Origin of the sequence: Mycobacterium sp., from assembly GCF_002863225.1 — a bacterium.
GTDB lineage: Bacteria > Actinomycetota > Actinomycetes > Mycobacteriales > Mycobacteriaceae > Mycobacterium.
Genome location: NZ_PKEK01000067.1, coordinates 1 through 97,654 on the forward strand (window position 1 = coordinate 1; position 97,654 = coordinate 97,654).

The 97,654-nt window shown below is 65.7% G+C and carries 100 protein-coding genes, 1 tRNA gene, 5 pseudogenes and 1 riboswitch; of the genes and pseudogenes, 55 read left to right on the forward strand and 51 right to left on the reverse strand.

All coding sequences use genetic code 11. The features are described from left to right. The 5 genes and pseudogenes from CYU59_RS21170 to CYU59_RS21190 form a co-directional block, all read left to right on the forward strand. Positions 1-267: pseudogene (locus CYU59_RS21170) on the forward strand (hypothetical protein); the annotation flags it as partial. Further along, positions 267-1,385 carry an MCE family protein gene (locus CYU59_RS21175; RefSeq protein ID WP_293002374.1) on the forward strand — a complete coding sequence of 373 codons (1,119 nt, stop codon included), beginning with the start codon at positions 267-269 and terminating at the stop codon, positions 1,383-1,385. The pseudogene CYU59_RS21170 and the gene CYU59_RS21175, both read left to right, overlap by 1 nt. Next, positions 1,382-2,821, forward strand: a complete 1,440-nt coding sequence (locus CYU59_RS21180; RefSeq protein ID WP_293002375.1) for an MCE family protein — start codon at positions 1,382-1,384, stop codon at positions 2,819-2,821. Before CYU59_RS21175 ends, CYU59_RS21180 begins: the two co-directional genes overlap by 4 nt. Then, on the forward strand, positions 2,818-4,137 hold the full coding sequence (locus CYU59_RS21185; RefSeq protein WP_293002377.1) for an MCE family protein: 1,320 nt from the start codon (positions 2,818-2,820) through the stop codon (positions 4,135-4,137). Before CYU59_RS21180 ends, CYU59_RS21185 begins: the two co-directional genes overlap by 4 nt. Beyond that, the gene (locus CYU59_RS21190) at positions 4,138-5,847 is read left to right on the forward strand and encodes an MlaD family protein (protein ID WP_293002379.1); all 1,710 of its coding nucleotides are present in this window, start codon (positions 4,138-4,140) and stop codon (positions 5,845-5,847) included. A 24-nt stretch (positions 5,848-5,871) separates the two neighbouring features. Here the strand turns inward: CYU59_RS21190 and CYU59_RS21195 are convergent, their stop codons facing one another. The 3 genes from CYU59_RS21195 to CYU59_RS21205 form a co-directional block, all read right to left on the reverse strand. Further along, positions 5,872-6,399, reverse strand: a complete 528-nt coding sequence (locus CYU59_RS21195) for a hypothetical protein (RefSeq protein ID WP_293002381.1) — start codon at positions 6,397-6,399, stop codon at positions 5,872-5,874. Positions 6,400-6,529: 130 nt separating this feature from the next. Continuing rightward, positions 6,530-7,207 carry a twin-arginine translocation pathway signal gene (locus CYU59_RS21200; RefSeq protein WP_293002383.1) on the reverse strand — a complete coding sequence of 226 codons (678 nt, stop codon included), beginning with the start codon at positions 7,205-7,207 and terminating at the stop codon, positions 6,530-6,532. After that, positions 7,204-7,917 (reverse strand): hypothetical protein, encoded by a 714-nt coding sequence (locus CYU59_RS21205; RefSeq protein WP_293002385.1) that lies wholly within the window; start codon positions 7,915-7,917, stop codon positions 7,204-7,206. The genes CYU59_RS21200 and CYU59_RS21205 overlap by 4 nt, the downstream gene beginning before the upstream one ends. A gap of 240 nt (positions 7,918-8,157) precedes the next feature. On the opposite strand from CYU59_RS21205, the gene CYU59_RS21210 reads away from it, so the two are divergent. Then, positions 8,158-8,508 carry a hypothetical protein gene (locus CYU59_RS21210; protein ID WP_293002558.1) on the forward strand — a complete coding sequence of 117 codons (351 nt, stop codon included), beginning with the start codon at positions 8,158-8,160 and terminating at the stop codon, positions 8,506-8,508. Between the two features lie 28 nt (positions 8,509-8,536). Here CYU59_RS21210 and CYU59_RS21215 read toward each other — a convergent pair whose 3' ends face one another. Next, positions 8,537-9,202, reverse strand: coding sequence for a TetR/AcrR family transcriptional regulator (locus CYU59_RS21215; protein ID WP_293002387.1), 666 nt, complete (start codon positions 9,200-9,202; stop codon positions 8,537-8,539). Between the two features lie 209 nt (positions 9,203-9,411). Between CYU59_RS21215 and CYU59_RS21220 the strand changes: the two genes are divergently transcribed. The 4 genes and pseudogenes from CYU59_RS21220 (at position 9,412) to CYU59_RS21235 (ending at position 13,645) form a co-directional block, all read left to right on the forward strand. Next, a complete protein-coding gene (locus CYU59_RS21220) occupies positions 9,412-10,197 on the forward strand; it encodes a spirocyclase AveC family protein (RefSeq protein WP_293002390.1) in 786 nt (261 codons plus the stop codon). A 16-nt stretch (positions 10,198-10,213) separates the two neighbouring features. Continuing rightward, positions 10,214-11,407 carry a cytochrome P450 gene (locus CYU59_RS21225; RefSeq protein ID WP_293002392.1) on the forward strand — a complete coding sequence of 398 codons (1,194 nt, stop codon included), beginning with the start codon at positions 10,214-10,216 and terminating at the stop codon, positions 11,405-11,407. 48 nt (positions 11,408-11,455) lie between these two features. Then, positions 11,456-12,565, forward strand: a complete 1,110-nt coding sequence (locus CYU59_RS21230; protein ID WP_293002394.1) for a dihydrodipicolinate reductase — start codon at positions 11,456-11,458, stop codon at positions 12,563-12,565. Positions 12,566-12,579: 14 nt separating this feature from the next. Next, positions 12,580-13,645, forward strand: a pseudogene (locus CYU59_RS21235) (dihydrodipicolinate reductase). 5 nt (positions 13,646-13,650) lie between these two features. On the opposite strand, the gene CYU59_RS21240 reads toward CYU59_RS21235, so the two are convergent. Further along, the gene (locus CYU59_RS21240) at positions 13,651-14,946 is read right to left on the reverse strand and encodes a cytochrome P450 (protein WP_293002396.1); all 1,296 of its coding nucleotides are present in this window, start codon (positions 14,944-14,946) and stop codon (positions 13,651-13,653) included. Positions 14,947-15,158: 212 nt separating this feature from the next. Here CYU59_RS21240 and CYU59_RS21245 point away from each other — a divergent pair, with 212 nt between their 5' ends. Beyond that, positions 15,159-15,749, forward strand: a complete 591-nt coding sequence (locus tag CYU59_RS21245) for a helix-turn-helix domain-containing protein (RefSeq protein ID WP_363115119.1) — start codon at positions 15,159-15,161, stop codon at positions 15,747-15,749. Positions 15,750-15,754: 5 nt separating this feature from the next. Here CYU59_RS21245 and CYU59_RS21250 read toward each other — a convergent pair whose 3' ends face one another. Next, on the reverse strand, positions 15,755-16,183 hold the full coding sequence (locus CYU59_RS21250) for a hypothetical protein (RefSeq protein WP_293002560.1): 429 nt from the start codon (positions 16,181-16,183) through the stop codon (positions 15,755-15,757). A gap of 168 nt (positions 16,184-16,351) precedes the next feature. Here CYU59_RS21250 and CYU59_RS21255 point away from each other — a divergent pair, with 168 nt between their 5' ends. From CYU59_RS21255 to CYU59_RS21275, 5 genes are read left to right on the forward strand one after another with little or no spacing between them, the layout of a single operon-like run. Next, positions 16,352-16,912: a DinB family protein gene (locus CYU59_RS21255; RefSeq protein WP_293002398.1), complete on the forward strand. Its 561-nt coding sequence runs from the start codon at positions 16,352-16,354 to the stop codon at positions 16,910-16,912. Between the two features lie 60 nt (positions 16,913-16,972). Further along, positions 16,973-18,163 carry an amidohydrolase family protein gene (locus tag CYU59_RS21260; RefSeq protein ID WP_293002400.1) on the forward strand — a complete coding sequence of 397 codons (1,191 nt, stop codon included), beginning with the start codon at positions 16,973-16,975 and terminating at the stop codon, positions 18,161-18,163. Positions 18,164-18,202: 39 nt separating this feature from the next. Further along, positions 18,203-19,618, forward strand: a complete 1,416-nt coding sequence (locus CYU59_RS21265) for a FadD3 family acyl-CoA ligase (protein ID WP_293002402.1) — start codon at positions 18,203-18,205, stop codon at positions 19,616-19,618. Further along, entirely contained in the window at positions 19,615-20,244 is a 630-nt protein-coding gene (locus CYU59_RS21270; protein ID WP_293002404.1) for a fatty-acid--CoA ligase, read from the forward strand. Before CYU59_RS21265 ends, CYU59_RS21270 begins: the two co-directional genes overlap by 4 nt. A gap of 11 nt (positions 20,245-20,255) precedes the next feature. Next, positions 20,256-20,432 (forward strand): (2Fe-2S)-binding protein, encoded by a 177-nt coding sequence (locus tag CYU59_RS21275; protein ID WP_293002406.1) that lies wholly within the window; start codon positions 20,256-20,258, stop codon positions 20,430-20,432. Positions 20,433-20,452: 20 nt separating this feature from the next. Here CYU59_RS21275 and CYU59_RS21280 read toward each other — a convergent pair whose 3' ends face one another. Further along, entirely contained in the window at positions 20,453-22,114 is a 1,662-nt protein-coding gene (locus tag CYU59_RS21280) for an alpha-keto acid decarboxylase family protein (protein WP_293002408.1), read from the reverse strand. Positions 22,115-22,182: 68 nt separating this feature from the next. Between CYU59_RS21280 and CYU59_RS21285 the strand changes: the two genes are divergently transcribed. From CYU59_RS21285 to CYU59_RS21300, 4 genes are all read left to right on the forward strand, one after another. Next, on the forward strand, positions 22,183-22,626 hold the full coding sequence (locus CYU59_RS21285; RefSeq protein WP_293002410.1) for an SRPBCC family protein: 444 nt from the start codon (positions 22,183-22,185) through the stop codon (positions 22,624-22,626). Positions 22,627-22,631: 5 nt separating this feature from the next. Next, on the forward strand, positions 22,632-23,711 hold the full coding sequence (locus tag CYU59_RS21290) for a CaiB/BaiF CoA-transferase family protein (RefSeq protein WP_293002412.1): 1,080 nt from the start codon (positions 22,632-22,634) through the stop codon (positions 23,709-23,711). A 54-nt stretch (positions 23,712-23,765) separates the two neighbouring features. Further along, positions 23,766-24,221: an SRPBCC family protein gene (locus CYU59_RS21295; RefSeq protein WP_293002414.1), complete on the forward strand. Its 456-nt coding sequence runs from the start codon at positions 23,766-23,768 to the stop codon at positions 24,219-24,221. Positions 24,222-24,281: 60 nt separating this feature from the next. Beyond that, positions 24,282-24,352 (forward strand) — tRNA-Cys (locus CYU59_RS21300). Here the strand turns inward: CYU59_RS21300 and CYU59_RS21305 are convergent. Then, positions 24,353-25,801, reverse strand: a complete 1,449-nt coding sequence (locus CYU59_RS21305; RefSeq protein WP_293002416.1) for a wax ester/triacylglycerol synthase family O-acyltransferase — start codon at positions 25,799-25,801, stop codon at positions 24,353-24,355. A 50-nt stretch (positions 25,802-25,851) separates the two neighbouring features. Here CYU59_RS21305 and CYU59_RS21310 point away from each other — a divergent pair, with 50 nt between their 5' ends. Then, positions 25,852-26,307: an SRPBCC family protein gene (locus CYU59_RS21310; RefSeq protein ID WP_293002418.1), complete on the forward strand. Its 456-nt coding sequence runs from the start codon at positions 25,852-25,854 to the stop codon at positions 26,305-26,307. On the opposite strand, the gene CYU59_RS21315 is transcribed toward CYU59_RS21310, so the two are convergent. After that, a complete protein-coding gene (locus tag CYU59_RS21315; protein ID WP_293002420.1) occupies positions 26,304-27,473 on the reverse strand; it encodes a pyridoxal phosphate-dependent aminotransferase in 1,170 nt (389 codons plus the stop codon). The genes CYU59_RS21310 and CYU59_RS21315 overlap by 4 nt on opposite strands. Before the next feature lie 217 nt (positions 27,474-27,690). Between CYU59_RS21315 and CYU59_RS21320 the strand changes: the two genes are divergently transcribed. Together CYU59_RS21320 and CYU59_RS21325 are read left to right on the forward strand one after the other, a co-directional pair. Next, positions 27,691-28,902 (forward strand): acetyl-CoA C-acetyltransferase, encoded by a 1,212-nt coding sequence (locus CYU59_RS21320; RefSeq protein ID WP_293002422.1) that lies wholly within the window; start codon positions 27,691-27,693, stop codon positions 28,900-28,902. Positions 28,903-28,906: 4 nt separating this feature from the next. Continuing rightward, the gene (locus tag CYU59_RS21325) at positions 28,907-31,051 is read left to right on the forward strand and encodes a 3-hydroxyacyl-CoA dehydrogenase NAD-binding domain-containing protein (protein ID WP_293002424.1); all 2,145 of its coding nucleotides are present in this window, start codon (positions 28,907-28,909) and stop codon (positions 31,049-31,051) included. A 60-nt stretch (positions 31,052-31,111) separates the two neighbouring features. On the opposite strand, the gene CYU59_RS21330 is transcribed toward CYU59_RS21325, so the two are convergent. From CYU59_RS21330 to CYU59_RS21340, 3 genes are all read right to left on the reverse strand, one after another. Further along, positions 31,112-31,714: a class I SAM-dependent methyltransferase gene (locus CYU59_RS21330; RefSeq protein ID WP_293002426.1), complete on the reverse strand. Its 603-nt coding sequence runs from the start codon at positions 31,712-31,714 to the stop codon at positions 31,112-31,114. Between the two features lie 30 nt (positions 31,715-31,744). Further along, complete coding sequence (locus CYU59_RS21335) at positions 31,745-32,044, reverse strand: hypothetical protein (RefSeq protein ID WP_293002428.1); 300 nt, start codon at positions 32,042-32,044, stop codon at positions 31,745-31,747. Positions 32,045-32,141: 97 nt separating this feature from the next. Further along, on the reverse strand, positions 32,142-33,002 hold the full coding sequence (locus CYU59_RS21340) for an LLM class F420-dependent oxidoreductase (protein ID WP_293002430.1): 861 nt from the start codon (positions 33,000-33,002) through the stop codon (positions 32,142-32,144). A gap of 36 nt (positions 33,003-33,038) precedes the next feature. On the opposite strand from CYU59_RS21340, the gene CYU59_RS21345 reads away from it, so the two are divergent. Beyond that, positions 33,039-34,028, forward strand: coding sequence for an LLM class F420-dependent oxidoreductase (locus CYU59_RS21345; protein WP_293002432.1), 990 nt, complete (start codon positions 33,039-33,041; stop codon positions 34,026-34,028). Here CYU59_RS21345 and CYU59_RS21350 read toward each other — a convergent pair. From CYU59_RS21350 to CYU59_RS21365, 4 genes and pseudogenes are all read right to left on the reverse strand, one after another. Then, positions 34,025-34,318 carry an antibiotic biosynthesis monooxygenase gene (locus CYU59_RS21350; protein WP_293002434.1) on the reverse strand — a complete coding sequence of 98 codons (294 nt, stop codon included), beginning with the start codon at positions 34,316-34,318 and terminating at the stop codon, positions 34,025-34,027. The two genes, CYU59_RS21345 and CYU59_RS21350, sit on opposite strands and share 4 nt — an antisense overlap. Positions 34,319-34,320: 2 nt before the next feature. Next, positions 34,321-35,352, reverse strand: coding sequence for an ABC transporter substrate-binding protein (locus tag CYU59_RS21355; RefSeq protein WP_293002562.1), 1,032 nt, complete (start codon positions 35,350-35,352; stop codon positions 34,321-34,323). Continuing rightward, the gene (locus tag CYU59_RS21360) at positions 35,352-36,083 is read right to left on the reverse strand and encodes an ABC transporter ATP-binding protein (RefSeq protein WP_293002436.1); all 732 of its coding nucleotides are present in this window, start codon (positions 36,081-36,083) and stop codon (positions 35,352-35,354) included. The genes CYU59_RS21355 and CYU59_RS21360 overlap by 1 nt, the downstream gene beginning before the upstream one ends. Further along, positions 36,080-36,820: pseudogene (locus CYU59_RS21365) on the reverse strand (ABC transporter permease); the annotation flags it as partial. The gene CYU59_RS21360 and the pseudogene CYU59_RS21365, both read right to left, overlap by 4 nt. Before the next feature lie 232 nt (positions 36,821-37,052). Between CYU59_RS21365 and CYU59_RS21370 the strand changes: the two are divergent. After that, positions 37,053-37,466 (forward strand): OB-fold domain-containing protein, encoded by a 414-nt coding sequence (locus CYU59_RS21370; RefSeq protein ID WP_293002440.1) that lies wholly within the window; start codon positions 37,053-37,055, stop codon positions 37,464-37,466. 15 nt (positions 37,467-37,481) lie between these two features. After that, positions 37,482-38,627, forward strand: a complete 1,146-nt coding sequence (locus CYU59_RS21375; protein WP_293002442.1) for a thiolase family protein — start codon at positions 37,482-37,484, stop codon at positions 38,625-38,627. A gap of 11 nt (positions 38,628-38,638) precedes the next feature. Here CYU59_RS21375 and CYU59_RS21380 read toward each other — a convergent pair whose 3' ends face one another. Beyond that, complete coding sequence (locus CYU59_RS21380) at positions 38,639-40,288, reverse strand: DNA repair helicase XPB (protein WP_293002444.1); 1,650 nt, start codon at positions 40,286-40,288, stop codon at positions 38,639-38,641. A 41-nt stretch (positions 40,289-40,329) separates the two neighbouring features. Beyond that, on the reverse strand, positions 40,330-42,576 hold the full coding sequence (locus tag CYU59_RS21385) for a helicase-associated domain-containing protein (RefSeq protein WP_293002446.1): 2,247 nt from the start codon (positions 42,574-42,576) through the stop codon (positions 40,330-40,332). Between the two features lie 86 nt (positions 42,577-42,662). On the opposite strand from CYU59_RS21385, the gene CYU59_RS21390 reads away from it, so the two are divergent. Beyond that, positions 42,663-42,863, forward strand: a complete 201-nt coding sequence (locus tag CYU59_RS21390; RefSeq protein ID WP_293002448.1) for a hypothetical protein — start codon at positions 42,663-42,665, stop codon at positions 42,861-42,863. Positions 42,864-42,892: 29 nt separating this feature from the next. On the opposite strand, the gene CYU59_RS21395 is transcribed toward CYU59_RS21390, so the two are convergent. Both CYU59_RS21395 and CYU59_RS21400 read right to left on the reverse strand, forming a co-directional pair. After that, positions 42,893-43,768 (reverse strand): transglycosylase family protein, encoded by an 876-nt coding sequence (locus CYU59_RS21395; RefSeq protein ID WP_293002450.1) that lies wholly within the window; start codon positions 43,766-43,768, stop codon positions 42,893-42,895. 10 nt (positions 43,769-43,778) lie between these two features. Continuing rightward, positions 43,779-43,962: riboswitch (cyclic di-AMP (ydaO/yuaA leader) on the reverse strand. A gap of 285 nt (positions 43,963-44,247) precedes the next feature. Continuing rightward, entirely contained in the window at positions 44,248-44,661 is a 414-nt protein-coding gene (locus CYU59_RS21400; RefSeq protein WP_293002452.1) for a YccF domain-containing protein, read from the reverse strand. A gap of 154 nt (positions 44,662-44,815) precedes the next feature. On the opposite strand from CYU59_RS21400, the gene CYU59_RS21405 reads away from it, so the two are divergent. The 3 genes from CYU59_RS21405 to CYU59_RS21415 all read left to right on the forward strand — a co-directional run bounded on the left by CYU59_RS21405 (position 44,816) and on the right by CYU59_RS21415 (position 46,571). Continuing rightward, positions 44,816-45,226: a cold-shock protein gene (locus tag CYU59_RS21405; RefSeq protein WP_293002454.1), complete on the forward strand. Its 411-nt coding sequence runs from the start codon at positions 44,816-44,818 to the stop codon at positions 45,224-45,226. Positions 45,227-45,310: 84 nt separating this feature from the next. Continuing rightward, positions 45,311-46,330: a glutathione S-transferase C-terminal domain-containing protein gene (locus CYU59_RS21410; RefSeq protein WP_293002456.1), complete on the forward strand. Its 1,020-nt coding sequence runs from the start codon at positions 45,311-45,313 to the stop codon at positions 46,328-46,330. Positions 46,331-46,406: 76 nt separating this feature from the next. Further along, on the forward strand, positions 46,407-46,571 hold the full coding sequence (locus CYU59_RS21415; RefSeq protein ID WP_293002458.1) for a hypothetical protein: 165 nt from the start codon (positions 46,407-46,409) through the stop codon (positions 46,569-46,571). A gap of 15 nt (positions 46,572-46,586) precedes the next feature. Here CYU59_RS21415 and CYU59_RS21420 read toward each other — a convergent pair whose 3' ends face one another. After that, positions 46,587-47,078, reverse strand: a complete 492-nt coding sequence (locus CYU59_RS21420; protein WP_293002460.1) for a DUF2771 domain-containing protein — start codon at positions 47,076-47,078, stop codon at positions 46,587-46,589. Further along, the gene (locus CYU59_RS21425; protein WP_293002463.1) at positions 47,075-48,760 is read right to left on the reverse strand and encodes an MFS transporter; all 1,686 of its coding nucleotides are present in this window, start codon (positions 48,758-48,760) and stop codon (positions 47,075-47,077) included. Before CYU59_RS21425 ends, CYU59_RS21420 begins: the two co-directional genes overlap by 4 nt. 88 nt (positions 48,761-48,848) lie before the next feature. On the opposite strand from CYU59_RS21425, the gene CYU59_RS21430 reads away from it, so the two are divergent. Continuing rightward, entirely contained in the window at positions 48,849-49,823 is a 975-nt protein-coding gene (locus CYU59_RS21430; RefSeq protein ID WP_293002465.1) for a DUF3027 domain-containing protein, read from the forward strand. On the opposite strand, the gene CYU59_RS21435 is transcribed toward CYU59_RS21430, so the two are convergent. Together CYU59_RS21435 and CYU59_RS21440 are read right to left on the reverse strand one after the other, a co-directional pair. Next, positions 49,820-50,275 (reverse strand): SRPBCC family protein, encoded by a 456-nt coding sequence (locus CYU59_RS21435; RefSeq protein WP_293002467.1) that lies wholly within the window; start codon positions 50,273-50,275, stop codon positions 49,820-49,822. The two genes, CYU59_RS21430 and CYU59_RS21435, sit on opposite strands and share 4 nt — an antisense overlap. An 11-nt stretch (positions 50,276-50,286) precedes the next feature. Further along, positions 50,287-50,559: a DUF2530 domain-containing protein gene (locus tag CYU59_RS21440; protein ID WP_293002564.1), complete on the reverse strand. Its 273-nt coding sequence runs from the start codon at positions 50,557-50,559 to the stop codon at positions 50,287-50,289. A gap of 218 nt (positions 50,560-50,777) precedes the next feature. Here CYU59_RS21440 and CYU59_RS21445 point away from each other — a divergent pair, with 218 nt between their 5' ends. The 3 genes from CYU59_RS21445 (at position 50,778) to CYU59_RS21455 (ending at position 52,335) form a co-directional block, all read left to right on the forward strand. Next, positions 50,778-51,209: a MarR family transcriptional regulator gene (locus tag CYU59_RS21445; protein ID WP_293002469.1), complete on the forward strand. Its 432-nt coding sequence runs from the start codon at positions 50,778-50,780 to the stop codon at positions 51,207-51,209. Further along, positions 51,206-52,030: an RNA methyltransferase gene (locus CYU59_RS21450; RefSeq protein ID WP_293002471.1), complete on the forward strand. Its 825-nt coding sequence runs from the start codon at positions 51,206-51,208 to the stop codon at positions 52,028-52,030. Before CYU59_RS21445 ends, CYU59_RS21450 begins: the two co-directional genes overlap by 4 nt. 65 nt (positions 52,031-52,095) lie before the next feature. Continuing rightward, entirely contained in the window at positions 52,096-52,335 is a 240-nt protein-coding gene (locus CYU59_RS21455; protein ID WP_293002566.1) for a DUF2537 domain-containing protein, read from the forward strand. Positions 52,336-52,343: 8 nt separating this feature from the next. Here the strand turns inward: CYU59_RS21455 and sepH are convergent, their stop codons facing one another. Next, positions 52,344-53,138 carry a septation protein SepH gene (gene sepH / locus CYU59_RS21460; RefSeq protein WP_293002473.1) on the reverse strand — a complete coding sequence of 265 codons (795 nt, stop codon included), beginning with the start codon at positions 53,136-53,138 and terminating at the stop codon, positions 52,344-52,346. Positions 53,139-53,261: 123 nt separating this feature from the next. Beyond that, positions 53,262-54,380, reverse strand: coding sequence for a phosphoserine transaminase (gene serC / locus CYU59_RS21465; protein WP_293002475.1), 1,119 nt, complete (start codon positions 54,378-54,380; stop codon positions 53,262-53,264). A gap of 198 nt (positions 54,381-54,578) precedes the next feature. Between serC and CYU59_RS21470 the strand changes: the two genes are divergently transcribed. After that, on the forward strand, positions 54,579-55,622 hold the full coding sequence (locus tag CYU59_RS21470) for a diiron oxygenase (RefSeq protein ID WP_293002477.1): 1,044 nt from the start codon (positions 54,579-54,581) through the stop codon (positions 55,620-55,622). A 6-nt stretch (positions 55,623-55,628) separates the two neighbouring features. Next, a complete protein-coding gene (locus CYU59_RS21475; protein ID WP_293002479.1) occupies positions 55,629-57,320 on the forward strand; it encodes an FAD-dependent oxidoreductase in 1,692 nt (563 codons plus the stop codon). Here CYU59_RS21475 and CYU59_RS21480 read toward each other — a convergent pair. From CYU59_RS21480 to CYU59_RS21490, 3 genes are all read right to left on the reverse strand, one after another. Further along, positions 57,317-57,763, reverse strand: coding sequence for a VOC family protein (locus CYU59_RS21480; RefSeq protein WP_293002568.1), 447 nt, complete (start codon positions 57,761-57,763; stop codon positions 57,317-57,319). The genes CYU59_RS21475 and CYU59_RS21480 overlap by 4 nt on opposite strands. Before the next feature lie 97 nt (positions 57,764-57,860). Beyond that, a complete protein-coding gene (locus tag CYU59_RS21485; RefSeq protein ID WP_293002481.1) occupies positions 57,861-58,991 on the reverse strand; it encodes a citrate synthase 2 in 1,131 nt (376 codons plus the stop codon). Between the two features lie 72 nt (positions 58,992-59,063). Next, positions 59,064-60,314 (reverse strand): HNH endonuclease signature motif containing protein, encoded by a 1,251-nt coding sequence (locus CYU59_RS21490; RefSeq protein WP_293002483.1) that lies wholly within the window; start codon positions 60,312-60,314, stop codon positions 59,064-59,066. A 78-nt stretch (positions 60,315-60,392) separates the two neighbouring features. Between CYU59_RS21490 and pdxH the strand changes: the two genes are divergently transcribed. The 3 genes from pdxH (at position 60,393) to CYU59_RS21505 (ending at position 63,774) form a co-directional block, all read left to right on the forward strand. Next, entirely contained in the window at positions 60,393-61,052 is a 660-nt protein-coding gene (gene pdxH, locus CYU59_RS21495; protein ID WP_293002485.1) for a pyridoxamine 5'-phosphate oxidase, read from the forward strand. Between the two features lie 2 nt (positions 61,053-61,054). Continuing rightward, the gene (locus CYU59_RS21500; protein ID WP_293002487.1) at positions 61,055-62,332 is read left to right on the forward strand and encodes an MFS transporter; all 1,278 of its coding nucleotides are present in this window, start codon (positions 61,055-61,057) and stop codon (positions 62,330-62,332) included. 149 nt (positions 62,333-62,481) lie between these two features. Beyond that, positions 62,482-63,774 (forward strand): citrate synthase, encoded by a 1,293-nt coding sequence (locus CYU59_RS21505; protein WP_293002489.1) that lies wholly within the window; start codon positions 62,482-62,484, stop codon positions 63,772-63,774. On the opposite strand, the gene CYU59_RS21510 is transcribed toward CYU59_RS21505, so the two are convergent. Next, positions 63,767-65,287, reverse strand: coding sequence for an NAD(P)/FAD-dependent oxidoreductase (locus CYU59_RS21510; protein WP_293002491.1), 1,521 nt, complete (start codon positions 65,285-65,287; stop codon positions 63,767-63,769). The two genes, CYU59_RS21505 and CYU59_RS21510, sit on opposite strands and share 8 nt — an antisense overlap. Positions 65,288-65,290: 3 nt before the next feature. Further along, complete coding sequence (locus CYU59_RS21515) at positions 65,291-65,539, reverse strand: DUF2630 family protein (protein WP_293002493.1); 249 nt, start codon at positions 65,537-65,539, stop codon at positions 65,291-65,293. 62 nt (positions 65,540-65,601) lie between these two features. On the opposite strand from CYU59_RS21515, the gene CYU59_RS21520 reads away from it, so the two are divergent. Further along, entirely contained in the window at positions 65,602-65,964 is a 363-nt protein-coding gene (locus tag CYU59_RS21520; RefSeq protein WP_293002495.1) for an FKBP-type peptidyl-prolyl cis-trans isomerase, read from the forward strand. Between the two features lie 79 nt (positions 65,965-66,043). Here CYU59_RS21520 and CYU59_RS21525 read toward each other — a convergent pair whose 3' ends face one another. Genes CYU59_RS21525 through CYU59_RS21540 form a run of 4 tightly spaced genes read right to left on the reverse strand, consistent with a single transcriptional unit; the run spans position 66,044 to position 71,232 of the window. Beyond that, positions 66,044-67,387: a HAMP domain-containing sensor histidine kinase gene (locus tag CYU59_RS21525; protein WP_293002497.1), complete on the reverse strand. Its 1,344-nt coding sequence runs from the start codon at positions 67,385-67,387 to the stop codon at positions 66,044-66,046. A gap of 12 nt (positions 67,388-67,399) precedes the next feature. Continuing rightward, the gene (gene prrA, locus CYU59_RS21530; protein WP_293002499.1) at positions 67,400-68,110 is read right to left on the reverse strand and encodes a two-component system response regulator PrrA; all 711 of its coding nucleotides are present in this window, start codon (positions 68,108-68,110) and stop codon (positions 67,400-67,402) included. Between the two features lie 54 nt (positions 68,111-68,164). Beyond that, the gene (locus tag CYU59_RS21535) at positions 68,165-69,637 is read right to left on the reverse strand and encodes a carboxyl transferase domain-containing protein (protein WP_293002501.1); all 1,473 of its coding nucleotides are present in this window, start codon (positions 69,635-69,637) and stop codon (positions 68,165-68,167) included. Between the two features lie 17 nt (positions 69,638-69,654). Further along, the gene (locus CYU59_RS21540; RefSeq protein ID WP_293002503.1) at positions 69,655-71,232 is read right to left on the reverse strand and encodes an arylsulfatase; all 1,578 of its coding nucleotides are present in this window, start codon (positions 71,230-71,232) and stop codon (positions 69,655-69,657) included. 247 nt (positions 71,233-71,479) lie between these two features. On the opposite strand from CYU59_RS21540, the gene CYU59_RS21545 reads away from it, so the two are divergent. The 6 genes from CYU59_RS21545 to CYU59_RS21570 all read left to right on the forward strand — a co-directional run bounded on the left by CYU59_RS21545 (position 71,480) and on the right by CYU59_RS21570 (position 75,252). Beyond that, positions 71,480-72,211 carry an enoyl-CoA hydratase gene (locus CYU59_RS21545; RefSeq protein ID WP_293002505.1) on the forward strand — a complete coding sequence of 244 codons (732 nt, stop codon included), beginning with the start codon at positions 71,480-71,482 and terminating at the stop codon, positions 72,209-72,211. A 4-nt stretch (positions 72,212-72,215) separates the two neighbouring features. Continuing rightward, positions 72,216-73,340 carry an MBL fold metallo-hydrolase gene (locus tag CYU59_RS21550; RefSeq protein WP_293002507.1) on the forward strand — a complete coding sequence of 375 codons (1,125 nt, stop codon included), beginning with the start codon at positions 72,216-72,218 and terminating at the stop codon, positions 73,338-73,340. A 30-nt stretch (positions 73,341-73,370) separates the two neighbouring features. Continuing rightward, entirely contained in the window at positions 73,371-73,544 is a 174-nt protein-coding gene (locus tag CYU59_RS21555; protein ID WP_293002509.1) for an antitoxin, read from the forward strand. A gap of 9 nt (positions 73,545-73,553) precedes the next feature. Beyond that, positions 73,554-73,994, forward strand: coding sequence for an SRPBCC family protein (locus CYU59_RS21560; RefSeq protein ID WP_293002510.1), 441 nt, complete (start codon positions 73,554-73,556; stop codon positions 73,992-73,994). Positions 73,995-74,063: 69 nt separating this feature from the next. After that, positions 74,064-74,837 (forward strand): VOC family protein, encoded by a 774-nt coding sequence (locus CYU59_RS21565; RefSeq protein WP_293002513.1) that lies wholly within the window; start codon positions 74,064-74,066, stop codon positions 74,835-74,837. A 16-nt stretch (positions 74,838-74,853) separates the two neighbouring features. Further along, complete coding sequence (locus CYU59_RS21570; RefSeq protein ID WP_293002515.1) at positions 74,854-75,252, forward strand: hypothetical protein; 399 nt, start codon at positions 74,854-74,856, stop codon at positions 75,250-75,252. Here CYU59_RS21570 and CYU59_RS21575 read toward each other — a convergent pair. From CYU59_RS21575 to CYU59_RS21590, 4 genes are all read right to left on the reverse strand, one after another. After that, positions 75,249-76,154, reverse strand: coding sequence for a winged helix-turn-helix transcriptional regulator (locus tag CYU59_RS21575; RefSeq protein WP_293002517.1), 906 nt, complete (start codon positions 76,152-76,154; stop codon positions 75,249-75,251). The two genes, CYU59_RS21570 and CYU59_RS21575, sit on opposite strands and share 4 nt — an antisense overlap. After that, entirely contained in the window at positions 76,144-77,631 is a 1,488-nt protein-coding gene (locus CYU59_RS21580; RefSeq protein WP_293002519.1) for a carotenoid oxygenase family protein, read from the reverse strand. The genes CYU59_RS21575 and CYU59_RS21580 overlap by 11 nt, the downstream gene beginning before the upstream one ends. Next, on the reverse strand, positions 77,631-78,845 hold the full coding sequence (locus CYU59_RS21585; RefSeq protein ID WP_293002521.1) for an acetyl-CoA acetyltransferase: 1,215 nt from the start codon (positions 78,843-78,845) through the stop codon (positions 77,631-77,633). The genes CYU59_RS21580 and CYU59_RS21585 overlap by 1 nt, the downstream gene beginning before the upstream one ends. A gap of 230 nt (positions 78,846-79,075) precedes the next feature. After that, positions 79,076-79,669, reverse strand: coding sequence for a TetR/AcrR family transcriptional regulator (locus CYU59_RS21590; RefSeq protein WP_293002523.1), 594 nt, complete (start codon positions 79,667-79,669; stop codon positions 79,076-79,078). Between the two features lie 175 nt (positions 79,670-79,844). Between CYU59_RS21590 and CYU59_RS21595 the strand changes: the two genes are divergently transcribed. Both CYU59_RS21595 and CYU59_RS21600 read left to right on the forward strand, forming a co-directional pair. Further along, positions 79,845-80,231 carry an SDR family NAD(P)-dependent oxidoreductase gene (locus CYU59_RS21595; protein WP_293002525.1) on the forward strand — a complete coding sequence of 129 codons (387 nt, stop codon included), beginning with the start codon at positions 79,845-79,847 and terminating at the stop codon, positions 80,229-80,231. A 329-nt stretch (positions 80,232-80,560) separates the two neighbouring features. Next, complete coding sequence (locus tag CYU59_RS21600; RefSeq protein ID WP_293002527.1) at positions 80,561-81,862, forward strand: cytochrome P450; 1,302 nt, start codon at positions 80,561-80,563, stop codon at positions 81,860-81,862. A gap of 135 nt (positions 81,863-81,997) precedes the next feature. On the opposite strand, the pseudogene CYU59_RS21605 reads toward CYU59_RS21600, so the two are convergent. Continuing rightward, positions 81,998-82,807 (reverse strand): annotated as a pseudogene (locus tag CYU59_RS21605) (sulfurtransferase); the annotation flags it as partial. A 2-nt stretch (positions 82,808-82,809) separates the two neighbouring features. Further along, positions 82,810-83,214 carry a hypothetical protein gene (locus tag CYU59_RS21610; protein ID WP_293002529.1) on the reverse strand — a complete coding sequence of 135 codons (405 nt, stop codon included), beginning with the start codon at positions 83,212-83,214 and terminating at the stop codon, positions 82,810-82,812. A gap of 47 nt (positions 83,215-83,261) precedes the next feature. Between CYU59_RS21610 and CYU59_RS21615 the strand changes: the two genes are divergently transcribed. Beyond that, positions 83,262-83,636, forward strand: a complete 375-nt coding sequence (locus CYU59_RS21615) for a hypothetical protein (RefSeq protein ID WP_293002531.1) — start codon at positions 83,262-83,264, stop codon at positions 83,634-83,636. A gap of 322 nt (positions 83,637-83,958) precedes the next feature. Here the strand turns inward: CYU59_RS21615 and CYU59_RS21620 are convergent, their stop codons facing one another. Then, a complete protein-coding gene (locus CYU59_RS21620; RefSeq protein ID WP_293002533.1) occupies positions 83,959-84,231 on the reverse strand; it encodes a hypothetical protein in 273 nt (90 codons plus the stop codon). Between the two features lie 260 nt (positions 84,232-84,491). Here CYU59_RS21620 and CYU59_RS21625 point away from each other — a divergent pair, with 260 nt between their 5' ends. After that, positions 84,492-85,481, forward strand: a complete 990-nt coding sequence (locus CYU59_RS21625) for a three-Cys-motif partner protein TcmP (RefSeq protein ID WP_293002535.1) — start codon at positions 84,492-84,494, stop codon at positions 85,479-85,481. Here the strand turns inward: CYU59_RS21625 and CYU59_RS21630 are convergent. Continuing rightward, positions 85,478-86,224 carry a phage Gp37/Gp68 family protein gene (locus tag CYU59_RS21630; protein WP_293002537.1) on the reverse strand — a complete coding sequence of 249 codons (747 nt, stop codon included), beginning with the start codon at positions 86,222-86,224 and terminating at the stop codon, positions 85,478-85,480. The genes CYU59_RS21625 and CYU59_RS21630 overlap by 4 nt on opposite strands. A 369-nt stretch (positions 86,225-86,593) precedes the next feature. On the opposite strand from CYU59_RS21630, the gene CYU59_RS21635 reads away from it, so the two are divergent. Next, positions 86,594-87,007: a hypothetical protein gene (locus tag CYU59_RS21635; RefSeq protein WP_293002539.1), complete on the forward strand. Its 414-nt coding sequence runs from the start codon at positions 86,594-86,596 to the stop codon at positions 87,005-87,007. Positions 87,008-87,643: 636 nt separating this feature from the next. Next, positions 87,644-89,455, forward strand: a complete 1,812-nt coding sequence (locus CYU59_RS21640) for a hypothetical protein (protein ID WP_293002541.1) — start codon at positions 87,644-87,646, stop codon at positions 89,453-89,455. 341 nt (positions 89,456-89,796) lie between these two features. Here CYU59_RS21640 and CYU59_RS21645 read toward each other — a convergent pair whose 3' ends face one another. The 8 genes and pseudogenes from CYU59_RS21645 to CYU59_RS21680 form a co-directional block, all read right to left on the reverse strand. Continuing rightward, positions 89,797-90,033 (reverse strand): helix-turn-helix transcriptional regulator, encoded by a 237-nt coding sequence (locus tag CYU59_RS21645; RefSeq protein WP_293002543.1) that lies wholly within the window; start codon positions 90,031-90,033, stop codon positions 89,797-89,799. Between the two features lie 171 nt (positions 90,034-90,204). Then, positions 90,205-90,431 (reverse strand): annotated as a pseudogene (locus CYU59_RS21650) (ribbon-helix-helix protein, CopG family). Between the two features lie 85 nt (positions 90,432-90,516). Beyond that, positions 90,517-90,750 (reverse strand): LuxR family transcriptional regulator, encoded by a 234-nt coding sequence (locus CYU59_RS21655; protein ID WP_293002545.1) that lies wholly within the window; start codon positions 90,748-90,750, stop codon positions 90,517-90,519. Positions 90,751-90,805: 55 nt separating this feature from the next. Next, positions 90,806-91,432 carry a hypothetical protein gene (locus CYU59_RS21660; protein ID WP_293002548.1) on the reverse strand — a complete coding sequence of 209 codons (627 nt, stop codon included), beginning with the start codon at positions 91,430-91,432 and terminating at the stop codon, positions 90,806-90,808. Positions 91,433-91,513: 81 nt separating this feature from the next. Then, positions 91,514-93,895 (reverse strand): hypothetical protein, encoded by a 2,382-nt coding sequence (locus tag CYU59_RS21665; RefSeq protein ID WP_293002550.1) that lies wholly within the window; start codon positions 93,893-93,895, stop codon positions 91,514-91,516. A gap of 3 nt (positions 93,896-93,898) precedes the next feature. Then, a complete protein-coding gene (locus tag CYU59_RS21670) occupies positions 93,899-94,384 on the reverse strand; it encodes a hypothetical protein (RefSeq protein WP_293002552.1) in 486 nt (161 codons plus the stop codon). A gap of 101 nt (positions 94,385-94,485) precedes the next feature. Next, complete coding sequence (locus CYU59_RS21675; RefSeq protein WP_293002554.1) at positions 94,486-94,776, reverse strand: hypothetical protein; 291 nt, start codon at positions 94,774-94,776, stop codon at positions 94,486-94,488. Between the two features lie 8 nt (positions 94,777-94,784). Next, positions 94,785-95,471, reverse strand: coding sequence for a hypothetical protein (locus CYU59_RS21680; RefSeq protein WP_293002556.1), 687 nt, complete (start codon positions 95,469-95,471; stop codon positions 94,785-94,787). 516 nt (positions 95,472-95,987) lie between these two features. Between CYU59_RS21680 and CYU59_RS29050 the strand changes: the two genes are divergently transcribed. From CYU59_RS29050 to CYU59_RS21685, 3 genes are all read left to right on the forward strand, one after another. Continuing rightward, on the forward strand, positions 95,988-96,173 hold the full coding sequence (locus tag CYU59_RS29050) for a ribbon-helix-helix protein, CopG family (protein ID WP_363115137.1): 186 nt from the start codon (positions 95,988-95,990) through the stop codon (positions 96,171-96,173). Positions 96,174-96,841: 668 nt separating this feature from the next. Next, positions 96,842-97,522, forward strand: coding sequence for a helix-turn-helix domain-containing protein (locus CYU59_RS29055; protein ID WP_363115139.1), 681 nt, complete (start codon positions 96,842-96,844; stop codon positions 97,520-97,522). 46 nt (positions 97,523-97,568) lie between these two features. Further along, positions 97,569-97,654: hypothetical protein (locus CYU59_RS21685; RefSeq protein ID WP_293002570.1), on the forward strand; the 86-nt coding region annotated here is incomplete at its 3' end.

The following is a 97,654-nucleotide window of genomic DNA, read 5'->3' on the forward strand; positions in this document are numbered from 1 at the left end:
GATACGGTCAGTGGCAGATACTCGAACAGGCACGGGCGTAACTCCTTCTTCGCAGACTTGCAGGTCGTGAAGCGGAACCTACGCCCGTGCTCCCTATTTACACCGGATTCCGGACACGACCGCGTTTTCGGCGCCACCATCCCGTACTTCTTGTGTCTGATCACGATCCGCGGCACCGATCTGTCTGGCAAGACCGTGATCGCGCCCTGGTTCAGGTCTGATGCGCAGCGGTGCGAGGAACCGGAACCGGAACCGGAAGGCCACTGATGCTGAAATATCGCGGGACACGCTTGGTCAGAGCCGGATTCATCGGCGTTGTCCTGATTTCGATGCTCATCCTGGTCGGTCTCTCGCCCGACCGGATTGTCTCGTTGGCGACCAATGTTCGGTACCAGGCACTGTTCTCCGAAGCGGGCGGCCTGGCCAATGGCAACGCGGTAACGGTGTCGGGAATCAAAGTCGGCACGGTCTCGGATGTGGCACTACACAACGGCGATGCTCTGGTCACGTTCACGATGAAGGGCAACGTCGCGCTCGGCAATGACACCAGCGCCCACATTCGCACCGGCACTCTGCTGGGTGAGCGGGTACTGACCCTGGAGTCGTCAGGGGGCGGGACCATGCATCCGCTGGACATCATCCCGATCTCGCGCACCTCCTCGCCGTATTCGTTGACGCAAGCCGTCAGTGACTTCACCGCCTACGCCGACCAGACGAACACCGCCAACCTGAACCAGTCACTCGACACGTTGTCGGCGACGCTCAACCAGATCGCCCCACAATTGGGGCCCACTTTCGATGCGGTCAGCCGGTTTTCGCAGAGCCTCAACAACCGCAACACAAGCCTGGCCGACCTGTTCAAAAGCGCCAGCGCTGTCACCGGGATCCTGTCCGAACGCAGCCAGCAGGTGAACAAGCTCATTCTGAACTCCGACGATCTGCTGCAGGTCCTCGCGGCGCGCCGGCAGGAGATCGTTCAACTGCTGGCAGCGACCTCGCAGGTCTCCAAGCAGCTGACCGGATTGGTGCACGACAACGAAAGCAAGCTGGCGCCGGCGCTGCACAAGATCAATTCGGTGACTTCGGTGCTGGAGAAGAACCGCGACAACCTCGAAAAATCCTTACCCGGCCTGGCGAAATTCCAGATCACGGTGGGCGAGGCCATCTCCAGCATGTACGCCTACTCGGCGTTCGTCCCGAACTTCCTTATCCCGCAACTCTTCCAGCCCTTCCTGGACTACCTGTGGGGATTCCGCACCTTCGACACCACCAAGGGCCCGGGCTTCCCGTCACCGACACCGCGGGCGTTGCTGCAGTTCCCGTTCAACGGCGCTCCGCCGTGCCCCGGCTGCACGCTGGGTGGACGGATCGGGGGATCGCAATGACCTCTCTGGTTCGTCGTATCCCACGAAACAGGCTCACGAAAATAGCCGCAATCGTGCTGGTGGGGCTTGTCGTTGCCGGCGCTGCCTTCGTGGTCCGGCAGATCTTTTTCGGGCCGAGGACCATTTCCGCCTACTTCACCTCGGCCACCGCGATCTATCCCGGCGACGAGGTTCGGGTCTCGGGTGTCAAAGTCGGCACCATCAAATCCATTGAGCCGCAAGGCACAAAGGCCAAGATGACCTTGCACGTCGATCACGACGTGCCCATTCCGGCGGACGCAAAAGCCGTCATCGTCACCCAGAACCTGGTGGCTGCCCGGTACGTCGAGCTCACTCCCTCCTATCGGACCAGCGGTCCGGTGATGGCTGACGGCGCGGTGATACCGGTCGAGCGCACCGCCGTTCCGGTGGAGTGGGACGAGGTCAAGACCCAATTAATGCGGTTGGCAACAGATTTGGGCCCGAACGCCAAAGTGTCGACACCGTCGATATCGCGGTTCATCGACAGCGCCGCCAACGCGCTTCACGATGGAAACGGCGAGAAGTTGCGCCAGACGCTGACTCAACTGTCCGGGGTGGCGCGGACCATCGCCAATGGCAGCGGCAACATCGTCGACATCATCGAGAACCTGCAGACTTTCGTCAGCGCGTTGCGCGACAGCAACGTCCAGATGGTGCAGTTCAACAATCGGTTGGCCACGCTCACCAGCGTGGTCAACGACAGCAAATCCGATCTGGATGCGGCGGTGACGGACCTGTCGAGCGCAGTGGGCGAGGTGCAGCGTTTCATCGCCGGGACCCGCGACGAGACGAGTGAACAGATCGACCGATTGGGGAAAGCGATTCAGCCTCTTGTCGATCAGCACATGGCTTTGGAAAACATTCTGCACGGCGCGCCGACCGCGCTGAGTAACTTCTTCAACGACTACAACGCCGATACCGGAACCATCGTCGGCGGGTTCGGAATCATGGACTTCGCCAACCCCACCCAGTCCGGTTTGCTTCTGCCGCTACCGATTCCGGGGTGTGCACAGGTCCAATCGGTCGAGAACGTCACGGCAACCGAATCGGGCAAGCTGTGCTCGCTGTTCCTGGGTCCGGGTCTGCGGGTGCTGAACTTCAACAGCCTGCCGATCCCCATCGATCCGTTCATTCAGAAGTCAGTCGATCCGGCCAACGTCGAATACAGCGAAGCGCGCCTGGCACCCGGTGGCGCCGGGCCGAAGCCCGGGCCGCCGGAGACGCCGCCGGCAATTTCGGCCTACACCGGTCTGAACGGGGACTCGATCGTGCCCGGGCCGACGCCGTCGGTGCCGCTGCAGCGGATACCGGGCGCGGCGATGCCGCTGCCGCCACCGCCGTCGCGACCGGAGGCTCCGCCACCGGCACCGAGCCTGCCAGGCATGCTGCTCCCAGCCGAAGGTCCGCAACCGTGACCGCCCGGACGGCCCTGTGGAGGCTGCTCGCCATCGGATGTTGCGTGATGCTGACCGGCACCGGTTGCGCCTTCCGCGGTCTCAACTCGCTGCCGCTGCCCGGCGCGGTGGGCCGCGGGCCGGACGCGAACGTCTATCACGTCGAAATGGCGAATGTCATTACGATGGAGTCGAATTCGCCGGTGATGATCGACGACGTCGTAGTCGGCAGCGTGGGGCCGATGACGGTCAAAGACTGGCATGCGAACGTGCAGATCTCGGTCAAGCCCGATGTTGTCATACCCGCCAACGCAGAAGCCAGCATCGGTCAGACCAGCCTGCTGGGATCCATGCACCTGGAACTCAACCCACCCCTTGGACAGCCCGGTGTGGGCCGGCTGCGGCCGGGCGCCACCATTCCGCTGAATCGATCGTCGACCTATCCGTCGACCGAGCAGACCCTGTCGTCGCTGGCGTTGGTCGTCAACGGCGGAGGACTCGGTCAGATCGGCGAGATCATCCACAACTTCAGCGCTGCGCTTGCCGGACGCGGGGGCGCCGTTCGCGATTTGATCAATCGTTTCGACACTTTCGTGGGGACGCTCGACGAACAACGTGACGAAATCGTGGCGACGATCCAGGCGCTGGACCAGCTCGGTGGCAGCTTCGCCGCGCAGCACGAAGTCATCACCCAGGCGCTGAACAAGGTACCGCCCGCACTCGATGTGCTGATCAAGGAGCGGCCACGCCTGACCGAAGCCCTGGACGGCCTGCGGAAGTTCAGTAACACCGCCACCGGGCTGATCAACGACACCCAGGCCGATTTGGTCAGGAATCTGAAGAATCTGGAGCCGACGGTGAAGGGGCTGGCCGACGTCGGACCGGACCTGGACACGGCACTCGCGGCGTTCACGGTGTTCCCCTTCACCCAGAACTTCGTCGACCGCGCCGTCCGGGGTGACTACTTCAACCTGCATGTCCAACTGGATCTTTCGATCCCGCGGCTCAAGCGGGGCCTGTTCCTCGGAACCCATTTCGGACAGCTCGGGGAACAACAGATACCTGGGCCCGGGGATCCGCCCTATTTGCAATACACGCGGGATCCGTTCCACGCCGGCTTCGGACCACCGCCCGGTGCGCCGCCGCTGCCAGGACCACCAGCTGCGCCGGGGCCTGGTCAGCCGAACCTCCAGTTCAGCGCTCCGCTGCCGGGACCGGCCGCCACTCCGCCAGGTTTCGGACCGGCACCCGGGCCCGCGGCTGGACCGCCCCCGGGGCCGGGCGCGCCGAATGCTGCAGTGCCACCAGGGCTTCCGGCGACCGAGGGGAGCAGGTAGATGCTGACACGCTTCGTCCGGCTTCAGCTGCTGATCTTCTCGATCGTCGGAATGATCGGCGTGATCGCGATGGTCCTCTTCTACATCCAGGCGCCGACGTTGCTCGGAATCGGTCGGATTACAGTCAGCCTCGAGCTGCCGGCGACTGGCGGCCTGTACCGGTTCTCCAACGTGACCTACCGCGGGGTGCAGGTCGGCAAGGTCACTTCGGTGTCGTTGACGGCGCACGGCGCCAAAGCGACACTGTCGCTTGGCACTTCGCCCAAGATTCCGGCGAACCTGCAGGCCGAGGTACTGAGCGTCTCGGCGGTGGGTGAGCAGTATGTGGACCTGCGGCCACGTACCGATTCGGGGCCGTACCTTCGTGACGGGTCAGTTATCGCCATGCGCGACACCACGATTCCGCAGGCAGTCGGACCGATGCTCGACCAGGTGAGCTCGCTGGTCAAGAGCCTGCCCAAGAACAAGATCGGCCAACTGCTCGACGAGTCGTTCCAGGCCTTCAACGGGGCCGGCTACGATCTGGGTTCGCTCAGCGATTCGGCGTCGCGAATCTCGGCTGACTCCAACAGAATTGTGGAGCGCACGCGTGCACTCACCAACGACGCGCAGCCGCTGCTGAACTCGCAGGCGCAGACGACCGACTCGATCCGCAAGTGGGCGCGCAGCCTTGCCGGGATTTCGGATGTGTTGGCCAACGACGATTCTCAGTTTCGCACTGTGTTGCAGCAAGGTCCCGGAGCGCTCGACGAGGCTTCCGGGCTCTTCCAGCAGATCAAGCCGACATTGCCGCTGCTGCTGGCCAACCTGACCACGATCGGGCAGATCGGCATCACGTACCACCCGTCGATCGAGCAGTTGCTGGTGCTGTTGCCGGCGGCGGTTGCCTACGAGCAAACGGCGGGCAGCACGAACTGGCCCGACGGTCAGTCCAGGGGCGACTTCGCGCTCACGGTCGACGACCCGCCGATCTGCACGGTCGGCTTCTTGCCGCCCAGCCAGTGGCGATCCCCGGCTGACACGAGCGACATCGACACCCCGGATGGGTTGTACTGCAAACTGCCGCAGGATTCGCCGCTCGCCGTTCGCGGCGCACGCAACTACCCGTGCATGGGACATCCCGGGAAGCGCGCCCCCACCGTCGAAATCTGCAACAGCGACAAGCCTTTCATGCCATTGGCGATGCGACAGCATGTGCTCGGCCCGTCCCCGCTGGATCCCAACCTGCTTGCCCAGGGCATCCCGCCCGACGACAGGGTCACCGCCGACAAGAGAATCTTCGGCCCGATCGAGGGAACACCGTTGCCGCTGGGAGCGGTCCCGCGCGGAACACCTCCGGGACCGCGGGGGGCGCCGCCGCCGCCGGGCACGTTGGGCGCGGCAGCACCGCCGGCGCCCTCGGCGGCCAACATGTCGACTCAGGCCTCGGAATTCCCCGCGATTGCTCCACTCGATGTGCCGGCATCGCCACCCGCCATGCGGCGACCGGCCGCGCCTCCGAGGCCACCGGCCGTGATCGACGGCGGCCGGCCGCAAGTTGCGCCGAGTTCATTCGGCGGCAACGCGTCTGAGCACGAGCCCCGGGTCGCGGTCGCGACATACGATCCGCGCAACGGTCGCTATCTCACCGCGGATGGGAAGTTTCTTGAGCAGTCAGACCTGGCGACCAAGGCAACGCCGAAGACATGGAGAGACATGCTCCCGACCTGAGCGAATGCTCGGCCGACTATCCGATCAGCCGATCTTGTCCAGCCGCATGGGGATGTCGATGGACAGCCACTGGTTCTGCCCGCAGGCGCCGCTGGGGCCTAGCGTCTTGTTGCGGCCGGCCATCACCGGCGATCCGAGTTTCAGGTAGCCGCTGCCGTCGGGATCTGCGGGGTAGAACGAGAAAGTCTGTTTTCCGGTGAATGCGGTGCCGTCTTCGCAGCGCTCCCAGTTCGGCACGTCGTGTCGGACGTACCACGATGTCCCGTCGATCATGTATAGGCGGGCGCTCCAGCCCTCGTCACTTGTCGCCGTACCGTCGCATTTTATGAAGGTCGAGCACGTAGAGCTCAGCGTCCAGGTTTGAATGGTGGTGGGCTCGCCGTTGTACTGGTCGTTGATCTTGGCCCAGTTGCCGATGGACGTAACGCGGTACACCCCGTTGATCGCGACGTCTTCCTTCGTCGTGGCCCACGCCGTCGTCGCCGGACCTGAAAAGCCAACTGCGCTGGCAGCCAACAGCATTGCTGTGGTGAGTGTCCCAAGTGGTCGCATCGTCTACTCCTCGACGCGCTCTATCCGATCAGGTCGGAGCGGTGACTGTACCGGTAGCGGCGTTCTCGCCAGCCGAGAATATCACCGGAATGTTCGCGCTGGTCCGGGTTCGAGCAAAAGGGTTCGGCGCTTATCCGACCGGATCCAATTTGGAGATCAGCCACGAGCCGTGGACCTTCGACAGCGTCACTCGCACGCTGCTCGGAGTTATCAGCGGTTGGGGCTTGTCTTTGCCGGTCGTGGTCTCGTTGAGAAAGACCAGCACCACGGCTGAGTTCGGTCCCAGTTCCGACACCGCCGCTCGGACCACCGAGGCGGTTTGCGCGAGGTGCTTCTGCTGCACCGTCGGAATGACGATTTCCTTGGTGAATTTGTCGTAGTAAGCGAGGAAGTCCCCGGTGAGATGCGATCTCGCCCTGGCGAAGTCACTGTCCATGCTCTCGCTCGAGTAGGACAGCGCCGCGACTGCGCCGTCCGAGGCGGCTTGGATCGCCCGCCGCGACGCGGCGTCGTCGATCTGGCGATCTGGACGGTACTGCAGGACGAACAGGCACACCGCCAGGCTCACCGCGGCAATGACCGTCGCCGTCAACAGGATTGAGCCCCAGTGCGCGAGAAGACTGGAGGCGACCCGATCGACCGCAGTATGTTGTTCGACGCGTGGTTCGCGGGTGGTACGAGCCTTGGCGCTCTCGTCCGGTGACTCCGAATCGCCGACCGTGGTCGTCTCTGCATCGTCGAGCGATGCTTCCGGGTTCTCAGCCGCGCTCGCAGTCTCGTCGAGCGGTGACTCCGATTCGGAACTCATTGGACGAATTCAAGTTTCGACAACTTGAGCCGATCGCCGTCCCGATCGACGTTGACGCTCAGGCGCCAAAAGACCGGTGGCCGCACCGACTTGTCGCGGTTGACGGTGTCGGACTTCGCCACCACCAGGAGAACAGCGGAATTGTCTGTCATCGACTCGACCGCGACATCCTGCACGGTGGCCTTCGTGGCAACCTGCGCTTCCTGGGCGTTCTTGGCCATGTAGCCCGACGTCGCTTCCAGTTGGCTCTTGAGCGCTCCGGTCGAGTCGTCGATGGTGTGCTGGAGATTCTCCACCGCGTGTGCGGGGTCGATCGACATCAGCGCGGCAACCTGCTCCCGGGCCGTCGCAGCGAACTCCGCAGCCCGCTGCCGTTGCTGCACGAGTGTGCGGTGCTGCCACACGAAGTAACCACTCGCGGCCAACGAGGCGAAGATCAGCACGATTGCCGCGCCGATACCCACCGCTCTTCGACTGGGAGGATGCGGCCGATGTGGCCGCCACGCTTTGAATCTCGAGACAACCGGCTTGTCATCGTCAGCGTCTTCGATCGGTGGTTCGCTGGAGTCGGCCTCGGCCTCCCGACGCAATTCGGCGGCGCGTGCCCGTGCGGCCTCGGCGCGCTTCTCGGCACGAATGAGCTCTTCTTCTGCTTCCGCGAGCGAGTCTGGAGCTTCGGAGGTCGTCGGATCGGAGTCGGAGTGCGTCACTGGGCCAACACGATCGCGGGCGCACGCGCACCGCGACGTACGCTTCGTTCCGGGCTACCCACGGAGAATCACGTTATCACCTCAAAATCGCTGGCTGGATGGCGTAAGGAAGCGCGAGAACCGCCGCTGCCGCCTCATCGCGATCTTCTCCGAATAAGAGAATTTTCTTTCCGCCCATGCCAAACTATTTTGGTGCGTTTCATCGTGGCGGTGGTGACGGCGCTGATCGGAGTCGGCGTGATGATGCCGCCGACGGCTGCCGCCGGGCCGACCGTCTGCGACTACCCGGCGTGCACTCCGGGCATCGCTCCGAACATGGTGCTCGGTGCGCCATGTGACAACACGACCTACTACGCATTCGGAGTGTCCGGCGGCTATGTGCCTGCCACTCAGCCTGGACGGCTGATGTTCTGCGGCTCCCCGCGGCGGTATCAGCCACGGTGGTTCCGATCGCCGCCGATGGCCGGTATCAAAGAAGAGAACGCCGACTGCCACCTTTTCAACAACTACGTCGCCCAGGCTCCCGACGGGCTGTTCCTGGTCTGCATTGCGCAACAAGGCAGATCCTTCTGGACCCGCGCAGACACCTGAGTCACTGCGTGGCAACGGCTTTGCGCAGTCAGTCCTGGCGGTGCAGGAATCCGTGGAGTATCGCCTGAACCAGTTCGTCGACAATGGCTTGTCTCGGTGGGGGTTTGGTTCCGAAGTAGGTGGAACGCAATGCGGCCATGCCGGCGATCATGGCGACCGTCGAGTGGGCCGGTAGGTCGGGGTTGCTGGAGCGCAGGCCACGGATGCGCATGCCCTCCGCGCCGATCTGGCTCAGCACGTTGAGCGCTCGTCTGATGTCGGCGATGCCGGTCTCGGCGAGTTCGTCGTCGCTCAGCGTCTGGGCTGCCATCAGTGTCAACAGCAGACCCTGGTGTTCGACGAAGACGTCGTAGAGATGGCCGACGAAGCGATGAGTGAGTTCCTCCTCGTCGGCCTCTTCGTGCACGACCGAATTCCAGGTATTGCCGAAGTCGTCGACGAACTCGGTGAACGGCAGCACCAGGGCTTCGCGGAACAGTCCCGCTTTGGAGCCGAAATTGCGAAACAGCAGGTGCTCGGTAACGCCTGCGGCTTCGGCGATTTCACGTGTTGTGGTGCTCCGGTAGTCCTGGCGGGCGAACAGATCGCGGGCCGCGGCGAGCAGAAGTTTCCGCGGTGCACCGCGCGGCCGGCGTGACCCCGAGACCGGGGTCTCGGCCGCGGCCGGCAGTTTCGCAGAAGAGCGCTGGGGCACGGTTGCAGACTACTCAAACCGCCCCCGGTGGTTGACTCTTTATAGGATAGTCGCCACTATCTAAAGGATCGTTTCCTTGAAGGAGAGGTTCTGGGCGTGGGTGCTGTCATCATGCTGGGCACGTTGTTCGGATTGATTGCTCTGGTATTCGGCTTGGTTCTCCGTTTCGATCCGGAAGCGCGGCGCACTCCGAGCGAGGGGGGCCGTCGATGACCCCGAAGATCACGCCGCTGCTGGCGGGACAGATGTACTTTGCCTACGCCTCGGGCATCGCGTTCATCGTCATCGGCATCTATCTGAGCTATCGCCGCCGTCGCCTGCATCCGCTGCTGCTGCTGAGCATTTCGGCGCTGTCGTTCTCCTGGATCGAATCGCCCTACGACTGGGCGATGTACGCGCAGTTCCCGCCCGGTCTGCCGCGAATGCCATCGTGGTGGCCGCTCAACGTCACGTGGGGCGGCTTGCCCTCGGCGGTACCCATCGGCTACGTCTCCTATTTCGTACTCCCCGCACTGATCGGTGCCGCCCTGGGTAGATGGCTCAGCGCAAAGTTCCACTGGCGCAGGCCAACTACCCTGCTGACGGTCGGCCTGGTGGTGGGCTTCTGTTGGGCTTTCGTGTTCAACGCCATCACCGGTGCTCATTTCGGCAACTTCTACTACGGCTACGTCATCCCCGGGCTGGCGATCTTCGAGGGAACCAAACATCAGTACCCGCTGTATGACTCGCTGGCCATGGGCATCGAAATGATGGTGTTCACCTACCTGCTCGGCCGCACTGACGCGGAGGGTCGCAACGTCATCGAGATATGGGCCGACAGCAAGGCGAAAACCCGCGTGCAGTCGGCGGTCCTGTCGGTCGTCGCCGTCATCGTCCTCGGTCACCTGGTGTACGGCTCGGTGTTTGCGCCGCACCTCATTACGAAACAGGGTGGCTGGGTGACGGCGGGTCCCACCGAACAACTCTTCCCGGGAACACCCAATCAGCCCCGCTAGCAGCAGAAGGCAGACCTTGAGCAATTCGACAACTGAGTTGTACTACGACCCGTTCGACCACGCCATCGACGACGATCCCTATCCGGTGTGGAAGCGGATGCGCGCCGAGGCCCCCCTGTACTACAACGCCAAGCACAACTTCTACGCGCTGAGTCGCTACGACGATGTCTCGCCGGCACTGCACGACTGGCAGACCTACCGTTCCGGGCACGGCACCACCGCAGATGTCTTGTTCAGTGGCATCGACATACCACCGGGCATTCTGCTCTGGGAAGACCCGCCGCTCCACGACTTGCACCGTCGGCTGTTGTCACGGGTCTTCACTCCCCGGCGCATGCTGGCGGTCGAAGGACTCGTGCGTGATTTGTGTTCGCGCGCACTGGATCCACTCCGTGACCTCGACGGGTTCGACTTCGTCGACGACCTCGGTGCGATCATGCCCATGCGGACCATCGGCTACCTCCTCGGCATCCCCGAGGAAGGTCAACAGCAGATTCGTGAGCGCAACGACAAGAGCATCACCGTCGAATCCGGCGGCACACTGCTCACCGCGACGACCCTCGAGGAGTCGATCGCGCAGTTCGCCGACTACATCGAGTGGAGATCGACACATCCGTCCGACGACCTGATGACGGAACTACTCAACGCGCAGGTCGAAGAACCCGACGGCACGATGCGGCCGCTGGACCGCGGTGAAGTGATCGCCTACACCGCGATGATCGCCGGCGCGGGGGGTGAGACCACCGCGCGGCTGATCGGTTTCATGGGTCAGCTACTCGGTGAAAACCCAGAGCAGAGAAGAGAACTCGCCGCAGACCCGTCCCTGATCCCGTCGGCGGTCGAGGAGACGTTGCGTTACGAACCGCCTTCACCGGTGCAGGGGCGGTACGTCGCGCGCGACACCGAACTCTACGGGCAGACGGTGAGCGAAGGCTCCTACATGCTCTTGCTCAACGCCTCGGCCAATCGCGACGAGTCGCACTTCGTCGAGCCGGATCGCTACGACATCCACCGTAAGGCAGGCCATTTGAGTTTCGGCCAGGGCTTGCACTTCTGTCTGGGCTCCTCGCTGGCACGGTTGGAAGCGCGGGTCGCGTTCGAGGAGGTGTTCAAGCGGTGGACCGACTGGGACGTCGACTACGCCAACGCCAGCAGGGCAAGAACGTCCAGTGTCCGGGGTTGGGCCCGGCTGCCGGTCAAAGTCGCGTGATCGAAGATACTGCAAAACAACAGGTTTGACCTCAACGAGGAGGAAGCGATGACCGCAGGCAAGTACCGCGTAGTGGTGTGGGCGACCGGGGGGATCGGGTCGATCGCGATACGCACCATTACCAACCGCCCAGACCTGGAGCTGGTCGGGGTGTGGGTGCATTCCGACGACAAGGTGGGCAAGGACGCCGGCGAGCTCGCCAACGGCGACCCGATCGGCATCACGGCGACCAACGATGCCGATGCGCTGATCGCGTTGAAACCGGACTGCGTGGTCTATGCGGCCAGCGGCCCCGAACGTGACGCGCTGGCGATTCCCGACTATGTGAAACTGCTCGAAGCGGGCCTCAACGTGGTCACCACCAGCACCACCCGGCTGGTGAACCCGCACGCATACGAGCCGGCCGAGTGGCGCGAACAGCTTGCAGCAGCGGCCAAACAGGGCCAGGCGTCGCTCTATGCCTCGGGCATCGAACCCGGTTTCGCGGCCGACTACCTGCCGCTGGTGCTGTCCACGCAGTCGTCGTCGATCGAGAAGATCCACTCCTACGAAATCGGGCTGTACGACGACTACGGCGTTCCCGACATCATGATCAACGGCCTGGGTTTCGGTCAGCCGCTGGACTACCAGCCCTGGATCTCCTATCCCGGTGCCATCGCCGGTGAGTGGGCCGGCCAACTCCGGTTGATCGGCGATGCTTTCGGTGTCGAGGTCGAAGAAGTACGCGAGGACTTCGACCGTGCGGTGACCAACGAAACCCTCGAGGTGGCAATGGGAACCGTCGAAGCGGGGACCTGTGGCGCCATCCGTATGAAGGCCATCGGTGTCGTCGACGGTCGCGAAGCGATCATCGTCGAACACGTCACGCGACTGGCGCACAGCGTCGCTCCGGAGTGGCCGAGGGGAATCGGCGACTTGTCCTATCGCGTGGCGATCACCGGCGATCCCGACATCGACTGCACACTGGCGGCAACCCAGCGTGATCCCGGACGGGTCGGAATCGGTTCGATGACCTCGGGTGCCGGCGCGATGGTGGCCACCGCGATGCGGGTCGTCAACGCCGTCCCCTATGTCGTCAAGGCACCGCCCGGCTTGCTGAGCGCCGTCGACCTGCCGCTGACCATTCCCAAGAATGTCTTTGCCACCCAACAAGTGTGAAGAAGGAGAATGCGGTGGCGCGCATCGTGGTGTGGTCGACGGGTGGTGTCGGATCGGTCGCGATCGACGCCATCCGCCGTCGACCGGACCTGGAACTTGTTGGGGTGTGGGTTCATTCGTCCGAAAAGGTGGGCAAGGATGTCGGCGAACTCTCCGGTGGTGACCAGATGGGGTTGGCCGCTACCAACGACGCGGACGCGCTCATCGCTCTCCAGCCGGATTGCGTGGTGTACGCCGCCAGCGGCCCGCAACGTGACGCGGGCGCCGTCCCGGACTACCTGAGATTCCTCGCGGCGGGCATCAACGTCGTGTCGACGTCGACCACAAGCCTGATTTTATCCGCCGTCCTACTTCGCCACCGAGTGGCGTGATCAGCTCGCTGCCGCCGCGCACGCCGGTGGTGCGTCGTTCTATGCATCGGGCATTTTTCCCGGCTTCGCCTCTGATCAGCTCGCGCTGCTGATGAGCACTCAGTCCAAGACGATTCGCACGCTCACCGTCAGCGAAATCGCGCTCAACGACCACTATCCGGTGGCCGACATCATGATCAACGGCATGGGATTCGCCCGCCCACTGGACTTCGAGCCGATGTTGAAGACGCCGGGGTTCATCGAAATCGCTTGGAAGGCACCGATTCATCTCATTGCCGACGGACTCGGCGTCGAGGTCGACGAGATCCGCGGGAGCTTGGACCGCGAGCTGACCGACCGGGACATCGACGTCGCGTTCGGCACGATTCCGGCCGGAACGTGCGGCGCGGTGCGAACCAGGGCGGTTGGCGTGGTCGGCGGCCGCGAGGCGATCGTGGTGGAACACATCATCCGGATGGCGCGCGACGTCGCCCCGAATTGGCCGACCTCCGAATCCGATGCCACCTACCGGATCGACATCGAGGGCGAACCAGACATCCACTGCGCGTTGACAATGGGCGCCACCCGGGGCCACGGCGCCGGCCACGCCGCGATGGCATCCACCGCGATGCGGGTGGTCAACGCCGTCCCCTTCGTGGTGGATGCGCCACCCGGCCTACTCAGCTCGCTGGATATTCCGATGACGCTGCCACGCAACGTATTCGAGTAAGACCCCTACGACACCGTCGCCAGCGCGGGCCGCGGCGTGAACGTCAGGTGCAGGTCGCTGAGTCCGCGCAGGATGTAGGTCGGCTCGAAGGTGTAGCGCCGCTCGTCGACCGGTCCATGCTGGGTCTCGCTGATGGTGATGTCGGACATCCGGTCCAGGATGCGCTCGATCGAGACGCGTCCCTCGACGCGGGCCAGCGGTGCGCCCGGGCAGGAGTGCACGCCGCGGGCGAACGCCATGTGCTCGCGGACGTTCTTGCGATCGATCTGGAATTCGTGCGGGTTCTCGAAGCGCCGGGGGTCGCGGTTGGCGGCGCCGGGCAGGATCATCACGACGGTGCCGGCCGGGATGTCGACCCCGGCGACGGTGGTCGAGCGGACCGCGAGCCGGGAGTCGCTCTTGACCGGGCTCTCCATCCGCAACGACTCTTCGATGAACCCGGGAATCAGGCTGCGGTCCTCGCGCAGCCGCTGCTGAACACCCGGCCGGTCGCCGAGAGCCTGCAGGGCCGCCGAGAGCAGCTTGGCGGTGGTCTCCTGTCCGGCGGCGAAAAGGAATGTCGCCGAACGGCTTACCTCGATCACCTCGGGCGTGGAGCCGTCGGGGTACTTCGCCGTCGCCAGCGACGTCAGTACGTCGTCGCGAGGGGAGCTGCGCCGGTCCTCGATGTAGGAGCAGAACTTGTCGTCGAGCCACTCCAACGGGTTGATACCGACCGACTCGTGATCCAGCGCACCGACCCGTGCCCCCGGGCGGTCGGCGCCCAGCACGTGGCGGAACTCCTTGTGATCCTCTTCCGGGACGCCGAGCAGGTCGGCAATCACCAGAGTGGCGAACGGCTTGGAGTACTCGCCGATGAACTCGCATTCACCGTTGCCGAGAAACTCTTCGAGCTGGCGGTCGGCCAGCCGCCACATGAATTCCTCGTTCTCCTTCAACCGGCTCGGCGTCAGCAGCCGGCTCAGGATCGAGCGCGCCCGGGTGTGGTCGGGCGGGTCCATGGTGACCATGTGCTCGAACATCGGGAACTGGCTGCGGTGCGCGTCGATCAGCGGACGCAGGTCGTCACCGGCGACCTCGAACGGCAACGGCGGAAACGGGCCACCGAGCGCGACGATGTTGGAGAACGTCTCCGGATCCTTGTAGACCGCGTTGGCTTCTTCCCAACCGGTCACCGCGACGACGTTGTAGTGCGGAAGTCGCAGCACTGGATTTTGACTACGCAGGTAATCGAAGTACGGGTGCGGATCGGGAACCAGTGACTGGTCGGTGAAGAAGTCGATCGAGTCGAAGCTGCTCATGTACGCGGGCCTCCCGAGGCTGTTTTACCCGTGGTGTGTGGGGCGATTAGATGCTGCGACGATCTGCCGCCAGGAATTGACTTCGGCAAATGTGCGGAACTTGCTGAGCACCTGCTTAGCATGACGCTAATGTCGTGGTCAAGGCGAGCGCGCGGACCGCGACTACGATCGGCTTGTTCGGCAAATTTTCGGCGAGAGTGTGGAACCACGGCATGACTTCGGCCCGCAGGATCGGGGCACCGGACGCGAAAAATCGCACGGTGCTGCTCGACGCCGCCGAGCAGTTGATGCTCGAAGACGGATATGCGGCAGTCACCTCGCGCCGGATCGCGGAGCGCGCGGCGCTCAAGCCGCAGCTGGTGCACTACTACTTCCGCACCATGGACGATCTGTTCCTCGCGGCGTTTCGCCGCCGCGCCGAGGAGGGACTCGAAGTGCAGGCGTTGATGCTGCAGGCGCCGCAGCCGTTGTGGGCGCTGTGGCGGTTCAGCACTGACCCGGCGGCCACCGCCATCACGATGGAATTCATCGCGCTGGCCAACCACCGCAAAGCGCTGAAGGCGGAGATCGCCTACTACGCCGAGCGTTTTCGCGAGGAGCAGCGCAAAGCGCTCACGACGATTCTCGAGGGCTACGGGGTCGATCCGGCCAAATTCCCGCCGCTGGTGTGGTCGGTGCTGATGACCAGCGTGTCCCGGGTCCTGGTCATCGAGCAGGCTCTCGACATGTCCGCCGGCCACCGGGAGACCGTCGAGATCGTCGAGGCCTATCTCCGCCATCTCGAGGGCGACCCTCAGATCTAGCCCGTTCACCAGCTACGGAGCGAGCAGAGCGTGCCTTTTGCCCCGTCGTTGGACTTGACGACTTTTCCGTCCACCACCAGCGCGCAGTGGAACATCGGCGTGCCCGGCTCCGTGCCGGTGCTGACGACGACCATCGCGTAGTTGTAAGGGTCGGAGAGCATCACCTGAGGCGAGGTCCACGGGTGTCCCGGTCCGATGTCGGCCTGGACGTTCGGCGTGTACTGGTACGGGTTGTGGCTGTAATCGGAGTATTTGGGCGGTTGCTGGTCCAGGTAGTAGATGTCGGCCCAGATCGGGCTCGCCGCGGTGATGACATAGGTGACTTGGTGCGCCGGTGGCGGTGGTGGATCGTCGGCCGGCGACGGGGCTGCAGTCCCGACGGCTGCCACGGCCGCCAGGACCACGCCCAGCATGGCTTTACCGATGGTTGTCATGCGCACCTCCGGCCGACCGCTCCCAGCGGCGATATTGGCATTCTCCGGAAAGGAGAACAGCGTCACCGTTGCTCTTGTCATGACCCTAGCCGGTGCAGGTCGGGGGCTCGAGCCAATTCGCCAAAAGCCCCCGGGCCGGTGTCTGCGGCCAGTCGTAACGTGGCCGCCATGGATTGGACCACCGAACTGCTCGACCAGCTTCGCTTTCACTGGGACACGGTGCTTCGGCCGAGGCTGGACGGGCTGACCGACGACGAATACCACTGGGAACCGGTCGCGGACTGCTGGGGTGTGCGTCCGCGGGGGCAACAGCGCACCCCCCAGGCGGCCGGCGGCGGCGACACGGTGATCGACTTCGCGTTTCCTCAGCCCGAGCCCGCGCCGGTGACGACGATCGCCTGGCGGCTGGGCCACCTGATCGTCGGGGTGTTCGGGATGCGCACCGCCTCGCACTTCGGCGGGCCGCCGATGGACTACGGGTCGTTCCCGGATGCCGCGACCGCCGCTGCGGCGTTGCAGCAACTCGACGACGGGTATGCGCGCTGGACGGCCGGGGTCGCCGCACTGGACGGTGCGGCGCTGGCGGCGCCCTGCGGGCCTGCCGAGGGGCCCTATGCGGACAAGCCGATGGCCACCTTGGTGCTGCACATTCACCGCGAGGTGATTCACCATGGCGCCGAGGTCGCACTGCTGCGTGACCTCTACGCCCGGCGCCAGGTCGGGGGGTGAGGGCATTGCGGTATCTGCGCTGTGAGAATATCATTCTCACAAAATGTGAAGGAGGATTTCATGGGGCAGCTGTCGCATCGTGAGGACGTCCCGTTTCCAATCTTTGACGCGGACAACCATCTCTACGAGCCGCCGGAGGCGCTGACCAAGTTCCTGCCCAAGGAGTACAAGGACTACGTCCAGTACCCGCAGATCAACGGGCGGACGAAGATCGCCATCCGCGGCCAGATCAGCAATTACATTCCCAACCCGACCTTCGAGGTCGTCGCCAAGCCGGGGGCGTGGGAGGAATATTTCAAGTACGGCAACCCGGACGGCAAGAGCAAGCGCGAACTGTTCGGTGAGCCGATGCGCGCGATCCCGGCTTTCTTCGAGCCCGGCCCACGCCTGGAGAAGATGGACGAGCTGGGCTTGGACCGCACCCTGATGTTCCCGACGCTGGCCAGCCTTCTCGAGGAGCGGCTGTCGGACGACCCGGTCGCCATCCATGTGCTGGTTCACGCGCTGAACGAATGGCTCGACGACGTCTGGGGCTTCAACTACCAGAACCGCATCTTCACCACCCCGGTCATCACCCTGCCGATCGTGGAGAAGGCGATCGAGGAGTTGGAGTGGGCGGTCAAGCGTGGTGCCCGATGCGTCCTGATCCGCCCGGCGCCGGTTCCCGGCTTCCGTGGCCCGCGGTCGTTCGCGCTTCCCGAGTTCGATCCGTTCTGGGAGCGGGTCGTCGATCACGACGTGCTGGTCGGCATGCACTCCAGCGACAGTGGCTACTCGCGCTACACCTCGGAGTGGGATGGGGCCAGCGCAGAGATGCTGCCGTTCCAAACCAACGCGATGGGCATCCTCAACGAGTGGCGGCCGATCCAGGACTCGGTGGGCTCGTGGGTGATCCACGGCGCGCTCTACCGCCACCCGAAGCTGAAGGTCGCGATCGTCGAAGCCGGCTCGAAGTGGATGACCCCGCTTCTGGACGGTCTGGCGGAGGTGTTCCGCAAGGCCCCGGAGGCGTTCCCGAGTGATCCCGTCGAGATGGTCAAGAACCGGATCCACGTCAGCCCGTTCTTCGAGGACGGCATCGACGACCTGGTCAACCTCGTCGGGGTGGATCAGGTGCTCTACGGCTCGGACTGGCCGCATCCCGAAGGCCTGGCGGAGCCGACGTTCTACGTCAACGCGCTGTCGCACCTGTCTGCCGACGACCAGGCGAAGATCATGGGCGGAAACCTGTCTCGTCTCGTCACGGTGTAGCAACCGCTGGACAATCTGACGTGGCAGACCATCCCCGAGATGGTCGCCAGCGCGGCGGACCGCTTCGGCGACACCGAAGCTGTTGTCGACGGTCCGCTGCGCTTGACTTTCACTGAGCTCGTCGATCGAATTCGTTGCGCCGCAGGCGCTTTCGCCGAGCTCGGGATCGCCAAGGGCGATCGGGTCGCGGTCTGGGCCCCCAACTGCGCCGAATGGATCGTTGCCGCGTTCGGTGTGCTCACGGCCGGTGGCGTGCTGGTGCCGGTGAACACCCGGTTCAAGCCCGACGAGGCCGGTGACATCATCACCAGAAGCCGCGCCAAAGCCGTGCTGGTGCAACAGGGATTCCTCGGCCAGGACTTCACCGCCCCGGCGGGCATCCCGGTTATCGACCTGAAGTCCGAGTTCCTCTCCAGCGGCTCGCCGTTCGCGCGTTCGGTGGACGGCGCCGACGTCTCCGACATCATCTTCACCTCGGGAACCACCGGCCGTCCCAAGGGCGCGATGATGAACCACCGCCAGACGCTGCGGATGTACGAGGAATGGGCGACGCTCGCCGACCTGCGCACGGGTGACCGGTATCTGATGATCAACCCGTACTTTCACACGTTCGGTCTGAAAGCGGGATTGGTCGCCTCATTCCTGCGCGGCGCGACGATGCTGCCGATGGCTGTGTTCGACGTCGACACCGTGGTAGATCTCATTGAACGTGAACGAATCTCGATGTTGCCAGGGCCGCCGACCCTGTATCACTCGCTGCTGACGGTCGCGGACAAAACCAAACTGTCGACGCTGCGGGCCGGTGTGACGGGTGCCGCCGACATCCCGGTCGAGTTGGTTCGCCGCATCCACGACGAACTGCCGTTCCAGACGTTGATGACCGGCTACGGGCTCACCGAAGCCGGCAACGTCACCTTGTCGCGACCCGGCGACTCCTTCGAGGACGTGGCCACCACCGCGGGTCTGCCCTGCGAGGACGTCGAAGTGCGCATCGCCGGGGACGGCGAAGTGCTGGTGCGCGGCTACGGCGTCATGCAGGGCTACCTCGACGATCCGGAGGCTACTGCCCTGGCCATCGACGGCGACGGGTGGCTGCACACCGGAGATCTGGGTAATTTCGACAAGTCCGGCCGGTTGAAGATCGACGGGCGTAAAAAGGACATGTTCATCGTCGGCGGGTTCAATGCGTACCCGGCTGAGATCGAGGGGTTCATGCTGGAGCACCCGGCCGTTGCCCAGGTCGCCGTGGTCGGTGTGCCCGACGAGCGGCTCGGCCAGGTGGGAAAGGCCTTTGTGGTGCCAGCGGGAAGTCCGAAAACTGCTGTTTCCGAACAGGATCTGGTGGCGTGGTGTCGTGAGCGGATGGCCGGGTTCAAGGCGCCGCGATACATTCAGTTTCTCGACAGCCTGCCGCTGAACGCCACCGGAAAGGTGATGAAGGACCAGCTTCGGTGAGCGCACTCGACCCGCGTTCGCATTCGTTGGTGATCGCGTCCGACTATCGGGTGCCCGATCCGGAGCAGGTGTGGCCGCTGCTCACCCGAAGTCGGTCAGCCCTCGCCGACATCGGAGCGCACCATGTGCTGCTCTACACCTCGACACACGACCACGGCCGCGTACTGGTGACGATCGGCGTGCGCAGCCGGGAGCCGATCGTGGAGTTGCTGCGCTCACGCGTGTTCTTCGACTGGTTCGACGCGGTCGGCGTCGACGACATTCCGGCGGTCTTCGCCGGCGAAATCGTGGAACGGTTCGGGGCGGGGGCGCGTGCCGCTAATGCCGCGCCCGGCGTGGTGGTCGCCGCGATCTCATCGGTGGACAACGTGCCGGTCCTGACTCACGAAATACGCGGTGCCTTACCGCGATTCGAGCAAGCCGGCATCCGGGAGACCCGGCTCTTCCAGGCCTTCGACGACAGTCATGAAGTGATGATCCTGCAGGAACTCGACGACGAGGACCGTGCCCGCGAATGGATCGCCCATCCCGATACCGCTGCCCCGTGGATCGACGGGGCCGGCGTCGGTGCGTATCCGCCGGTGTTCGTCGGCAAGTTCTCCGACATGATGCGGATCGACGAGTAGCAGGCCGCACGATGTTCGTCTGTTTGTGTAACGGGATCACCAGCCAGGCGGTGGCCGACGCCATCGCCGGCGGCGCATCGACGACCAATCAAATTGCGGCGGCCTGCGGGGCGGGAGCCGAATGTGGCCGCTGCCGGCGAACCCTGCGGATGTTGCTCGGCGCCCCGAAGGACGTCCGCGGCAGCTGAGCCGTCGCCCCGGGCTGCCGTCAGCCGAGGTCGGCGGCCAGATCGGTCAACAGGTCGGGAACGTCGAGGCGCGGGACCACCGCTTCGATCAGCACCATCCGGTCTTGATGTTGCGCCGCCGCGACAAACGCATCGTCGAGTTCGCCGTAGGTCTGCGCCCGGAACGTCAGGTGGTTCGTCACGCCCAGGGCAGTGGGAATGTCAGCCCAGCTCCATCGCACAATGTCGTTGTAGGGCGCGGTCTTTCCGTGAATCATCCGTTCGATGGTGTAACCGTCGTTGTTCACCACCACCACGACCGGCGACAGGCCCTCGCGCGAAAAGTTGCCCAGCTCTTGCACTGTCAGCTGTGCGGCGCCGTCACCGATCAGCAGCACCGGGCGCCGGTCGCGTTCCGCCAGGCCCGCGCCCAGGGTGGCGGGCAGGGTGTATCCAATGGAACCCCAGAGCGGTTGACCGATGAACGTGACACCCTGCGGAAGCCGGTGGGTGGCCATCCCGTAGAACGACGTGCCCTGGTCTGCCAGGACGACATTGCCGGGGGTGAGCGCGTCACAGAACCTGTCCCACAACGCTTTCTGGCTCAACGGCTGGTCACGGTCCGGCTTGTCCACCGGTTCGTGGTCAGACGTCGACACGATCGCGGGTGAGCGGACACCACGCTCGGTCAGGATCGCGGTCAGAGCGTCGAGTGCGGCACCCATCTCCAACGGGGCGAACACTTCGTTGCCGACCGTGCTCTGCTGCACGCCGACGTCGATGGTCGTGGCCGGATCGATGCGCTGGCTGAAGAATCCGCTCACCATGTCGGTGAACACCACGCCCGCGGTCACCAGCACCGGTGCCTCTTCGATCGCCCGGCGCACCGGGTCGGCGCTGGCGGCGCCGGCATAGATACCCAGGAAATCCGGTGCGCTCTCGTCGACCAGGCTCTTGCCCCACATCAACGTCGCGTGCGGCACCACGTCGGCGGCCAGCAGCGCCTCGAGCTTGTCGACCGCGTTCAACCGGTGGACCAGCAGATCGGCCAGCACGGTCAGTTGGTGATCACCGACGAGTGTGCTTGCGGCTTCGGTGAACAACGCCAGGGCCCGCGGGCTGGTGCCGCCGGTGAAGTGCGGCAGTGGCGCGTTCGGCGGCTCGGTTTCGAAGCGGGCGACGTCGGTGGACAACAACAGATACCCGGGCCGGCGCTGTTCGCGAACCTCGCAGAGCACCCGGTCGATCTCCCGGGTCGCGGTGGCTGGCATGAGATTGGCTTGCGCACAGGTGATTTCCCGGCTGATCCGTAGGAAGTGCTCGAAGTCGCCGTCGCCCAGCGAGTGATGCAGTGCCCGGCGCGTGCCCTGGGCGTCCTTCGACGGGCCGCCCACGATGTGCACCACCGGCACGTGTTCGGCATAACTGCCGGCTATGGCGTTGGCAGCCGACAGCTCGCCGACGCCGAATGTGGTTACCACAGCTGCCATTCCACGGAGCCGACCGTATCCGTCAGCCGCGTATCCGGCGTTGAGCTCGTTGGCGTTGCCGACCCAGCGCAGGCGTGGATGCGCGACGATGTGGTCGAGGAATTCCAGGTTGTAGTCCCCCGGGACGCCGAACACCTCGGTGACGCCGAGTTCTGCCAGCCGATCCACGAGGTAGTCGCCGACGGTGTAAGACGAATCAGCCAGATCACTCACGAGATCGACGGTACCGGTCTGCAGTCGAAAACGCCGTCGGCTCGGCGTCGTCTCGCTATCGTCCGGGCATGGCAATCAACGAAACCCGCGAAATCGTCATCGAGGCGAGCCCACAGGAGATCCTGGACGTCATCGGCGACATGGACTCCGTCACCAGCTGGTCGCCGCCGCATCAGGCAGCCGAGGTTCTCGAGAAGGACAAGAACGGCCGGCCGCTCAAAGTGAAGATGAAGGTGAAGGCCGCGGGTATCACCGACGAACAGGTGGTGGCTTACACCTGGACCAAGAACAAGGTCAGCTGGACGTTGATCAGTTCCGGACAGCAGCGCTCGCAGGACGCGTCGTACACGTTGACGCCCGACGGTGACAACACCAAAGTCGTCTTCGAGATCAGCGTCGATCCCGTCGTACCGCTGCCCGGGTTCGTCATCAAGCGGGCCATCAAAGGAACCGTCGACACCGGCACCAAAGGCCTGCGCGAACAGGTGCTGAAAGTGAAGAAGGGGAAGTAGCGAACTTGACCGACCGTGGACCGCTGGATGGCGTGCGGGTGATCGAGCTCGGCGGCATCGGTCCGGGCCCGCACGCGGCGATGGTGCTCGCTGATCTGGGTGCCGACGTGGTGCGGGTCCGCCGCCCGGGCGGGCTGACCATGCCCGCCGAGAATCTCGACCTGCTGCACCGCGGCAAGCGGATCGTGGACCTCGACGTCAAAGCCGATCCGAAACAGCTGCTGGCTCTGGCAGCCAAGGCCGACGTGCTGCTGGACTGCTTTCGGCCCGGCACCTGCGAGCGCCTCGGCATCGGCCCGGACGAGTGTGTGGCGGTCAACCCGCGACTGATCTTCGCGCGCATCACCGGCTGGGGGCAGCACGGGCCGCGGGCCAGCACGGCCGGACATGACATCAACTATCTTTCGCAAACCGGTGCGCTGTCGGCGCTGGGCTACCGGGACCGTCCGCCGATGCCGCCGCTGAACCTGGTCGCCGACTTCGGCGGCGGCTCGATGTTCGTCATCGTGGGTATCGTCACCGCCCTCTACGAGCGGGAGCGCTCGGGACGTGGTCAGGTGATCGATGCGGCGATGGTCGACGGTGTCGGCGTGCTCGCGCAGATGATGTGGACGATGAAATCGACTGGTGCGCTGCGTGACGAGCGGGAATCTTTTCTGCTCGACGGGGGTGCGCCGTTTTACCGCTGCTATGAAACCGCCGACGGCAAGTACATGGCGGTGGGTGCCATCGAGCCGCAATTCTTCGCGGCGTTGCTGGCCGGGCTCGGGTTGTCGGCAGACGACGTGCCGAGCCAATTCGACATCGGTTCTTACCCAACGATGTTCGACGCATTCACCCGGCGCTTCGCCGACAAGACCCGCGACGAGTGGGCGAAGATCTTCGACGGCACCGACGCGTGCGTCACGCCGGTGTTGACATGGAGCGAGGCCGCGGCCGACCCGCACCTCACGGCCCGCGCGAGCGTGGTCAACGCCGGCGGCGTCGACCAGGCCGCGCCGGCGCCCCGGTTCTCCCGTACGCCTCCGCCACCGGTCCGCCCGGTACCGCAGTCGACCGCGCCGCTCGACGAAATCGGCTGGTAATCACGGCCCTGATAACTGAACCCGCACGGTTCCGGCTTGCTAGCTTGGTGGTCAGTGGCCGTGCGTGCATCGCGAGAGATTGTCATCGACGCGCCGCCGGGGGTGATCCTGGAGGCGTTGGCCGATGTCGGGTCGTTGTCTTCATGGTCACCGGTGCACAAACGGATTCAGGTGCTGGACTGGTACTCCGACGGCCGGCCGCATCATGTCAAGGCCACCATCAAGATCTTCGGGCTCGTCGACAACGAGATCCTGGAATACCACTGGGGTCCCAACTGGGTGGTGTGGGATGCCAGCGACACGTTTCAGCAGCGCGGGCAGCACGTCGAGTACAACCTGCAGCCGGTGGGGGTCGATCGGACCCGGGTGCGTTTCGACATCACCGTCGAGCCGGCGGGGCCGGTGCCCGCGTTCGTGGTCCGGCGTGCCAGCGAAATCGTGCTCGACGCCGCCACCAAGGGACTCCGCGACCAGGTGATGGCCGCCGTCGAGTCGCAACGACTCCAATAGCGATCGCGTAGAGCAAAACGGTGGCCCGCCGGCGGCCGATCCTGGATGGTGGTTCCTCGTGCGGGTGTGGCTGAGCGGCTAGGCAGCGGCCTGCAAAGCCGTATACACGGGTTCGAGTCCCGTCACTCGCTCTACAGAGGTTCCGGGCAGCTGGCTATGGAGAGCAACTCCTTGAACGCCTGCTCCATGCAGTCGGCGTAGTTTCCCGGGTCGGGCAGCGCATCGCGATCCGCGGTGGCGCTGATCGACAACGTGCCGTTGTAGCTCGCGACGACATGGATCAGGTTCATCCCGCCGATCAGCGGTCCCAGACCGGCGGCGCGCAGCAATTGGGCCCCGCGGAAATACAGCGGTACGGGTGGGCCGGGCACGTTGGTCACTGTCGTGTTGGCGACGTTCGGTCCCGAGAACGGCAGCACGCTCGCGGCTTTGGCCGCCACTCCGAGCAGTGACGTCGGCACCGTGCCGATCAGTTCGATCAGCTGGGTACGGGTTTCGTGATTCGATTCGTCCCGGCTGCCCGCGGTCGACTCGGCGATGGTGGCGAGCCGGACGAGCGGGTCGGTGATGTCGGTGCCCAGCGACTGCAGGCGGCCGAACAACGCGTTGCCCTGGGCGGTGGTGTCGTCGGCTTGGCGCAACGACATCGGGCAGGCCGCAACCAACGACTCGTCGGGAAGCTCGCCGTGGCCGGCCAGGTAGAAACGGAGGGCGCCGCCGACGTAGGCCAGTGCCACATCGTTGACCGTGGCGCCGGGAACGCGGGCCTTGATCCGCTTGAAATCGTCAAGGTCGTGGAACCGGGCCTCGAAAACCCGGTGCGGCGAGACGGTTTGGTTGAAGCGTGTCTTCGGTGGGAACGACGGCGTGCCGATTTCGGGAATTCGGGCGACGCTACTGATCAACTTGCCGGGCAGCCCGGCCAGTCCGCGGATCGCCTTGGGGGCGCTGGCCGCCAGGACAGCGCCGGCCCGCACGGGATACAACGCGCCCTTGATCGCGGTGCGCGACAACAAGTTTGCGGCCGAGGGCAGCGGGGCGGGACGCCACTCCGGGTCGGGAGCCGGGGGGCGTGGACTGTCGGGGGCCAGATCGTGCATGGCGGCGATCATCTGCACGCTCGCCATGCCGTCGACCGCGCAGTGATGCAACTTCAGGGCCATCGCGAACGAGCCCTTCGGCACCCCCGGAACGGCGTTGAGTCCCTCGATCACCGTGATCTCCCACGGCGGGCGCCGCAGATCGATCTGCCGTCCGTGCAACCGCGCAACCTGGATGCACAGCTGGCGCCAGTCACCCGGCTGCGGCAAGCCGATGTGGCGAACGTGGTATTCCAGGTCGAAACTCGGATCGTCGACCCAGTAGGCGCGATCGAGACCGATGGGCGTCTCGGTCACGCGCCGGCGGAAGATCTCGGCGAGATGCAGGCGCGCGTCGAGCTCTTCCAGAATCCCCTTGAAGGTGACCTTTCCGCCGGGGGCGGTCGAGGGGTCGTAGATCAGCAACAGCTGGATTTGCTGTGGGGTTTCGGGCTTCTCCGCGCGAAGCAACATGTCGTCGGTCCAACTCAGTTGCTGCATTTCCCAACACTAAGCTCCGGGAATGCCCCTGCGTTGCTACTTTGCTCGTAGTGGCCGTACAAGCTTCGCGTGAGGTTGTCATCGAGGCGCCGCCGGAGACGATTCTGGAGGCGCTGGCCGACGTTGGCTCCGTACCGTCCTGGTCCGCGGTGCACAAGCGGGCCGAGGTGATCGATTGCTATCCCGACGGCCGTCCGCACCATGCGAAGGTCACCATCCGGGTGTCCGGCATCGTCGACACCGAGGTGATCGAATACCACTGGGGGCCCGACTGGGTGGTGTGGGATGCGGGCAAGACGTTGCAGCAGCATGCGCAGCACGCCGAGTACACGATGTACCGCGAGACCGAAGAGCGGACGCGGGTGCGTTTTGAGATCACCCTCGAGCCGTCAGCTCCGATCCCGGAGTTCCTGATCAATCGTGCTCGCCGCAAGATTCTCTACGCCGCGACCGAGGGATTGCGCCGCAAGGTGATGGCCCTGGTCAACGCCAACCAGTCGACCTAGTCGCGTAGTTGTGCGAGCCGGCGGATCGCCTCGTCGAGGGTGTCCTCGCGTTTGCAGAACGTGAAGCGCACCAAGTGGTTCCAGGCGGCCGAGTGGTCCGCGGCGGGATCGCAGAATGCCGACATCGGGATGGCGGCCACCCCGACCCGCTCGGGTAGCGCCGCGCAGAACGCGGTGCTGTCGTCGTGCCCCAGCGGTCGAGGGTCGGCACAGACGAAGTAGGTGCCGGCACTGTCGTGAACCGCGAAGCCGATCTCGGTCAGGCCGCGGATGAGACGGTCACGCCTGTCCTGCAACGAGTTTCGTAGTGCTTCCACCCAGGCGTCTGCAGTGTCGAGGGCATCGGCCACGGCCGGCTGAAACGGGGCACCCCCGACATAGCTCAGATACTGCTTGGCTGCCCGCACACCCTGGATGAGTCCAGCGGGGCCGCAGGCCCAACCGATCTTCCAGCCGGTGCAGTTGAACATCTTCGCCGCACTCGAGATCGTGACCGTGCGCTCGGCCATGCCGTCGAAGCCGGCCAAGGGTAAATGCCGCCGATCGTCGAACACCAGGTGCTCGTAGACCTCGTCGGTGATGACCAGCAGGTCTGCGGCGACGGCGATCTCGGCGATCGCGGCCAACTCCGCGGCACTGAGCACCGTGCCGGTGGGGTTGTGCGGCGAGTTCACGATCAAAGCCCGGGTGCGCGGGGTCACCGCCCGCCGCAGCGCGTCGATGTCGAGGGCGAAGGCCTGCCCGTCGGGAACCAGCGGCACCACGACCCGCTGGGCGCCGGCCATCGCCACCACCGGAGAGTAGGAGTCGTAGAACGGCTGGATCAGAATGACCTCGTCGCCCGGTTCGACCAGACCGAACACCGCTGCGGCGATGGCTTCGGTGGCTCCGACCGTGACCAGCACGTCGGTCGCCGGGTCGTAGTCGACGCCGTATTTCCGCTTGCGCTGCGCGGCGACCGCTTCCCGGAGTGCGGGGATGCCGATGCCCGGTGGGTACTGGTTGACGCCGTCGGCGATGGCCGCCCGGGCCGCCTCGAGCATGGCCGGCGGCCCGTCCTCGTCCGGGAATCCCTGGCCGAGATTGACCGCGCCGATGCGTGCCGCCAGCGCGGACATCTCGGCGAACACCGTGGTTGCGTACGGCTGCAGTCGCTTGACCGTCATGTCTTTCGAGCTTAGGGCGGTGACTTCGGCCGCGAGCGTGCGGCCAGCCTCACGCTGGGCGTCGAGTGCGCACCTAGCTTCACGTTCGGCGCCGGCCGGACCTCCCAACCAACAGGTTGGCCGGGTTCTTTGTTAGGCTGCCCGTTGGAGGACTAGCGTCGCCACCGGCGGGATCCGTCGCCGGATCTAAAAACCAAACGGTTAAGAGGAATCAGTCATGTCCGAAGAAGCCTTCATCTATGAGGCCATCCGCACGCCGCGCGGCAAGCAGCGCAAAGGTTCGCTCAACGAGGTCAAGCCGCTGAACTTGGTCGTCGGCCTGGTCGACGAACTGCGTCGCCGCTTCCCCGACCTGGACGAGAACCTGATCAGCGACCTGATCCTGGGTGTGGTGTCGCCGGTCGGCGACCAGGGTGGCGACATCGCCCGCACCGCGGTACTGGCCGCCGGGTTGCCCGAGACCACCGGTGGTGTGCAGCTCAACCGGTTCTGCGCCTCCGGCCTGGAGGCCGTCAACACCGCCGCGCAGAAGGTTCGCTCCGGCTGGGACGACCTGGTGCTGGCCGGTGGCGTCGAGTCGATGAGCCGTGTCCCGATGGGCTCCGACGGCGGGGCCTGGGCGACCGACCCGGAGACCAACTACCGGATCGGCTTCGTGCCGCAGGGCATCGGCGCCGACCTGATCGCGACCATCGAGGGCTTCTCCCGTGAGGACGTCGACCGCTACGCCCTGCGCTCGCAGGAGAAGGCCGCTGCGGCGTGGTCCGGTGGCTACTTCGCGAAATCGGTTGTGCCGGTTCGCGACCAGAACGGTCTGCTGATCCTCGACCACGACGAGCACATGCGCCCGGACAGCGACCTCGAGGGCCTGGGCAAGTTGAAGACCGCGTTCGACGGCATCGGCGAGATGGGCGGCTTCGACGACGTGGCGCTGACCAAGTACCACGCCGTCGAGAAGATCAACCACGTCCACACCGGCGGCAACAGCTCCGGCATCGTCGACGGCGCCGCGCTGGTGCTGGTCGGTTCCGAGGCCGCGGGCAAGTCGCAGGGCCTGACCCCGCGGGCGCGCATCGTGGCCACCGCCACCAGCGGCTCCGACCCGGTCATCATGCTCACCGGCCCCACCCCGGCCACCAAGAAGGTGCTGGACCGCGCCGGCCTGACGGTCGACGACATCGACCTGTTCGAGCTGAACGAGGCCTTCGCCTCGGTCGTGTTGAAGTTCCAGAAGGACCTCGACATCCCGGACGAGAAGCTCAACGTCAACGGCGGTGCCATCGCGATGGGACACCCGCTGGGTGCCACCGGCGCGATGATCACCGGAACCATGGTCGACGAGTTGGAGCGCCGCAACGCGCACCGCGCGCTGATCACGCTGTGCATCGGCGGCGGCATGGGTGTCGCCACCATCATCGAGAGGGTTTAAGACCATGGCCGAGAACACTATTCAGTGGGACAAGGATGCCGACGGCATCGTCACGTTGACCCTCGATGACCCCACCGGGTCGGCCAACGTGATGAACGAGCACTACGCGGAGTCGATGCACAACGCGGTGACAAAGCTTGTCGCCGAGAAGGATTCGATCACCGGTGTGGTCATCACCAGCGCGAAGAAGACCTTCTTCGCCGGCGGTGACCTCAAGGGCATGATCAAGCTCGGCCCGGAAGACGCCGGCGAGGCGTTCGACACCGTCGAGCACGTCAAGCGTGACCTCCGTGCGCTGGAGACCCTGGGCAAGCCGGTCGTGGCCGCCATCAACGGCGCCGCGCTCGGCGGTGGTCTGGAGATCGCCCTGGCGTGTCACCACCGCATCGCCGCGGACGTCAAGGGCCTGGTTGTCGGCCTGCCCGAGGTGACGCTGGGCCTGCTGCCCGGCGGCGGCGGGGTGACCCGCACCGTGCGGATGTTCGGCATCCAGAACGCGTTCATGAACATCCTGTCGCAGGGCACCCGCTTCAAGGCCGACAAGGCCAAGGAGACCGGCCTGGTCGACGAGATCGTCGGCTCGGTAGACGAATTGGTGCCTGCCGCCAAGGCCTGGATCAAGGCCAACCCCGATTCGCACGAGCAGCCGTGGGACAAGAAGGGCTACAAGATGCCCGGCGGCACCCCGTCCAGCCCCGCGCTGGCCGGCATCCTGCCGTCGTTCCCGGCGCTGCTGAAGAAGCAGCTCAAGGGTGCGCCGATGCCGGCGCCGCGGGCCATCCTGGACGCGGCCGTCGAGGGCGCGCAGGTGGACTTCGACACCGCCAGCCGCATCGAGAGCCGCTACTTCACCCAGCTCGTCACGGGCCAGGTCGCCAAGAACATGATCCAGGCGTTCTTCCTCGACCTGCAGCACATCAACGGTGGTGGGTCGCGGCCCGACGGCATCGAGCCGGTCAAGATCCACAAGATCGGTGTGCTGGGCGCGGGCATGATGGGCGCCGGTATCGCCTACGTGTCGGCCAAGGCCGGTTACGAGGTCGTGCTCAAGGACGTCAGCATCGAGGCCGCCGAAAGGGGCAAGGGCTACGCGGAAAAGCTCGAGGCCAAAGCACTTCAGCGGGGCAAGACCACCGAGGAGAAGTCCAAGGAGTTGCTGGCCCGGATCACTCCGGCCGCCGACCCGGCCGACCTCAAGGGCGTGGACTTCGTGGTCGAGGCCGTCTTCGAGAACCAGGACCTCAAGCACAAGGTCTTCCAGGAGATCGAGGACATCGTCGAGCCCAACGCGCTGCTCGGGTCCAACACCTCGACGCTGCCGATCACTGGTCTGGCGACCGGGGTGAAGCGCCAGGAGGACTTCATCGGGATCCACTTCTTCTCACCGGTCGACAAGATGCCGCTGGTCGAGATCATCAGGGGCGAGAAGACCTCTGACGAAGCGCTGGCCCGGGTGTTCGACTACACGCTGGCGATCGGCAAGACCCCGATCGTGGTCAACGACAGCCGTGGCTTCTTCACCAGCCGTGTCATCGGCACCTTCGTGAACGAGGCGCTGGCGATGCTGGGCGAGGGTGTCGAGCCGGCCAGCGTCGAGCACGCCGGTTCGCAGGCCGGCTACCCGGCGCCGCCGCTGCAGCTGTCCGACGAGCTCAATCTCGAGCTGATGCACAAGATCGCGACCGCTTCGCGAAAAGGCATCGAAGATGCCGGTGGCACCTACGAGCCGCACCCCGCCGAGGCCGTCGTCGAGAAGATGATCGAGCTCGAGCGTCCGTCGCGGTTGAAGGGTGCCGGTTTCTACGAGTACGTCGACGGCAAGCGCACCCGGCTGTGGCCGGGCCTGCGCGAGACGTTCTCCTCCGGTTCGACCGAACTGCCGCTGCAGGACATGGTCGACCGGATGCTGTTCGCCGAGGCGCTGGAAACCCAGAAGTGCTTGGACGAAGGCGTTCTGACGTCGACCGCCGACGCCAACATCGGCTCGATCATGGGCATCGGCTTCCCGCCGTACACCGGCGGCTCGGCCCAGTTCATCGTCGGCTACGAGGGAGCGCACGGCATCGGCAAGGAAGCCTTCGTCGCGCGAGCTCGCGAGCTGGCTGAGCGCTACGGCGACCGCTTCCTGCCGCCGTCTTCGCTGACCTGAGATAGGACACGCGAAAGCCCCTGGAACTCAACGGTTTCAGGGGCTTTTGCGTCGGCCGGTTTACGCGCTGCGCTGGAAAAGGTAGTAGCGGCCCAGGTTCTTCTGCGCCCGGTCCAGCGCTCCCTCGTCGCCGGCGTCCAGCAAGGTCCAGCCGGTCGCGAACCTGCGCTCGATCTCGGCCTGGTCGACACCGCGGACGCCGCGTCGCACCCCAGGGGGAAGGGCGATGATCAGCAACCGTCCGTCAGGTGCCGCGACCGCGCTGACTTCGCGGACGTAGGCGTCGCGGTCGCTGTCGCTCATGGCGTGCAGACAGCCGTTGTCGGTGATCAACGCGAAATCGGAGCCCACCCCCGACGAGCTCAGCCGGGTCACATCGGCCCACTCGAACCTCACGTCGACGTTCTGGGCTTGTGCCTTCGCGCGCGCCTGGTCCAGCGCCCGTGGGACGAAATCGACCGCGGTGACGCGCCAGCCGTGACCGGCCAGGTAGATCGCGTTATCCCCAGTGCCGCAGCCGAGTTCGAGTACGGAGCCGGCGGGTAGTGCCGGCGCGCCGTTACCCTCGATGAGGTTGCGCAGACTGCCGGCCAGCGGATGACCGTCCCAGGGCGTGAAGCCCAGTCGATAAAACAGCCGAAACATCGTGTGCTTGGACGACATGTGCATACGTTAGCCCGGCCGGGTCGGCAGTCAATGTGCCCACCTCTGAGCGACAACGGCGGATCGCAGTGCCAGCACGCGACTATGGATCCGGTAGTCGGTCGAACGCGGTATGTAGCCCGGTCCGTAACGGCCGCGACCCAGTCGGTGCACGCGACCATGCTCGATCTCCCAGCGCAACGCGTCAGAGATCACTTTCGCGGGACGGCCTTGAACGTAAAAGCCATGGTGGCGAAGACCGTCGGTCAGTTCGGCCACTGTCGCCGGACCCTGGTTGGCCAGGTTGAAAGTGAGCACATATCGCAATTCGATACCGCGGAGGAGCTTCATTGCCGCAATGTCGCACAGCAGTCCGACACAATCCCACTTGTCGCTGTGAGGTGGGCACTTTGGGTGTCGCTTCCCCGGCGCGACGGGTGTGGGCTCGCTACGACAGCGCAGCGGCGATACGCCGCCACTGCTCGCGCGGGTATGCCGTGGGGTCGCTCAGCAGCACCTGAACGCAGACGTGGTTGGCGCCGGCCGAACGATGCTCGGACACCCTACGCAGGATGGCGTTCTCGTCGCCCCACGCGATGATCGCGTTGAACAACCAGTCGCTCACCTGGGTCACGTCGTCTTCGGTGAAGCCAGACCGCAGCAGGTTGTTGGCGTAGTTCGGCAGCGCCAGATATGAACGCAGCCAATCGGTCCCGATGGTGCGTGCCTCGTCGGCGTTGTCGGTGAGGATCACCGTCTGCTCAGGCAACAGCAGCGGCCCGTCACCCAGCGTCGCGCGGGCTGACGCGGTGTGCTCCGGAGTGACCAGGTACGGGTGTGCGCCCGCCCCACGTTGGGCCGACAGCGTCAGCATCTTCGGCCCGAGCGCGGCCAGCACCCGACGCGACACGGGCACGGGTTGCGGCGTCGCGTCCAATTCGTCGAGGAATGATGCCGTTGCCGCCAGCGGTTTGCGATACCGCCCGGGCGATCCGGCGTCGATCAGCGGCGCGTGGCTGACACCGATACCGAGCAGGAAGCGATCACCGTGGTCCCCGGTCAGCGTGGCGAAGTTGGCCGCGACGTCGCCCGGCGTGTGCATCCACAGGTTGAGGATCCCGGTGGCGATCGTGGTCTGTTTGGTCGCCGCCAGGAGATTGCCCACCGCATCGAAGACGTTGCCGCCGACGTCGGGTATCCACAACGCCCGGAAGCCCAATTCATCCAATTCCGCTGCCGCATCGGCAGATTCACTTGCGTTACCGTAGCGAAGCTGGCTGCTCCAGATCCCGATCCCGGTGAGGTCCATCCGGCCAGCTTACGGCCCACGCTAGAGTCGTGAGTTATGCGCTTCGGATTCTTCATCCCGCAGGGTTGGCGGCTCGATCTGGTCGGAATCGACACCGCGTCGCATTGGGCGGTGATGCGTGATCTGGCCGCCTACGCCGACGGCAGCGCCTGGGATTCGGTGTGGGTCTACGACCACTTCCACACCGTGCCGGTGCCCACCGGCGAAGCCACCCACGAGGCGTGGTCGCTGATGTCGGCCTACGCGGCGACCACGTCGCGAGTCAAGCTCGGTCAGATGTGCACCGCGATGAGTTACCGAAATCCCGCCTATCTCGCCAAAGTCGCTGCGACGGCGGACATCATCTCCGGTGGCCGCGTCCAGATGGGCATCGGTGGCGGCTGGTACGAGCACGAGTGGCGGGCCTACGGCTACGGCTTTCCGTCGGCGGGCGTGCGACTGGGCCGCCTCGACGAAGGTGTGCAGATCATGCGCGATGCCTGGCGGGACGGCAAAGTCAGTTTCGAGGGCAAGCACTACCAGGTCGATGGCGCAATCGTCGAACCCAAACCGCTGCAGGACAACGGAATTCCACTGTGGATCGCCGGCGGCGGCGAGCAGAAGACGCTGCGCATCGCTGCCAAGTACGCGCAATACACCAACTTCACCGGCGAGCCGGACGGCTTCAAGCACAAGTCTGAGGTGCTGGCCGGCCACTGCCGTGACGTGGGCACCGACTACGACGCGATTGTCCGGTCGGTCAACGTCAACGCGGTCGTCGACGCAGACCAGCACGGCGTCGAAGACCGCCTGCGGCGCATCCGCGACCGTCTGGTCGGCCCAGTGTCCGAGTCCGCTGCCGATGCGATGATCGGTGGAACCAGCGGACCCGATTCGGCCACCGGCACGCCCGAGCAGGTCATCGAGCGTCTGCAGAAGCTCCGCGACCTCGGGTGCGAATACGTGATCTGCTACTTCCCCGAGGCCGCCTACGACCGTTCCGGCATCGAACTCTTTGAGCGCCAGGTTATTCCGGCGCTGAGCTAGATGTCGCTGGTGACGTATCGAATCTTGACCGCGGGTGCGGCCAGCAGGGGCGGCAGCTGGGTCACCTTGCCTTCGCCGGCGCGGAAGGCGCGGTAGGCGTCGTCGGCTTCGACGGACTCCCAGATTTCGTAGATCAGCCAATGCGCCTCGTCGTCGGCGTCGATGAGCGTCTCGGTTCGCACGTTGCCGTCGAAGCCTCGCGTCACCTGCAGCACGCGGCCCATCAGCTCGCGCCCCGCAGCGACCTCCTCGGGCTTGAACCGGAGTTCAAGTGTCACCGTGACCGTCATCGTCATCTCCTCGTGGTCGGCTCTTCGTGCTGCTCGCTCGCGAGCACACCGTTGAACCTACGGTCGACCCATTTGCCGAAGTCGGGCGCCTCCGGGATTTGGTCCGCGGCGGCGAACAACTCGGCCAGGCGTTGTTCGGATGCCACCACCTTGTCGTCCAGCGGAACGGTCAGCCGCAGCAGACGACTCTGGGCGAGTGCGGCGATCTTGAGGTTCAAACCGACTGCCGCCGAATACTTCTTGGCCCACTGATCGGGGTTGTCACGGGCCCACTGCGCCGCCTTCTGGTAGCGGACCAGCAGGTCGGACAAGGCGGTGTTGCGCTGCGGATCGGTCAGCGCCTTCACCGACGCGCTGCCGAACTGGTAACCGTTCTCGGCCGACCCGATGCTGCGCACCTTCAGCGTCAAATTGGCTTGCGACGTATAGGGTTCCCAGATCGTCCAGGCGTCGCCCTGTCCGTTGGCGAACGCCGACAACGCATCGGCGGGCTGCAGGAACACCAGGTTGACGTCCTTGGGTTTGATTCCGGCGTCGGCGAGGTGTTCGAGGATGTTGGCATGGGCCGCGCTGCCCTTGGCCACCAGGATTGTCTTGCCGCGCAGGTCCTGAACGCCCGCGATAGCGGAGTTGGTCCGGACCAGAATCTGCTCACCCGTCTGCGCGCCGTCGTAGACCGAGATGACGCGCGTCTTCGAGTTGGCCGCGGCGCCGAACACCGGAGGCGTGTTTCCGGTGACCGCGAAGTCGATCCGACCCGCGTTGAGTGCCTCGATCTGGGGTGGGCCGAAGGTGAATGTCGAAAACTCGATGCGATAGGGCAGACCTTCGAGGGCGTTGGCTGCCCGCAGCAGGGCTTGGGTCCCGCCCTTCTGGTCGCCGACCCGCAACGTCAGCCCGGACAGCTCCGACGTAGGCACCGTCGGCGGCGCGGTGAGCGGTTTCGGTCCGGACTCGCGCGACACGCAACCCGTCAGGCCGCCGAGCAGGACTGCTGCGGTGAAGGCGTGAAAGGCCAACCGCCGCTTGGTGATCAATGCCGAACGCCGAGCTTGTCGAGCAGCTCGGAGCGGTAGTCGTCGTGCCGGGCGGTGCGCTCGGACGGACGTGGTGACTCGATGGTGAGGGAGTGGGCTACGCGACCCTGCTCGAGCACCAGCACCCGGTCGGCCAACTCGACCGCCTCGTCGACGTCATGGGTGACCAGTAGAACGCCGAACCCGTGAGTCCGCCAGAGGTCCAGCAGTAGCGCCCGCATGGACAGCCGGGTGAGCGCGTCCAAGGCGCCGAACGGCTCGTCGAGCAACAGCAGCTGCGGTTCGGCCACCAGTGCCCGGGCCAGCGAAACCCGTTGAGCCTGACCGCCAGACAGCGTCAACGGCCATGCCTCGGCATGCTCGCTGAGCCCGATCTCGGCCAGCGCCAGCTCACTGCGCGCCCGGGCGGCGTCGCGCGACAACGCGGTGCGGTTGAGCCCGTACTGCACGTTGGTCAGGACGTCGCGCCAGGGAAACAGTCGGGGCTCCTGAAAGGCGACCGCGGGTGCCCCGCTGACTTCGCGCTGGCCCGCGTGGTCGTCGGAAAGTCCTGCCAGAACCCGCAATACGGTCGACTTGCCACATCCGCTGCGCCCGACCAGCGCGACGATCTCCCCTGCCCGCACCTCCAGCGAGATGCCGTCGAGGATCCGCTTGCCACCGTAGAACTTGTTGACGTTGCTGAGTCGGCCTACGACGGTGGTCTGCCGTTCGGATGTCACGGTCATGTGCGGTACCTCAAGGCTCGATGTTCCAGCGCCCTGACGATGGCGTCGGTGATGATGCCCAGCAGCGCGTAGACCGCGAGGCAGAAGATGATGATGTCGATGCGCAGGAAGTCACGCGCGTTGTTGATCAGGAAACCGATGCCCTTGTCGGCGTTGATCTGCTCGGCCACGATCAGCGTCAGCCATGCGATTGCCAACGACTGCCGAAGTCCGACCAGCACCTGTGGCGCAGCGCTGGGCAGCAGGATGATCCGCAGCCGTTGCCAGAGCGAAAAGCCAAGGATGTCAGCGGTTTCCAGCAGCTTCGGGTCGACCTGGCGAATCGCGGAGAAGGTGTTGAGGTAGAGCGGAAAAGCCACCCCGAGTGCGACCAGGTTCACTTTGGCCAGCTCGCCGATGCCGAACCACAGGATGAACAACGGGATCAAACCCAGATGCGGCAGCGCTCGCAGCATCTGCAGCGGTGGATCGACAGTCGCCTCGATCCAGGGGGAGAGCCCGACCGCAATGCCCAGGGCGACCCCGGTGACCCCACCCAGGAGCAATCCCTCGATGACGCGGAGCCCGGACACCTCGAGCGCCTCGGTCAGTTTCCCGTTCTGGATCAGCTGCCAGCCGGCCTCGAAAATCAACTGCGGCGCGGGCAGCACATTGCCGGGGATCAGCCGGCTGGCGCTGAGTAGTTGCCACAGCACCAGCAGCGCGACCGGCGAGGACCATCGCAGGATGTTCCATCGATGGGTGTCCCAGACCTGGGTGACTCTCGGTGCCGCCTCGTCGGTGACGGTCATTGTGTCGACGCTGGCAGACACACCCGCGGGGCTGAAGAGTTTGACTCCCGGTGAAGGGAAAACGACGGTCGCCCGACATTCGCGAACAGAAATGAGAATGCGGTTTCCGATTTTGCGGAATGCTGTTGTACCGTTCTGTGAGCGCATTATCAGTTCGGCGGCTGATGGAGGATCTTCGATGCAGAAGGCAATCGACCCCAGCATCTCTACCTGGCCCGATGACGATCCTCAGCTGATCGGCAGTCGGTGCGGCGCCTGCGCCGCGACCACCTTCCCGGTGCAGGACCTGTGCCCGCGGTGCAGCGCCGCGGCGATGTCGGAGGTCAAGCTTCCGCGCACCGGGACCCTGATCGCGTGGACCACGCAGGGGTTCCCGCCCGGCGCCCCCTACGCCGGACCTACCGGTGACGACTTCGTGCCGTTCGGCGTCGGTCTCATCCAGCTGGACGACGTGATCCGGGTCGAAGGTCGGCTGACTGAAAACGACCCGGCCAAGCTCACCTTCGGCCAGGCGGTCGAGCTGACCATGATTCCGTTCGCCACCGATGCGGACGGCAACGAGATCGTCACGTTCGCTTTCCAGCCGGTCTAAAAGGAGAAGCCTGAGATGACCAACGACGTCGCCATCATCGGAGTGGGCCTGCACCCGTTCGGCCGCTTCGACAAGACCGCGATGCAGATGGGTGCCGAGGCCATCCAGTCCGCGTTGGCCGATGCCCGGGTGGACTGGAAGGACATCCAGTTCGGCTTCGGCGGTAGCCACGAAGTGTCCAACCCGGACGCCGTCACCCGTCTGGTCGGGCTGACCGGCATCACGTTCACCAACGTGTTCAACGCCTGTGCCACCGCGGCCAGCGCCATCCAGCAGACCGCCGACACCATTCGGCTGGGCAAGTACGACATCGGTATCGCGATCGGGCTCGACAAGCACCCGCGCGGCGCCTTCACCGACGACCCCGCGAAGTTGGCCCTGCCGCAGTGGTATGCCAACAACGGTCAGTTCGTCACCACGAAGTTCTTCGGCATGAAGGCCAACAAGTACCTGCACGACCACAACATCTCGCAGGCCACCCTGGCCAAGGTGGCGGCGAAGAACTTCCGCAACGGCGCGATCAACCCGAATGCGTTTCGCCGCAAGCCGATGTCCGAGGAGCAGATCCTCAACTCGACCGTGCTGAACTACCCGTTGACGCAATACATGTTCTGCGCTCCCGACGAGGGCGCCGCCGCAGTGATCATGTGTCGCGCCGACATTGCGCACAAGTACACCGACAAGCCGGTCTACGTGCGCGCCAGCGAGATTCGCACCCGGACCTTCGGCGCCTACGAGGTGCACGCCACGTTCGCCCCACTGGACGAGGATGTCTCGCCGACGGTTTACGCGGCCAAGGCCGCCTACGAGGCCGCGGGCATCGGACCCGAGGACGTCGACGTCGCGCAACTGCAGGACACCGACGCCGGTGCCGAGGTGATCCACATGGCCGAGACGGGATTGTGCGCCGACGGAGAGCAGGAGAAGTTGCTCGCCGACGGGGCCACCGAGATCCACGGCTCCATTCCGGTCAACACGGACGGCGGGCTGATCGCCAACGGCGAGCCGATCGGCGCGTCAGGCCTGCGTCAGGTGCACGAGCTGGTCCGCCAGCTGCGCGGTGAAGCGGGCGAACGTCAGGTGCCCGGCAACCCGCGCGTCGGTCTGGCGCAGGTGTACGGCGCGCCCGGTACCGCGTCCGCGACCATCCTGTCGCTCTAGCCGGGCCAACCTCAGATAGCCGGCCCGAGCAGGTCGTCGGCGTCGCGGATCACGTAGCCGTAGCCCTGCTCGGCCAGAAAGCGCTGCCGGTGCGCGGCGTACTCCGCGTCCAGGCTGTCGCGGGCGACCACCGAGTAGAACACCGCGCCGCCACCGTCCGCCTTCGGGCGCAGCAGCCGGCCCAGCCGTTGCGCCTCCTCCTGCCGTGAGCCGAATGTGCCCGAAACCTGCACTGCGACTGAGGCTTCCGGTAAGTCGATGGAGAAGTTGGCCACTTTGGACACCACGAGCGTGGTCACCTCACCGCGGCGGAAGGCGTCGAACAGCGCCTCGCGTTCGGCATTCTTCGTCGAGCCCTGGATCACCGGGGCGTCCAGCAAGGTTCCGAGCTCGTCGAGTTGATCGAGGTAGGCGCCGATCACCAGGGTCGGTTCCTTGGGGTGACGGTCCAGAATCGACCTGACCACGGCGACCTTCGAATGTGCCGTCGAGCAGAGCTTGTAGCGTTCCTCGGGTTCGGCGGTGGCGTAGATCATCCGCTCGTTGTCGGTCATCGTGACCCGCACCTCGATGCACTCCGCCGGTGCGATCCAGCCCTGCGCCTCGATGTCCTTCCACGGCGCGTCGTAGCGCTTCGGCCCGATCAACGAGAACACGTCACCTTCGCGGCCGTCCTCGCGGATCAGCGTCGCGGTCAGCCCGAGCCGGCGCCGCGACTGCAGATCGGCGGTCATCCGGAACACCGGTGCGGGCAGCAGGTGCACCTCGTCGTAGACGATCAGCCCCCAGTCGCGGCTGTCGAACAACTCCAGGTGGCGGTACTCGCCCTTGGTACGGCGGGTGATCACCTGGTACGTCGCGATGGTGACCGGGCGAATCTCTTTGCGCTCGCCGGAATATTCGCCGATCTCTTCCTCGGTCAAGGATGTTCGCGCGATCAGCTCGCGCTTCCACTGCCGGCCCGCGACGGTGTTGGTGACCAGGATCAGCGTCGTCGCGCTGGCCTTGGCCATCGCTGCGGCCCCGACGAGCGTTTTGCCCGCCCCGCACGGCAGCACCACCACGCCCGAGCCGCCGGCCCAGAACGAGTCGGCTGCCATCTCCTGGTAGTCGCGCAGTTGCCAGCCGTCCTGCGACAGGCTGATCGGGTGTGCCTCGCCGTTGACGTAGCCGGCCAGATCCTCGGCGGGCCAGCCGATTTTGAGCAGCATCTGCTTGACCCGCCCACGTTCGCTGGGATGCACGACCACGGTGTCGTCATCAATGCGGGCGCCCAGCATCGGCGCGATCTTCTTGTGCCGCAGGACTTCTTCGAGTACTGCGCGGTCGAAGCTGACCAGCGTCAGGCCGTGTACCGGACTCTTCACCAGCTGCAGCCGGCCGTAGCGGGCCATCGTGTCGACGATGTCGACCAGCAGCGGCTGAGGTACCGCGTACCGGGAGAAGCTGACCAATGCGTCGACGACCTGCTCGGCGTCGTGGCCGGCGGCGCGGGCGTTCCACAGCGCCAGCGGGGTGATCCGGTAGGTGTGGACGTGTTCGGGTGCGCGCTCCAGTTCGGCGAACGGCGCGATGGCCGCCCGCGCCGCGCCGGCGAGCTCGTGGTCGACTTCCAGCAGCACTGTCTTGTCGGACTGCACGATCAACGGTCCGTCAGTCATGAAACTCCATGCTCCCCATTATCCGGATCGCGCCGACAAGGTCATTGCTCATCGGCCGGCATCACCGACGTGATGCGGTGAATGGCGAAGTCACGGGCGCTGCTGGACGCCGAATCGAACGCGACGAGCTGCCCCCCTCGCACCGCGATCGGCGACACCACCCGCTGGGTGGCGACACCGGCGGCGTCGACGTACTTGATCAGCACGGTGTCCCGGTCTCGGGCCGCCCGCTGCAGTAGCGACATCGCCACCGCCGGATCGATACGCAGGCTGTCGAACGGCGCGGTGGTGACTTTCCGCAACACCGCGACCACCGCGCTCAGCGTCTCGTTGCTGGGTTGGCCGCTGGAGCGCCGGGACCGATGGCGCTGGGGGGCGGGCACCCGTGCGCCGCGGGCCCTGATGTCGACGATGGTGCCGGTGGAGTCCTCGGCGGCCGGGGCGAAGCCGGCGTCCTGCAGGGCCGCGAGCACTTCGCCGATCGGCGCCTGCGAGATCGCCACGGTCGGCGCCAGCACGCGCAGGCCGAGGTGCTCGGCACCGGCAGCGGCCTGGGCGAGCAGCGCAGGGTCTTCACATCGCACGAACGACGCGGCCATACCGAGTCGCAGCTGACCATGCCGGCGGGCCACATCGTCGATCAGGTAGGTCAAACCCTGCGGCACCGGTGTTTTGGAATGCTTGGTGAACAAGGTGTGCAATTCGTCGGCTGTTTTCCCGATGTCAAGGGCATGCCGGATGGACGGCTCGCTGACGCGGTACACCATTGCGGTGCCGGCCGATTCGACGGTGGCCACCTTCGCAAGCTCGTCGGCCAAGTCACGTTCCAGCGGCCCGGGCACCACGACGGTCAAGTCGGCCTGCACCAGGAAGTAGTCGATCGGGGTGGGCAGCGCGCGTGCCATCGCGGCGATCGCGGCGTCGGCGGCGCCCTCGACGAACACTCGGCCGGGCGTGCTGATCGCGCCGCGACCCACCAAACCGAGTTTCTGTGCTTCATCCAGGAGGTCGGCGACCGGCGCCGGCTGCAACCGCCTGGCCCACCGCGGGCGTCGCCAGATCAGCGCCGCCGACGCGGTGTTCTTGTCGACGCCTGAACCTGGCGGCAGCCCGGTCAGCATCTCCAGCAGCAGACGGCGGTCCAATGGTGCAGCCGTCGAGTAGAGCGAATCGGAAAGCGCAGCATAGGGTTTGGCATCTGGTCCGCGACTCCCGATCAGCGCCGGCCGGGCCGCCAGATCGAGCCAGGTGGAGGCCAACAGATGCCAGCGCTCGGCGGTGGTGGCCTCGCTGAACCGATCGGCGGCCACCGTCGGGGCCCAGTAGGGCGGATCGCCGACGGCCGGTTGCGGATCCGGCAGTCCGCTGGCGATCAGTCCGGCGGCGGCGGCGAGTTCGAGGATCAGTCCCAGCCGACTCTCGTCGACCCCGGTGATCTTGGCCAGCCGTCGCACTTCCCGGACGCCGAGCCCGCCACTGCGTAGCTCGGAAATAGGTGTGGCGCTGAGGGTTTCGATCAGAACATCGACTTCGCGGAGCAAATCGATGATGGCACCGGCGGCCGCGGCGTCGGCGTCGGCCGGGGTGGTGGTGGTCACCACCGGATCGGGGGCCGCGAGGCGGGCCGGTCCGGCTTCCTCGCCGCGCATCACCTGTCCGACGTGCCGTGGCAGGATCACCGTGTCGGCATCGATGCGCCGCAGCAGACCTATCGAAATCAACTGTGGCACAGGGCGATCGCCGGGAGCGCCGGGAGCCGCGTCGCGAGTGCGCCCCAGTGGGGAGCCTTCCAGCAGCCGGTCGAGCACCTCACGCTGCGAATCGTCGAGGCCGTCGATCAGCTCGGCGATCCGCTCAGGACTCTGCGAGGCGTCCTCCAGCGTCACCTGCCCGACATACCAGGGCAGCCCGCCGCCCGCGTCGGACGCCACCCGGATCTCGTTGTCGCCCCAGGCGAGCGCGCGTTCCTTCAGGCCCTCGAGCGCGTCGAGAACCTCGGCCTCCGGGGCGCGGTCGCCGATGAGCGTCAGCAATTTGGCAACCGGCACCGGGGCGGTGTCCGCCTGGAGTACGAGCAGCGCATCGATGACGGCCAGACGCAGGAAGTCCAGCTCGTCGGTGGCGGCCTTGAGTGACTGGCGTGCCTGGGCGCGGGCCGCCAGCGCGGCGATGCTGCCGGGAGGTGGCTGGGCGAGGTCCGGCCGCAGCTCCAGCAGACGGATCAATCGCTCGTCGGGCAGCTCGGCCAGCCAAGACCCCAGCGGGATGCCCGAGGTGTGTTCGGTCATTGCTGACCAGCGTAAAGCAGTCGCGCCGGTGGGCCTTCCCGGCCGACGGAGGGTAATGCGGGCACCGCCGCGCCCGACCTGTCAGAATGGAGCACGTGGCTGAAAAGAAGGCGCAGAAGACTCGTTACGTAGACAACGGCTGGCCGACGACCAACCCGGAGGATCATGCCGTGAGTGAACTGGCGTCCGACCGGGTCGGAGCGCTGTCGCCGTTCGGCGACGTGGTCTTCCCGTTGCCCGCGGACGATCTGCCTTACGTCCATCCGGTCACCGACGTCAACCGTTAGGCGGTTCGCCCGGCGGGACGACGTCGTGGCTAGGCCAGCGACTGCAGCGCCGGGTTACCGCTCACGTTCTGCGACTGGATCGAGTTGAGCAGGTTCGTCAGGTAGCTCGGCTCCTGCGGCTCGACCTTCCACGAACTCACCGCATTCGCCTGGTGCACTTCCTGCGGGCCGTCGACGGGTGCCTCAGCGGCGACCGGCTGGACCTGGACCGGCTCTGCCGGAGGCGCGGGTTCAGGCGCAGGCGCAGGATCGGCCGGTGCCGGTGCCTCGGGAGCAGGTGCTTCAGGCGCAGGTGCTTCGGGAGCAGGTGCCTCGGGTGCGGGTGCTTCGGGTGCGGGCGCGGTTACCGCGACGGCCTGCACCGGCTCGGCTGGCGGCGGGGGCGGGAGCTCGGCCGGCGGGGGCGGAAGTTCGGCTGCCGGCGGGGGCGGGAGCTCGGCAGGCGGCGGCGGCAGCTCTGCCGGCGGAGGCGGAAGTTCGAACACGGGCGGCGGGGCGTCCGGCGCGGGCGCGTCGGCAAGGACGTTGCGCGGGCTGGCGGCGGAAAGCCCCCGGCCGCAGACCGGCCAGGCGCCCTTGCCCTGGGTGGCCAGCACCCGCTCGGCGACCGCGATCTGCTGATCGCGACTGGCCTGGTTGGCCGACGACGCGAACTCGCTGCCGCCGTGTGAGGCCCACGTGCCTTGCGAGAACTGCAACCCGCCGTGGTAGCCGTTGCCGGTGTTGATCGCCCAGTTGCCACCGGACTCGCAGGAGGCGACGCGGTCCCATTCGCTGTCGGGGGCCGCGGCCGCGTTGGCGGCGAGTGCTAGTGGTACTGCGCCGCTGCCGATCACTGCGCCGGTGAAGGCAAGTTTCGCGACGCCGACAGTGGACGTGGTGGGTTTACGATGACGGCCGCTCATAGCCCTAAGGAATTCCTCTCGTACGCGCCTACGAGGTCAGCTGTCGGGTTCGGGCGGAAGAGGTCGCCCGGCCGTCGAGTTTCCGTGAAGGAAACGCTCCGGCTTCACCCCAAGGAGCCGCTAGCGGCCCCAGGTTCGATTTCGGCGGACCATTGGGTCCCCCGCCTCCATCCACGGATTGGCGTTACTCACCTATTGGATGGAGCTCGGCGCTATAGGTGAGAAGGCCTACCGCGCAGGGAAACTCGGTGGGCCCGCGCACGACGCTAGCGGTTGTTAGCAGTGGAGTCATTTTCTGGATGACGTCGCGTTTCGCGTGTCGCGAGCGCGGAAAACGCCAGGAACGTCAGCCGTTTGTGCAGGTTGAGAGCTTCGCAATCGGGCCGTTGCCGGGCTGTGACCAAACCGTTATGTGACTCATTTCACAGGCCGTTACTGGATTAATCCCAGGTCACGCGGTGGCGATTTCGCCGACAATTTCAGCCCCGCACGGTCGGGGAAGCGGCCCATTGCGCTGGATTGTGGACCGGCACGATCTCTTTGCCCAGTGGAACCAGCGACACGGGGATCAATTTCAGGTTGGCCAGCGCCAGCGGGATGCCGACAATCGTCAGGGCCATCGCCACGGCGCTCATCAGGTGGCCGATCGCCAGCCAGATTCCACACACCAGAATCCAAATGACGTTGCCGACCACGGCGCCCGTCCGGATGCCGGACTTTTCGACGATCGTCCGCCCGAACGGCCACAGCGCGTAGGACGCGATCCGCAGCGAGGCGAAGCCGAACGGGATGGTCACGATCAGCGCGAAACAGATCAGCGCTGCGAGCAGATATCCAAGAGCCAGCCACAGGCCACCGAAAACCAGCCAGATGACGTTGAGAATCAGGCGCATCGTCCCCTCCAGAGCTGACTCCAGAGTAGGCGAGAAACTCTGGTGCTCAGCCGACGGCGTTCCGAGTAGGATCGGTCGTCATCGCGTCCTGCGCAGGCGGGGCGCTTCGTTGTGTAGGCCTCGTGAGCGATTCGTTAGACAGCAGGTGAGACCGGTGCCGACTGGCAAGGTGAAGTGGTACGACGCGGAGAAGGGATTCGGCTTCCTATCCCAAGAGGAAGGCGAGGACGTCTACGTCCGCTCCTCGGCGTTACCCGCGGGCGTGGAAGGGCTCAAGGCTGGGCAGAAGGTCGAGTTCGGCCTGGCGTCCGGACGCCGCGGTCCACAGGCGCTCAGCCTGAAACTGATCGACCCGCCGCCAACGCTCAGCAGCCGTCCCCGCCGGGAAAGCCCGGCCGAGCACAAGCACAGCCCCGACGAGTTACACGGCATGGTCGAGGACATGATCACGCTGCTGGAAGGCACTGTGCAGCCCGAACTGCGCAAGGGTCGCTACCCCGACCGCAAGATCGCGCGCAAGGTGTCCGAGGTAGTCAAGGCGGTTGCGCGCGAGCTGGACGCCTGAGCCTCGCGCGGTTATCGCGTGCGGTGGCGGGGAACACTACGGCCGACGCTCCGCATGGAGTCGTTGTTCCGGTAGCGACACCTGATGGAGGTCGACATCGCTTCCTACCTCGCCGAGAACGGCGAATTCGCCCGTGACACCGAATACATCGACACCCGGATCACCGCTGACGGTCGCGACGGTTATCCCGTGGAACCGGGCCGCTATCGGCTGATCGTGGCGAGGGCTTGTCCGTGGGCCAACCGCGCAATCATCGTCCGGCGGCTGCTTGGCCTGGAAGATGTTCTCTCCATTGGGTTTTGCGGTCCGACGCATGATGAGCGCAGCTGGACGTTCGACCTCGACCCCGACGGCGTCGACCCGGTGCTGAAGATCCCGCGCCTGCAGGACGCCTACTTTGCCCGCTTCCCGGACTACCCCAAGGGCATCACAGTGCCCGCGATCGTCGACGTTTCCAGCGGAGCGGTCGTCACCAACGACTTCCCGCAGATGACGCTGGACCTGTCGACCGAATGGGCCGCCCATCACCGCGACGGCGCCCCGCAGTTGTATCCCGAACCGCTGCGCGCCGAGATCGACGAGGTGAGCAAGCGGATCTACACCGAGATCAACAACGGCGTCTACCGCTGCGGTTTCGCCGGCTCGCAGCAGGCTTACGAGGCCGCGTACGACCGGCTGTTCACCGCTGTCGACTGGGTGAGCGATCGGTTGGAGACGCAGCGGTACCTGGTCGGCGAGACGATCACCGAAGCCGACGTGCGGCTGTTCACGACGCTGGCCCGCTTCGACGCGGTCTACCACGGGCATTTCAAGTGCAACCGAAGCAAGCTCGCCGAGCTGCCCGTGTTGTGGGCGTACGCGCGAGACCTGTTCCAAACGCCGGGTTTTGGCGACACCACCGACTTCGTCCAGATCAAGCAGCACTATTACGTGGTGCACAAGGACATCAACCCGAGCGGGATTGTGCCGAAGGGTCCGGAGCTGGCCAACTGGCTGACGCCGCACGGCCGGGAGTCGTTGGGCGGCAAGCCTTTCGGTGACGGTACGCCGCCCGGTCCGACCCGTGACGGCGAGCAGGTGCCGGCCGGCCACGGCGCGGGCTGACCTCGCCGGTTTCGAATGGTGCGATCCAGGACATCCTGCTCACACGCACGTGCCGCAGCCGACAGGAAGATCCCGCGTGAACCAGCCCAGCAGCAATCCTGATCCCGAGCCCGAGGACGCCCGGGAGGTGACCGCGGAGCAACGCGACGTTCAAGACAAACTGGACCATCAAGGCGGTGACCCGGACGCGCCGGGTCAACAACAATCCCGGCACAACACCGCGGGCGAGAGCACCCGGTAAGTCACCGCGCGCGCGTCAGCTCCACACCGTCCGGACCGACCATTCCGCGTGCGGCACGCCCTGGACCTCCCCGTTCGGGTCGACGTAGGCCGTCATCAACTGCACGGCAATACCGGTCAGCCGCCCGTTGTGGGAGTCGACGGTCGGGATGGTGACGGCTAATCGGCTGCCCGGCCGGTAGAACGTCGTCGCGGGAACTGCCGAGTCCTCATACACCGTCAGCAGCCACCACGGCGCCTCGCCGATCGACTTTGGTACTGAAAGTTGCACGGGGGCACGTGAATTCACCTGGAGTTGGCCCTGCGTCCCAGGGTTCTGGCAGTCGGTGAGGTCGAGCACGTTGCAGTAGCGGTAGGGCCCGACCCGCGTCGAGTGTCCGCCTGAGTACGCGCTGATCTCGGGACGCACCGGCCCGCGGTGATACGCCAGCGTCCACGCGCCGACTCCGGCTGCGGTCGCCAAGATCGCCACGATCGCAAGCAGCGCATACTTTTTCGCTGATCTCACGATCGCGGCACCGACGCGGCCTGACGCTCGCGATGGCCGCCCTCCTGCTCGACCATCACCGGGCGGTTGCCGCCCAGTCCGGGGATCAGCGAGTCGCCGTGGAAGCTGACTACCGTCTGCGCCAGGCTGAGAATCAACACCGACGTCACGACACTGAAGCCGACCCACAGGTCGGTGTAGAGCAGCACGCCCATCGCGCCGCCGAGCACCCAGGCGAGTTGCAGCGTGGACTCCGAGCGTCCGAACGCCGACGCTCGCGACTCCTCCGGCAGATCGTCCTGTAGCGACGCGTCGAGCGCAGCCTTCGCGATCGCGCTCGACCCCGACGTCACCAGCGTGGCTATCACGACCATCAGCTGCGTGCCGGCCACCGCCGCGGCCAGTGCGACAACCGTCACGGCCAGGGCGCAGCGCAGCACCAGCACCGCGGGCCGACCCAGTCGCAGCCGGGCACTGGCGAAGTTTCCGGCGAAGTTGCCGATGCCGGCGGCCGCGCCGATCATGCCGAGCATGGCCAGCTGCCGCCAGCCGTTGGCGTGGTGCGCCTTGGCGACGAATGCCGGATACAAGAACAGGAACCCGACCATCACCTTGATCGTGCAGTTACCCCACAGTGAGGTGATGATGTTGCGGCCCAACGGTTGTCGAAGCGCTCCGCTGGCGCGGCGGACCTCATCGGGCCAGCTGCGGCTTGGCGTGTCCTGGCGGTAGCTCAAGGTTGCGGGCACCTCGCCGGCGGTGACTTCGACCCACCGCGGGATGCGCATCGACAGCGCGGCCCCGCTAACCGTCACCGCGATGACGACAAACAGCGCGCCCGGTAGCTGGAGCAGTCGGTCGCAGCCGTACTCGATGCCGCCGGCGATACCGCCGCCGACGATCGTGCCGCCGAGCAGGCCGAACATGGTCAACCGCGAATTCACCCGGACCAGATCGATCGTGGGCGGCATCACCCGCGGCGTGACCGCGCTGCGCAGCACGCTGAACGACTTCGAGAAAACCATCATCATCAACGCGCAGGGATACAGCACCCAGGATTTATAGCCGCCGGTGGCGGCGTCGTAGTTGGTGATCAGGACCACCGCCAACACCGTGCGAAGCGCGAACGACGCGGCGAGCGCGACCCGGCGACCGTGCTGCAGCCGGTCCAGCGCCGGCCCGATCAGCGGGGCGATCACGGCAAACGGCGCGATGGTGATGAGCAGGTACAGCGCCACCCTGTCCTTGCTCTCGCCGGTGGCCGCGGCGAAGAACAACGTGTTGGCCAGCGCAACCGCCATCGCCGCGTCGGTGGCGAAGTTGGCCACCACCGGCCAGGTCAACGCCGTCAGCCCGGATTTGTCGGCACCGTCGGCGGTGGCGGCCCGCTGCACCAGGTCATACATCCGCGATCCCATTTCGCGGCTGCGCTGGGCGGCGGCCCTGGTGACGGTGACCCGCTCACCGGACGAGCCGGCTCGCGGCGGCTCGGTGCGGCGTTGGGAATTGCTGTCGCGGTTCAGCGGCGGCAGATAGCGATTGGAGCTGGGCATCGGCGGCGACCGGTGGGCACGGCGCTGGTCCGGCTCCTCGGCCGGATAGTTGGCCATGCCGGGATGCTCGTCGGTCGGCCCGGTTCGACCACGTCTGCCGGGTGCCGAGCTGCGGCCGGCATCCCGGTTGTCACCCCGCCGTCCAGCCATACCTCGATTCTCACCCATCCCGGCTGCGCTGGTGTGCAGGCGACCGGTGTGGCCATACCTCGCATATGTGCGGCAGAATCGAAGGCCCATGGAAACAACCGACGATGTGACCAGATCGAGCACGACGGAGTGGTCGCCTGAATTGGCGACCGTTCTGACCGGCGCGGCCGATCTGGCCCGCGCGGCCGTGGTCGAGAGCAGCGGTGTCGACACCGTGGGGGAGTACCTGGGCGTCGGCTACGAGGACCCGACCAGCGCGACGCACCGTTTCCTGGCCCACCTTCCCGGTTACCAGGGTTGGCAGTGGGCGGTCGTGGTCGCCAGTTACCCGGGGGCCGACCACGCGACCGTCAGCGAGGTGGTGCTGGTCCCCGGGCCGGAGTCACTGCTGGCGCCGGAGTGGCTGCCCTGGGATCAGCGTGTCCGGGCCGGCGACCTGAGTCCGGGCGATCTGCTTGCGCCGGCATTGGACGACCCACGACTGGTGCCCGGTTACCTGTCGTCCGGTGACCCGCAGGTCGACGAGACTGCGGCTGAGATCGGGCTGGGGCGCCGTCAGGTGATGAGCGCCTGGGGGCGTGCTGAGGCCGCAGAACGGTGGCACGACGGCGATCACGGACCCCGCGCCCAAATGGCGCAGTCCACCAAGCGGGTCTGCCGCGACTGCGGGTTCTTCCTGCCGCTGGCGGGTTCACTCGGTGCGATGTTCGGAGTCTGCGGCAACGAACTGTCGGCCGACGGTCATGTGGTCGACTTCGAATACGGTTGCGGCGCGCATTCCGACACTCCCGCTCCGGCAGGCGGCGGCTCGCCGATGTACGACCCGTTCGACGACGGCGTGCTCGACGTCAGCGAAAAGCCGGCCGAGCCTCCCGCCGAGGAGACGGCGGAAGTTTCCGACGAGGCAGTGGAAGCGCCCGAGGCGGCTGTCGAACCACCAGCTGAGGTGCCGGCCACCGAGCCCGCTGAGACGATCGCTGAGCCGGCGGCGGCCACGCCTGTCGAGGAACCCGCCCAGGAATCGGCGCAGGAACCCGGCGACGGATCGACGGAGCCCAGTTAGGCGTTCTCGGCAGCGGCCTTGATTCTGGCCAGCGAGACGTTCATTCCCTCGACGAGTTCGCGCTCGAAGCTGTCGGTTCCGCCCATCAACGCATTGACCGCCACGCTGGAGATCGGCTTGACGCCGTTCTCGGCGTGCCGGCTCTCGATCACCCGGGTGCCGTCCGCGAGCGGCTGCAGCTCGTAGCTCCAGATGGTGTTGTTCAAATTGACCCGGAATGCCAGCTTTTGCTCCGGGACCAACTCGACGATGGTGGAGGTGGTCGGCCAGACCAGCAGTTTGCGGCGGTTGAGGTTGAGGGTGCGGGTGCCGGGGCGGACCTGCCCCAACGGCCGCATCAAGCGGCACTGCGAACTCCACTGCGGCATCCGACGAAAGTCACTGATCAACGCCCACACGGTCGGCAGGGGTGCGTTGATGTCGATCTGGGCTTGCAGTAGCGGCGCCGCCATATCCCGAACCCCTAACCCCTGGGCTCGGTGGTGAGCCCGGTCTGAGCGCCGCGCGCGCCCCGGCGGGCAGCCGCGCGCTGCCACAGGAAAATCGATGTGCCCAGGACGCCGACGACGAGTCCGGCCAGCGTCAGCGGTCGCCAAGCGGTCAGGGCGGGTACGACGAACGCCGCCACCGCTGCGACCAGCCACAGCAGGGCGCCGACCGCGATGACCGGCTGCGGATCCAGCAACACAGCAGGTAGCGGTGGCGGCTCAACGATCTTGCCGGGCTCGTCGGACATCGTGATCAAGATAGCTTGACGACGATGCCGGCCGCGAGCGGCCGGAGGAGAAGTCGAGCCGTGGGGTGAGCTTGACGACGATGCCGGCCGCGAGCGGCCGGAGGAGAAGTCGAGCCGTGGGGTGAGCTTGACGACGATGCCGGCCGCGAGCGGCATGTCTGTCCTCGTCTCGGTGATTCGATGTTGACGTTTCGGCGTTCTGTCGTAACCTTCGCGCTGTGATCGATGGCGATAGCCGGTTGGCCAGCGACCTGTCGCTCGCGGTGATGCGGCTGTCTCGGCAGCTGCGGTTTCGCCGCCCGCAGTCCCCGGTGTCGCTGTCACAACTGTCCGCACTGGCGACCTTGGCGAACTTCGGCCCGATGACGCCGGGAGCGCTGGCGATCAGGGAGCGGGTCCGCCCGCCGTCGATGACGCGAGTGATCGCTTCGCTGGCCGAACTGGGCTTCGTCGACCGTGTCGCACACCCCGACGACGGCCGCCAGGTGCTGGTGTCGGTGTCCGAAGCCGGCGCTGATTTGATGGAGGCCGAGCGTCGGGCCAGTCAAGAATGGCTGACGCAGCGGCTGGAAACCCTCGGCGTTCCCGAACGTGACACGCTGCGGGTGGCGGCCGACCTGATGCTCGCTTTGGTCGACGAAAGCCCTTGAGCGCGAACGACAGTGTGATCGTCTGCGACATCGACGATCCCGACGATCCGCGGCTGGACAACTTCCGCGACCTGAACAGCATCGACCGGCGTCCGGATCTGCCCAGCGGCAAAGGCTTGGTGATCGCCGAGGGTGTGTTGGTCGTGCAGCGGATGCTGGCCTCGCCGTTCACCCCGCTGGCGTTACTCGGCACCGACCGCAGACTGGCCGAACTGAGCGCCGATCTGGCCGGCAATTCCGCTCCCTACTACCGGGTTTCGGCCGAAGTGATGGCCGAGGCGGTCGGCTTTCACCTGAACCGCGGCGTGCTCGCCGCCGCGCGTCGCGCACCCGACCGTTCCGTCGCCGAGGTGGTGGACGGCGCCAGGACTGTCGCGGTGCTCGAGGGAGTCAACGACCATGAAAACCTGGGCTCCATCTTCCGCAACGCGGCCGGGCTGAACGTCGACGCCGTGGTCTTCGGCAGCGGCTGCGCCGATCCGTTGTACCGGCGTGCGGTGCGGGTGTCGATGGGTCACGCTCTACTAGTGCCGTTCGCCCGGGCAGCAGACTGGCCGTCGGAGCTGAAGACGTTGCAGCAGAGAGGTTTTCGACTGCTGGCGATGACACCCGCTGCCGATTCCAAGGCGTTGCCGGAGGCGATGGCGGCGGTGCACGGCGAGCGGGTCGCGATCCTGGTCGGCGCCGAGGGTCCGGGGTTGAGCTACGCCGCCATGAAGGCCAGTGATCTGCGTGTCCGGATCCCGATGTCCCGCGGAACCGATTCGCTCAATGTCGCCACGGCCGCGGCGCTGGCGTTCTACGAGCGGGCTCGCGTGTGATGTCCTGACTTTCCCGGTCGCGCTAGAGTTCAAGCGTGACGACCCACGAATCCACGCCCTGGGCAATGGGTTTGACCGTCGCCGGATTCGTCGCCGCGGCCACCTCGGTCGCTGTCGTGGTGCTGAGCCTAGGCTTGATCCGGGTCCATCCGCTGCTGGCAGTCGGGCTGAATGTCGTTGCGGCCGGCGGCCTTGCGCCCACGCTGTGGGGCTGGCGGCGAACACCGGTGGTTCGCTGGCTGGTTCTCGGCGCTGGCGTCGGTGTGGCGATCGCCTGGTTGGCCTTGGTCGCGATGGCCCTCTGACGCAGCGGTCAGCGCTGGCCGCTGGAGCGAACCCCCAGCAGCACGTCTTCCCATGCCGGCACCGCCGGCTTGGCTTTGCCGCGGCGGGCGCGCGGCTGCTCGACCACCGGCTCGGGCTCGGGGGCTTCGGTGACCACCGGCGCGGGAGCCGGGGTCGGCTCGGCGTCGTCGAAGTCGAGCTGGGCCAGCGGAGCAACCGGACGCAGTATCGGACGGTCGAAGTTCGGGTCGATCAGCTCACTGGCGGCGTCGTCCACCGCGGTCACGGTCCCGCCGTGCGCCCCCGGGCAGAACCGGAAATGGGCGAGGTTGTCCGAGCGGCCGGCCTTCCAGCCCAGCTGCACGGTCCAGCGACCGTCTTCGTTGCGCCACGCATCCCAGGAGGTGCTGTCGGGGTTCAGGCCGCGCGCGACCAGCGACGTGGTCACCGTCTCCAGCAGCGTGAGCACCGCGGGGCCGTCGGCGAGAACGGGGTGTGCGGCGGTTGCCAGCTCGGCGGCGCGGGCACGCTCCAACAGCACCGGGTGGGCGAACCGCTCGACCCGAGAGATCTCCACCCCGGCGGACTCGGCGAGCTGCTCGACCGACGCACCCGCGCGGATGCGGGCCTGAATGTCCTTGGGACGCAACATGCTGCTCGTTTCGATCTCGATGTGGGTCTGATTCACCCGGGCTTCGTCGCCGCGGACCGCTGCACGCAATCGGTCGTCGACGCGGACCCTGAATTTGTCGGCGGGGTTGTCACCCTCGCAGATGAGGTGTTTGCCGTCGACGTCGAGTCCGACGATCTTGAGTTCCCGCATGGTGTCTCCTCGCAGGTTCCTCGCAGACCAACGCATGAGGTCCGCTCACGCGCACTGTAACTCAGCCGGCGATCCAAGCCCGGGTGGACACGCGGTGACACCTGGGCTTTTTCCATATGAACGCTAGAGACGCTCGACCACCCAGTCGATGCACTCGGTGAGCGCACTGACGTCATCGGGCTCGACCGCCGGGAACATCGCGACGCGCAACTGGTTGCGGCCGAGTTTGCGGTACGGCTCCACATCGACGATGCCGTTGGCGCGCAAGGTCGCCGCGACGGCCCCTGCGTCTACGGAGTCATTGAAGTCGATGGTGCCGACCACCTGGGACCGCAGCTTCGGGTCCGCGACGAACGGTGTGGTGAACGCGCGGTCCTGCGCCCAGCTGTACAGCCGCCCCGACGAGTCGGCGGTCCGCTTGACCGCCCAGTCCAGCCCGCCGTTGCCGTTCAGCCAGTCGACCTGCTCGGCCAGCAGCACCAGCGTTGCGATGGCCGGGGTGTTGTAGGTCTGGTTCTTGAGGCTGTTGTCCACCGCGATCGGCAGCGACAGGAAGTCGGGCACCCACCGGTTGGACGCCGCGATCGACTCGATCCGGCTCAGCGCGGCCGGGCTCAGGATCGCCAGCCACAGGCCGCCGTCAGCGGCGAAGTTCTTCTGCGGGGCGAAGTAGTAGGCGTCGGTGTCGGCGATGTCGACCGGCAGTCCGCCGGCGCCGGAGGTGGCATCGATGACGACCAGCGCGTCACCGGCGTCGCGCGGGCGGGCGATGGGGACCGCTACACCCGTCGAGGTCTCGTTGTGCGCCCAGGCGATCACGTCGACCGACGGGTCGCCCTGCGGGTCCGGGGCGCTGCCGGGGTCGGCCTTGATGATGATCGGGTCGCCGACGAAGGGGTTCTTGGCGACCGAGGACGCGAACTTCGAGCTGAACTCGCCGTAGCTGAGGTGCAGTGAACGCTTGTCGATCAGGCCGAATGCCGCGGCATCCCAGAAAGCGGTCGCGCCGCCGTTGCCGAGCACTACCTCGTAGCCGTCGGGCACCGAGAAGAAATCGCGCAGCCCGGTGCGCACCCGGCCGACCAGATCTTTGACCGGGGCTTGCCGGTGCGAGGTGCCGAAAAGTGGAGCGGCGCTGGTGGTAAGGGCTTGCAGCTGTTCGGGCCGCACCTTCGACGGGCCGGATCCGAAGCGTCCATCGCCGGGTTTGATGTTGTCGGGGATCGTGAGCTGGTCAGCCATGGTCACCAGGTTAGTGACCTGGCTGTGGCGGGCATTCAGGCGGTCGCCCGTCGACTTCGGATGTGATCGGGGTCACAGTACACAAATGTTCACGGCTGCAGCACAAAGGGCATTTCGGGTCTAGTAAGTTCCCGATACCTTGGGTACTGTGCTGGACATAGCACGTCCAAATGTAAACCTCATTGAGGAGGCCTCAGGATGGCTCAGACAACAACGGCGCAGAAGCAGCCGCGGACCAAATTCATGCGACGCTGGCGTCGCAACATGGACGTCCAGGACGACATCAAGTACGTGGAGATGCTGAACATCCTGTCCGAGGGCTCGGTGCGGCGCAACTTCAACCCGTACACCGACATCGAATGGGATTCGCCGGAGTTCGCGGTCATCCCCGACGACCCGCGCTGGATTCTGCCCAAGACCGATCCGCTGGGTAAGCACTCCTGGTACCAGTCCCAGTCGCAGGACCGTCAAATCGCCATCGGCATGTGGCGCCAGGCCAACGTGGCCAAGGTCGGCCTGCACTTCGAATCGATCCTGATCCGCGGCCTGATGGAGTACGCGTTCTGGGTGCCCAACGGCTCACCGGAATACCGGTACTGCCTGCACGAGGCGGTCGAAGAGTGCAACCACACCATGATGTTCCAGGAGATGGTGAACCACATCGGCGTCGACGTTCCCGGGATGCCGCGCCTGCTCAAGTGGATCCAGCCCGCGATCCCCCTGGTTGCCGGCCCGTTGCCGATCCCGTTCTGGTTCGGGATCCTCGCTGGCGAGGAACCGATCGACCACACCCAGAAGAACGTGCTGCGTGAGGGCAAGGAACTGCACCCGATCATGGAGCGGGTGATGGCGATCCACGTGGCCGAGGAGGCCCGCCACATCTCGTTCGCCCACGAGTACCTGCGCAAGCGGGTGCCGGACTTGCCCCGTCGCAAGCGTTTCTGGCTCTCCTTGTTCGTGCCGCTGACCATGCGGATCCTGTGTTCGGCGATTGTGGTGCCGCCCAAGGCTTTCTGGCAGGAGTTCGACATCCCGCGCGAAGTCCGCAAAGAGGTGTTCTTCAACTCGCCGGAGTCGCGTCAGATGCTGCGCGACATGTTCGGTGACGTGCGGATGCTGTGCAAGGACACGGGCTTGATGAACCCGCTGTCCAAGCTGATCTGGCGGATCTGCAAGATCGACGGCAAGCCGTCGCGCTACCGCAGCGAGCCGCAGCGTCAGCACCTCACGGTCGCCGCCTAGGAACTCATGCCGCACGTAATCACCCAGTCGTGTTGCAGCGACGGGTCCTGTGTTTACGCCTGCCCGGTGAACTGTATCCACCCGTCGCCGGACGAACCGGAGTTCGCTTCCGCGGAGATGCTGTACATCGATCCCGTGGCGTGTGTCGACTGCGGCGCGTGTGTCAGTGCGTGCCCCGTGGGCGCCATCGCTCCCAACTCACGGCTGTCCACTGAGCAGTTGCCGTTCGTCGAACTCAACGCCAGTTTCTACGAGGAGTTCCACGCGTCGCGGCCTGCGGACCAGAAACTGCCGCCGACATCGAAACTGGCACCGGTAATTCCGGCGCCGGAGGTCCACGGGAAGCACAGTGGCCCGTTGACGGTGGCGATCGTGGGATCGGGTCCGGCCGCGATGTATGCCGCCGACGAACTGCTCACCCAGCAGGGCGTACGGGTCAACGTGTTCGAAAAGCTGCCCACCCCTTACGGATTGGTGCGGGCCGGGGTAGCACCGGATCATCAGACCACCAAGCGGGTCACCCAGCTGTTCGACCGGATCGCCCGCCGCCGGGAATTCCGGTTCTTTCTCAATGTCGAGGTCGGCAACCAGCTGAGCCACGACGACGTGCTGGCCCATCATCACGCCGTCATCTACGCCGTCGGTGCGCCCAACGACCGCCGGCTGGACATCGAGGGGATGGACCTGCCCGGCACCGGAACCGCGACCGAGTTCGTGGCCTGGATCAACGGGCACCCTGATTTCGTCGATCTGCCAGTCGATCTGAGCCACGAGCGGGTCATCGTCGTCGGCAACGGTAACGTCGCGCTCGACGTGGCCCGCGTGCTGACCGCCGACCCGGACGAGCTGGCCCACACCGACATCTCCGATCACGCACTGGCCGCCCTGCGCGAGTCGCGAGTGCGCGAGGTCGTGGTTGCCGCCCGCCGCGGACCCGAGCACTCGGCGTTCACCCTGCCGGAGCTGATCGGGCTGACCACCACCGCGGAAGTCGTTGTGGCCGAAGGCGACCGCGATGCGGTGCTGCGCGACCTGGCCACCGTCACCGACACCGTGACCAAGCAGAAACTGAAAATCCTGAGCGGGCTCGAGTCGTCGTCGACACCGGCGACGCGGCCACGAATCCGGTTCGCCTACAACCTGACGCCGAAGCGGGTGATCCGCGACCAGCGCGCTGCCGGCCTGGAGTTCGGAGTCACCGGCACCGATGAATCGACCACCATCGACGCCGGGCTGGTGCTGACTTCGATCGGCTACCACGGCAAGGCGATCAAAGATCTTCCGTTCGACGACGAGAAGGGCGTGGTGCCCAACGACGGTGGCCGCGTCACGCACGCCGACGGCGCCTATGTGGCGGGGTGGATCAAGCGTGGGCCGACCGGCTTCATCGGAACCAACAAATCGTGTGCGGCGCAGACCGTGCAGCGACTGGTGGACGACTACAACGCCGGGCTGTTGCGCGACCCGATCGGCAAACCGGCCGCGCTGGACCGCCTGGTCCGCGAGCGCCAGCCCGATGTCGTCGACGCCAACGGCTGGCGGGCCATCGACGCCGCCGAGGTGGCACGGGGCGAACTCGCCGACCGGCCGCGCGCCAAGTTCACCGCGATCGCCGACATGCTCGACGTGGCGGCGGCCGCACCGGCGCCGTCGCTGCGGCACCGGGTGGCCGACCGGTTGCGCGAATTCGCCGGCTAGCCGTTCATCGCCGCGGCCAGCTCCTCATGGCTGACCTCTTTGACCGGCTGGCCGAGCGACCAGTGGTGACCGAACGGATCGGCGACCATGCCGTAGCGGTCACCCCAGAACTGCTCCTCCAATGGAACGAGCTCGGTGGCGCCGGCGTCCAGCGCCCGACGGAACCAGGCGTCGACGTCGGGCACAGTCAGGTGAATCGTCACCGGAGTGCCACCCAGCGACGGAGGGGTCATCGACTTGCCGCCGGACATCTCGGGGAAGTCGTCGTTGAGCATGACCATGAAGCCGTTGATGCGGACTGAGGCGTGCACCAGCTTGCCGTCGGGTCGGGGCAGCCGCACGAGCTCGACCGCGTCGAAGGCTTTGACGTAGAAGTCGATCGCCGCGGCGGCGTCGTCGACGGTCAGGTGTGGGGACAGAGCGGGTTGGACGGCGATCGCCATCGGGTTCTCCTCGGTGTCGGTGCGTGGCCCGGATGGGCCTACGGGTATGGACTCGGGCAACGAGTCGATCTCATCACCGGCCACCTACACCGCAGGGTCAGTCCGTGTGGACGCTGTCCCATCCCTCGACGGCCTCCGGGCTGCGCGGGCCCGGCCCGACGTAGATGGCGGCCGGGCGGACCAGCTTGCCGAGCCGCTTCTGCTCGAGGATGTGCGCGCACCAGCCGGCGGTCCGACCGCAGGTGAACATGGCGGGCATCATCCGGGCCGGCACCTGGGCGAAGTCCAGGATCACCGCCGCCCAGAACTCCACGTTGGTCTCGATCGCCCGGTCCGGACGCCGCTCCCGCAGTTCCGCGAGCGCGGCCTGCTCGACGGCGGCCGCCACCTCATAGCGCGGCGCGCCCAGCCGCTTGGCGGTGGCACGCAGCACGCGGGCCCGCGGGTCCTCGGCGCGATACACCCGGTGGCCGAAGCCCATCAGCTTTTCGCGGCGATCCAGGATTCCCTTGACCAGTCCACGGGCGTCACCGGTTCGCTCGACCTCTTCGAGCATCGGCAGCACACGCGCCGGCGCACCGCCGTGCAGCGGGCCGCTCATCGCGCCCACCGCCCCCGACAGCGACGCCGCGACGTCCGCCCCGGTCGACGCGATCACCCGCGCGGTGAAGGTCGACGCGTTCATGCCGTGCTCGGCGGCCGACACCCAGTAGGCGTCGACGGCTTCGATGTGTTTGGGGTCCGGCTCGCCCTGCCAACGTGTCATGAAACGTGCTGTGACCGTTGAGCATTCGTCGATGACGCGCTGCGGAACGGCGGGCTGGTAGATCCCTCGGGCCGACTGCGCGACGTAGGACAGCGCCATCACCGAGGCCCGGGCCAACTGGTCGCGGGCGGTGGCTTCGTCGATGTCGAGCAGCGGCTGGAAGCCCCAGATCGGCGCCAGCATCGCCAGACCGGCCTGCACGTCGACGCGCACGTCGCCGCTGTGGATCGGCAGCGGGAACGGTTCGGCGGGCGGTAGCCCGTTGCCGAATTTCGCGTCCACCAGCAAAGCCCACACGTCGCCGAATGTGACCCGCTGTTTGACCAGGTCTTCGATGTCGACACCGCGGTAGCGCAGGGCGCCGCCGTCCTTGTCAGGCTCGGCGATCTCGGTGGTGAATGCCACCACACCCTCGAGTCCGGCAACGAAATTCTCCGGGATCTTGTCCGAGATGACAGTCATGGAAAAAATTCTCGCACGGGTCCGGGTGTGACTTGCTACCGGTCGGTAACCAAGGCCGCCGGTGGCCCACTGTTAGTTGCGGGGCGGCGGTGGTTGCGGTTGGAAGGGCGTGTACCACCACCAGTCGGCGCGCTCGCCGGTCGGCCCCGGGCAGGGCGCAACGGCGGGCGGCGGTCGAGTTGGCGGGCGCGCCAGCGAACCGCGCGTCAACGGTTGACCGGCGTCGTCGATGACCTGGGGTGCGTCCGCGGGCCCGGCGACTGTGATGACGCCGCGGTGATGCAACCGGTGATGGTACGGACAGAGCAGCACCAGGTTGGCCAACTCGGTCGAGCCGCCGTCTTCCCAATGCCGGATGTGATGAGCGTGCAGACCTCGGGTCGCGCCGCAGCCGGGAATCGCGCACATCCGGTCGCGATGCTCGAGTGCCCGGCGTAGTCGCCTGTTGATCAACCGGGTCGTCCGACCGGCGCCAATGACTTCGCCGTGCCGTTCGAACCAGATTTCGCACGTCGCGTCACAGGTCAGATATCGACGTTCGGCATCGGTGAGCACCGGACCCAGATGCAGTGCCGCGGCACGCTGCTCGACATCGACATGCAGCACCACGGTGGTGTGCTGCCCGTGCGGGCGGCGGGCGGTATCGCTGTCCCAGCCGGCCTCGATCAGGCGCATGAACGCGTCGGCGGTGTTAGGCAGCGGGGGTCGTTGATCCGGGTCGCCCGCACTGTCGCCGTGATCAAGCTTCCACTCGGCGATCATGGCATCGCGATGCGATGCCATGGCGGCGTCGAACTTCGCGGCGTCATGATGAGCGAGCGTGATCCGGTAACAGCTGCCCTGCTCGTTCCGAGTCGCGGTGATCAAGCGCTCGGGTTCTTGGCGGGGCTCGGGCTCGGGTCGCGGCTCCAGCCTGACCGCGGTCCGCAGCTGATTGACCGTCGCGCAGCTCGCTAGCTGCGCATAGTGCTCATCGGATCCCTCGCCGGCCCGGGCCGCGATGACACCGACCTGGTCCAGCGAGAGGCGGCCTTCCCGCATGCCTTCGGCGCAGCGCGGAAACTCCGTCAAACGGCTGGCGATCGTGCTGATCGTGTGGGCGTTCGCCGACGAGCAGCCGGTCTTCCACGCCACCAACGCCGGCACTGAACGCGCGCCAGTGGCGCCCCACAGTTCATCGCGATCGATCTCGGCGACGATCTCGACGACCCGCCCGTCGATCGCGTTGCGCTGACCGGTCAACTCCGCCAGCTCGTCGAACAGCACCTCAAGACGCTCCGCGGGACTGACCACCACTGCGGCGGCGGATGCGATCGAGGACATGACGCGATCCTTGCAGCCACCTCTGACAAGTCGAGCGGCCACGAATCTCCGCTGTTGCACGCGGGTAGCGTGGGCGCGATGGGGGGACCCGACAACCAGCACCTGGCCGCAATGCGCAAGGAATACGGCTCCAAGGAGCGGGACGGCAGCCCGGACCTCGACGTCGACTGGCTCGCGGACGGCTGGCTTGCCTTGCTGCGCACCTGGATTGACGAGGCCGAGCGTGGTGGCGTGGCCGAACCCAACGCGATGGTGTTGGCCACCGTCGACGCGGGCCGACCGGTCAGCCGGTCGGTGCTGTGCAAAGGCGTCGACGAGGACGGCATCGTGTTCTTCTCCAACTACGACTCGGCCAAGGGCGACCAGCTGGCCGAGACGCCGTACGCCTCGGCGACCTTCCCGTGGTACCTGCTGAACAGGCAATTCCACATCCGCGGGCCGGTCACCAAGGTCGACCCGCAAGCCACCGCGAACTACTGGAACAACCGCCCGCGCGGCTCGCAGCTCGGCGCGTGGGCGTCACAGCAGTCCAAGCCGATCACCTCACGCGCCGCGCTGGTCGAGCAGCTGGCCGAGGTGACGGATCGGTTTGCCGACCACGAGCAGGTTCCGGTGCCGCCGCATTGGGGCGGGTACCGCATCGCGCCGGCGGAGATCGAGTTCTGGCAAGGCCGAGAAGACCGTCTGCACAACCGAATCCGGGTCGTGGGTGGGCGTATCGAACGCCTGCAACCCTGAGCATGCCCAGGCTGGTCGCCGATACCGCGCCACTGCGCAACGCCGATTTCCGGCGGCTGTGGTCCTCGGGAATCGTCACCGTCATCGGCGGGAACCTGACGATCTTCGCCGTCCCGGTACAGATCTACGCGCTGACCCAGAGCTCCGGATATGTCGGCCTGGCCGGGTTGTTCGCGCTGGTCCCGTTGGTCGTCTTCGGCCTGCTCGGTGGCGCCTGGGCCGACGCGATGGACCGCAGGGTGCTGCTGATCATCGCCTCCTGCGGACTGGCGGTGGCGTCGGCGCTGCTGTGGCTGCAATCGGCGTTGGCGCTGAACAACGTCTGGTTGGTGCTGGTCCTGCTGGGGGTGCAGCAGATCTTTTTCGCGGTCAACGCGCCGGCGCGCTCAGCCGCCATCCCGCGGATGCTGCCAGGTGATCAATTGGCGGCCGCGAACTCACTGAACATGACCGTGACGCAGTTCGGTGCGATCATCGGCCCGCTGCTCGCGGGGTTACTGCTCAATTGGGTCGACTTGTCGACGCTGTATCTGATCGACACCGTCACGACCGTCGTGCCGATCTGGGCGACCGTCCGGTTGGCGCCGATGCCGGTGCTGGGGACGGGTGACGGCACGGGCCAGTGGGGTGTCGCCGCGGTGCTGGACGGGTTCCGCTACCTGGCCGGAAACACCGTCGTGCTGATGTCGTTCGTCGTCGACCTCATCGCGATGATCCTGGGCATGCCGCGTGCGTTGTTCCCGCAGATGGCCCACCAGAGCTTCGGCGGGCCGGTCGCCGGCGGCACCACGATGGCGCTGCTGGCCGCGGCGATGTCGGCGGGTGCGGTCGCCGGCGGGGTGTTCTCCGGCTGGTTGCCGCGGGTGCGCAGGCAGGGGCTGGCGGTGGTGCTGGCAATCGTGGTGTGGGGATTGGCGATGGTCGGCTTCGGGGTGGCCGCCGGGGCGGCCCACGGCCGGGCCGGGCCGCTGCTCTGGGCGGCCCTGGGATTCCTCGCCCTCGGCGGTGCCGCTGACCTGGTGTCGGCCGCGTTCAGGTCGACGATGCTGCAGGAGGCGGCCTCCGATGACGTGCGGGGCCGATTGCAGGGTGTGTTCGTCGTGGTGGTCGGTGGTGGACCACGGTTGGCCGACACCGCCCACGGCGCCGCCGCCGCTGTGGTGGGCACCACTGCGGCCACCACCGGGGGAGGCGCGCTGGTCGTCGTCGGAGTGCTGTTGGCCGCGCTCGCCGCGCCGGCCTTCATCCGTTATCGCGCAACGCAATTGGAGAAGAGCTGAGACTGTCGCTCGGCCGTCCGCGGCCGGAGGTGATCTCCGTCGCACCCGGACCTCACCCCCGCGCAGGCACGCCATCGCAATAACGACTACCTTTGCGCTATAGGCAACCAGCCGGGCCAGCATTCACACGCAAGCGCAAAGGGGTTCCCGTGGCCGCTACCGACGACTCCGCCACCCTCAATTACCCGGGTGGTGAGCTGGACTTGGAAATCGTCCACGCCACCGAGGGGGCTGACGGCATCGCGCTGGGCCCGTTGTTGTCCAAGACCGGTTACACGACCTTCGACAACGGGTTCGTCAACACGGCGTCCACCAAGAGCGCCATCACCTACATCGACGGCGACGCCGGGATCCTGCGGTACCGGGGCTACCCGATCGAGCAGCTCGCCGAGAAGTCGACGTTCATCGAGGTCAGCTACCTGCTGATCAACGGCGAACTGCCGAATTCCGAGCAACTGGCTGAGTTCACCGAGCAGATCCAGCGGCACACCATGCTGCACGAAGACCTGAAGCGGTTCTACGACGGCTTCCCGCGCAACGCCCACCCGATGCCGGTGCTGTCCAGCGTGGTCAACGCGCTGAGCGCCTACTACCCGGACTCGCTGGACCCGGCCGACACCGAAGAGATCGACCTGTCGACCATCCGGTTGCTGGCCAAGCTGCCGACGATCGCGGCCTACGCCTACAAGAAGTCGGTAGGTCAGCCGTTCCTCTACCCGGACAACAAGTTGAACCTGGTGGAGAACTTCCTGCGGATGACCTTCGGTCTGCCCGCCGAGCCGTACGAGCCCGACCCGGAGATCGTCCGGGCGCTCGACATGCTGTTCATCCTGCACGCCGACCACGAGCAGAACTGCTCGACGTCGACGGTGCGACTGGTCGGCTCGTCGCAGGCCAACCTGTTCACCTCGATCTCCGGCGGCATCAACGCGCTGTGGGGCCCGCTGCACGGTGGCGCCAACCAGGCCGTGCTGGAGATGCTCGAGCAGATCCGCCAGAGCGACGACGACGTCAGCGAGTTCGTCCGCAAGGTGAAGAACAAAGAAGAAGGCGTCAAGCTGATGGGCTTCGGCCACCGGGTCTACAAGAACTACGACCCGCGGGCCCGCATCGTCAAGGAGCAGGCCGACAAGATCCTGGGCAAGCTCGGCGGCGACGACGATCTGCTGAACATCGCCAAGGAACTCGAAGAGGCCGCGCTCACCGACGACTACTTCATCGAGCGCAAGCTTTACCCGAACGTCGACTTCTACACCGGACTGATCTACCGGGCGCTGGGCTTCCCGACCCGGATGTTCACCGTGCTGTTCGCGCTGGGCCGGCTGCCGGGCTGGATCGCGCACTGGCGTGAGATGAACGGTGAGCCCAGCAAGATCGGCCGTCCGCGCCAGATCTACACCGGCTACACCGAGCGCAACTACGCCACCATCGACGCTAGGTAGCCAGCACCGCCATCGCGGCGTTGTGGCCGCCGACACCGGAGACCGCACCACCTCGGCGCGCGGCCGAACCACAACGCAGTATCCGCTCGTGCTCGGTGGCCACCCCCCATCGCTGCGCCGGTGTGGCCAGCACAGCGTCGTTCTCTGCGAACGGCCATTCCAGTCCGCCGTGAAAGATGTTGCCACCGGTCATGTTCAGGCGCTGTTCCAGATCGAGGGTGGTCGTCGTCTCGATGCACGGTAGTCCATCGGGCGTTGTCAGCAATACTTCTTGAATCGGTTCGGCGAGAACGGAATTCAGCGACGCCAGCACGGCCTCGGTCAGTGCTGCGGGCTCGAACACCCGGTGCGGCGTGTGCAGGCCGAACACGGTCAGTGTGGCGGCGCCCGACTCGCGGAGTGCCGGCGACAGGATGCTGGGGTCGGTGAGCGAGTGGCAGTAGATTTCGCATGGAAGTGGTTGCGGCATAGACCCTTTGGCGGCACGGTCATAGGCCGCGTCCAGCTGCGTCCACGTCTCGTTGACATGGAACGTGCCGCCGAACGCTTGCGCGGGGCTGACGCTGCGGTCGCGCAGCCGTGGCAGTCGCTGGAGAACCATGTTGACTTTCACCTGGGCGCCCGGCGCCAACGGCGGCGCAGGCTCGCCGAGCAGGCCGGCCAACGCGGTGGGTGTGATCCCGGACAGGACGAACCTGCCGCGTACGACGTGCTCGTCGTCGCGGTGCCGGTAACGCACTTCACCGTTCGGGTCGATCGCGTAAACGTCGGCGCCGGTGAGGATTTCGGCGCCGTGACGGGAAGCAGCGCCGGCCAGTGCGGTGCTGACCGCACCCATCCCGCCGACTGGGACGTGCCAGCCTCCGTCGCCGCCGCCGAGCAGGTGGTACAGGAAGCAGATGTTCTGCCGCAGCGACGGGTCGTCGAGCCGGGCGAAGGTGCCGATCAACGCATCGGTCGCGACGACGCCGCGGACGACGTCGTTGTCGAGGACGCCGGAGATCGCCGCACCGATCGGTCGCTCGATCAGGTCTTGCCAGACACTGTCGTCGTCGATTGCGTCGCGGGCCTGGTCGCGGGTGGCCAGCGGCTCGAGCAACGTCGGCCACAGCCGACCCGTCAGCAGCCGGCAGCGCCGGTAGAACTCGTCGAAAGCCCGCTCGTCGCCGCCGGCGCCGATCGCGTCGAACGTCGACCGCGGTCCGACCAGCAGACCGGTTCGCCCGACCGTCGCGGGATCCGGTGTGTACGACGACCAGGGCCGAGGGGCCAGCCGGACATTCGCGCCCAAGTCGTCGAGGATCCGCGCCGGCAGCAGGCTGACCAGGTAGGAGTACCGCGACAACCGAGCGTCGACGCCGTCGAAGACCGGCGCTGACACCGCGGCCCCGCCCACTCCGGGCAGCCGCTCCAGCAGCTGAACCCGCAGCCCCGCGCGAGCCAGATACCCGGCGGCGACCAGACCGTTGTGCCCGCCGCCCACGATGACCGCGTCGACCTCACGCGTGGTCACCGCTCAGCCCAGGTAGCCCTCGACCTCGTTCTCGGGCCGCACTGCCGCGGCGTCCGGATCGCCACCGGTTTCGCGCAGCGCCCGACGCTGCCGCAGCAGGTCCCAGCACTGGTCGAGTTGCACCTCGAGTTGGCGCAGCCGGGTGTGTTCCTCGGACTCGGTGATCTCGCCGTGCTGAAGCTGCTCCCGAAGGGTCTTCTCCTCGGCGACGAGCTCGTTGATCCGCGAGAGGGCGTCATTGTCGGTTGTCACGGGTCAAGTGTGCCCGACTAGCCGGTGCCCGGCCGCATCGTCACCGGACTAGGGTCATCCCCGTGGCAAGCAAACCTGAGATCCAGTTTCCCGACGGCCCCGCGCCGGCCCAACTCACGATCGAAGACCTGACGGTCGGCGACGGCCCGGAAGCCGTGCCGGGCGGCACCGTCGAGGTGCACTACGTCGGCGTCGACTACGAATCCGGCGAGGAGTTCGACAGCTCCTGGGGCCGCGGCCAATCCATCTCGTTCCCGCTGCAGGGCCTCATCCAGGGCTGGCAGGACGGCATCCCGGGGATGAAGGTCGGCGGCCGCCGTCAGCTGATCATCCCGCCGGAGCAGGCCTACGGCCCGGCCGGTTCAGGCCACCAGCTCTCCGGCAAGACGCTGATCTTCGTCATCGATCTGCTCGGCGCTCGCTGAGGCTCGTCGAGTGTGCAGGTTGTGACGCTAAAACAGCCGAAATAACGGCTAATACCTGCACATTCGGCGCGTCGAAGGCTCAGCTCGGCGGGGGCAGCTGTAGCAGCAGACGCGCTCCGCCGAGCGGGCTCTCCTCCAGCGTGGCCACGCCGCCATGCAGATGCGCCTGCTGGGCGACCAGGGCCAGACCCAGCCCCGAGCCCGAGTGCGACGCGGTCGAGCCACGGGAGAACCGCTCGAACACCACCTGGCGTTCCGACTCGGGCAAGCCGCTGCCGTTGTCGTCGATGGCGATCTCCACGCCGGCCCGCGAGCTGACCGCCGACAACTGCACGCTGGTGGCGCCACCGTGTTTGACGGCGTTGGCGATCGCGTTGTCCACCGCGAGCCGCAGCCCGGCCGGGAGCCCGACGATGATGCAGGTCGGTGACGGCGCCAGCGACACGTCGAGGTCGGGGTAGATCCGCATGGCGTCATGCGCGGCCCGGTCGAGCAGCTCGGTGATGTCGACCGGGACGTGGTCCTCTGAGGTCGACAATTCGCCTTGGGCCAACCGCTCGAGCGCGGAAAGCGTTGCCTCGATTCGTGATTGGGTCCGTATCACGTCGCTGAGCACTTCTTTGCGGCCTTCGTCGGGAAGGTCCAGGGTTGCCAGCACCTCGAGGTTTGTGCGCATCGCGGTCAGCGGCGTCCGCAGCTCGTGCGACGAGACCGCCGCGAAGTCGCGCGCCGACGCCAGCGCCTCGATGGTGCGGTTCTGCTCGTCCCAGATCCGCTGCAGCATCCCGCGCATGGCCTCGGCGATCTCCACGGCCTCGCTGGCACCACGCACCCGGACTTGGGGATTCTCGTCGCCGGCATTGATCGAGCGGGTCTGCTGCGCCAGCCGTTTGAACGGGCGTACCGCGAAAGTGGCCAGCAGCCAAGCGAATACGGCCGCCGCGGCGATCGAGAATGCGGCGATCAAGATCACCCGGCGATGCAGGTTGTTGGTGTCGGCGATGGTGGCGTCGTAGGTGGCGCCCACTTCCACCAGCATCGGATGCGGCTCCGGAATCGTCACGGTCCGCACCCGGTAGCGGACGCCGTTGACATAGGTGTCGGCGTAACCGGCCGGCAGCTGAGGCAGCGTGACGGTGGTATTCGACGTGACCTGGCCGCTGGCGTGGCGAACCGTGATGATCGCATCCTGATCGCTGGGCGACTTCGGAATCTGACCGAGCCCGCGGGGCAGGAACGGGATCGCGAAGCCGACCGCTTCATCGAGACGGCGGTCGAGCCTTTCCTTGCGGTCGTTGGTGATACCGAACCAGACGACGGCACAGGTGATCAGCACCGGGATGGCGGCGCCGATGATGGTCGCCACCACCACGCGGGCGCGCAGCGAAGGCGTGCGCGTCAAGATCCTCGACAAGAAATTCATGTCCGCCTCTCGTCACTGCATGCGCAGGACGAATCCCACGCCGCGGACGGTGTGCAGCAGCCGCGGGCCACCGCCGGCTTCCAGTTTGCGGCGCAGGTATCCGATGAACACGTCGACGACGTTGGTGTCGGCGGCAAAGTCGTAGCCCCACACCAACTCCAGCAACTGGGCGCGCGACAACACCGCGGTCTTGTGCTCGGCCAACACCGCCAGCAGGTCGAATTCGCGCTTGGTCAGGTCGACGTCGACTCCGTTGACCCTTGCCCGCCGGCCCGGGATGTCGACCTCGAGCGGACCCACCGCGATGGTCTCCGACGACGACGCCGGCGTCGAGCCTTTCCTGCGCAGCAGGGCGCGCACCCGCGCCACCAACTCGGCCAGCACGAACGGCTTGACCAGATAGTCGTCGGCGCCGGCCTCGAGGCCGGCCACCCGGTCGTCGACCGAGCTGCGCGCCGACAGCACACACACCGGCACGTCGTTGTCCATCGCCCGCAGTGCGGTCACCACGCTCACGCCGTCGAGCACCGGCATGTTGATGTCGAGCACGATCGCGTCCGGCCGGGTCTCGGTGGCGCTGCGCAACGCCTCGGCGCCGTCGACCGCGGTTGATACTTCGAAGCCCGACAACCGCAGTCCGCGCTCCAGTGAGGCGAGCACATCAGAGTCGTCGTCGACCACCAAAACCCGGGGCGAGGTCCCACCAGCGTCCATGCCGCCCATGATGCCTGATTATCGCCGGTAGCAGTGGGAACACCCGCCTCGGCGGCGTGGGGTCTAGCGCAGCCCTATCTCGCGGTAGCGCCGCAGCCGGGCCGTCATCCGATCGCCGGCGGGCACTGCGCGCAGCCCGTCGAGTTCGACGGCGATCGCGGCGGCCAGCCGGGTGGAGAACTCGACCGGCTCGTCGGCGGCGTCGGGGTGCTCGGGCACGACGGCGTCGACGATCCCGGATGCCAGCAGGTCGGCCGACCGGACGCCTTGTGCGGCCGACAGTTCGGGGGCGTGGTCGGTGTCGCGAAAGACGATCGCGCTGGCCCCTTCCGGTGGCAGCGGCGCCAGCCAGCCGTGCAGGGCGGCCAGCACCCGGTCGGCCGGCACCATCGCCAGCGCCGGCCCGCCGCTGCCCTGGCCGAGCAGCACCGACACCGTCGGGGTGTCCAGGGTGACCAGCTCGGCCAGGCAGTGGGCGATCTCGCCGGCCAGGCCGCCTTCCTCCGCCTCGGCCGACAACGCCGGGCCCGCGGTGTCGATGACCAGCACCAGCGGCAACCGCAGACCGGCGGCCAGCGCCATGCCGCGACGGGCCTCGCGCAGCGCGGCGGGGCCGACCAGTCCTCCGACCACCCGCTGCTGACCGAGCAGCACCGCCGGCTGACCGTCGAACCGGGTCAGCGCGAGCAGCATCGTCGCCGCATCACCCTGACCCGTGCCGGACAACCACACCTGGTCGGTGCAGCCGTGCCGTAGTAGGTGCGCGGCGCCCGGCCGGTCCGGTCGCCGCGAGGCCAGCACCGAGTCCCATGCCGGGATGTCGGGCAGAGGTTCGGTGGGGACCGGATCGGGCGCCGGGGCCGCGTCGTCGGCGACGACGGTCAGTGCCCGGTCGAGGATGTCGCGCAGCCCTTCCAGCGGGACGACGGCGTCGACGACACCGTGCCGTTGCAGGTTCTCCGCGGTCTGGACGCCGGGAGGGAACGGCTCGCCGTAGAGCTGCTCGTAGACCCGCGGACCCAGGAAGCCGATCAGCGCACCCGGCTGGGCGATTGTCACGTGGCCCAGCGAGCCCCACGACGCGAACACCCCACCGGTCGTCGGGTGCCGCAGGTAGACGAGGTAGGGCAGGTGGGCCTGTTTGTGCAGAGTGACCGCCGCGGCGATCTTGACCATCTGCAGAAACGCGACGGTGCCTTCCTGCATCCGTGTGCCACCGGAACTCGGTGAGGCGAGCAGCGGCAGTCGCTCAGCGGTGGCGCGCTGGATCGCGACGGTGATCCGCTCGGCTGCGGCAACCCCGATCGAGCCGGCCAGGAAGTCGAACTCGCAGACCACCACCGCCACCCGGCGCCCGAACACCCGTCCCTCACCGGTCAGCACCGACTCGTCGCGGCCACTGGCCTCGTGAGCCGCGGCCAGCTCGCGGGCGTAGGACTCAGACGTCGCAATGGCCAGCGGCTCGGTGTCCCAGCTGACGAACGATCCCTCGTCGAGCACCGCGTCGCGCAGTTGGTCGGTCCCGATCCGGCTCACCTGGCCGAGGCTACTGATCAGGCGGGCGCGGGAGCCAGGATGACGCCGGTGTCGGCGACGTAGCGTTCCCACAGCACCAGCAGCTCGGCCAGCTTGTCGGGGTGCGCGGCCGCGAGGTCGTTGGTTTCGCCGGGGTCGGTGGACAGGTCGTAGAGCTGCCAGGCGCCCGGGCCGTAGGGCTCGGGCAGGTGCAGCGCCTTCCAGTCGCCTTGGCGAATGGCGTAGCGCCCGAACAACTCCCACCCGGTGCCGGTCTCGTCGTCGTGCACCGATTCGGTGTCACCGGAAAGGTACGGCAACAACGACCGGCCGCGGATCGGAGCCACTTCGCGCCCGTGGTACTCGGTGCCGGGGTGCGCGACGCCGGCGAGTTCGAGCACGGTCGGGGCGATGTCCATGACGGTGCTGAACGCCGTGCCGATCTGCTGCTGCCGGTCGAAGCCCGGCCAGGTGACGAAACCGACCACCCGAATACCGCCCTCGGTGGTGAACGCTTTGTGCAGGCGTGACGGGGCGGTGGCGGCCTGTGCCCAGCGCGGGCCGTACCAGATGAAGGAGTTGGCCGCGCCCGCGTTGTCGAGGCTGTTGTCCCAGTTCTGCTCGATCTCGGCGGCGATCGCTCCGCCGAGTATCGGCATGGCTTCGACGATTGCACCCTCGGCGCCGTTGTCCGACAGGAAGATCACGACCGTGTTCTCGAGTTCGCCGGTCTCGGTGAGGTAGTCGACCACTTTGCCGATGTTGTAGTCCATCCGGTCGACCATGGCGGCGTAGACCTCCATGGCGCGGGCGGACAGCGCCCGCTGCTCCTCGGTCATGTCGGACCACTCCGACTCACCGTCGGAGACGACGGGGTGTGCGGTCACATCGGCGGGCACCAGCCCGAGCTGCTTCAGTGCCGAGAGTCGCTGCTCGCGCAGGACGTCGGGGCCGGCGTCGTAGCGTCCGCGGTATTTCGCGATGGTTTCCTCCGGCGCCTGCAGTGGCCAGTGCGGCGCCTGGAATGGCAGGTAGGCGAAGAACGGCTGCTCGTCGTCGGTGCGCTCGCGTAGGTAGCGCAGCAGCGTGTCGGCGTAGAAGTCCGACGAATAGAAGTCGTCGTCGACCGTGACGAACTGGTCGTCCTCGGTGTACCGCGACAGCGCGGGCAGGAAATCGCCCGGCACGTTGCTGTAATGGCTTGCACCGCCTGGCAATAGCGCAAACGAGCGGTCGAATCCGCGGGCCCACGGGCTGCGGTCGATGGTCATGCCGAGGTGCCACTTGCCTGCCATCAGGGTCAGGTAGCCCGCGTCGCGCAGCAATTCGGGCACGGCGACCACCCGGTCGTTGAGGTAGCCCTCGTAGCCGGGCTGCCCGCGTAACTCGGGAACGACCTCGACCATGGTGCCGATGCCGGCGATGTGGTGGTCGGTTCCGGTCAGCAACATCGACCGGGTCGGCGAACAAGCCGGGGCCGAGTGGAAGTCGTTCAACCGGATCCCGGCCTGAGCCAGCCGATCCAAGTTGGGTGTCTCGATCTCGCTGCCGAAGGCGCCGATGTCGGAGAATCCGAGGTCGTCCGCCACGATTACCAGGAAGTTGGGCCTTGTCACGGGGAAGCATCCTGTCAGGTGTGCGGTCGCATGGGAATGTTCCGCCTACCACCGATTCGATGCCGCGCCAAACGTCACTAGGCTGTCCAGAATGATTCGCGCCGACGACGATGCAGAGCGAAGCGATGGGGAGGAGTGGCGCAATGATCCCCGCCGACGACGATGCAGAGCGAAGCGATGGGGAGGAGTGGCGCAATGATCCCCGCCGACGACGATGCAGAGCGAAGCGATGGGGAGGAGTGGCGCAATGATTGAAGTGACCCGCGTCGGAGACGTGCTGACCATTGAGATGCAGCGTGCCGAGCGGCGCAACGCGCTCAACTCCCAGCTCGTGGAGGAGGTTCGCGAAGCCATCGAGAAGGCCGCCGGTGAGAATGCCCACGCCATCGTGCTGACCGGGCAGGGCACCGTGTTCTGCGCCGGCGCCGACCTCAGCGGTGATGCCTTCGCCGCCGACTACCCCGACCGGCTGATCGCGATGAACCTGGCGATCGACGCCGCGCCGATCCCGGTGATCGGTGCGATCAACGGCCCGGCGATTGGCGCGGGTCTGCAATTGGCCATGATCTGCGACCTCAGGGTGGTTGCACCGGAAGCGTTCTTCCAGTTTCCGACCTCCAAATATGGTCTGGCACTTGACAACTGGAGCATCCGCCGGTTGACGTCGCTGGTCGGACACGGACGGGCCCGGGCCATGCTGCTGACCGCCGAGAAGCTGACAGCCCAGGACGCCCTGGCCACCGGCTTGGCCAACCGGTTGGGCACGGTCGCTGATGCACAGGCGTGGGCCGCCGAGATCGCCGGCCTGGCGCCGTTGGCGCTCCAGCACGCCAAACGGGTGCTCAACGACGACGGCGCCTACGAAGACCAGTGGCCCGCGCACAAGGAACTTTTCGACAAGGCGTGGGCCAGTCAGGACGTCATCGAAGCCCAGGTGGCACGGGTCGAGAAGCGGCCGCCGAACTTCCAGGGGGCCTGACCGGATGCTGCGCAGCGCGCTGCGACTGGCAGTGGGCACCGTCTCGCTCGCGACGGGCGGGTGGGTACTGCGCGCGCTGCACGGTGCGCCGGCCGCGCTCGGCGCCCAACCGTCCGACATTCGAGGGGTGGCCGAACGCTCGCCGCACTACCGCGACGGCGTGTTCGTCAACCTCGAGCCCGCGTCGTTCGCCATCGATGCCGAGGAACAGCGAAACATCCTCAGGCAGTTGATCAGTAGCCGCGCGGTCGGCCGGCCCGGTGCCGATATCCCGCTGGTCACTCCCGAGCCGCGGACCTTCGACGCCCCCGCCGGCCGCATCGCGGTCAGCTGGTTCGGCCATTCGACGGCGCTGTTGGAGATCGACGGCTACCGGGTGCTCACCGACCCGGTCTGGAGTGAACGCTGCTCGCCGTCGGACGTCATCGGTCCGGGCCGGATGCATCCGCCGCCGGTGCCGCTGGAAGCGCTACCGGCCCTGGACGCGATCGTGATCAGCCACGATCACTACGACCATCTCGACATCGACACGATCATCGGGCTGGCCCGCAGTCAGTGGGCGCCGTTCGTGGTTCCGCTCGGGGTCGGATCGCATCTGCGCGACTGGGGTGTGCCGGAGGAGCGCATCATCGAGCTCGACTGGAACGAGCGCACCAAGATCGACGAGCTGACGCTGGTCTGCACGCCGGCGCGGCACTTCTCCGGACGGTTCCTCAATCGCAACGCCACGCTGTGGGCATCGTGGGCGATCATCGGACCTGCGCACCGCGCGTTCTTCGGCGGCGACACGGGTTACACCCGGAGCTTCGCCGACATCGGTTCCGAGCATGGGCCTTTCGACGTGACGCTGATGCCGGTCGGCGCCTACAACAAGTCGTGGCCGGACATCCACATGAATCCCGAAGACGCGGTGCGCGCGCATCTGGACGTCAACGGCGGTCTGCTGGTTCCCATCCACTGGTGCACATTCCGGTTGGCCCCGCACCCGTGGGCCGAACCGATCGAGCGGCTACTGGCTGCCGCCGGCGCCTCGAACGTCCAGGTAGCGGTGCCCAAGCCGGGTGGTCGCGTCGACCCAACGGCGACAACGGATTTCGAGCCCTGGTGGCGGCTCGACGAACCTTCCTAGCAATCGACAACGCCGAACGAAAGGTGACTCATGGGATTATTGGACAAGGCCAAGGATCTGTTGTCACAGAACGCCGACACCGTCAGCTCTGCGATCGACAAAGCCGGCGAGTTCGTCGACTCCAAGACCGACGGCAAGTTCAAAGACGTCGTCGACAAGGCGCAGAAAGCAGCCAAGAACGCGCTGACCGACGGCGAGCAGTAGCAGCGGGCCATGGCAAAGCTTTCCGGATCCATCGACGTCCCGCTGACCCCGGACCAGGCGTGGGGGGCCGCGTCCGACCTGTCCCGCTTCAAGGAGTGGCTCACCATCCATCGGGTGTGGCGCAGCAAACTGCCCGAAACTCTGGAAAAGGGCACGGTGATCGAATCGATCGTCGAAGTCAAGGGCATGCCCAACCGGATCACCTGGACGATCGTCAACTACAAACCGCCGGACTCGATGACGCTCAACGGGATTGGCGTCGGTGGTGTCAAGGTCAAACTGATCGCCAGGGTCAAACCCAACGGGGACCAGTCGGTGGTCAGCTTCGACGTGCACCTCGGTGGTCCGGCACTGTTCGGGCCGATCGGGATGATCGTCGCCGCCGCACTGCGCAGCGACATCAATGAGTCGCTGCGCAGATTTGTGACGGTGTTCGCCCCGGCGCGATGAGTTTTCGCGCCGCCGCCGGTCGGTATCGGTGAACCCCGCTCCGGGGCCTCGCGACACCAGGAGGTCATCGTGCCCATCCGTACCGACGCGCCGCTGGGCGCCCCTTGCTGGCTGGACCTGCTGACCTCGGATCTCCAGCGTGCCCAGGACTTCTACGGCACCGTGTTCGGGTGGACGTTCGAATCCGCGGGGCCCGAATACGGTGGCTACGTCAACGCCTCGAAGGACGGCCACCAGGTCGCCGGATTGATGGCCAACTTCCCCGAGTCGCAGAGCCCGGACCGGTGGTCCACCTACTTCCACACCGCCGACATCGAGGCCACCGCCGAGGCGGTGGCCGAGTCCGGCGGCGCCACCTTCATCGGGCCGCACGAGGTGCCGGTCAAGGGCTTCATGAGCCTGGCCACCGATCCCTCGGGCGCGATATTCGGGGGATGGCAGCCACTGGAACATCACGGTTTCCAGGTGATCGGTGCGGCCGGTGCGCCGGTGTGGCATCAGCTGACCACCCGCGACTTTCGCGCCGCGGTCGACTTCTACCGTGAGGTGTTCGGCTGGCGTACCGAGGTGGAATCCGACACCGACGAATTTCGTTACATCACAGCCTGGTTCGGCGATCAGCAACTGCTCGGAGTGATGGACGGCAGCAGTCTGCTGCCGGAGGCCGAGCCGTCGACGTGGACCACGTTCTTCGGTGCCGATGACGTCGACACGACGCTGCGGGTGATCACCGACAACGGCGGCACTGTCGTTCGGGAAGCCGAGGACACCCCCTACGGCCGACTCGCCGCCGCGGCCGACCCGACCGGCACGGCGTTCAATCTGTCGTCGCTGCAGGGCTAGCGGCTATCGTCGCAGTATGCCGCGCCTGCACCCTGGATGGATGGTCGCGCTGTTCGCCGTGGCGGTCGCGGTGAGCGCCTGGCTGCCGTGGCTGTCGACGGGCATCGACGGGTGGGGTGCCGCGATCGGTGGCCAGCACGTTCAGCATCGATTCGGGACGGCGCAGCTGATCGTGGTGCTGTCATCGGCGCTGTTGGTGGCCGGCGCGGTGGTCGGCAGGGGATTGTCCACAAAGGGCGCATCGGTTGCCGCGCTGCTGATTTCGCTGGCCGAGGTCGCACTGTTGGCGCGCTACTACTCGGTCAACGTCAAGCCGACGGTGCCGGCGGCCTACGGCCTGTACGTCGGTACGGTGTCCGCGGTCGCGGCGCTGGTGTGCGCGATGTCGGCGCTGGCGATCTCGTTGCGCCGCTAGTCGTCGATGCCGATGTCTGCGCCCTTCAGTGGCCGGGCGCACTGGTCGCAGGTCAGCTGCCCGACGAAGGGCTCACCGCAGCCGAGGTGAGTCAGCAGCACCGCCGGGCCCTCCGGTGCGTGGAACCAATGCTGGCCACATTGCAGAGCGGCGATGATGACGGGGAAAAACGCCCGGCCCTTCTCGGTGAGCCGGTAATTGGCTTCCCGTGAGGAGTGCAGCACCCGATTGGCGCAGAATGTCTGCAACCGTTCGGACAGCAGCGACGGGGGAGCGCCGAGTTGCGTCTGAAATTCCGAGAATCGGCTGGTGCCCAGGAACGTGCATACCAGAAGAGCTGCGGCCCAACGGTTCCCGAATACGCTCATGGTCTCGGGGAACAGTCCGGCTTGACCGGTACTCGACCTGCGGCGGTTGGACCCGTCGGGTACCGAGCGCGGCCATGTTCCGCTAGGGCCCCAGCGCGCCGACACCTGCTTCTCGGTGACAGATTCGCCACAGGTCTGGCAGGTCAGCACCGGAGCGAATTGGGTGCCGCACTGGGTATGCCGCATCTTCGGCAGCCGGTGCACGTGGTCGGACACCCACCGTCGCTCCCACTCCCAGATCGACAGCAGCACCGGCCAGAACGCCCGACCGCGCTGGGAGATCAGGTACTCGGCCCGCACGGGACGGGTCTGGTACGTCGTGCGGATCAGTACTCCATTGTCGGCCAGCACGCGTAACCGGTTGGCCAGCACGGTGTTCGAGATCGGTAGGCGCTGCATGAAATCGCCGTACCGGGTCGCTCCCAGGAGCGCCTGTTGGATGATCAGCACCGTCCACTCGTCGCCGAGCAGGCCCAGAATGCGGCCGACTGCGTTGGTGCCACCGGGGCTCAGAGCCGTCGGCTCAGACGTCATGCCACCGGCGCAGCTGTGAACCGGGTGCCCAGGTGGCGTGTGTTCCACTGGAAACCCGTTCGGGCAGTGCAAGTTTGCACACCGGGCCGTCGCTGAACCGGGCGGCGTCGAAGATCACACAGTAGGAGGCGTCGGCCGTCATGTCGGTGGTGATCGTGATCAGGTAGCCGTCGTCTTCGGCGGTGGGGTTCGGCCGTGGGGCCATCGCGGCCTCGCTGCCGTAGACGCCGTCGGCGAATTGGAAGTGCTGCTCGCCGCCGGTCCGCAGGTCATGCTTGACCAGTCCGTCGAACAGGAACCAGCCCGGCTTGCCGGTAGCGGCGTAGGTGTAGCGGTAGTCGGTGGCGGCGTAGTCGGGGTTGATCGTGCCGAATTCGGTGATGGACTCCGACAGCTGCTCCTCCCTGACCTCGCCGGTGACCAGGTTGAAGCGCCAGCGGTGCAGCCGGGCCTGCATCCGATCCAGCGCGAGGAAGCGAAACAGCTTGTCCCACTTTGTTCCACCGTTGTCGGCCGGCTGCGGGTCGCCTTCGTAGAATCCGTCGAGCACGATCTCGTCACCGTCTTCGTAGGCGTTGGTGAAATGCAGCACGAACGTCGGGTCGGCTTCGAACCACCGGATGTCGTTGCTGGTGCCGCGGCGTGGCACCACAGCGAAGCGCGACGGCATGTCGGGGTAGAACCGCGGCACATGCACGTCGTGCTGCAGCAACTCCGGATCCCAGAACAGCGGGAAGTCGTTGAGGATCACATAGTTTTCGGTGAACGCCATGTCGTGCGGCAGCCGCGGGCCGGGCAGCGGAATGTCGATGTAGTGCGACAGGTTGTTGCTCTCGTCGACGACGCCGTAGTGCATGTACGGTGCCTGCTTGCTGTAGTTGAAGAACAGCAGCTCGCCGGTTTTTGGATCGACCTTCGGATGGGCCGACACACCCCATTCCGCGGGAAACTGCCCGTTCCAGCTCTCTTTGCCGAGTGTGTCGGCCGAGAATGGGTCCAGCCGGTACAGATCGCCGCATTGGTAGAAGCTGGTCAGGGCGATGCCCCGGTGCACGATGACGTCGGTGCTCGAGGCGTCCTTCATCCGGGTGCGGGCGCCGCAGCCCCCGCCGCGCTTGGCCAACTGCACCGGCTCGGCCAGTCCGGGCCATAGTGGTTCGCCGGCCTCGTTCTCGGCCAGGAAGCCGTCTGTGCGAACGAATCGGTTGCGGTAGAACGCCTTTCCCTCGCGGAAACCGACGATGTGGAGCATGCCGTCGCCGTCGAACGGGTGGTAGGTCTTCAGCGCCGGGTGGAGCGGGTTCTCGGTGTTGCGAAGGTAGACGCCGTCGAGGTCGCGGGGGATCTCGCCCTCCACCGCGACCAGATCGTCGGCGTCCCACTCATTGGTCTGCGGCCGCCACGGCCCGGTCCGGTACGGGTGGTCGTCGTCCTCGGGCAGGGTCGACAGGTATTTCGCGACAACTTCGACGTCCATCAGCGTGTCCCGTCGACGACGAAGCTGACCGTGGTGGCGGTGCTACCGCCGAAGTTCAATGTGCCGAACGTCCTTGCGTTGTCTACCTGGTAGTCGCCGGCGGTGCCGCTGACCTGTTTGGCGGCGTCGACGAGCATCCGGATACCCGACGCGCCGACTGGGTGTCCGCCACCGATCAGGCCGCCGCTGGGATTGATCGGCAACCGTCCGCCGATCTCGATCTCACCGTTCTCGATCGCCTTCCACGATTCGCCCGGCCCGGTGAGGCCGATGTGGTCGATCGCCAAATACTCACTGGGAGTGAAGCAGTCGTGTACTTCGATGCCCTGCAGGTCGTCGAGGTTGGACTCCGCGCGCCGCAACGCATCCAGTACCGCCGCGCGCACATGCGGCATCACATAAGGATTGTCGGCGGCGCGGTCGAGTTTCTGTTGCAGGCCCAGTCCAACGGTGCGGTGGCCCCAGCCGGCGATCCGGGCGGTGGGGCGCGCGGTGGGATGGTCGCGCAGATACCTGTCGGTGACCAGGACGACTCCCGCTCCGCCGTCGGTCATCTGGCTGCAGTCGAACCGCCGCAGCCGGCCTTCGATGAGGGGGTTGGTTGCGTCGTCGTCACCGATGGGATCGGGCACCGTCCAGGATCTGGTCTGCGCGTTCGGGTTTCGTCGCGCGTTGCCGAAGTTGACCTGTGCGATAGCGCGCAGGTGGGTCTCGTCGATGCCGAAGCGTCGGTCGTACTCGTCGGCCACCGTCGCGAACATCGACGGCCAGAGGAACGTCGCTTCCGAGCCTTCGTGGCCGGTCCAGGCCGCCGCGCCGAGGTGGCGGGCCGCGGTGTCACCGGGCACCGTCTTCTCCAACTCGACACCGAGGACCAGTGCGGTCTCATAGTTCCCGGCACGCAGATCGGCCATCGCGGCCAGTGCGGCGATGCTGCCCGACGCGCACGCGGCCTCGTGCCGGGAAGCGGGCGTGTCCCACAACCCGTCACACACGGTGGCGGGCATCGCGCCGAGATGCCCCTGCTCGGCGAACATCTCTCCGAAGGCGTTGGCGACATGGACCACGCCGACGTCCGCGGCCTCGATCTTGGCCTCGGCCAGGGTGGATTCGACGATGTCGCGGGTCAGGTCCGCGAAGTCGAGTCCTTCCTTGGTGAGGTTTCGGGCGAAGTCGCTTTGATAACCGCCGAGAATCCAGACGTCGGTGTCCATTGCTCGCACGTTACTACAACTAAAAGAGTGACGTGCTGCTCTGATGACTAGGTCGGTCCCACCGGCTCTCGGCTGAACCGGAGAGACCTAAGCGCGCACGCTGGTCGACCAACGCGCCCGCCTCTCAGAGCGCATTGCCAACGATGCCCATTGACAAACGTTTATCTGGGAAACCGGACTACTTGATCTCGTCTCGACCCGATCGTCGGGTCAACGACGTTGGGCTGCGTTCAACGGGTTGAAAGGCCTTCCAACAGGGTGTCGATTAGTCCGTTGCAGTGCTTCGCCATTTTCTTCGCTGCCGTTGTGGCGCTGAGAATGCGGTACAAAGGGGCTCCGATCAGCGCGTCGGCGGCAGCCTCGATATCTGCGTCGGGCCGTATCTGACCCTGCGAGATGCCTTGCTGCAGGCGTAGTTTGACTGCGGTGTGAACCGGGCCTGTGAGCTGGCGGTAGAGCGTATCGCGGTCTTGTTGGTCCTCGGCCGCGGCTGCCGCGAGTGCGCGGATCAGTGCCCCGTTCTCAGGTGCGGCGCTCAGCGCCGCGTACTCACTCATCCAGCTCCGTAAGTCCTCGACCGTGCTACCGGTGTCGGGGAGGGTGAAAGCCGACATTGCGCTGGCCATCATGACCGCTTCAGCGACCAGGGGAGCCTTCGATGGCCACCGACGATAGACGGTTTGCGTGGCCACGCCGGCATGTGCGGCGACCTTATCCATCGACACGCCGGCGTAGCCGTTTTCGACGAGCAGGGCCCTGGTGGCATCGAGAATTGCCTCGTGTATTGCGGCGCTGCGCGGACGACCCGGGCGGGTTTGGCTCACGAATCGACCCTAAGGCACCTCCGGTACGACGGGGCTCGGTCGTCCGTGGGAAAAGCCGTGGTTGTCGTGCGCCGTTGACCTACAGGCAGGTGCATGTTTCTATTTACGAGAAAATTATTGTCGTAATTGTGGGGCGGCGTCACTGGGCCCCACTGAACGCGGGCAGGGCAGTCACATGCCTCAACATTGTGTGATCACGAGCGGCGCAGGTGGTATTGGACTATCCGCGGTGAACATCATTGGACGAGACCAGCTCGTGATTATTTGCGACCTGAGCCAGGGTCGTCTCGACGCGGCAGCGAGAGAACTGGCAGCCCTGGGAATCGACTGCGAGCCAGTTGTCTGCGATGTGACCAGCCGTGCCTCAGTAGCCGCGCTGATCGATCGGTCGACAGCTTCTGACACAGTCGCGTCCGTCATTCACACTGCCGGTGTGAGTCCCAGCATGGGTTGCGCTAGTTCGAAAGCCGGTTACCTCACCGGCGTCGACATCGCCTGCGACGGCGGAGTTTTGGCAGGGATGCGGCTGCGAGACATGATCACCTTGGCTCGTGAAGCCTGACGGTAAGACGGCACGACGTGGCCTTCGGAACCGCCGAATGCTAGGGCGCGCGGTCCTAGCGATCGGTCTCGCACACTTCGCGATTCCGAAGGCTTTCGATCCGATCAACCGCCTCGGGTTCCCCGGCCACACGCGCACCTTCACCTACGTAAACGGTGGAGTCGAATCCTTGTTGGGTGTGTTGATGGCGAACCGAAGAACCAGCCGCAAGGCCAGAATCCTGTCCGCCTGCTACGTCATTCACCTCACCGGCAACATCGTTCGCGCTCAAGCCACGCGGCAGGCAGCGACGGTCGTACGAGTCGACGCCACGGCATAAGGAGCGACACATGTCCATCGGTCGGACCGCGCAAGGGGCTGTGCGAATACTCAAACCCGCTGGCGAATTCGTTCGGTTGAACGTCTCCGCCAGCGTGCGGACCCGTCGACGTGGCTTCTCCGGCTGGACGGGTGCGGTGAACACCGACTACGACCCGCAAGATCCCGCCACTGCCGCCCAGCCTTTCGAGGCCTATTGCGCGCTACACAGGGGTGGTCGCGTGCAGTACAACCCCCGGCGCGCCACCTGGATCCTGAGCCGGCTCGCCGACGTTCGCGCAGCGTTGCGTGACACCGATCAGGTCACCAGCACCGAAGGCGTCACACGGCTGAAAATCTCGGCACCTCTTGCAGTCCTCACCGACGGCGAAGAACACTCCCGTCTGCGTAAGCAAGTCCAGCCCGGCTTCAGCAAAGGTGCCATGCAGAGCTGGGAGGTGATAATCGACGAACTCGCGACCGACCTCGTGAGCGAGCTACTGACCAACCCGGGTTCTGACGTTATGGCGCGCCTAGCCATACCGATGCCGATTCGCCTGATCGCTCGCATCCTCGGCGTACCTGAAGGTGACACCGACGACTTTCGCCGCTGGTCCGAAAAAGGTGTCGGGATAATGGATTTCACTCCCACACCGGGTGGACTGGTCAACGCCGCCAAGTCGGCCGTCGCCATGGCCGCTTTGCGACGTTATTTCGTCCGTCAGTTCGCCGTAGGTGGACTCAAAGGATCCGACACAGTCCTCGGACGTTTGCTCGAACACAACACCGACGGCAGCCTTACCGACAAACAGCTGGTACTCATCGCCATCCACCTGCTGATCGCCGGGAACGAAACCACCACGAACCTGCTCGGCGGAATGTTCGACACCCTCGCGCACAACCCCGCGCAGTACAACGCGATTCGCGCCGATCCTGGTCTCATTCCCATCGCAGTCGAAGAGCACCTGCGAACAACGACACCGATCCAAAACCTGTACCGCTACACCCGTGCGGCTTACCAAGTCGGCGATGTCACCATCCCGAAGGGTTCACGTGTCCTGCTGTCGTTTGGTGCAGCCAACCGTGACCCGTCCGTGTTCGACAATCCCGACGACTTCCGCGCCGACCGCAATCCGCGCATGCACGTAGCCTTCGGATACGGACCCCACATGTGCCTGGGAGCATCACTGGCCCGCATGGAAGCCCGGGCAGTGCTGCGGGAGCTGACAGCTCGTGTGGCACGTATCGAGCCCGCCGGCCCGACCATCTGGAGCACCCACAGCTCGCTTCGCGGCCCAACCCACTTGCCGGTACACCTCGTCCCCAGGGATTGACACGTTTCCGCTTTGCTGCCGAAGACCGTCAGGTCCACGGCGGGGCGCACACCAGAACGTCAACCGCTAGGTTGACTCTCTATTGCTCTCCGATGGCTCTCGTAGGCCGTGTACCGGTTCTTGAGCCCGGCCAATCCCGCGCGCGACCGGGTTGTCGGGCTCAGAACTCCATTGCGACCACGAGCCTGGGAACAGCGATCCGCGGTATCCCGCTGCCACGAGCGCCGCGAGCGTGACGGCCGCGGTGACACCCGAGCCGCAGTACGCACCGATCCGATCGGTGTCGACATTTCGCTCGGCGAGCAGTCGGGCGACCGTCTCGCGACCGACGAACGTGCCGTCATCGGCGAGCACGGCGCCGCTCGGGAGATTCTTGGCGCCGGGGATGTGGCCGGCGACCGGGTCGATCGGCTCGACGTCGCCGCGGAAACGTTCGGGTGCGCGGGCATCCAGTAGCTCGAAGTCACCTACCTGCTGTGCGGTCAACGTGGGTAGCGCGCCGTGGTACAGGTCGTCGTGCGCGACGGTGACGTCGCCGGGTGTAGGAGTCACGGGGCCGGTGGACAGCTCGCCCCGCCACCCGGACAGCCCGCCGTCCAGGATGCGGACGTCGGCGATGCCGGCGGCCGTCAGCACCCACCAGGCTCGGGCCGAACCGGCTCGATTCCAGTCGTCGTAGACCACGGTCGGGACGCCGGCGCGCAAGCCCCAGCGCCGCGCCGCGGCCTCGACGGCGCGGCCGGACGGCAGCGGATGTCGTCCCCGTCCGGTGACGGAATGGTCGCTGAGTTCGTCTTCCAGCGAGACGTAGATCGCACCCGGTAGGTGGCCTTGCAGATAGGTCGCGCGGCCGTCGGGCTGGTCGAGTCGCCAGCGCACATCGAGGATGCTCACGGGACCGCCGGCGGCGACCAGGTCAGCCAGCTCCGCCCCCGTGACCAGCATGCTTATGACTTGAACCCCAGAGCGTGCAGTGCGTCGATGCAGCCGGCAATCCAGTCGGCGGGATTCGGTGGCGGCGTTCCTCCGAGAAGTTCCGCCTGACACGCCGTTGCGGCGGTGTAGCCGTTCGCCATCTCGCTGGCGAGGTACGCGTGATTCTGCGGCATTGCGAAGAAGTCGTGCTCGGTCTTGTAGCCGTCCTTGTAGGACGGGCTGGTGACGTTGGCTGCCGGCGGGGCGTTGTTAGCCGGGCCGTGCGGGCAGCCGTTCGCGGTGCACGGCGGATCCGCCTGGGCCCCGGGGGCCATGCCGATGGCGACCACCGCGACGGCTGCGGCGAGCGGGAAAGCAGTGCGGCCGAACATGTCACGCATGATTTCATGCCTGTCGAGCCGCAGGGCGAAAGTCAAGGGAAATCCCTGTATCCGCCGGGCAATGAAACGCCTACAAAGAACAGATGAGATTGCTATCAGGCCTGGCGGCCGCAACCATTCTTACCGGTGCCGCGATCAGCGTGGCCGGACCGGCGTCAGCCGAGCCACTGGATGGTCCCTACACCCATACGATCACCGACAAGAGTGGCGGGCCGTTCCACATTGGCGGGCAGACACCCTGGATCTTGAGCCCCTGCGGGTCAACCTGCCTGCGTATCCACCAAGCAGCGGATCCGGAGTGGGACGCGGATGTGCACCTGGAGGGCAAGACGTGGGCCGGACCTATCAACGCGCACCGAACGATCTCGTTCGACAAGGACACGTTGGTTGGAAAAGAGGTCCTGACCAAGGACGACGGCGAGGTGTACAACGTCGGCTTCACCCTCACCAAAGCCTGACTCGGCGCCAGTGGTGCCCCCGGCAGGATTCGAACCTGCGACACCGGCTTTAGGAGAGCCTACAAGCCCTCCTCGTCATGGTCTTGAAAGGTGTTGTGAGCTGGCGATTTAACGCCATCCGGCACCAGTCGAAACCATGGCGTGTCGCGGATTCACCGACCGAGCACCGACCACAGATAAGCGTTGACTTCCGGGCTCAGAAACGAGCGAAGCCCCTCGCCATGCAACCGACGGGCTCCACGGAGGCAATATGCAAACCACCGTTTATGCGCGCACGGGCAGTGTAGCGCCGAGGCGACTGAACATCACACGGCAGTCGTCGTCATTTATCGAGGGCTCGGATCAGAAGATCTTTGATCTCGGCCTGGCCCTCCTCCAAGGACCGCACCCGCGCATTAGTGTCAGCTGCGTCCGACTTGAGTCCAGCCACACCAGACTTGAGTTCACCAACGTCGGACCGGAGCTGTCGTTGCCCCTCAGCCAGTTCCCGCTGGTTAGCCCCGAGCGCATTGACCGCCGCGAGCACCGCCCGATAATCGGCTTGGCTGGCCTCCAAAGCCGCGACTCTCGCTTCAAGGTCTTCCAGCGTCGCCATCGGTGCATCCTATCCCGCAGATCAGCTCTGGGTCTGCCGCGAAGTGCCGGGACGATCGCCTCGGCGATTGTGGACGGTGCCAAACCACCGCAGGAAGCGGCACCTCGACCTGACATTGACATGACCCTATGCACCGCTGCCGACATCGCCGCGTCGCGTGCCTCTGCCAACCTCCGCGGCGTCGTCGGCCCGGACGGCTAATCTGCCTTCAAGGGGGAGACGCAGGCGCTGACGGCCCGTGCACAGATGGGTGGGAAAAGGTGGCGCGGAAGTGGTCCTACTGGACGCGCAACAAGCTGCAGATCCTGGCCGACTACTTGCCTGCCTTCAACGCGGCGAGTCAGAAGAGGGCCGAGCAGCGGATCTATCTCGACCTGATGGCCGGCCAACCGGACAACGTCGAGCGCCACACCGACATCGAGTTCGACGGCTCACCGACCGTGGCGCTGAAGGCGGATCCCGGGTTCACCGTCCTCCGGTTCGGGGAGCTGGGAGCCAGGGCCGACAAGCTCTCCGCATCGTTGGCTGAGCGATTCCCCGGTGACAACCGGTACAAGGTGATCAAGGGTGACTGCAACGCGACGATCGACGAAGTGCTCCGGGAACTCCAACCGCTGCGGTGGGCACCCACGTTCGCGTTTCTCGATCAGCAGGCCGCCGAGATCCACTGGAGCACCATCGAGAAGGTCGCGCGCTTCCGCCAGAACAAGAGCGGGTGGAAGACCGAGTTGTGGATGCTGATGTCGCCCACGATGATCGCCCGGGAGGCACGCCGGTCCGAGGAGTTCCGTCTGCGGGTGTCGAACCTGTACGGCGGTGACGACTGGCTCCGCATCCTGCGAGCCCTCGACGCGCGCAAGATCAAGGCCGAGGAATACCGGCAGGAGATGGTCAACCTGATGCGGTTCCAGCTCGAAACGGTCCTCGGCTACCAGTACACCCATCGAATCCCGATGACCATGTCGACCAACAAGATGACGATCTTCGACATGGTCTTCGTGACCGACCACGACGCCGGCGACAAGATCATGCGGCACCTGTACAACAAAGCGGCGCAGCGCGAGCCCGAGATGATGCGGCAGGCGCAAGTGGCCAAGGCGGACAAGGACGCAGAGGCGGCGGGGATGATCGGGTTGTTCGACGTCGGCGAACTCAGCGTGAAGCCGAGCGACAGTCTCGGGCAAGTCCTCTGGACACCGGAACCGACGTGGGATCCGGCATCACGTAACTGGTGGAACGATGGAGGTTAACCCGTTGCTGCGGCCGGCATCTCGTCCCACAGCTGGCCGTCGAGCTCGCGCCCGAACGCCTTCGGCGTGCGGCCACCCCACTGCTTGAAGAAGAACGGGACGTCGGCGTCGCTGCATGCGTCCCGGATTCCACGCGCCCAGGGCAGCTCCATCGGCCGGTACCGGGGGCCGGACTCGCCGCCCGCGATGACCCAGCCAATGCCCGTGAGGTCGATGCCGTCCAGGGGTCCGAGCAGCGGCTCGCAGGACAGGAACCGCACCGCGGCCGGTACCTCGCGGAGGTGGTCGACGCGATTCAGAACATCGGCGCCCTCGACCGAGACGCCCATCCAGACGTTGTCTGGCCAGTCCAGCTTGTCGGCGACGCGGCGCAACCGCAGGCTGCGTTTCGTCAGCACCTGGTAGGTGTGCCGCGGGGTGTCGCGGCACACGTCGAACACATCGCGGATGAAGTCCAGCGGCACTTTGGCGTGGAAAAGGTCGCTCATCGAGTTCACGAACACGACCCGCGGTGTCTTCCACCGCAGCGGTTCGCCCAACGCCTGCGGGTGCACCGCTACGCCGAAGCCCGGGCCCGAAGTGCGAGGGTCTCCGTCAGCTTGATACTTCTCCGAGGCCATGGCCTTGAGCCGCTTGGCCAGGGTCATCGCGTAGCAGTGGTCGCAGCCGGCAGAGACGCGGTCACAGCCGGTGACCGGGTTCCAGGTGGCTTCGGTCCATTCGATCGACGATCGGTCCGCCATCGTGGTCTCCTCAGCTGGTTCCGGGCCTGTGCTCCACCTTATGGTCAGGCACCGACACAGAATCACATCCATGTAATTTGTAATGGCGTGTCGCTTGGCGCTATGCGGCGGGGCGAGTCCGTTCATCGGCTGCGTCTGCGCGGGACTCGACCATCGCCCACAACATCACCCTGTCTCCATTTGTCTCCCTGCCTTGTTTCCCAGTCCTGCACTGCCGCAACACAACCCGCTACCAAGACCACGAACCTTCCATCAGAGGGCACCGCCATCAACCGTTTTCGACCAGCCCACGAACCACACACCTCTTGCATTAAGGTCACGGAACGGTAACGCCGTTTCGTCCGTACGAAATTGCGGTAGCGTCTCACCATGCCCGATCCACTCCTTTGCCCGCGCTGCTACGGGCAGCTGCCGGCGCCTGGCGGTCGGGGTCGTCGACGCGTGTGGTGCTCGCAAACGTGTCGGCGGGCCGCCTACGAGGAGCGCCGAGCTGCTCGCTCCGGAGCGATCGGGCTGCGCGTCGAGCGCGTCGTGGAGCGGGTCGAAAAGCCGGTGTGGTGTGTGGAGTATCGCGACCGCTTCGTTGAGGTGATCCCCCCGCCACCAGACCCGGCCCAGGCGGCCGCGATCGTCCTGAATTCGCCACGCGCCTGCCGGATGGTGCTCGACAGCCTGACCGACGCCGCCACACTGGGCACGTTGCATCGCGGCGAGCACGCCGCCACCGTGCGCGCGGCCGCGCGCCTGCTGACCGCACTTCGGGTCGCCGGGCTGCTGAAGTAATCACCGGGGCTACGCCCACGCCCGCGGTGCAGCGCACCGCGCCGCGCGGACGCGGCCGCGCCGGCACGCGTCTTCCAACCTGCTTCCCTCGCGGCGCGCCGCGAACTTGTCAACCAGCGCGGCCGCGCCGGCACGCGTCTTCCAACCTGCTTCCCTCGCGGCGCGCGGCGACCTTGTCAGCCAGCGCGGCCGCAGTTCGCCGATGCAGCCACGCCGTCAACGAAGCGGAGGATCTCTGACCTTCCAAAATGGCCTGCCCTTATCCTTGCTGCGCCGAGCTGATAGCTCATGGACAGGATCGCTGCATCAACACCAGGTTGATTGACAGTGGCTGCTTTTCAGGCGATTTGACGACAATGGCGACCGCTGCGTGCTCTTACGCGCCCGTGCCGGCGAGCAGTTACGGGCGGGAGCCGATTATCGCGATGTTGAGTGGCGACCCCTACGTGATTGTTCACGTACGAGTTATTTCCGGGGCATTGGTAGACGGCTCTTTGAAGTGTCTTTTACGCTGCGGCCATGCAACGACAGCGCGAGCCCCAACAATTGCCCAGCGGTCGACCGCTGGGACTGCGGTCTAGTCGCTCGTACGCCAGCACACAGCGTCACAGCACCCACGCGAAGGGCTGAAAAGCTATGGGACGCAAGAGTCGCCACAAGCTCGAACGAAGGCTCGGTCAATTGCCATCGACGCCCAAACAACTGCAGCGTGCGCGGCTAAAGGCCCAACGACGCGCTCGCAACGTTCCACCCACCGTCGAGGCCTATGAGCGTGTCGCTGCAAGCGACCCGACACGACTCGTTGACGCACTCGTCGGTCGTCACTCGAGCCGGATCGATAATCTTGATGCGGTTGCACAACTTTCGATGGACCACTGCGTTTGGCCTCTGGTGTCGGTCTGCGAGTTGGATGCGATCTTTATCCGCCAAGGTCATCACCTCGGCCAGCATTCACCACCACACGAGAGTCCGTGGCCAACACACCTGTCCTGGAGTGTCGAGAGCACCATCGCGGCGCTGCGGTTGATGCTGGCCGGCCAAACCATTGGCGCGGCAATCATCTTGCGGCAGCAACTTGGCCGATGGACACTTCTGCTCGCGCGGGGCGGCGCCGTCGTACAGGGGCGCCGCGAGCCGATCGAGTCGTTTATCGCCCGAGCATGGACCCAGCGCGCCATGGATAGGCTCGGCCGATATACCTTTGACGTCGCACTCGCTGACCGCTTCGATGACCTCGACGACCACCCCCGCACGACGGGTGCCATTAACACCGATCACGAGCATGTACACATCGACGGACGGGCCGTATGCCCGGCCCACGTGTACCACACGCTGTGCGAGCTCATCGACGGACAACACGCCGCTCAGCGGGTCGGCGTCGAGGTTGTGCGCGACCTCGACGCCGAGCACTCGGCGACTGATACCAACGGCCCGACCCAGGTTCTTATAGATGCGTTGGCGCTGTGCATGATTCAGATGCGACTGGCAACAGTAACGACGCACGTCTTCGCAAAAAACCGCGAGACGATGCGCGGAATCCCTCTCCTGTCGCCGCTGCCCGAGCGACTTCCCGTCCAGCAACTCTCGGAAATACCGCTGCCCCTGAGCGAGCCGGTGGCGACCGGTCTGTCGGCGGCCCTGGTGTCGCTGGTTGACCGCGAATTCGCCGCCTTCGACGCCCCCGCCGAGCTGGGGCCGCTCTACACTGAGTACCACACTGCGCTTGCCGACATAGACACCGCTCAGCGTTCCATACCCCAGCAACTGGCCGAACTCACCTTCGGCGCGCATCAGTTCTCAAGGCTCCTGGTTGCCGCTAACACCCGCGCCAAAGACTGCGAGATCTCGGACCAGCGCCTCAAGATCCACCAACACCTCCTCCCCGCATCCCCGTACGTCTTGACCGCGGAGTTCGCCGCGTTGTGCGCGCTGTGGAATCAATCCCGACCCGAGATCGCCGCTGCCGCCGCGCAGATCTCGGCGACGCTGCTCGCCGGAGCCTGGCTCTGGATCGAAGAAGATGACCGTGCTATGGGCATACTGCGATGCACTCTGCACCAAGCAGCTCGATTGCGCGCCTGGCACCTGCACCCCGACGCCGCCCAAGCGTTGCAGTCCAGTTCCTCGACCGCCCCGCGCCGCTGGATCACTCTAGCTGGCTGGTCAAAATTCCGCTCGCTGGATCGCACGCTGTTCGAATTCGCCCATGCCAACCGAGAGAGCCGCCTCGACGCCGCGGCAATCCTCAACGATCACCGCAACGACCCCGAAAGCCTTATATCCCAACGGGTAGCCCGACAGACAGTACTGGACACGGTCACCGGACTCGCCGCAGCCGAAACTGTCAGAGTTGTTGCCGCACAACAATCGCCAATGATAGCTGACACTGTGCGCGAAGCACTACATCAGTACGGACTTAACGTCCAGGTCCGCAGCAAGAATAGATGACACCTGAGATACAGGGCGCTGTCAGTAAGCCGAGATGTTCAGCGTTCCAGACCGTCATGATTGGACGGCGGCCTGCCAGCACGTGTTCTGCGCATCGGTGAGTTCGGGGACGCCGCTGTGCTCGCTCATCCACAGGTCCATCCCTTCCGGGACTGTGGCCGGTAGCATCCGTCAAAAGTGTTGCGCCACTGATGTGTCCGTCGTCAGCCGGGACGCCCCGGCACCGGGGGCTCGCGGATGTCATTAAGGGGCGCTGTCAAATCCCCACACTGCGACAGCGGCCTGGGTATCGGGTACTAAAGCTGGAATGTGGGTCAGGCGACGTCGATACTGATAATGAGTCATTGGCCGCAGGCGCGGGCCAGGCGTTCGAGCAGCTCGACAGTCGGTGTGCGCGCGCCGGATTCGAGGGCGGCGATCGCCGACTGCGTGGTGCCCATCTTGCGGGCCAGTTCGGCCTGGGTGAGTCCGGCGACTGCACGGGCACGGTAGGCAGTCTCAGCCAGCTCCAGCGCAAGACCCGCGGCTGCGTAAGCCTCGTCGAACGCGGCCCGGTCCTCGGGGCCAAGTTCGGCCACGATTTACTCACGGGGGTCGGCATAGCTGCTCATTGGGTTACCTCTTCCCTTGCCGGCGGTGTAGCACGTTGCGTGCCCACTGCACTTCCTTGCGCTCGTTGCTCCGTTGCTTGCGGAAGGTAGTCAGCGTGATGGTCGGTGTCGCGACGGGCGGGATGTCTCCGGGGATGATCACAGGCCAGCGGCCCGGTTCGCCCCGTAAACCTTGTGCGCGTAAGCGTCGATGTTGAGCGTCGGCACCGTGTGCGTGGTGTATTCGTCAGCGAGCGCCGAAGATGCTCGTTGCGCAGGGCTCGTTCGAATATCTCTGGGCGATTCAGCCCGGCGGCCTGGGCGTCGGCATCGGCCGCCTCAAGCACGGCATGATCGATCGTAACCGAGACCTTACCTTTAGCCATTCCACTATCCTACGAGAAGTGGAATAGACCGTCGCGCCTAAAGGAACTCGGTCACACACGGGTCTGGTTTGCATTCCGTCGATCTCTAATATGGCTCCCGCCTTTTCTGCTCGCGCTCTTGGTATTTCACGAACCCGTCGACCGCTTGGGCCGTGACCCCGAGTTGGCGCGCGATCCAGGAGGTGCCCCGCCCGAGCTCAATTAGCCGCCGCGCTGCCTCCCGCCGCCGCTGCCGAGCTTCACCGGCCTCTGCCGTGAAACGCTCCAAATCGGCGTGAGCGGCGAGCAGATCAGCGAGCGCGTGATTTTCGTCGTCCACGTCGCCGATTGTTTCAGACTGCCTTGAAAAGGGTCCATCAACAGGCTGAATAACTTCAGGCTGACCGGGTCAGTCGGCCCGCATAGTCAGGCGACTCTATGTCGGCCAGCGCGCGATTGATAACGTCCTCCAGCTCTGCAGCGCTGGCAAGGTGCATGCAGCGCCGCGACAACCACAAGCTCGTTAGTCTTCCCGCTGTATCGACCGAGACCACTAGATCACTGCGACCGGCGAATTTTTCGGTAGTCGCGGAGGCATAGGACAGCAACGCTTCAATTCGTTTCAGCCGCTCCATCACATCCGCTGCCACTCTCTTGTGGTCCTGACATTTGTGCGGCGTGGCCGTCGCGTCCGCCGCTGGCATACTGGCTGCCGAACTGTGCCCCCGACGAATGCCGCAGCACCGGTCAACATAGGTCGCGTAGGCAGCCAGCTCGGCAGGGGTCCGTGCGTTTTGCGTTACTTGAAGTCGCAAGGCGGCCAAGGTATTCACGCATACGACATCGTTGGCCAGTTCGGCTGCCGACAGGCGCATCACCCATGGCGATAACCGGACCCGCATGGTCCGCCCGTCAGTGCCGACCTGAACCCGAACGACGCCGCCTGGGCTCGACGCCTCGGCAGCGTCATCCGATACCGCCATATGAAGCCCTCCACACTCTTCAAGACTGTCTTGAAGCATAGGTAGCACACAGCAGTATTTCAAGGCTATCTTGAAGAAGGGGTGGGTCGTGCGGTTCGGCCTGCTCGGCGCGAAGGAGGCTTAGCGGCCCCGCCTTGATTGGCTGCTGTCCTCCAGTACCCGTAACAACGGCTCTAATTTGACGCCGAAGTCCCCCGGATACGCCGCCGCGGCGGCATAGATCATGTCGGCAACGTCTGGCGTGCTGTGCCGCCAGCCCCGTAGGAACTCCATCGTCCGGGCGCAGACCCATTGGGCGTGATAACGCTCGCGTTCGGCTACGCCGGCATCGTGGCGAGGCCGGCCTGCGCTGAGGTTCACGTACTCAACCATCGACGCCATCAGGTAGTCCTGCCAGTCAGCGTCAGAAATCGTGTCACCCGTACCGAGCAGGTCCCACATCTGCCGAAGCTCCGGTGGCGTTTGTACATCGGTCGACATCTGCACGGCGTCAATCATTTGGATTGCCAACGGAACACACACCTGGCTTGCAAAGGCACGCGACGCAGCATCGGTATCTGTGAGCCGCTGCACCCGAGTAAACAGATCCGGGTGTAGAACCTCCAGGCGGTGGGCGTGCATATCGTCGAGCACTGGCTCGCTGCAGTTCTCGTTCATGTTGCGGGGCGGGCAAATTCCGTACTCCACACCCGGTACACGTTCAGATCCGCTTTGTGTCGTCAAGCCCACCGCGAGCAAATGAGATCCGCGCTGTGTCCGCAACTTCGCGTATTCGGCCAACACTTGCCCGGCATCGTTGCATCCGAACCACTTCGCGCGAAATTCGCTGTCCGCCAGAGGGTCTGTAGCCAGCAAACGTGTCGCGCGAGGCAAAAATACTCCCCACGGGGTGTAGCCGAAGCCCTCGTTAGACATCACCGCGCATTCGGTCGCGCCGCCGGCTTCACCTCGGAACATACCCACCGCCCACTCAATGACGGGGTAACGCGCACCGTCGCAATCCCGTCGGAGCTTGAGCGCCAACGCTTTCGCGCTCGCCAGCTCCGCCGATTCTGTCCTCTGTCGGCGTCCCGCGTCCGCGTTGCCGCGTCCGTGGACGCTCGCCGGCACCAACAGGGCGTTGTTCTGGCCTGCCCCAACCGCTGGCCCACCGGCCGAACCCAACGACCCGCCAGAGGAAGCGGCACCGCTACCAGCCGAGGTCGCGGATGTCCCCACTCCCGGACCCGCCGAAACCGATGCGGCTGGAGCACCCATCCCGGGCGGGGGAACCATCATCGCCGGCCCACCAATTCCCTGGCCCGCCGCTGACCCCGTAAAGGATGCACCTGCAGCACCGAGGCCCGTCGACGGCGCAGTGCTAGTCGACAAGCCAGCCGCTGGAGTCGCCGCGCTCGTCTCAGTCGTCGAAGCTGTTGCGCCCGAACCGATACCGGTCGCCGGCGGCAACGAACTCAACGACGACCCCACGCTGGACCCCGCCGAAACACCTTGCGAGAACGCACCCGCCGACGTCGCCGCCTGCGGCGCGGTCGGAAGGCTCGACGGCAAACCACCGCTAAGACCAGTTGCTTGCGCGCCAGGCACACCGCCCGACATCAAACTCGACAAGCCACCGCTTGGCCCCAAGCTACCCAGACCGCCGCCAGAGCCCAGGCCGCTCAGTCCACCAGCTGAACGGAAGCCGCCCAGCCCGCCCGCGGATGACAATTCGCCACCCGGAAAACCGACCGGCGGTGACGGCAGAACCGCGTCATCCTTGTGTGATCGTCGTTCAATTCGAACCTGATCGAAGCTGCTGCCATCGCTTTGATCACCTGTTTTGGGAGCGCGTCGTTCAATTGCAGCGGGGCTCGGTCCTACGTCACCACCCTCGACGTCATCACCCTGGTCCCCCAACTTTTCGCTGCGGCGTTCGACCGGGCCTGGGCCAGAGTCGGGCGTCTCAGGATTCGGCGGGGGTGGCGGTGCATCTGGAATGGTCCGGCCAACGATGCCTGCAACAAGGGGTTCAATCGCTTCCACTGTCTGGGTGTTCCAGTACCCCAGGGTGGCAGCTGCGCCGTGATGCACGGTCTCAGCTCGCGCACGGTGTTTCGCAATAATGGCGGGCCGCTCTTCTGCTGGTGCTGCTGCGAGCTCGTCATGCGCTTGATGGTCGATCGCCTCCAGATGTGCTGACAGTTCTCGCGCAGCTTCTGCGGCGCGCACTAGCGCATTCGCGAGCGTATTTCGTAACTCGCCCAGGTTTCCGTGGTCGATACCGAGACGCAGATGGGCGACCGCTATCCCCTCTGCGGCGCCTCCCTGTGCCATGTCCTCAATCTGCTTAGCGGCTTGCCGGTATGCCAGTTCGACTGGCTCCGACTGTTCAGCCACAGCGGAGCGATAGTTCGCTCCTAGTTCTGCGGCGATGTTGTGCGCCATCGGCCACAGATACGGCGGGATAACTTCATCGGAATGCGGACCCGCGGGAACGGGTCGGGCCGCGTTCGCCGCCATTAGCTACTCCTTGCACAAAGCCTTGAGTTTTCCTACCGGGACCGCCGATCTGTCAGCAGCCGCGTTCGCGGCCGCGTCCGCGCCCGCTTGCCCGTCGGCGGCTGCAGTGTCGATCACATCATCCAAATAGTCGCTAATCGCCGCCGAAACCTCGTGGGGCGTGGCGGCCGGAACATGTTGGCGCACATAGTCAATCTGAGCCGAAGCCTGCGCCTGAGCAGCGGCCAGCGCCATCGCTGTCGCCGGATCATCCCGACGTGCCGGTGAATCGATGAACGCCTTCCGTGTGGCATTCATCGCTACCGCTGCCGCCCGCCAAGCTGTGCATGCCTCCCTCTTGGCCGCCTCAACTTGATCGGCACTCACGGCCGCCGCCGCCGCCGTAGGCTGCACCGGCGCTGACTGCAGCGAGCCGGACGATGACCGAACCAGCGCCACGCCCCCCACCAACAAGGCGGCGAATGCAACCGCCAGCGCTGCCAGCGCCAACCGCGAGCTGCGCGCTGAAGTCGGTGCCAATTGCCTGGCCACTCCATACGCTGAGACGGCCGGCACCGAGCTTGGCCGATCCGGCGGTTGAACAGGGCCGGTCATATCGTTTCCAACCGCGCCTTATTGTCGGCATTCATCGCTCTGAGCTTCTCTAACCCCGCCCGTGTGCGCCTATCCAATAGGTGGACTCGCTCTGTCAATGCGGCCACCGCGGCGGCCTCAGCCGCCGCGCCGATCGTCGCCAAACTGCCTAGCGCGGCGTCGACGGCATTGCCGGCCGGCAGCGACCCTGAAGGTGTCACCCCGAGCGTTGCTCCTTTGGCCGTCGCGCCAGCTGCAACTCCGCCTACCGCCACCGGATCAATCGACAGCTTCGATACATCACCCATAGTTGCCCCTAACTGTCACGATTCGCCCGAGTCCTGGAGTCGCGCACAGCAACTCCACCCAGCCACGCAGCCACGGCAGTGACGTGCCCACGCAGAAGGTCGGTCTTTTTCGTTTTGTTGCGGCTCATGGCATTGACCGCCGTATTGATCGTCTCGCGGATCATGGCAAGCCGATGGGCGTAGGCATCGTCACGAAGATCGATCACAGTCTGGTCGGCGCAGCCGTGACGACCGGCCTCAATCTCAGCGCATTTCTTCGCGCGCTCACTGCCCGTCAGGAGACGGGCCCGATGAATTTCTTGGAGTGCACCCGGAAACGCTGGCGCATCGGGCACCGGCGCCAAGCAGTTGACTTCCTGCTGCTCCAGACGGTACAGAGCTGCCTTATCCGGGTCGGCAAACGAGTACCCCTCACCAATTCGTAGGTCAACCAGGCGCCATTGTGTGACTTCGTAACGTACGTGCTCGCTGATCCACTGGCAATAGCGGGCCGCGGACACCAGCAGGGGCTTATCGACCGACAATGCTTGCGCGCGCTCGTACTTCCGGTCGCCTGGCCGACTGAATTTCACATCCCAATCGAGCCTTGTCGTAATGGTCAGCAGCTCACGACTTACATCGGCCATCAAGTCCGCCGCGAACTTCGCGTAGGTGTCGGAGAAAACAATGTCATCACACCTGAAGGACGGGATCACTTCGACCCCCAAACCTCGGCCACAGTCGACGATGACCTTGACGTCGCACGCCTACTCAACAGAGAGAGCTCCGGCACTACCCTCGGCACATCCATGAAATCCGTTGCCGCGCGGGCGTACCGCGCGTCAGAAGACTCTCCGGCGTGCTCATGCCCGTCAGTCATGTGGGTCACGATAAGCCGCCATCGGGAGAAAATCTACCGTCACGAAAGAACCGTTAAAACAACTATTGTGTGCACAGCTTTAGCCCAGAACTACTTTCAAACCCCATGCCGTACCCAGCTTTAGACAGCTTTGAGGCCACGATCACGTCAAAAATACCCAGCTTTAGGCGCATCTGTGGGCAGGATGGGCAGCTTCCGAGGTACAACCATGTGCGAAGTAGTCAGCTTTAGACAGCTTTGGGACACAACTACTTTCAAGCATGGACGCACGGACCATAGGTGCTCTACCATCCCGGATCACTGACCGCGCCAGCTCCTCCTCGGCTTGCGGAACGGGAAGAGAGGTTGACCAATGACAAAACGCAGTGGGTCGGAGAACCGCAAACGCAACATTGTTCTGCAGTTACGGGTCGATGAGACCGAAAAGAAATTAATCGACCGAGCCGCGAAAACTCGCGGAATCAGCATCCCAGAACTGCTTCGCCGCAGCACTTTTCGTAGCATCGCAAGCTGCCATGACTCTACGCTTCCGAAGTAGTTGACGCGAAGTTCAGCGCCCTCACCCAGACAACAGAGTACCCGCGAGAGTCGCCCGCACAGGCCAGCCAAACAGTTCACGGGCAGATGAAGTCGCGACGCACCCGCTCGATGTACTCCTCCGTCGTGCATTTGCCGCAGACCACGTCAACAACAGCCTCGATATCCCCTTTCAGGCTCCCAGCCTTCGAGAACATTGTCGGCGACCGCGACAATCACGGCCCGACGTTCACCGCCAGTCAGGCCATCAAGAAGGTCTGGCCATCGTTCCGCCCAGGAGGGTCCGCTTAACGCATCAATAGACCAGATTCTACCTCACGACACGACCGCTCACGACAGTAGGCGGAAGGTAGTTCGCAATCGGGGCGAGGCCTCATTTGTCCACGCGCTACGGCGACAAATGTTGCCTTTCAACGACTTCGAGAGCTAATTCCGGAGCGGTGCTAGACGCAGTCCCAGCCGGCGACTTACGTTGCACCCCATGCGAGACCGAATAGGACGGACGAGACGTCCCGAGTGCTGCCGGCCGCACTGCTACGCGATGCGACCCCCAAGGCCGTTTGGGACAAAGCCTATTCGCAGGAGCAGCTACCGATTCGCCGCATCATTGTGTTCGGGACTACACCTCCTCGCGACCGGAGGTTCACTTCAGCTGAAAGCTCCGGTTCAGTGAGCTGGAAGGCCCTCGATTGGGCAACGGATCTCGACATCGATTCCGCAACAGCGAAATTCATTCTGCTCTTACTTGCCAATAAAGCGGACGAGGACTTCTCGTGCTTCCCGTCTGTGAGCACCCTGATGGCTGAATCCAGCGCCGGCCGAAGCACGGTCCTGCGTGCCCTTAAGAAGCTTGAGGGCGAAGGCCTTATTACCCGCTGCCCGCAATTTCACGATTCTGGAGCCCGGCGGGCCACTCGCTACTACCTCAATCATCCGCTTGCGCCTCACCTGGGTTTAACCCCCCGTCCCAATACGGGACCCCCCGGTATCGATACGACACCGGCCCGGTCCCAAACCCGGACGGGAGGGGCGTCGTATCGGGACCCCACGGGGGTGCCAAATCGGGACTCCTTGAACCCCACATCCGAATCACCAACCGAACCACGGTCTGACGTGTCAACTGTCTTGAAGGCATTGCCCTGGAAAATCAGCCCATCGGACGCCACCGATCTCGCGCCAGCGCTCGTCGATGCTTTGGCCTCCGGCTGGACACCCGACAGCCTAGTAGCTCGTCTGTCTCGTAATCCGGACGGCATTCGCCACCCGGCGCGGGTTTTGGCTCGGCGGCTTTCGGAACTCCCCTGTCGGCGTCGCCTGAAAACTGACCCCGTGTCGACGCCCGAATTTTGACCCCCTTCATCTGAGTCTCGGCTTATGAGCCGAGAGGAGAAGGGAGTTGTTGTCAGTGGAGGATTGGGCTGAGATCCGCAGGCTGCATCGAGCGGAGGGGTTGCCGATCAAGTTGATCGCCAGGACGTTGGG

Bases quoted from the DNA above. Each gene is read 5' to 3' on its own strand.
- CYU59_RS21175 (WP_293002374.1), top strand. From the start codon at position 267: ATGCTGAAATATCGCGGGACACGCTTGGTCAGAGCCGGATTCATCGGC.
- CYU59_RS21180 (WP_293002375.1), top strand. From the start codon at position 1,382: ATGACCTCTCTGGTTCGTCGTATCCCACGAAACAGGCTCACGAAAATA.
- CYU59_RS21190 (WP_293002379.1), top strand. From the start codon at position 4,138: ATGCTGACACGCTTCGTCCGGCTTCAGCTGCTGATCTTCTCGATCGTC.
- CYU59_RS21195 (WP_293002381.1), bottom strand. From the start codon at position 6,399: ATGCGACCACTTGGGACACTCACCACAGCAATGCTGTTGGCTGCCAGC.
- CYU59_RS21200 (WP_293002383.1), bottom strand. From the start codon at position 7,207: ATGAGTTCCGAATCGGAGTCACCGCTCGACGAGACTGCGAGCGCGGCT.
- CYU59_RS21210 (WP_293002558.1), top strand. From the start codon at position 8,158: ATGATGCCGCCGACGGCTGCCGCCGGGCCGACCGTCTGCGACTACCCG.
- CYU59_RS21220 (WP_293002390.1), top strand. From the start codon at position 9,412: ATGACCCCGAAGATCACGCCGCTGCTGGCGGGACAGATGTACTTTGCC.
- CYU59_RS21230 (WP_293002394.1), top strand. From the start codon at position 11,456: ATGACCGCAGGCAAGTACCGCGTAGTGGTGTGGGCGACCGGGGGGATC.
- CYU59_RS21240 (WP_293002396.1), bottom strand. From the start codon at position 14,946: ATGAGCAGCTTCGACTCGATCGACTTCTTCACCGACCAGTCACTGGTT.
- CYU59_RS21245 (WP_363115119.1), top strand. From the start codon at position 15,159: ATGACTTCGGCCCGCAGGATCGGGGCACCGGACGCGAAAAATCGCACG.
- CYU59_RS21250 (WP_293002560.1), bottom strand. From the start codon at position 16,183: ATGACAACCATCGGTAAAGCCATGCTGGGCGTGGTCCTGGCGGCCGTG.
- CYU59_RS21255 (WP_293002398.1), top strand. From the start codon at position 16,352: ATGGATTGGACCACCGAACTGCTCGACCAGCTTCGCTTTCACTGGGAC.
- CYU59_RS21260 (WP_293002400.1), top strand. From the start codon at position 16,973: ATGGGGCAGCTGTCGCATCGTGAGGACGTCCCGTTTCCAATCTTTGAC.
- CYU59_RS21265 (WP_293002402.1), top strand. From the start codon at position 18,203: ATGGTCGCCAGCGCGGCGGACCGCTTCGGCGACACCGAAGCTGTTGTC.
- CYU59_RS21275 (WP_293002406.1), top strand. From the start codon at position 20,256: ATGTTCGTCTGTTTGTGTAACGGGATCACCAGCCAGGCGGTGGCCGAC.
- CYU59_RS21285 (WP_293002410.1), top strand. From the start codon at position 22,183: ATGGCAATCAACGAAACCCGCGAAATCGTCATCGAGGCGAGCCCACAG.
- CYU59_RS21305 (WP_293002416.1), bottom strand. From the start codon at position 25,801: ATGCAGCAACTGAGTTGGACCGACGACATGTTGCTTCGCGCGGAGAAG.
- CYU59_RS21315 (WP_293002420.1), bottom strand. From the start codon at position 27,473: ATGACGGTCAAGCGACTGCAGCCGTACGCAACCACGGTGTTCGCCGAG.
- CYU59_RS21320 (WP_293002422.1), top strand. From the start codon at position 27,691: ATGTCCGAAGAAGCCTTCATCTATGAGGCCATCCGCACGCCGCGCGGC.
- CYU59_RS21325 (WP_293002424.1), top strand. From the start codon at position 28,907: ATGGCCGAGAACACTATTCAGTGGGACAAGGATGCCGACGGCATCGTC.
- CYU59_RS21330 (WP_293002426.1), bottom strand. From the start codon at position 31,714: ATGTCGTCCAAGCACACGATGTTTCGGCTGTTTTATCGACTGGGCTTC.
- CYU59_RS21335 (WP_293002428.1), bottom strand. From the start codon at position 32,044: ATGAAGCTCCTCCGCGGTATCGAATTGCGATATGTGCTCACTTTCAAC.
- CYU59_RS21340 (WP_293002430.1), bottom strand. From the start codon at position 33,002: ATGGACCTCACCGGGATCGGGATCTGGAGCAGCCAGCTTCGCTACGGT.
- CYU59_RS21345 (WP_293002432.1), top strand. From the start codon at position 33,039: ATGCGCTTCGGATTCTTCATCCCGCAGGGTTGGCGGCTCGATCTGGTC.
- CYU59_RS21350 (WP_293002434.1), bottom strand. From the start codon at position 34,318: ATGACGGTCACGGTGACACTTGAACTCCGGTTCAAGCCCGAGGAGGTC.
- CYU59_RS21360 (WP_293002436.1), bottom strand. From the start codon at position 36,083: ATGACCGTGACATCCGAACGGCAGACCACCGTCGTAGGCCGACTCAGC.
- CYU59_RS21370 (WP_293002440.1), top strand. From the start codon at position 37,053: ATGCAGAAGGCAATCGACCCCAGCATCTCTACCTGGCCCGATGACGAT.
- CYU59_RS21375 (WP_293002442.1), top strand. From the start codon at position 37,482: ATGACCAACGACGTCGCCATCATCGGAGTGGGCCTGCACCCGTTCGGC.
- CYU59_RS21380 (WP_293002444.1), bottom strand. From the start codon at position 40,288: ATGACTGACGGACCGTTGATCGTGCAGTCCGACAAGACAGTGCTGCTG.
- CYU59_RS21385 (WP_293002446.1), bottom strand. From the start codon at position 42,576: ATGACCGAACACACCTCGGGCATCCCGCTGGGGTCTTGGCTGGCCGAG.
- CYU59_RS21390 (WP_293002448.1), top strand. From the start codon at position 42,663: ATGGAGCACGTGGCTGAAAAGAAGGCGCAGAAGACTCGTTACGTAGAC.
- CYU59_RS21395 (WP_293002450.1), bottom strand. From the start codon at position 43,768: ATGAGCGGCCGTCATCGTAAACCCACCACGTCCACTGTCGGCGTCGCG.
- CYU59_RS21400 (WP_293002452.1), bottom strand. From the start codon at position 44,661: ATGCGCCTGATTCTCAACGTCATCTGGCTGGTTTTCGGTGGCCTGTGG.
- CYU59_RS21410 (WP_293002456.1), top strand. From the start codon at position 45,311: ATGGAGGTCGACATCGCTTCCTACCTCGCCGAGAACGGCGAATTCGCC.
- CYU59_RS21425 (WP_293002463.1), bottom strand. From the start codon at position 48,760: ATGGCTGGACGGCGGGGTGACAACCGGGATGCCGGCCGCAGCTCGGCA.
- CYU59_RS21430 (WP_293002465.1), top strand. From the start codon at position 48,849: ATGGAAACAACCGACGATGTGACCAGATCGAGCACGACGGAGTGGTCG.
- CYU59_RS21435 (WP_293002467.1), bottom strand. From the start codon at position 50,275: ATGGCGGCGCCGCTACTGCAAGCCCAGATCGACATCAACGCACCCCTG.
- CYU59_RS21440 (WP_293002564.1), bottom strand. From the start codon at position 50,559: ATGTCCGACGAGCCCGGCAAGATCGTTGAGCCGCCACCGCTACCTGCT.
- CYU59_RS21455 (WP_293002566.1), top strand. From the start codon at position 52,096: ATGGGTTTGACCGTCGCCGGATTCGTCGCCGCGGCCACCTCGGTCGCT.
- sepH (WP_293002473.1), bottom strand. From the start codon at position 53,138: ATGCGGGAACTCAAGATCGTCGGACTCGACGTCGACGGCAAACACCTC.
- serC (WP_293002475.1), bottom strand. From the start codon at position 54,380: ATGGCTGACCAGCTCACGATCCCCGACAACATCAAACCCGGCGATGGA.
- CYU59_RS21470 (WP_293002477.1), top strand. From the start codon at position 54,579: ATGGCTCAGACAACAACGGCGCAGAAGCAGCCGCGGACCAAATTCATG.
- CYU59_RS21475 (WP_293002479.1), top strand. From the start codon at position 55,629: ATGCCGCACGTAATCACCCAGTCGTGTTGCAGCGACGGGTCCTGTGTT.
- CYU59_RS21480 (WP_293002568.1), bottom strand. From the start codon at position 57,763: ATGGCGATCGCCGTCCAACCCGCTCTGTCCCCACACCTGACCGTCGAC.
- CYU59_RS21485 (WP_293002481.1), bottom strand. From the start codon at position 58,991: ATGACTGTCATCTCGGACAAGATCCCGGAGAATTTCGTTGCCGGACTC.
- CYU59_RS21490 (WP_293002483.1), bottom strand. From the start codon at position 60,314: ATGTCCTCGATCGCATCCGCCGCCGCAGTGGTGGTCAGTCCCGCGGAG.
- pdxH (WP_293002485.1), top strand. From the start codon at position 60,393: ATGGGGGGACCCGACAACCAGCACCTGGCCGCAATGCGCAAGGAATAC.
- CYU59_RS21500 (WP_293002487.1), top strand. From the start codon at position 61,055: ATGCCCAGGCTGGTCGCCGATACCGCGCCACTGCGCAACGCCGATTTC.
- CYU59_RS21525 (WP_293002497.1), bottom strand. From the start codon at position 67,387: ATGAATTTCTTGTCGAGGATCTTGACGCGCACGCCTTCGCTGCGCGCC.
- prrA (WP_293002499.1), bottom strand. From the start codon at position 68,110: ATGGGCGGCATGGACGCTGGTGGGACCTCGCCCCGGGTTTTGGTGGTC.
- CYU59_RS21545 (WP_293002505.1), top strand. From the start codon at position 71,480: ATGATTGAAGTGACCCGCGTCGGAGACGTGCTGACCATTGAGATGCAG.
- CYU59_RS21550 (WP_293002507.1), top strand. From the start codon at position 72,216: ATGCTGCGCAGCGCGCTGCGACTGGCAGTGGGCACCGTCTCGCTCGCG.
- CYU59_RS21555 (WP_293002509.1), top strand. From the start codon at position 73,371: ATGGGATTATTGGACAAGGCCAAGGATCTGTTGTCACAGAACGCCGAC.
- CYU59_RS21560 (WP_293002510.1), top strand. From the start codon at position 73,554: ATGGCAAAGCTTTCCGGATCCATCGACGTCCCGCTGACCCCGGACCAG.
- CYU59_RS21570 (WP_293002515.1), top strand. From the start codon at position 74,854: ATGCCGCGCCTGCACCCTGGATGGATGGTCGCGCTGTTCGCCGTGGCG.
- CYU59_RS21575 (WP_293002517.1), bottom strand. From the start codon at position 76,154: ATGACGTCTGAGCCGACGGCTCTGAGCCCCGGTGGCACCAACGCAGTC.
- CYU59_RS21580 (WP_293002519.1), bottom strand. From the start codon at position 77,631: ATGGACGTCGAAGTTGTCGCGAAATACCTGTCGACCCTGCCCGAGGAC.
- CYU59_RS21585 (WP_293002521.1), bottom strand. From the start codon at position 78,845: ATGGACACCGACGTCTGGATTCTCGGCGGTTATCAAAGCGACTTCGCC.
- CYU59_RS21595 (WP_293002525.1), top strand. From the start codon at position 79,845: ATGCCTCAACATTGTGTGATCACGAGCGGCGCAGGTGGTATTGGACTA.
- CYU59_RS21600 (WP_293002527.1), top strand. From the start codon at position 80,561: ATGTCCATCGGTCGGACCGCGCAAGGGGCTGTGCGAATACTCAAACCC.
- CYU59_RS21615 (WP_293002531.1), top strand. From the start codon at position 83,262: ATGAGATTGCTATCAGGCCTGGCGGCCGCAACCATTCTTACCGGTGCC.
- CYU59_RS21620 (WP_293002533.1), bottom strand. From the start codon at position 84,231: ATGGCGACGCTGGAAGACCTTGAAGCGAGAGTCGCGGCTTTGGAGGCC.
- CYU59_RS21630 (WP_293002537.1), bottom strand. From the start codon at position 86,224: ATGGCGGACCGATCGTCGATCGAATGGACCGAAGCCACCTGGAACCCG.
- CYU59_RS21635 (WP_293002539.1), top strand. From the start codon at position 86,594: ATGCCCGATCCACTCCTTTGCCCGCGCTGCTACGGGCAGCTGCCGGCG.
- CYU59_RS21640 (WP_293002541.1), top strand. From the start codon at position 87,644: ATGGGACGCAAGAGTCGCCACAAGCTCGAACGAAGGCTCGGTCAATTG.
- CYU59_RS21660 (WP_293002548.1), bottom strand. From the start codon at position 91,432: ATGCTTCAAGACAGTCTTGAAGAGTGTGGAGGGCTTCATATGGCGGTA.
- CYU59_RS21665 (WP_293002550.1), bottom strand. From the start codon at position 93,895: ATGGCGGCGAACGCGGCCCGACCCGTTCCCGCGGGTCCGCATTCCGAT.
- CYU59_RS21675 (WP_293002554.1), bottom strand. From the start codon at position 94,776: ATGGGTGATGTATCGAAGCTGTCGATTGATCCGGTGGCGGTAGGCGGA.
- CYU59_RS29050 (WP_363115137.1), top strand. From the start codon at position 95,988: ATGACAAAACGCAGTGGGTCGGAGAACCGCAAACGCAACATTGTTCTG.